This window comes from Salinivibrio sp. MA607 (genome assembly GCF_001996245.1).
GTDB lineage: Bacteria > Pseudomonadota > Gammaproteobacteria > Enterobacterales > Vibrionaceae > Salinivibrio > Salinivibrio costicola.
The window spans coordinates 1-84,032 of record NZ_MUFJ01000014.1 but is presented as its reverse complement, the minus strand read 5'-3'; the positions used below and the strand labels follow the sequence as shown (position 1 = coordinate 84,032).

Annotated in this window: 81 protein-coding genes; 33 read left to right on the top strand and 48 right to left on the bottom strand. The window is 48.4% G+C overall.

What is annotated here, in order from left to right:
- Positions 1 to 100 precede the first annotated feature (100 nt).
- Complete coding sequence (locus BZG81_RS08610; RefSeq protein ID WP_077661436.1) at positions 101 to 1,531, top strand: 6-phospho-beta-glucosidase; 1,431 nt, start codon at positions 101 to 103, stop codon at positions 1,529 to 1,531.
- A gap of 77 nt (positions 1,532 to 1,608) precedes the next feature.
- Here the strand turns inward: BZG81_RS08610 and BZG81_RS08605 are convergent, their stop codons facing one another.
- From BZG81_RS08605 to BZG81_RS08595, 3 genes are all read right to left on the bottom strand, one after another.
- On the bottom strand, positions 1,609 to 2,148 hold the full coding sequence (locus BZG81_RS08605) for a histidine phosphatase family protein (protein WP_077677177.1): 540 nt from the start codon (positions 2,146 to 2,148) through the stop codon (positions 1,609 to 1,611).
- Between the two features lie 174 nt (positions 2,149 to 2,322).
- The gene (locus BZG81_RS08600) at positions 2,323 to 4,158 is read right to left on the bottom strand and encodes a GGDEF domain-containing protein (RefSeq protein WP_077661434.1); all 1,836 of its coding nucleotides are present in this window, start codon (positions 4,156 to 4,158) and stop codon (positions 2,323 to 2,325) included.
- Complete coding sequence (locus BZG81_RS08595) at positions 4,159 to 5,226, bottom strand: ABC transporter substrate-binding protein (protein WP_077461436.1); 1,068 nt, start codon at positions 5,224 to 5,226, stop codon at positions 4,159 to 4,161.
- Positions 5,227 to 5,296: 70 nt separating this feature from the next.
- On the opposite strand from BZG81_RS08595, the gene BZG81_RS08590 reads away from it, so the two are divergent.
- The 6 genes from BZG81_RS08590 (at position 5,297) to BZG81_RS08565 (ending at position 9,955) form a co-directional block, all read left to right on the top strand.
- A complete protein-coding gene (locus tag BZG81_RS08590; protein WP_077677176.1) occupies positions 5,297 to 5,683 on the top strand; it encodes a hypothetical protein in 387 nt (128 codons plus the stop codon).
- Positions 5,684 to 5,741: 58 nt separating this feature from the next.
- Positions 5,742 to 6,098 (top strand): hypothetical protein, encoded by a 357-nt coding sequence (locus BZG81_RS08585; RefSeq protein WP_021024285.1) that lies wholly within the window; start codon positions 5,742 to 5,744, stop codon positions 6,096 to 6,098.
- 51 nt (positions 6,099 to 6,149) lie between these two features.
- On the top strand, positions 6,150 to 7,454 hold the full coding sequence (locus BZG81_RS08580; protein ID WP_077677175.1) for an MFS transporter: 1,305 nt from the start codon (positions 6,150 to 6,152) through the stop codon (positions 7,452 to 7,454).
- 142 nt (positions 7,455 to 7,596) lie between these two features.
- Complete coding sequence (locus tag BZG81_RS08575) at positions 7,597 to 8,328, top strand: 5-oxoprolinase subunit PxpA (protein ID WP_077677174.1); 732 nt, start codon at positions 7,597 to 7,599, stop codon at positions 8,326 to 8,328.
- Positions 8,325 to 9,020, top strand: coding sequence for a 5-oxoprolinase subunit PxpB (pxpB, locus tag BZG81_RS08570; RefSeq protein ID WP_077677173.1), 696 nt, complete (start codon positions 8,325 to 8,327; stop codon positions 9,018 to 9,020). The genes BZG81_RS08575 and pxpB overlap by 4 nt, the downstream gene beginning before the upstream one ends.
- Positions 9,005 to 9,955, top strand: coding sequence for a biotin-dependent carboxyltransferase family protein (locus tag BZG81_RS08565; protein ID WP_077677172.1), 951 nt, complete (start codon positions 9,005 to 9,007; stop codon positions 9,953 to 9,955). Before pxpB ends, BZG81_RS08565 begins: the two co-directional genes overlap by 16 nt.
- A gap of 73 nt (positions 9,956 to 10,028) precedes the next feature.
- Here the strand turns inward: BZG81_RS08565 and BZG81_RS08560 are convergent, their stop codons facing one another.
- Positions 10,029 to 11,858, bottom strand: coding sequence for a DUF3413 domain-containing protein (locus BZG81_RS08560; RefSeq protein WP_077677171.1), 1,830 nt, complete (start codon positions 11,856 to 11,858; stop codon positions 10,029 to 10,031).
- 73 nt (positions 11,859 to 11,931) lie between these two features.
- Positions 11,932 to 12,333 (bottom strand): diacylglycerol kinase, encoded by a 402-nt coding sequence (locus tag BZG81_RS08555; protein ID WP_077461428.1) that lies wholly within the window; start codon positions 12,331 to 12,333, stop codon positions 11,932 to 11,934.
- A 96-nt stretch (positions 12,334 to 12,429) separates the two neighbouring features.
- Between BZG81_RS08555 and BZG81_RS08550 the strand changes: the two genes are divergently transcribed.
- Positions 12,430 to 13,473, top strand: coding sequence for a glycosyltransferase family 9 protein (locus tag BZG81_RS08550; RefSeq protein ID WP_077677170.1), 1,044 nt, complete (start codon positions 12,430 to 12,432; stop codon positions 13,471 to 13,473).
- Between the two features lie 40 nt (positions 13,474 to 13,513).
- Here the strand turns inward: BZG81_RS08550 and acnA are convergent, their stop codons facing one another.
- Complete coding sequence (acnA, locus tag BZG81_RS08545; protein WP_236719546.1) at positions 13,514 to 16,258, bottom strand: aconitate hydratase AcnA; 2,745 nt, start codon at positions 16,256 to 16,258, stop codon at positions 13,514 to 13,516.
- Between the two features lie 596 nt (positions 16,259 to 16,854).
- Here acnA and BZG81_RS08535 point away from each other — a divergent pair.
- The 3 genes from BZG81_RS08535 to BZG81_RS08525 all read left to right on the top strand — a co-directional run bounded on the left by BZG81_RS08535 (position 16,855) and on the right by BZG81_RS08525 (position 19,433).
- Positions 16,855 to 17,490: a 2OG-Fe dioxygenase family protein gene (locus tag BZG81_RS08535; RefSeq protein WP_021024275.1), complete on the top strand. Its 636-nt coding sequence runs from the start codon at positions 16,855 to 16,857 to the stop codon at positions 17,488 to 17,490.
- 2 nt (positions 17,491 to 17,492) lie between these two features.
- Positions 17,493 to 18,740 carry a cysteine desulfurase-like protein gene (locus BZG81_RS08530; protein WP_077677168.1) on the top strand — a complete coding sequence of 416 codons (1,248 nt, stop codon included), beginning with the start codon at positions 17,493 to 17,495 and terminating at the stop codon, positions 18,738 to 18,740.
- A 225-nt stretch (positions 18,741 to 18,965) separates the two neighbouring features.
- Positions 18,966 to 19,433, top strand: coding sequence for an ASCH domain-containing protein (locus BZG81_RS08525; protein WP_077677167.1), 468 nt, complete (start codon positions 18,966 to 18,968; stop codon positions 19,431 to 19,433).
- Positions 19,434 to 19,495: 62 nt separating this feature from the next.
- Here the strand turns inward: BZG81_RS08525 and BZG81_RS08520 are convergent, their stop codons facing one another.
- Positions 19,496 to 19,780 carry a hypothetical protein gene (locus tag BZG81_RS08520; RefSeq protein WP_077461424.1) on the bottom strand — a complete coding sequence of 95 codons (285 nt, stop codon included), beginning with the start codon at positions 19,778 to 19,780 and terminating at the stop codon, positions 19,496 to 19,498.
- 155 nt (positions 19,781 to 19,935) lie between these two features.
- Between BZG81_RS08520 and BZG81_RS08515 the strand changes: the two genes are divergently transcribed.
- The gene (locus BZG81_RS08515) at positions 19,936 to 21,324 is read left to right on the top strand and encodes a class II fumarate hydratase (RefSeq protein WP_077677166.1); all 1,389 of its coding nucleotides are present in this window, start codon (positions 19,936 to 19,938) and stop codon (positions 21,322 to 21,324) included.
- Between the two features lie 34 nt (positions 21,325 to 21,358).
- On the opposite strand, the gene msrB (BZG81_RS08510) is transcribed toward BZG81_RS08515, so the two are convergent.
- From msrB (BZG81_RS08510) to BZG81_RS08495, 4 genes are all read right to left on the bottom strand, one after another.
- Positions 21,359 to 21,802, bottom strand: coding sequence for a peptide-methionine (R)-S-oxide reductase MsrB (msrB, locus tag BZG81_RS08510; protein ID WP_025744776.1), 444 nt, complete (start codon positions 21,800 to 21,802; stop codon positions 21,359 to 21,361).
- Positions 21,803 to 21,908: 106 nt separating this feature from the next.
- Positions 21,909 to 22,976, bottom strand: coding sequence for a succinylglutamate desuccinylase/aspartoacylase family protein (locus tag BZG81_RS08505; protein WP_077576712.1), 1,068 nt, complete (start codon positions 22,974 to 22,976; stop codon positions 21,909 to 21,911).
- Positions 22,963 to 23,868 (bottom strand): 30S ribosomal protein S6--L-glutamate ligase, encoded by a 906-nt coding sequence (gene rimK / locus BZG81_RS08500; protein WP_025744775.1) that lies wholly within the window; start codon positions 23,866 to 23,868, stop codon positions 22,963 to 22,965. The genes BZG81_RS08505 and rimK overlap by 14 nt, the downstream gene beginning before the upstream one ends.
- A 15-nt stretch (positions 23,869 to 23,883) precedes the next feature.
- Entirely contained in the window at positions 23,884 to 24,324 is a 441-nt protein-coding gene (locus BZG81_RS08495; protein WP_198532344.1) for an ATP-dependent zinc protease family protein, read from the bottom strand.
- Between the two features lie 211 nt (positions 24,325 to 24,535).
- On the opposite strand from BZG81_RS08495, the gene BZG81_RS08490 reads away from it, so the two are divergent.
- Positions 24,536 to 25,876, top strand: a complete 1,341-nt coding sequence (locus BZG81_RS08490) for a magnesium transporter (RefSeq protein WP_077677165.1) — start codon at positions 24,536 to 24,538, stop codon at positions 25,874 to 25,876.
- A 101-nt stretch (positions 25,877 to 25,977) separates the two neighbouring features.
- On the opposite strand, the gene BZG81_RS08485 is transcribed toward BZG81_RS08490, so the two are convergent.
- The 5 genes from BZG81_RS08485 to BZG81_RS08465 all read right to left on the bottom strand — a co-directional run bounded on the left by BZG81_RS08485 (position 25,978) and on the right by BZG81_RS08465 (position 31,512).
- Positions 25,978 to 26,886, bottom strand: a complete 909-nt coding sequence (locus BZG81_RS08485; RefSeq protein ID WP_025744772.1) for a mechanosensitive ion channel family protein — start codon at positions 26,884 to 26,886, stop codon at positions 25,978 to 25,980.
- A 234-nt stretch (positions 26,887 to 27,120) separates the two neighbouring features.
- The gene (locus BZG81_RS08480; protein WP_077677164.1) at positions 27,121 to 28,992 is read right to left on the bottom strand and encodes a PhoX family protein; all 1,872 of its coding nucleotides are present in this window, start codon (positions 28,990 to 28,992) and stop codon (positions 27,121 to 27,123) included.
- A 193-nt stretch (positions 28,993 to 29,185) separates the two neighbouring features.
- Complete coding sequence (locus tag BZG81_RS08475; protein ID WP_077461419.1) at positions 29,186 to 30,037, bottom strand: lipase family protein; 852 nt, start codon at positions 30,035 to 30,037, stop codon at positions 29,186 to 29,188.
- A gap of 94 nt (positions 30,038 to 30,131) precedes the next feature.
- Positions 30,132 to 30,632, bottom strand: coding sequence for a hypothetical protein (locus tag BZG81_RS08470; protein ID WP_025744358.1), 501 nt, complete (start codon positions 30,630 to 30,632; stop codon positions 30,132 to 30,134).
- A 145-nt stretch (positions 30,633 to 30,777) separates the two neighbouring features.
- Positions 30,778 to 31,512 (bottom strand): transporter substrate-binding domain-containing protein, encoded by a 735-nt coding sequence (locus tag BZG81_RS08465; RefSeq protein WP_077461418.1) that lies wholly within the window; start codon positions 31,510 to 31,512, stop codon positions 30,778 to 30,780.
- A 235-nt stretch (positions 31,513 to 31,747) separates the two neighbouring features.
- Here BZG81_RS08465 and BZG81_RS08460 point away from each other — a divergent pair, with 235 nt between their 5' ends.
- Positions 31,748 to 32,338 (top strand): TetR/AcrR family transcriptional regulator, encoded by a 591-nt coding sequence (locus BZG81_RS08460; protein WP_158009973.1) that lies wholly within the window; start codon positions 31,748 to 31,750, stop codon positions 32,336 to 32,338.
- Between the two features lie 45 nt (positions 32,339 to 32,383).
- On the opposite strand, the gene BZG81_RS08455 is transcribed toward BZG81_RS08460, so the two are convergent.
- The 9 genes from BZG81_RS08455 to cspE form a co-directional block, all read right to left on the bottom strand.
- On the bottom strand, positions 32,384 to 33,103 hold the full coding sequence (locus BZG81_RS08455) for a YebC/PmpR family DNA-binding transcriptional regulator (protein WP_021024027.1): 720 nt from the start codon (positions 33,101 to 33,103) through the stop codon (positions 32,384 to 32,386).
- 166 nt (positions 33,104 to 33,269) lie between these two features.
- The gene (locus BZG81_RS08450) at positions 33,270 to 34,799 is read right to left on the bottom strand and encodes a bifunctional GNAT family N-acetyltransferase/carbon-nitrogen hydrolase family protein (protein WP_021024028.1); all 1,530 of its coding nucleotides are present in this window, start codon (positions 34,797 to 34,799) and stop codon (positions 33,270 to 33,272) included.
- Between the two features lie 118 nt (positions 34,800 to 34,917).
- Complete coding sequence (locus BZG81_RS08445) at positions 34,918 to 35,553, bottom strand: LysE family translocator (RefSeq protein WP_077677163.1); 636 nt, start codon at positions 35,551 to 35,553, stop codon at positions 34,918 to 34,920.
- Positions 35,554 to 35,735: 182 nt separating this feature from the next.
- Entirely contained in the window at positions 35,736 to 37,163 is a 1,428-nt protein-coding gene (locus BZG81_RS08440) for an aspartate kinase (RefSeq protein WP_021024030.1), read from the bottom strand.
- 76 nt (positions 37,164 to 37,239) lie between these two features.
- Entirely contained in the window at positions 37,240 to 37,629 is a 390-nt protein-coding gene (locus BZG81_RS08435) for an ectoine synthase (protein WP_021024031.1), read from the bottom strand.
- A gap of 35 nt (positions 37,630 to 37,664) precedes the next feature.
- Positions 37,665 to 38,942: a diaminobutyrate--2-oxoglutarate transaminase gene (gene ectB / locus BZG81_RS08430; RefSeq protein ID WP_021024032.1), complete on the bottom strand. Its 1,278-nt coding sequence runs from the start codon at positions 38,940 to 38,942 to the stop codon at positions 37,665 to 37,667.
- A gap of 11 nt (positions 38,943 to 38,953) precedes the next feature.
- Positions 38,954 to 39,511, bottom strand: coding sequence for a diaminobutyrate acetyltransferase (ectA, locus tag BZG81_RS08425; protein WP_021024033.1), 558 nt, complete (start codon positions 39,509 to 39,511; stop codon positions 38,954 to 38,956).
- 310 nt (positions 39,512 to 39,821) lie between these two features.
- Positions 39,822 to 40,823 carry a bacteriohemerythrin gene (locus BZG81_RS08420; protein WP_077461415.1) on the bottom strand — a complete coding sequence of 334 codons (1,002 nt, stop codon included), beginning with the start codon at positions 40,821 to 40,823 and terminating at the stop codon, positions 39,822 to 39,824.
- Between the two features lie 169 nt (positions 40,824 to 40,992).
- Positions 40,993 to 41,199, bottom strand: a complete 207-nt coding sequence (gene cspE, locus BZG81_RS08415; RefSeq protein WP_025744354.1) for a transcription antiterminator/RNA stability regulator CspE — start codon at positions 41,197 to 41,199, stop codon at positions 40,993 to 40,995.
- 584 nt (positions 41,200 to 41,783) lie between these two features.
- Here cspE and BZG81_RS08410 point away from each other — a divergent pair.
- Both BZG81_RS08410 and BZG81_RS08405 read left to right on the top strand, forming a co-directional pair.
- Positions 41,784 to 42,737 (top strand): slipin family protein, encoded by a 954-nt coding sequence (locus BZG81_RS08410; RefSeq protein ID WP_021024036.1) that lies wholly within the window; start codon positions 41,784 to 41,786, stop codon positions 42,735 to 42,737.
- A gap of 9 nt (positions 42,738 to 42,746) precedes the next feature.
- Positions 42,747 to 43,238, top strand: a complete 492-nt coding sequence (locus BZG81_RS08405) for an NfeD family protein (RefSeq protein WP_077661412.1) — start codon at positions 42,747 to 42,749, stop codon at positions 43,236 to 43,238.
- A 333-nt stretch (positions 43,239 to 43,571) separates the two neighbouring features.
- Here BZG81_RS08405 and BZG81_RS15710 read toward each other — a convergent pair whose 3' ends face one another.
- Positions 43,572 to 43,745: a hypothetical protein gene (locus BZG81_RS15710; protein WP_164837586.1), complete on the bottom strand. Its 174-nt coding sequence runs from the start codon at positions 43,743 to 43,745 to the stop codon at positions 43,572 to 43,574.
- A 280-nt stretch (positions 43,746 to 44,025) separates the two neighbouring features.
- Between BZG81_RS15710 and metC the strand changes: the two genes are divergently transcribed.
- Positions 44,026 to 45,219: a cystathionine beta-lyase gene (gene metC, locus BZG81_RS08400; protein WP_077677162.1), complete on the top strand. Its 1,194-nt coding sequence runs from the start codon at positions 44,026 to 44,028 to the stop codon at positions 45,217 to 45,219.
- A gap of 137 nt (positions 45,220 to 45,356) precedes the next feature.
- Here the strand turns inward: metC and BZG81_RS08395 are convergent, their stop codons facing one another.
- From BZG81_RS08395 to BZG81_RS08380, 4 genes are all read right to left on the bottom strand, one after another.
- On the bottom strand, positions 45,357 to 46,592 hold the full coding sequence (locus tag BZG81_RS08395; RefSeq protein ID WP_077461411.1) for a quaternary amine ABC transporter ATP-binding protein: 1,236 nt from the start codon (positions 46,590 to 46,592) through the stop codon (positions 45,357 to 45,359).
- On the bottom strand, positions 46,585 to 47,481 hold the full coding sequence (locus tag BZG81_RS08390; RefSeq protein WP_025744837.1) for an ABC transporter permease: 897 nt from the start codon (positions 47,479 to 47,481) through the stop codon (positions 46,585 to 46,587). Before BZG81_RS08390 ends, BZG81_RS08395 begins: the two co-directional genes overlap by 8 nt.
- 64 nt (positions 47,482 to 47,545) lie before the next feature.
- The gene (locus BZG81_RS08385) at positions 47,546 to 48,541 is read right to left on the bottom strand and encodes an ABC transporter substrate-binding protein (RefSeq protein WP_077677161.1); all 996 of its coding nucleotides are present in this window, start codon (positions 48,539 to 48,541) and stop codon (positions 47,546 to 47,548) included.
- Between the two features lie 167 nt (positions 48,542 to 48,708).
- On the bottom strand, positions 48,709 to 49,248 hold the full coding sequence (locus tag BZG81_RS08380; RefSeq protein WP_025744899.1) for an isochorismatase family protein: 540 nt from the start codon (positions 49,246 to 49,248) through the stop codon (positions 48,709 to 48,711).
- Positions 49,249 to 49,408: 160 nt separating this feature from the next.
- On the opposite strand from BZG81_RS08380, the gene BZG81_RS08375 reads away from it, so the two are divergent.
- Positions 49,409 to 50,278 (top strand): DMT family transporter, encoded by an 870-nt coding sequence (locus tag BZG81_RS08375; protein WP_077677160.1) that lies wholly within the window; start codon positions 49,409 to 49,411, stop codon positions 50,276 to 50,278.
- Between the two features lie 32 nt (positions 50,279 to 50,310).
- On the opposite strand, the gene BZG81_RS08370 is transcribed toward BZG81_RS08375, so the two are convergent.
- A complete protein-coding gene (locus BZG81_RS08370) occupies positions 50,311 to 51,294 on the bottom strand; it encodes a lipid A deacylase LpxR family protein (protein WP_077661410.1) in 984 nt (327 codons plus the stop codon).
- A 138-nt stretch (positions 51,295 to 51,432) separates the two neighbouring features.
- Between BZG81_RS08370 and BZG81_RS08365 the strand changes: the two genes are divergently transcribed.
- The 3 genes from BZG81_RS08365 (at position 51,433) to viaA (ending at position 55,646) form a co-directional block, all read left to right on the top strand.
- On the top strand, positions 51,433 to 52,263 hold the full coding sequence (locus tag BZG81_RS08365) for a sulfurtransferase (protein ID WP_077661409.1): 831 nt from the start codon (positions 51,433 to 51,435) through the stop codon (positions 52,261 to 52,263).
- 259 nt (positions 52,264 to 52,522) lie between these two features.
- On the top strand, positions 52,523 to 54,190 hold the full coding sequence (locus tag BZG81_RS08360; RefSeq protein WP_077576698.1) for an ATPase RavA domain-containing protein: 1,668 nt from the start codon (positions 52,523 to 52,525) through the stop codon (positions 54,188 to 54,190).
- Positions 54,177 to 55,646 carry an ATPase RavA stimulator ViaA gene (gene viaA / locus BZG81_RS08355; protein WP_077677159.1) on the top strand — a complete coding sequence of 490 codons (1,470 nt, stop codon included), beginning with the start codon at positions 54,177 to 54,179 and terminating at the stop codon, positions 55,644 to 55,646. The genes BZG81_RS08360 and viaA overlap by 14 nt, the downstream gene beginning before the upstream one ends.
- A 46-nt stretch (positions 55,647 to 55,692) precedes the next feature.
- On the opposite strand, the gene BZG81_RS08350 is transcribed toward viaA, so the two are convergent.
- The 3 genes from BZG81_RS08350 to BZG81_RS08340 are packed head-to-tail and all read right to left on the bottom strand — an operon-like array spanning position 55,693 to position 58,388.
- On the bottom strand, positions 55,693 to 56,487 hold the full coding sequence (locus tag BZG81_RS08350; protein WP_077677158.1) for an ABC transporter ATP-binding protein: 795 nt from the start codon (positions 56,485 to 56,487) through the stop codon (positions 55,693 to 55,695).
- Positions 56,484 to 57,395 (bottom strand): ABC transporter permease, encoded by a 912-nt coding sequence (locus tag BZG81_RS08345; RefSeq protein WP_077677157.1) that lies wholly within the window; start codon positions 57,393 to 57,395, stop codon positions 56,484 to 56,486. The genes BZG81_RS08350 and BZG81_RS08345 overlap by 4 nt, the downstream gene beginning before the upstream one ends.
- Positions 57,396 to 57,419: 24 nt before the next feature.
- Complete coding sequence (locus tag BZG81_RS08340) at positions 57,420 to 58,388, bottom strand: ABC transporter substrate binding protein (protein WP_077677156.1); 969 nt, start codon at positions 58,386 to 58,388, stop codon at positions 57,420 to 57,422.
- 388 nt (positions 58,389 to 58,776) lie between these two features.
- Between BZG81_RS08340 and nhaD the strand changes: the two genes are divergently transcribed.
- Positions 58,777 to 60,207, top strand: coding sequence for a sodium:proton antiporter NhaD (nhaD, locus tag BZG81_RS08335; protein WP_021024507.1), 1,431 nt, complete (start codon positions 58,777 to 58,779; stop codon positions 60,205 to 60,207).
- Between the two features lie 159 nt (positions 60,208 to 60,366).
- On the opposite strand, the gene BZG81_RS08330 is transcribed toward nhaD, so the two are convergent.
- Genes BZG81_RS08330 through BZG81_RS08315 form a run of 4 tightly spaced genes read right to left on the bottom strand, consistent with a single transcriptional unit; the run spans position 60,367 to position 63,785 of the window.
- On the bottom strand, positions 60,367 to 60,807 hold the full coding sequence (locus tag BZG81_RS08330) for a universal stress protein (protein WP_077461402.1): 441 nt from the start codon (positions 60,805 to 60,807) through the stop codon (positions 60,367 to 60,369).
- A gap of 20 nt (positions 60,808 to 60,827) precedes the next feature.
- Positions 60,828 to 62,111 carry a TRAP transporter large permease gene (locus tag BZG81_RS08325; protein ID WP_077661147.1) on the bottom strand — a complete coding sequence of 428 codons (1,284 nt, stop codon included), beginning with the start codon at positions 62,109 to 62,111 and terminating at the stop codon, positions 60,828 to 60,830.
- 16 nt (positions 62,112 to 62,127) lie between these two features.
- On the bottom strand, positions 62,128 to 62,703 hold the full coding sequence (locus tag BZG81_RS08320; RefSeq protein ID WP_021024504.1) for a TRAP transporter small permease: 576 nt from the start codon (positions 62,701 to 62,703) through the stop codon (positions 62,128 to 62,130).
- A gap of 56 nt (positions 62,704 to 62,759) precedes the next feature.
- Entirely contained in the window at positions 62,760 to 63,785 is a 1,026-nt protein-coding gene (locus BZG81_RS08315; protein ID WP_198532339.1) for a TRAP transporter substrate-binding protein, read from the bottom strand.
- 588 nt (positions 63,786 to 64,373) lie between these two features.
- Between BZG81_RS08315 and ppiC the strand changes: the two genes are divergently transcribed.
- The 4 genes from ppiC (at position 64,374) to BZG81_RS08290 (ending at position 69,939) form a co-directional block, all read left to right on the top strand.
- The gene (gene ppiC, locus BZG81_RS08305) at positions 64,374 to 64,658 is read left to right on the top strand and encodes a peptidylprolyl isomerase PpiC (protein ID WP_077661145.1); all 285 of its coding nucleotides are present in this window, start codon (positions 64,374 to 64,376) and stop codon (positions 64,656 to 64,658) included.
- A gap of 114 nt (positions 64,659 to 64,772) precedes the next feature.
- Entirely contained in the window at positions 64,773 to 66,017 is a 1,245-nt protein-coding gene (locus BZG81_RS08300) for a GGDEF domain-containing protein (RefSeq protein WP_158011836.1), read from the top strand.
- Between the two features lie 155 nt (positions 66,018 to 66,172).
- Positions 66,173 to 67,522, top strand: coding sequence for an alpha-amylase family protein (locus BZG81_RS08295; RefSeq protein WP_077677179.1), 1,350 nt, complete (start codon positions 66,173 to 66,175; stop codon positions 67,520 to 67,522).
- Positions 67,523 to 67,776: 254 nt separating this feature from the next.
- The gene (locus BZG81_RS08290) at positions 67,777 to 69,939 is read left to right on the top strand and encodes a S9 family peptidase (protein ID WP_077677154.1); all 2,163 of its coding nucleotides are present in this window, start codon (positions 67,777 to 67,779) and stop codon (positions 69,937 to 69,939) included.
- A gap of 69 nt (positions 69,940 to 70,008) precedes the next feature.
- Here BZG81_RS08290 and BZG81_RS08285 read toward each other — a convergent pair whose 3' ends face one another.
- From BZG81_RS08285 to BZG81_RS08275, 3 genes are read right to left on the bottom strand one after another with little or no spacing between them, the layout of a single operon-like run.
- On the bottom strand, positions 70,009 to 71,448 hold the full coding sequence (locus BZG81_RS08285) for an MFS transporter (RefSeq protein ID WP_021024239.1): 1,440 nt from the start codon (positions 71,446 to 71,448) through the stop codon (positions 70,009 to 70,011).
- Between the two features lies 1 nt (position 71,449).
- Entirely contained in the window at positions 71,450 to 72,718 is a 1,269-nt protein-coding gene (locus BZG81_RS08280) for a cytochrome P450, cyclodipeptide synthase-associated (protein WP_077677153.1), read from the bottom strand.
- 21 nt (positions 72,719 to 72,739) lie between these two features.
- Entirely contained in the window at positions 72,740 to 73,534 is a 795-nt protein-coding gene (locus tag BZG81_RS08275) for a tRNA-dependent cyclodipeptide synthase (RefSeq protein WP_198533639.1), read from the bottom strand.
- A gap of 130 nt (positions 73,535 to 73,664) precedes the next feature.
- Between BZG81_RS08275 and BZG81_RS08270 the strand changes: the two genes are divergently transcribed.
- Complete coding sequence (locus tag BZG81_RS08270; protein WP_021024240.1) at positions 73,665 to 74,531, top strand: AraC family transcriptional regulator; 867 nt, start codon at positions 73,665 to 73,667, stop codon at positions 74,529 to 74,531.
- 52 nt (positions 74,532 to 74,583) lie between these two features.
- On the opposite strand, the gene BZG81_RS08265 is transcribed toward BZG81_RS08270, so the two are convergent.
- On the bottom strand, positions 74,584 to 75,351 hold the full coding sequence (locus tag BZG81_RS08265) for a siderophore-interacting protein (protein ID WP_077677152.1): 768 nt from the start codon (positions 75,349 to 75,351) through the stop codon (positions 74,584 to 74,586).
- 166 nt (positions 75,352 to 75,517) lie between these two features.
- On the opposite strand from BZG81_RS08265, the gene BZG81_RS08260 reads away from it, so the two are divergent.
- The 3 genes from BZG81_RS08260 to BZG81_RS08250 all read left to right on the top strand — a co-directional run bounded on the left by BZG81_RS08260 (position 75,518) and on the right by BZG81_RS08250 (position 77,468).
- Positions 75,518 to 75,901 (top strand): cytochrome b562, encoded by a 384-nt coding sequence (locus tag BZG81_RS08260; RefSeq protein WP_021024242.1) that lies wholly within the window; start codon positions 75,518 to 75,520, stop codon positions 75,899 to 75,901.
- A gap of 38 nt (positions 75,902 to 75,939) precedes the next feature.
- Positions 75,940 to 76,671 carry a lipoate--protein ligase family protein gene (locus tag BZG81_RS08255; protein WP_077677178.1) on the top strand — a complete coding sequence of 244 codons (732 nt, stop codon included), beginning with the start codon at positions 75,940 to 75,942 and terminating at the stop codon, positions 76,669 to 76,671.
- 65 nt (positions 76,672 to 76,736) lie between these two features.
- Positions 76,737 to 77,468, top strand: coding sequence for a glutamine amidotransferase-related protein (locus BZG81_RS08250; RefSeq protein WP_077677151.1), 732 nt, complete (start codon positions 76,737 to 76,739; stop codon positions 77,466 to 77,468).
- Between the two features lie 92 nt (positions 77,469 to 77,560).
- On the opposite strand, the gene pcp is transcribed toward BZG81_RS08250, so the two are convergent.
- From pcp to BZG81_RS08230, 4 genes are all read right to left on the bottom strand, one after another.
- On the bottom strand, positions 77,561 to 78,205 hold the full coding sequence (pcp, locus tag BZG81_RS08245; protein ID WP_077677150.1) for a pyroglutamyl-peptidase I: 645 nt from the start codon (positions 78,203 to 78,205) through the stop codon (positions 77,561 to 77,563).
- A gap of 74 nt (positions 78,206 to 78,279) precedes the next feature.
- Positions 78,280 to 79,419 carry a peptide-methionine (R)-S-oxide reductase MsrB gene (msrB, locus tag BZG81_RS08240; RefSeq protein ID WP_077677149.1) on the bottom strand — a complete coding sequence of 380 codons (1,140 nt, stop codon included), beginning with the start codon at positions 79,417 to 79,419 and terminating at the stop codon, positions 78,280 to 78,282.
- A 132-nt stretch (positions 79,420 to 79,551) separates the two neighbouring features.
- Complete coding sequence (locus BZG81_RS08235; RefSeq protein WP_077661153.1) at positions 79,552 to 80,262, bottom strand: LrgB family protein; 711 nt, start codon at positions 80,260 to 80,262, stop codon at positions 79,552 to 79,554.
- Positions 80,263 to 80,268: 6 nt separating this feature from the next.
- The gene (locus BZG81_RS08230; protein ID WP_077461392.1) at positions 80,269 to 80,697 is read right to left on the bottom strand and encodes a CidA/LrgA family protein; all 429 of its coding nucleotides are present in this window, start codon (positions 80,695 to 80,697) and stop codon (positions 80,269 to 80,271) included.
- Between the two features lie 415 nt (positions 80,698 to 81,112).
- Between BZG81_RS08230 and BZG81_RS08225 the strand changes: the two genes are divergently transcribed.
- The 3 genes from BZG81_RS08225 to BZG81_RS08215 all read left to right on the top strand — a co-directional run bounded on the left by BZG81_RS08225 (position 81,113) and on the right by BZG81_RS08215 (position 82,751).
- On the top strand, positions 81,113 to 81,376 hold the full coding sequence (locus tag BZG81_RS08225; protein WP_051503382.1) for a helix-turn-helix domain-containing protein: 264 nt from the start codon (positions 81,113 to 81,115) through the stop codon (positions 81,374 to 81,376).
- A gap of 14 nt (positions 81,377 to 81,390) precedes the next feature.
- The gene (locus BZG81_RS08220) at positions 81,391 to 81,753 is read left to right on the top strand and encodes a HipA domain-containing protein (protein ID WP_274533592.1); all 363 of its coding nucleotides are present in this window, start codon (positions 81,391 to 81,393) and stop codon (positions 81,751 to 81,753) included.
- A gap of 98 nt (positions 81,754 to 81,851) precedes the next feature.
- Positions 81,852 to 82,751: a LysR family transcriptional regulator gene (locus tag BZG81_RS08215; protein ID WP_077677147.1), complete on the top strand. Its 900-nt coding sequence runs from the start codon at positions 81,852 to 81,854 to the stop codon at positions 82,749 to 82,751.
- 139 nt (positions 82,752 to 82,890) lie between these two features.
- Here BZG81_RS08215 and BZG81_RS08210 read toward each other — a convergent pair whose 3' ends face one another.
- A complete protein-coding gene (locus BZG81_RS08210; RefSeq protein WP_077461390.1) occupies positions 82,891 to 83,181 on the bottom strand; it encodes a type II toxin-antitoxin system RelE/ParE family toxin in 291 nt (96 codons plus the stop codon).
- Positions 83,178 to 83,459, bottom strand: a complete 282-nt coding sequence (locus tag BZG81_RS08205) for a type II toxin-antitoxin system Phd/YefM family antitoxin (protein ID WP_021024253.1) — start codon at positions 83,457 to 83,459, stop codon at positions 83,178 to 83,180. Before BZG81_RS08205 ends, BZG81_RS08210 begins: the two co-directional genes overlap by 4 nt.
- Positions 83,460 to 84,032 lie beyond the last annotated feature (573 nt).

Sequence of the window (84,032 nt, the reverse complement as noted above, 5' to 3'; positions counted from 1 at the left end):
GGTTAAGAGAGGTAAAGTGTTCAGGCAATCTTTGCGTCAGTTCACACTTCAGCAGCATTGAACCGGTTAGGCTGAGACAAAAACAAAGGAGAGGTAAGGCATGGGTAACAAGTTTCCTGACAATTTCTTATGGGGTGGCGCGGTTGCCGCGCATCAGGTAGAGGGTGGATGGAACTGTGATGGTAAAGGCGTGAGCATCGTTGATGTGCTTACCAAAGGTGAGCACGGCGTGCCGCGTAAGATTACCGAGCAAGTCCAGGCTGAAGAAACGTATCCCAACCATCAAGCGGTTGATTTTTACCATCGTTACCGCGACGACATTGCGATGTTCGCAGAGATGGGATTTAAATGCTTTCGGACGTCGATAGCGTGGTCCCGTATTTACCCAAATGGGGATGAAGAGACTCCTAACGAAGCGGGGCTGGCGTTTTATGATGGATTGATTGATTGCTTGTTAGAGCATGATATCGAGCCTGTCATTACATTGTCGCACTTTGAGATGCCGCACCACCTTGTCAGTGAATATGGTGGCTGGGCAAATCGAGCGGTCGTGGATCACTTCGTTCGTTTTTGTGAAGCCGTATTAACGCGTTACCGTGACAAAGTCACCTATTGGATTACCTTTAACGAGATCAATAACCAGCTTAACTGGGATTATCCTTTATTTGGTTATTGTAATTCGGGGGTGGTGTTTACCGAGCACGACCACCCTGAGCAAACCTTGTATCAAGTGCTGCATCACCAATTTGTGGCCAGTGCCAAAGTGGTCGCACTGGGGCATGTGATTAATCCTGAATTTAGCATTGGCAGCATGATCCACATGATGCCTTTGTATCCTGCGACGTGCCATCCGGATGACATGTTAGCATCACAGCAAGCGATGCGAGATAAATACCTATGCAGTGATGTACAGATAAGAGGTCATTACCCTCACTACATTTGGCCTCAATGGGCGAGCAAAGGGATTAAGGTGGTGATGCACGATGATGATGCGCAGATCTTAAAAAATGGTCAGGCGGATTTTTTGGCAATCAGTTACTACATGACCAATATTGTCGATGCTAATCCGCCAGAACAAGATGAAAATGCCTTGTTCAGCGCTAGTCGATTGAATCCACATTTGCCGGCGTCGGATTGGGGCTGGCAGATCGATCCGAAAGGGCTACGTTATGCACTTTCAGAGTTGTACGAACGCTATGAATTGCCCATTTTTGTGGTTGAAAATGGTCTAGGGGCGGTGGATATTCCCGATCAAACCGGCGCAATCAACGATGATTATCGTATCGACTATTTGTCGCAACACATTGAAGCGCTTGAAGAGGCGATTTCACTCGATGGTGTGGATGTGATGGGATACACGCCTTGGGGATGTATTGATTGTGTATCTTTCACCACCGGAGAATACCGCAAGCGGTATGGGTTCATTTATGTTGATCGTCATGACGATGGCAGTGGTGACTTTTCTCGCTCCCGTAAAAAAAGCTTTGACTGGTATAAACAGGTCATTGCCAACAATGGCTTGACGGGCTAGAGGATAGGCTAAAAGGGACGCGTTCGGCGTCCCTTTTGCTTTTATCGCTATACGACCGCTAGGATGAAGATGACGGTTTACACGTTAGGTTGATAATCAAATTCAATCACTTCGCCGTATTCAATGCCTTGTTCACGATAACCCACGATCGCCTCTATCACATTAAAATGTGCGACGACGGCAAGGGTTGAATACTCGTGATACATGTCGAGCACAGCGCTCACGCGACGGTGCAAAGCTGTTGCGGATTCATAACCGGCGTTAGTAACCTCATTACCGTTGGCAAACAGCTCTCTATACTCAATCCAGCGACGATCGCGTTCAGAAAGAGGAATATAGCTCCCCTTTATATCCGCTTGCCATTCGCGTAAATCGTGCTCAACAAACAGATCTTTTTGCAGCTGTCGGTTGAGAATTTCTGCTGTTTGCAGGGCGCGCGTATAGGGCGACGACAATATAATATCCGCTTGTTGTAAGGCAGAGTGACTGGCCAAAGCCTGGATGTCTGGAATACACGCACGTTGTAGTGGCGCATAATCTTTTTCTAACTGACTCATCTGACGAGCATCTGCCAAAGCGTAATCGGTTTTTCCATGGCGGACAAAGACGACTTTCATCGGACTTCCTTCTCTAGCGTCGATCATGGCTATCAGCTTGCGGACATGTTTAGCAAGTGACATCCATTTGGACCAACGGTTGCTACAACCTCATTTGACATTGGGTTGTAGCATACCGTCATGATGCTGTCATGAAACGCCAGAAGGATAAAGGACATGACGTGAGCGAGCTCGCTATTTTTGATGATGGCGGTCAAGTATATTAATACGATTCCGTCCTTCCTCTTTCGCTTGATACAGACGTTGGTCTGCCATTTCTAGCAGATAAGAGTCAGTGGTTTCATCGGTCGGTTGCAAAATGATCCCGCCAATGCTCACTGTAATCGTCTTGCCATCTGGGTTTTTCGCATGGGTGAGGCCAAGTGCCGCAATGTCATCATGAATCGCATCAGCTAATGCATGAAGCTGAGAGGCGTAGTGGGTTGAAAGCGTGATAGCAAACTCTTCTCCTCCAAACCTTGCAACCGAGCCTTGAAAGGCTTGGGTTTGCTTGAGCAGTACCCGCGCAATCTTAGTGAGTACATCATCGCCTTTTAGATGCCCATACTCATCGTTGTACGCTTTGAAGTGATCGACATCGATCATCATTACCGCAACAGGTAAGTCATTCTCAATACCATGACGGATATGGCTCTTTAGCTCACGTTTAAAGGGGCGGCGTGTGCTCAGGCGGGTGAGGTCATCTGTCTCTGCCTGTACTTTCAGTTTTTCGTTGGCTGCGATCAGTTCTTCTTGCAACTGTTCCATAGCAAAGTGGTTGCGCTCTCGAATCATGACTTCACTAATCGCCGTCGCAAAGCGCTTCAATAGTAACGTTTTGTTGTTATCCCAGATAAACGGTAATTGACGATTCGCCACCGTGATCATCCCAAAGCTCTTGCGGCCGTCGGTTAGTGGAAAAGCGGCAAAAGAGAGAATATGTCGTTGACGCAACCACGATCGTTCATTCATGGCATCATCGCCCAGCTGGCCAACGTGAGGGACCACCAATGTATCGGTATCTGCAAGCCAGCGTTTGATCATATGCATGTCACTTAAATCCACTGTTTTTGGTGCAAAGTCGGCCTCTTCTGGCCAATAACAGCGACGTTCAGCGCGGTTCGAATCAAAGGCATACCAGCCGATGGCCTCTACTCCTAATAGTGACACCATTTGCGGGAAAATATGCTCAACGTCCTCGGTGATATGTTGAGAGTCAGCGCGTAGAAATTGAATCGAGATATCAGCCAATAATGAGCTCGCATTCGACTGCCAATTCAGTGCTTTTGTGCGTTGTTCTACTTGCTCTTCGAGCAACGTTTGATGTTGGCGTAGCTCGCGTTCTGTGATGCGCTTTTGTAATAAATCGTCTTTGATTCGGGACTGGAGCGAATTGATTGAACGAGAAACTTTACCAATCTCATCATTACGTTGAATTAATTGAACCGGCACACTACTTTGGCTGATTCTATCGGCTTGGTAATAGTCTAAAGTCGTTGCAAGTTGCTTGAGTGGCCGAGAGCAAAGCCGATTTAGCACCCAGAGAATCAGCAATGAAATCATCAATGTTTCGGTAAAATGAACGGCAGCAATAGGCACGGTACTACTCAATGCTTCACGCTTTACCTCGCTGTGATCAAGAACGATATTCAGAGTGCCAATATTATTACCTTGAACACTCAGCAATGCTTGGTGGTTGGCGTCACAATGACGACTGGTGTGATTAACTTCGGTAACCGTCGTGCCATCAAAACCTGTGACGTCGACCCGACAGACGGTGGGCGTCATCGCTAACCCTTTGACACTGCGGCGTACGAGTTCTAAATCAACAATCCATAGTGCATGGCTAATGACCCGAGCTGAATTTTGGCTGCGGCTTTCCACCAGTTGCGTTGTGGTTGTTAGTGCTCGCTGATAGTTGATATACATTTGCGTCAGGGTCGTCCCAATAGCAAAGAGCAAACTAATGGCGAGCACGATAAAGGCGACGCGAGTTTGAAGACCACGTAAGTTAATAGCGCGTTTTGTCACTTAGTTATCCATATCCGTTGAATGAGGCGTACATCGGCTTTCGGTCCGTCGAGCCATTTTTAAAAATGGAATCTCGTGCCAAGCTTGTTTGCGCAACTGTGTAAAAAAGCGTGAATCGGGTGTAATTAAACGAAAAAGTGCATTATTGCATCTTTTTGGTGTTGGTAAGCCGCTATCGTGCGCATAAATATGGCTTAATGCAAGACCGGCTGCGGTGAAATGCCCACCTCCCAGTGCTGAAATAGTACCAGCCTCACGTAAAGCGAGCACCTTTTCTGATGTGTTGACTGTGGCAAAGAAGATATCCTCGCCTGGTGTCTTTCCTGCTTGCTTCGCGGCTTTCATTGCGCCAAATGCCATGTGGTCATTGGCCGTCCACACGTAACGTACATCCGGGTAGCGTTGCAACAAGGTGTGCATCTGCTCTTGGCTAATGGACTCGTCCCATTGACCATGGACAATCTGACGCAAAGTAATATTTGGTTGCTCATCAAAAAAACGTTGACCCCCCGCTTCGCGTTGAACGGAGGCTGGCGTGGTGAGATCGCCCGAAATCATAACAGCGTCGCCAGACTCATTGTTACCTGCGTTTATCATTGCCTTCGCGATCGTATGACCAATGGCCTCGTTATCCGGAATGATGCTAGCTAGGAGATATTCTTGCCAATGCGTATCTTTTTCTATGGACATTTTTGTCTGTTCATCTATATCGTTTAAGATGACCTGAACGTAAATGGGATAATCGCGTAACATCGGAAGCAGATCATCCGCGGCTAATTTCTCATTAACGATGATGACATAATCGGGACGAGTCGGTTTATTTAAAGTGGCAGAGAGAATTTGGCGCATTGCAAAGTGATTACGATCTGCATGTCGAATGGTAAGGTCAAGATTCAACGCCTTGGCAGCAGCCTTGGCGTAATCGTCTACATCCTGCCAAAAGCTCTCATTGGCAAAGCCTGGATTGATAAAAAGTACTCTCGCCTGTTGTTGCGTCGTCGCGTAGGCAAGCGTATTGAAGAGCATGGCCACAGACGCAATCATCCATACCAACAGTGTGTTTTTCATTCTTATTACCAATCCTCGTATGTTTTTTCCCTTTTAGATATGATAGCGCATCTGTATAGGATTGATTGCGATGAAATCTTACAACAATAAAAAGACGTTTAAGCGCCATTTCCCAATGGATTTTTATGGCGACGGTGAAGGATGGCGTTTTGCTGTGCGTGCCGAATCTCCTGGCCAAGTTTTAGCGGCTAAATGCTGGGTTGCTTGTTTGAGTGTTCGCCGTCGAGCCTTTCGTATTGTTGATTTAGCTGTCGATAGCTTTAATTATGTGGATGGTGTGTTTGACGCGGCAGGATTGACTGGTATTGAGTTGGGGACAAACATGCGTATTCGGCGTCAGGGGCAAGTGATTACGGTCGATGCATTGAACAAACGGTATGGTGCTTTGTGGACCCACCGCGAGGCATCTATTTCATCGGTATGTATCAAGCCTGCTAACAAGATCGCAATCTCTTAGTCTCCCGCTGCTCGATAAGGCTATCCAGTGTCATACTGAAAAGAAAAGGCGGCAGCGTATGGTTTTTCTCGTCATAACAGCACTTACCGTTTTAGGTGGCGTGCTGGCAGGTGAACACTTTCATTCCTATCTTTTAGGCTTTGGCGTCGCTAGTACTGCCGTGGGAGTTTGTTATTGGATCACCTTTCGTAGCACGCATTATCCGCAGTTTGCTTTATTTTTGTTGTTGCTCGGTGTGGCGGCCAAAATGACAGTGACTGCGGCGGGTGTACTCCTCGGGTTAAAGCACTCGCTTATTACCTCCCCGTTTGTGTTTTCTTTGTCTTATCTTTTCTTTTTGTTTGCGTCGACCTATTGCTACTTTCGTTACCGCGAATATTGGTTAACACGTTTTCGACATAAAGATTTACAATGATTGACTCTAGTGCTGCTATCAAGCAAATAAATCATAGAGTTGGGGGGATGTGTGGATAAACTGGCGGATGATCTTCATCAAAAGCTATTTAACGAGGAAGACGCGCGGGCGTGTAAAGACATTGATGGCAGTGCGTGTCGCGAAGTACCGGGGAATTTTTTTCGTATTATCCTCAGCCAAGGGCTAACTAAAATCGGTGACGCGGTATCTAGCCCGAAAATCGTATTACCAGCGTTGTTGACCGCTGTGGGTGCTCCCTTGGCCTTGGTTGGGCTGCTGGTGCCGATTCGAGAGGCGGGGTCGTTAGTGCCTCAGTTAGGTATTGCCGGTTATGTCCGCCAATTTGCGGTACGTAAGTGGGCATGGGTGGCCGGCTCTGTTATTCAAGGGGCTTGTATCCTGGCAATGGCCATCGCAGCGTTGCTTTTAACCGGTCAAGTGGCTGGCTGGAGCATTGTTGGCTTGCTGGTGATCTTTAGTTTGGCGCGAGGCCTTTGCTCGGTGGCATCGAAAGATGTTTTGGGTAAAACCATTCCTAAACCCCAGCGGGGACGCTTGAATGGCTGGTCGTCAAGCTTGGCGGGTGCGGTCACGATTGCAGCGGGTGTGGGTCTGTTTAGTGTCTCTGATCAGCAACATGTCTGGGTGTACTGTGCACTGCTAGCATTCGGTGCGGCGCTCTGGTGGGTGGCGGCCGCGCTCTACAGCCAGGTGGATGAATACGAAGGAGCCACTGAAGGCGGTGCCAATGCGCTGACGCATGCGCTTTCTAAACTACGCTTACTGGTGGATGATAGACGGCTGCGCCATTTTGTGATCACGCGCTCCCTGTTACTGTGTTCGGCCTTATCCGCTCCCTATTATGTGTTGTTAGCCAGTCAGCATAGCCAAGCGTTGGCGATCACCACCGCAAGTTTTGTCGCAATTAGCGGCGTTGCGAGCCTCATTTCTGCACCTTTTTGGGGACTTTTTGCCGATCATTCTAGCCGCCAAGTGATGATGATCGCCGCCGTGGTCACGGCGGTACTGGGGCTGGTGGTGGTCAGTATTAGTCAGTGGTACCCCACGCTTTTCTCATTGGCGTGGGTGTTGCCTGGCGTCTATTTTGTCCTGACCATTGCTCACGAGGGCGTGCGTCTTGGGCGTAAAACCTACATTGTGAATATGGCCGAAGGTAATCGGCGCACTGATTATGTTTCAGTCAGCAATACACTCATTGGTCTCGTTTTGTTATTGATGGGCGCGGCTACTGCGTGGCTTAGTCAATGGGGGATCATGGTCGTCATTTCGGTGTTGTCCGTTTTTGGTTTACTCGGCGCATTAATGGCGCGCGCGCTGCCTGAAGTAGAACGCTAAGCCGACGGCGGAACAGAAAAAAGGCGCTGAATCCGTCAGCGCCCGGCAAGCGCGACACAAGCCTTACCCTGACGATTTGGTTGGTTTATCCGTGGGTTAAAAAGCCGTAAGGTAAAGCAAAGTCAGTGAAATCGAGGGAGTGATGAAACTAAACGCAGACATGGGTGAGAGCTTTGGTGCGTGGACGATGGGAATGGATAGCGCGCTGATGCCATGGATTGATATGGCCAATATTGCGTGTGGCTTTCATGCCTCTGATCCTGATGTAATGGCGGCCACGGTCGCACTCGCAGTAAAGCACAATGTGAGTATTGGTGCTCATCCCGGCTACGCCGATAAGCAGGGCTTTGGCCGTCGTCATATTGATCATACCCCAGCACAACTTAGTCACCTCGTTCGCTATCAAATCGGCGCATTACAAGGGATCTGTGCACGCTTTAATGCGAGCCTTGATTATGTGAAGCCCCATGGTGCGCTGTATAACACCATGATGGTGGACAATGGTTGCTTTGAGGCGGTATTGGCTGCGGTGGCTGATACGCTGCCTAATACACCTTTAATGGTGCTGGCACTGCCAGATAACCGTCGGCATCGCCAGCTTGCCCAACAAGCCGGTGTGCCGCTGATTTTTGAGGCCTTTGCCGATAGAGCCTATCTGGCGTCAGGGCAATTGGCGCCGCGCGATCAACCGGGCGCGGTGTTAGATGACGCCAACGCGATGATTGCACAGGTATTGCAGTTATCTCAACATGGCACGGTGACAACCCTCGAGGGACAAACGCTCTCGCTTTCGCCGGATACGGTGTGTGTGCATGGAGATAACCCACAATCGGTCGAGGCGATAAAACAACTCAGAAAGGCCTTAACACCATGACACTCAAGGTTGAGCAGGTCAGTGAAACGACGGTAATGATCCGGTTGGGCAATAAGATCGATCTTGCCTTTGTCCCACAGTTATCCGCGCTGTGTGAGCGAATCCAGCAACACTTTGGCCGTGGTGTGGTTGAGTTAATTCCCGCCTACAACAGCGTTCTGGTGGAAGTGAAGGTTCGCTTACTCTCGCCAGAAACGTTGAAAACCTGGGTGATGAATCAAGGCGACTCATTGCGAGTCACCGACGACGCCGTGGGCGGAAAACACGTGTCGTTGCCGGTGTATTATCACCCCTCGGTCGGACCCGATCTGGCTGCGGTCGCCGAGTTTGCCGGCGTGAGTGAACAAGAGGTGATTGCGCGACACAGCCAACAAACTTACACCGTTTGTGCGATTGGTTTTGCACCCGGCTTTGCCTTTCTGGCGTCGGTGGATGAGACAATAGCCATGCCCCGTCATACCACGCCTCGTCATCAGATCCCCGCTGGTAGTGTGGGCATTGCACAACAGCAAACTGCGGTGTATCCGGCGGCTTCGCCCGCAGGCTGGCAAATTATTGGCAATTGTCCCAAGGTGCTATTTAATCCCCGTCAATCGCCCATGATGCCGTTTGATGTAGGTGATACCGTCCGTTTTGAGCCGATGTCAGAGTCTGATTACCGTGCGGCAGGAGGTCAATGGTGGCAGGATTAACGGTGCTCGCCCCCGGCGTATTGAGCTTGGTGCAAGACACAGGGCGTTATGGGGTGGGCCAGCTTGGTTTAAGCCAAGGCGGGCCGGTCGATTGCCACGCATTTGCTTGGGCGAATTATTTACTCGATAACCCCGCAAAGACGCCGCTGGTCGAGATAACCATGGGCCAAGCACGTTTTCGTGCTGACCATGCGATGTCGATTGCCATCACCGGCGCAGACATGCAACCTTGTATTAATGGTCAGCGCGTGGGTATGTGGCAGACCTTGACGCTAAATGCGGGTGATGAATTGCGTTTACGCTACGCGCGCCGTGGTTTGCGAGCTTATCTCGCGGTGCGTGGTGGGTGGGTAGTAGATGGCGCATTTGGCAGTGCCGCGACGGTAATGCGCAATCAACTCGGCGGCCTTCATTCCGGATTAGGTGAACAGGCGGGAGGCATGGCGCTCACCAAAGGAGATGTGTTGCCTTGCCGACCGCATGCGCTGTTGCCGAGGGTGCGCGGTGTACCGACACGTTTTATTCCTGACTACAATGCCCTGACTCCACTGGCGCTTGTGCTGGGGTATCAGTTTGATAGCTTCAGCGCCGAGGCGCTAACGGCATTTTTTGATGGCGAATACACGGTCGATCAGCACAGTGATCGTATGGGTATGCGGCTCAATGGACCGAGCGTCGTAAGCAAGCAACCGGGTATTGTCTCCGAAGGCATTGCGCTCGGGGCCGTGCAAGTGCCCCCTGACGGTCAGCCAATTGTACTACTCAATGATCGGCAAACACTCGGTGGCTATCCTAAGCTTGGCTGTTTAACCCGTGCCAGCTTGAGCATGTTGGCGCAAACGCGACCCGGCCAGACCGTGCGTTTTTATCCGGCGCGGCTGGCGGATGCATCAGTGCAATGGCAGACGTTTGTGCAGTTTTTTGACTGGCTGTAGTCCGAAGAAAAACGGAAAGATGAGCCTCTGGAAAACAGAGGCTCGTGAAGGTGAGTCACGCGCAAACAACGGACTAGCGGAAACGGCTAATTTGCTCGAGGGCTTTTTCCATTTGCGCAAAGTCAGGTGACGCGTTTTCTATCGGTCGGTTGGTGTTATCCATGTATTGATATTGCCCCCCCGCGCCCACTTCTAAAATGGTGTCGTCGGTGACCAACGCATAGCCGCTGTAGTTTGACGATAACACCCAATCTTGACCGGGGTTTGGTGCAAGTAAGTCATGACCAATCGCGTAGCTGGCCGGATCGGATGTTACGCCTAAATAATGCTTCATCAGGGTGGGCGCAACATCTTGGTGGCTGGTTAGCTGCTTACCGGTATCGATCTGTTTTGCATCGATGCCGGGGCCTATCATCGCGAAAGGCACATGAATTTGTGGGTCAGTAAAGTTACTGTTATGCCCCCAAAAATTCAGTTGGTTGTCATTCATTTCTTGGCCGTGATCGCCAGTGAGCACAATCAAGGTATTATCGAACTCTCCGCTTTGTTTTAGCTCCTCAATGACCTTGGCCACCAAGCTATCCACGTAGCGCACGCTGGTCTTATAGCGATTGAAAAACGGTGTCGGATCGGTCTCGTTATTTAATTTGAGATAGTTAATTTCGTCCAACATTGGTTGATACTTGGGGGTAAAGTCCGCAGGAAAATCATAGCCATGTGGCGCATCGTAAAACAAAAACGAGAAGGTGGGACGATTGGGGTCACGCTTTTGGTGCCAACGGATCCAATCTTGGGTCAGATCTGCATCTAGCTCGGCGGGAGAGTCGCCTTCAGAACCGTTACGTAAATCGGACACCTTGGCAAACACGGTTTGGTTGAATTCCGGCTTTTCCAATTGCGCGGCGGTAAAAATACCCAGTTGATAATCGAGTGCCTGCAGACGATCCATCAATACCGGAGATTGCTGATTGGCAAGAAAGCTGTGCCAATAGGTGCCGGGCATGCCATAAAACAGGCCAAAAATGCCGGTACGGGTGGCGTTCCCCGTCGCAAGATGATGTGAATAGGTACGGCCATTTTGTGCCAAAGCCCAAAGATTGGGCGTGTTGTCAGCATTGAAGGTATCCGCGCGCCATGAGTCAACCACCAAAAACATGATGTTCACCGGCTGCGCAACCTCAGTCGTACTTAGCGGCGAAAGGGGATAGTTAAGGTCGGCTTCGCGATCCATATCCATCGCCTTTTGGCGCGCTAGAGCTTGTTCATCAATCCAGCCGTTTTTACGCATCATACTGTTAGCGGTGGTCGGATAAAAAAGCGGCAAATAACGTTTCACCGTTGTCACGGGCTGATACGCATAGGCTGCGGCCCAAATATGAATCCCGTGGGTGGCGAGCAAGGTAAGAAACGTGAGCAGCGCAAATTTTTTGCCGACCTTGTGCTGGAAGGAAAAGCGTGTCCGTGACAGCACAGTCAGTAGCGCCCATTGCGCGGCGACGCAGGCAACCACGCCACCGGTCACCATCAGCCAGGTGATGAGCGGGAAGCTGACAATCTGTCCGGCAAGGATCAGATCCAGCACCATGGCATTGATATGGAATCGGTATTGGGCAAAGACGATGGTATCAATGAAAAGGGTGATCACACCCACTGAGGCTATCAAGGCAAGTAACCGCTGACGCACCTTGGTTGGCAGCAGTAACAGCGGGAGTGTCACCAAGCCAACAATAGCGGCAAGTAAGGCCATCTGGCTAAAGGTACTGACCACGATAAAGGTGATACCAAGTGGCTCAGTGGGAAAACTAGGTAGAAACGCAAAGTAGCGGCTGGCTATTGCCATCAATACAAGGGCGTTAATGGCAATAAACCAGCTATGGGTTTGAAGTCGCGATTTAAAAGACATGGTTTCTTATCACAGTTGAGTTAATCAATTGGCAACGTAACGGGCGCGTTGCCAGGTTGTATGACGACGTGTTTTATCGAATAAGTGGGACACCAAAGTGATGCCATAAAATGGTAAGCCAGACCACACCTGCTAAAAGTAAACTGACAAACACCGCCGCAGAGCCGATGTCCTTGGCTCTACCACTGAGTTCATGGCGCTCTACACCCACTCTGTCGACCACGGCTTCAATGGCGGAGTTAAGTAGTTCGACGATAATCACTAACACAATGACGCTGAACATCATCAAGGATTCCGTCAGTGGTAATTGCAGCCAGAGCAATACGACTAGCGCCGCAGCCAATAATACAACTTCTTGACGGATCGCGGCTTCATGGTGATATGCCGCTTTTAATCCAGCCCAAGAATAGCCAGTGGCTTTAATGATACGTATCAGTCCTCGTGGCTTTTCTGAGGGGGATGTATTAGCGCCCATAAATACATTCTCGTAACAATTTGATCGATAGACTGGCATTTTACATTTAACCGAGCCAACTGCATAATCGGCGCGATAACTTAATTGGAATTTGTTATGCCTCTGTTTACTCACGCCCCACGCTCCCTGTGTTTTTTACGCCTCTCTGCGATTGGCGATGTTTGTCATGCGGTCGCGGCGATTCAAGCCGTGCAGCGCCATTGGCCGCAGACGCAGATCACTTGGGTGGTTGGTAAAGTTGAAGCACAGCTTTTAGCTGGGCTTGATGGGGTGGAGCTGGTGGTGTTTGATAAAAAAGCGGGATTAGCAGGCATGCGTCACGTCTGGCGGCAGCTGAAAGGACGCCGGTTTGATGCGTTAGTGCATATGCAGCTTGCTTTACGCGCGAGCTTATTGACGGTGGGGATCGGTGCGCGCCATCGTGTGGGATTTCACCGCCACCGAGCGAAAGAGGGACAGTGGCTGTTTACCAATAAACGGATACCCGACACCCAATCTTGCCATGTGTTAGATAGCTTTTTCGCCTTCACTCAATATTTGGGTGTGCCGGTTATGCCGCCGCAGTGGCAACTACCACTTTCTGAAGACGATCATGCCTTTGCCAAAGCGCAACTGGGTGACAAGCCCACTGTCGTGATCAGTCCTGCCGCGAGTAAAGATGAGCGTAACTGGCTGCCAGAGCGCTACGCCCAATTTGCCGACTACGCGGTCGGTAAAGGGTATCAGGTGGTACTCTGTGGTTCACCGGCGGCGCGTGAAAAAACGCTGGCCGCCCGCATTATTGCCGCTGCTAACGCGCCACTGGTTAATTTAGTGGGACAAACCAGCCTTAAGCAATTAGCCGCGGTGCTCGCACGTGCCGATGCGGTGCTAGCCCCCGATTCCGGCCCCGCGCACATGGCAACCACGCAAGGCACGCCCGTCTTAGGTCTTTACGGGCATAGTAATCCGAAGCGGACCGGCCCTTATAACAATCTCGCGGATGTGGTCAGTGTTTATGAAACCTTTGCTGAACAGCAACATGGCAAGCCCGTTGAACAGCTAGCATGGAGCACGAGGGTGAAAGGCGATCACGTGATGGCTGCCATTGATGCACAGCAGGTGATCGACGCATTTGAAACCATGATGGCGAAGCAATAAAAAAAGGCCCCGTAGGGCCTTTTGTGTATCAATGCCAGTATTAGCTGGCGAGCTGGCGGAGCACGTAGTGAAGAATGCCGCCATGGCGGTAGTAATCCCACTCAACCGCGGTATCGATGCGGACATTGACGTTAAACTCAATGGTTTTATCATCCCGCATGGCACGCACTTTGAGGGTGGACGGTTCGCCGCTAACCTCGTCAAAGTCGAATGCTTCCGTACCATTTAAGCCAAGCGATTCGACGGAGTCACCGTCTTTAAACTGCAACGGAAGCACACCAAAGCCAACCAAGTTAGAACGGTGAATACGTTCAAAACTTTCAGCAATGACGGCTTTAATGCCTAATAGGTTAGTGCCTTTTGCAGCCCAGTCACGACTTGATCCCGTGCCGTACTCTTTACCCGCAAGCACCACAAGTGGTGTCCCCTCGGCTTGATAGCGCTGAGCCGCTTCATAGATACTCATTTGCTCATTGGTGGGCAAATAGGTAGTCATACCGCCTTCGGTGCCCGGCGCCATTTGGTTTTTTAAACGTACGTTGGCAAAGGTACCGCGCACCATGACTTCGTGGTTACCGCGGCGCGAGCCATAGCTGTTGAAATCTTTCGGCTCTACACCTTTAGATTTCAAGTATTCGCCCGCGGGGCTATCTGGCTTAATTGCGCCGGCGGGTGAGATATGGTCAGTAGTAATAGAGTCACCTACTTTGACCACACAGCGCGCCCCCTTGATAGGTTTTATCTCAGGAAGTGCCATGGTCATGCCGTCAAAGTACGTTGGCTTTTTAACGTAGGTTGAATCGGGCCATGAATAGATCTCATCTTGTGGCACTGGTAATTGTTGCCATGCCTCGGTCCCTGCAAACACATCTGCGTATTTGTTTTTATAAAGCCCGTCGGTCATTGCTGCTTGAATGGTGTCTGCCACTTCTTTTGGCGTTGGCCATATATCATTAAGATAGACGGGCTTGCCTTGTTGATCGTTTCCTAGCGGCTCTTTGAGAACATCAATATTCATATTGCCCGCCAGTGCGTAGGCAACGACTAGTGGTGGTGAGGCTAGATAGTTAGCTTTCACATCTTGATGAATACGGCCTTCGAAATTCCGGTTGCCCGATAGCACGCTAGTGGCTAATAAATCCGCGGAACGAATGGCTTCTGCAATTGGCTCAGGCAATGGTCCTGAGTTACCAATACAGGTGGTACAGCCAAAGCCAACGATATTAAAGCCAAGCGCTGCAAGCGGCTCGAGCAGCCCGACGTTTTCTAAATAAGCCGGCACTACTTGTGAGCCAGGGGCGAATGATGTCTTAACCCAAGGCTTAGTATTTAAGCCTAAATCTCGCGCTTTTTGTGCCACTAATCCGGCTGCCACCAGTACGGCAGGATTCGAGGTATTGGTGCAAGAGGTGATCGCAGCAATCACAACCGCGCCGTGCTCAAGGTTGAATGTTTCTCCTTTGTATTCGACCGCCACTTTGCCCTGTTCGCGTAGGCTTGGGTTGTCCACGGCTGTTTGCCCGCCTTCGCTGGCAAAGCTTGCAATCACATTATTCGCCGCTGCTTGCTCTTTTTCTAACAGCTGATCAAACTGACTTTTTGCCTCGGTTAAGGCGATGCGATCTTGTGGCCGTTTCGGACCGGCAAGACTTGGCACCACATCGCCAAGGTCAAGTTGCAAGGTATCGCTGTAATCTGCCACCGGTGCATCATCATCGCGCCACAAGCCCTGTGCTTTGGCATAGGTTTCGACCAAGGTAATTTGATCCTCGGTACGGCCTGTCAGGCGCATATAACTGAGCGTTTCTTCATCAATCGGGAAAATGCCGCATGTTGCGCCATACTCTGGTGCCATATTGGCAATGGTCGCGCGATCAGCCAACGGCAGTTTCGCGAGGCCAGGACCGTAAAATTCAACAAACTTACCCACCACACCACGTTCACGCAGCATTTGGGTGACGGTGAGTACTAGGTCAGTGGCAGTAGCTGACGCGGGCAATTCGCCTTTTAGCTCAAAGCCGACCACTTCAGGGATCAACATAGTAATAGGCTGCCCAAGCATTGCGGCTTCGGCCTCAATACCGCCAACCCCCCAGCCAAGCACACCGAGCCCGTTAATCATGGTGGTGTGAGAATCTGTACCAACCAGTGTGTCTGGCATGGCTAACTTGTTGCCACCTTTTTCTTCGACGAGTACGCCGGGAGCGAGATATTCGAGATTGACTTGGTGCACGATTCCAGTACCTGGAGGCACGACACGGAAGTTAGAGAATGCTTGTTGGCCCCAACGTAAAAATTGGTAACGCTCCCCGTTACGCTGGAACTCAATCTCGGTATTTTTCTGTAGAGAATCAACGTGGCCGTAGTCATCCACCATAACGGAGTGGTCAATGACCAGGTCAACCGCGCCGAGTGGGTTGATTTTGGCCGGATCACCGTTTAAGTCGCGCATGGCAGCACGCATAGCGGCTAAGTCAACCACGGCAGGCACGCCGGTGAAATCTTGAAGGACAACGCGCGCCGGAGTGAAATTGACCTGATCTTGTCCGGCGTGGTCGGCTTGCCACTGACAAAGCGTACGAATGTCATCCGCAGAGACATTCTTACCGTCTTCTTTACGTAGTAAGTTTTCTAACAGCACTTTTAAACAGTAGGGTAAGCGACTGATATCGAATGGCTCGGGCAATGCATCAAGTCGATAATAATCATAGCTCTCACCGTTGACGTGTAGGGTACGCCGGGTGTTGAAGCTGTCTTGGCTTTTGGAATCAGGTGTATTGCTCACGGGTGCCTCCCCTGGTCGGTTATTGTGAGTAAAAGAAACGGTCATCATGCGTTGCAGGCAACAGTCTCTCTTGGGGATTGCTTATTTTACCTTCATTATTGTAAATGGGGTTTTGTTGAAGTTAAAGGTTCGTTATCACGATACGGTCGATGGTTCTCATTGATCAATCCTTTTGTTTCACAACGTGCGCAAATAGCGCACTCAATGAGAGTATAGAAGGCTCTGCATCAGCGGGCGCTTCCGCTAAAAAGGGCTTATTTGGTATCAATGAACCATACTGATTCATTCTAAATGGCAACTTTTCGTGACAGTAATTAGTCATTCTGCCTATGGAAAATATCGCTATTTTCATCTTTGTTAGCCATTAATGCTAATGTTTTGGAAATGGTAATCATGCATCTGGAGCGTTTCAATCGCTTAACGTTTTTAACTAGTCTAAAATGCTATTTAGGGCTTTTTTGGTCGATAAATCTAGGGGTAAAACTGGAAATAGTAGGGGATTTAATTGATTATTCCATGTAGCGCATTTGTTAAATTTTTTGTCTGACAATTGCATTGCATCACTGTGTGCTTCGGCATGACAAAAGGAGACAGCCATGAATACCTCAACCCTACTCATGCAGCTTAATCAGTTAGATGATCATCATATCAAGCAACTGCAACCTTCATTTAACCGGTTACCTGGCACTTCGCATGCGGATGGTGGATTTCGCCTGCGTCGTTACTCGATCGTTCATGTCTTTGACGGCGGGGTTGAAAAGCTGCCGCCACGACCATTTATGCAAACGTCAGACATTAATGAATTTCAAGGGGATGTGGCACGGACGTTTGAAGATATCGAGCCCGAGACAGTACAAACGCCAGGGTTTCATGCGATGTGCCGAACCTTTCGCGACCTCTATCAACTTAGTGATGATAATGATATCGAAATCCACCAGATTCGTATTCAGGCGGATAATCAATCTGTGCAGGTCGCCCCAGAAGGCGTTCACCAAGACGGCTTTGATCATATCGCCATTGTGAGCATTGGCCGCGATAATATTGATGGCGGTGATTTTCAGGTGTTTCGTCACAAAACCAGCGCACCACTCTTTAGTCTCCCATTGATGCCGGGTGAAATGGCGGCCCTCGATGATCGTGCCCTTTGGCATTATGCTGAACCGATTACTCCCGTTAATCATGCGCAATCAGGCACGATGGATGTATTTGTACTCACAGCAACAAGGAAGTAACGATGATACCGGCAGTTTTTTCTCCCCATGCAGTACGAGGCCATTTTCCTGCATTGACGCAAACTATTGGCGGCCAATCCGTTGCTTTTTTTGATGGGCCAGGGGGGGCGCAAGTACCGCAATCTGTACTGGATGCCATGGTGACTTATCTGGGGCACTATAATGCGAACTTGGGGGGACAATTTTTTTCTGGGCATCACACCACCGCAATGATGCAACAGGCACGTGATAGCGCCGCTGCTTTTGTCAATGCGCCATCATCGGACTGTATGGTCTTTGGCCCGAATATGACAACGTTGACGTTTTCGTTAAGTCGCGCAATCAGCCGTGATTGGCAAGCTGGTGATGAGGTGATTGTCTCGGCACTCGATCATTATTCTAATGTCTCTAGCTGGCAGCAGGCCGCACACGATAAAGGGGCGACTGTTAAGCAGGTGAGAGTGGATGAATCCAATTGTTCGATCGATATGACGCATCTTGCCAGCCTTATTACGGACAAAACCAAACTGATTGCGGTGACGCTGGCCTCAAATACCACTGGTAGTTTGGTGGATGTAGCAAACGTGGTAGAGATGGCAAGAAAGGTTGGTGCCAAAGTCTATGTCGATGCTGTCCATTACGCTCCGCATTATTTGGTCGATGTACAAGCATTAGGCTGTGACTTTCTTGCCTGTTCGGCGTACAAGTTTTTTGGCCCACATCTGGGTTTTGTATATGTGGCGCCTGAGTGGGTACAGACGTTGAAACCGTACAAAGTCGAGCCAGCCACAAACCAAGGTCCCGGTCGATTTGAAACAGGTACTCAGAGTTTTGAGGCGATTGCCGGATTTATTGCGGTGGTGGAATATCTCGCGCAGTGGGGCGATCCTGATTGTTCACTAAGAGAAAGATTGGCACAAAGCTATCGCCAGTATCAGGCGCATGAACAGCAGTTATCCGCCCATTTTATTGACCTGATGCAGGCCTATCCCAATGTTCACATTTATGGGATCACGGATGATGACCAGTTGGCTTATAGAACCCCAACCTTTGCGATCCGGATTGAAGGCGTCACGCCCGCGGATGTGGCGCAAGTGTTAGGGAAGCAACATTTTTGCGTGTGGAATGGCCACTTTTATGCCCAAGGGTTGTGCGAGCAGCTTGATATCTTAGACAAAGGTGGTGTGATCCGCATCGGTATGATGCATTACAACACCGTTGATGAAATTGATCGGCTACACCAAGCCTTATTGCCATTTATTAGCGATTAAGTTTAATCAATCTCTCAAGCGGCCAAAAGGGCCGTTTTTTTTAGTTAAAATTGGCCTCGATTGAGATTTAAGTGTGAATTTATTCACAATGCAACCTTGAAACGTTAGCTCGCTCATAGGCGAATGCCTATCCGTACGTTATGATCACCACTGTTAGCGCTGCCCAAGAAGCTGTTCAGAAAGAAATCATTTAAAAAGAAACCAATAATAATTAAGGCGAGACCCATGACTGAAGAACAAAACGCCTTTTGGCATCAATATCTTGCGACTCTTCCCACGGACCAACGGCCAGCCGATGATCAAGTAGTGGTGGACACCTTAAGTCATCACACGGTGAGAGCGAATGAAGTCGCGACATTAGTGAGCCTAAACAAAAAGAAAGCGCATTGCCGGTTACGCAGCTCTTTGGAAGAGAAAAATGCGGTGATCCCGCAAAAAGGACATTATAAGATTGTTCTTAATGGTCACCAGCGACCCGTGTGTATCGTCAAAACCACACAGGTGAGCTATTGCCCGTTTAACCAAGTTAGTGCCGAATTTGCGGCACGTGAGGGAGAGGGAGATGGCTCTTACCAATGTTGGCACGAAGCGCATTGGGGTTACTTCTCCCAGTACGCCAAAACACACGGCCTGCATTTTGATGAGCACTCGGATGTGGTGCTTGAAGAGTTTGAGAAAGTTTATCCATTCTAAACATCAAAGCCGCGCTGAGCGGCTTTTTTGTGATTGCGAGTTATGGACAGGAACGTTTTTGTTTACTCACTCAAGTCCAAATTCATCTCATCGGCCCATGGCATGTCTGGCAGGGTGTCTAAGTTGGCTTCGTAACGTGATAGTGTGAACTGCCCGTTATTTTGGCTAACGTCGTAAATCTCAACCATCAATGCGCACGCGATATATTCAATAGCTTCTTCGCGGGAATAGCCGGTCATACGCAGACGCATAACTGTCTCGGCGACTTTTTTAGGCTCTTGGTCAGTAATTTGATTCTCGACGACCGTAATCAGATCTTCGATACGCGTACTGGCTTCTTCTTGCATGGTTTTACTCGTTGTTTTTAATCGTGGCGCCATCTTAGGACATCAAACAAGCCCTAGCACGACATTTTTGAAATGCGTAAGGCGTAACGTTTCAATAACCGTGGCTAATATGTTAATGATAACTATTATCGAAAAGTATAGTGAAACAAAAGGATATGACCATGACAAAAACTCGTATCGAAAAAGACAGTATGGGCGATATTGAGGTGCCGGCGGATGCCTTGTATCAAGCGCAGACCCAACGAGCGGTAAACAATTTCTCGGTCAGCGAACTGACCATGCCAGCGGACTTTATTCGCGCGTTAGCTATGGTGAAACATGCAGCGGCAACGGCTAACGAAGAGCTGGGCTTACTGGATGGCAATATCGCCCACGCGATTCGCCAAAGTGCCGAAGCCATCATGGCTGGTGAGCATTTAGCGCAGTTTCCGGTGGATGTATTTCAGACCGGCTCAGGCACTAGCTCAAACATGAATATGAAGGAAGTGCTGGCAACCTTGGCCTCTGAAAAATGTGGTGAAACGGTCAGCCCCAACGATCATGTCAATATGAGCCAAAGCAGTAACGACTCTGTTCCTACGGCTATCCAAATCAGTGCCACTTTGGGCTGTGAAAAAGCCTTACTTCCCGCGTTAGCGCATTTACGTGACGCGTTACAGGAAAAGAAAAGCAAAGTCGGCCATATCGTGAAAACGGGTCGTACCCATTTGATGGATGCGATGCCTGTGACGCTTGGACAGGAGCTGGAGGCTTGGTCGCAGCAAATAGAACATGCGATGGTACAAATTACCCAAAGCCTATCATCGGTGCGCGCACTGGCTCAGGGTGGCACGGCAGTGGGGACGGGAATCAATGCTCATCCATTATTTGCCGAGCGTTTTGCCAACGCAGTCTGTGCGTGTAGCCACTCCTCATTCACGGCGAGCGAGAATCCCTTTTTCGCCATTGGTAGTCAGGATGCGCTGGTGGCACTGCATGGTCAGTTAAAGACCACCGCAGTGGCAACCATGAAACTGAGTAACGATTTACGTTGGATGAACTCGGGCCCACTTGCCGGGTTAGGAGAAATTGAGCTAGAGGGGTTACAGCCGGGATCGTCTATTATGCCGGGGAAAGTGAATCCCGTCATCCCAGAATCCGCTGCTATGGTCGCGGCACAAGTCATGGGCAACGACACCACTGTCACTGTAGCCGGTCAGTCGGGTAATTTTGAATTGAATGTGATGTTACCTGTGATTGCCTCAAACTTACTGCAAAGTATTCATTTACTCGCAGGATCTAGCCGACTGCTGGCAGATAAAGCCATTCGTAGTTTTAAGGTCAGAGAGGACAATTTGCAAGCTGCGCTATCTCGCAATCCGATTTTAGTGACGGCGCTTAATCCTGTAGTTGGATACTTGAAAGCGGCTGACATCGCGAAAAAAGCGTATCAACAAGGCCGCCCTATTTTGGATGTTGCCGAAGAAGAAACTGACCTAGGCCGAGAAAAGCTGGCTGAGTTGCTTGATCCAACCAAACTGACACAAGGCGGTATTGCTGAGTAAAATACGGGGCGAGGCAGACTCGCCCTTTAAAGCATTAATCCATTTTTTTAAGTGCAATGGCATTCATACAAAAACGTAAGCCAGATGGCTCGGGACCATCTGGGAAGACGTGACCCAGGTGAGCATCACAGCTGGCACAGGTGGTTTCAATACGCGTCATGCCATGGGTTGTATCTTTGTGATAGGCAATGGCATTGTCTTGCGCTGGCTGGGTAAACGAGGGCCAACCTGTGCCTGAATCGAACTTTTCGCCGGCATCAAACAGCAAGGTGCCGCAGCACACGCAGCCGTAGAGGCCTGGCTCAAATAGGGTACACATGCCCGAGCTAAACGCGCGTTCTGTGCCCTTTTGGCGTGTCACTCGGAAAGCGTCATCACTGAGTTGTGCTTGCCACTCTTGTTCGGTTTTTTCGACTCGCGACGGCGGTGTGAGATTGCCGTTTTCACTTCGAGCGACGATGTCTTGCCATGTCAGCATGATGTTATTCCTCTTGTTGACCGGACAGGAGTCCGTGCTACAGGCGTCTAGTGTTATGAATCCTGGTGATCGATGCAAGTAGTACGGTTGCTTTTTACTGCTGAGATCAACTTGATAGGGTGCCAATCCCCCATTTTATTTCATCATCGAGATCATCTTTCACTTGATCGCGATAATCTTCCATATGTTGCTCAATCAAGTCATCGGGCTGTGAGAAGAACGCAATATGGAAAATCGCATCCCCTTCATTCACTACAGGGAGGGTATGCTGACCAATGACGATACCACTTTGCTGGGCTTTGATTTCGGTTTCTGTTGTGCCTGCGGGATCACTGATAATGCCAATGACTTGATCGCGGTTGACACTTTGTCCAAGCGCCACGTGACTTCTCAATAAACCATCGGCTTCTGCACGCACCCATTTTGTTGATCGGGCTGTGACGGGCTGATAAGGTGTTTTTCGACGTGTTTGGCGTAACATGCCCAGGTAGCGCATCACACGAATCACCCCTCGTACACCGGCATTAATCGCATAAGGCTCAAAACGAAGCGCCTCACCGGCTTCATAGGTGATCACGGGAATATCAATACGCTCAGCTTCGGCGCGTAGCGATCCTTCACGCAATGCGGCATCGACCACCACAGGCGCGCCAAATGCGGTTGCCATCGCCGCCGCCTCTTGATTCTCCAGATTGGCTCTAATCTGAGGCAGGTTGGTGCGATGAATGGCCGCGGTATGTAAATCGATAACATGGCTACATTGGCGAATCACTTGCTCAAAGAGCTGATACGCCATTCTTCCCGCTATTGATCCTCGCTCTGATCCGGGGAATGAGCGATTTAAATCTCGGCGGTCAGGGAGATACCGTGATTTGTGAATAAACCCAAACACATTCACAACAGGAATCGCGATTAAGGTGCCATGTAACTTTTTCGGATCGATTTTGGCCATGACTTGACGAACCACTTCAATGCCGTTGAGCTCATCTCCGTGGATGGCGGCACAAACAAGCAGCACAGGGCCATTTAACTTACCATGCAGTACTTCAACACTGACGTTAAGCGGTGAATGTGTGTACAAACGAGCAATTTCAAGTTCGAGACTCGCTCGCTGACCGGCTTGAATATGTTGTCCACCGATCTCGATGGCGTCGCTTTGTTTAGCCCTTCCCACGTGTGCGTGTCCTCTGAGGTTTGGCATTTTTTTCTATATAATCAATCACTAGTCCGGCAACATCTTTTCCTGTTGCGCGCTCGATGCCTTCTAAACCTGGTGATGAATTGACTTCCATGACCAACGGGCCACGTTCTGAACGTAACAGATCGACGCCCGCGACATTCAGTCCCATGGCTTTGGCTGCCGCCACTGCGGTTCTGCGCTCCGTAGGTGTGATCCGAACGAGGGTCGCGGTCCCGCCACGATGAAGATTCGATCGAAACTCGCCAGGTTGTGCTTGGCGTTTCATCGACGCAATCACCTTATCGCCGATAACAAAGCAGCGAATATCAGCACCGCTTGATTCTCGAATATATTCTTGCACTAAGATATCGGCTTTAAGGCCCATAAATGCTTCGATCACACTTTCTGCGGCTTTTTTGGTCTCGGCGAGCACAACGCCAATACCTTGGGTTCCCTCAAGCAGTTTCACCACCACTGGCGTGCCTCCGACCATCGTCAGCAAATCGGCAATATCACCCGGTTTACTGGCAAAACCAGTGTGCGGCATACCGATGCCTTTGCGTGATAGCAGCTGCATAGAACGCAGCTTATCCCGCGAACGTGTGATGGCGACAGACTCGTTCATCGGAAAGACACCCATCATTTCAAACTGGCGTAAGACAGCACAGCCATAGTAGGTAACGGACGCGCCAATCCGTGGAATAATCGCATCGAACCCACCGAGATCTTCCCCTGCCAAATGAATAGACGGTTGGGTTGAGTTGATACTCATATAGCAGCGTAATGCGTCGATGATCTTGTAATCATGGCCACGTTGTTCGCAGGCTTCGATGAGGCGGCGCGTAGAGTAAAGATTTTTGTTACGCGAAAGAATACCGATTTTCATTGCGCTTGGGGCTCCTTATTTACCGAGGAGGAATGAAGACATGGGATCGACAATGATCTTACCTGCCATTGCGGTGCGTCCCAGTAACATACGAAATCGCATGTTATCGCGTGCGGTGAGTGTCATTTCGATGGGATAACACAAGGTTCCCGCTTTTATCGTTGTTTGTATCACATATCGTAGTTGCTCGTGTCCTCCGGAATCACGTACGAGGCGTCGTGCGAGAACCGGTGCTTCGGCTTGAACGGCGGTTTCGTCATCGCCTTGGTTTGGATGGACCCAGAATCTTACCCACGCCTGGCCGCTTTTCTCGAACTCTTCAATTTTAAACGTGTGTAAACAGGAGGTGCGTGCACCCGTATCGATTTTCGCTTTGATGCGGGCTATATCGAGCTCAGGAAGGCTCACCCATTCGCGCCAACCGACACAGACTTTATCGTTCGATTTTACAGGCATTGTCATCATTACTCGTTGTTATTTAGCCCTTGTCTCACCATAGAAGCGATAATGATTATGCGTGGTAAGAATCAGAAAAATCAGCGATGATATGTGATAACCATCGCATACCAATTGCGGCGATGTCATAGCATTTTGTGGGCGACGGATGATCCTCATCGGGCCTAGCCAATGCGTTTTCCGCCCATGGTTTCGTTATGAAGGAAATACCATGCAAACCAGTGAGAGACAAGAAGTGATTGATGATCTGCTGTCAAAAGTCGATCAAGGTTCGCTTGATGTCGTGCAAGATATTGAGCAGGCACATAGTTTAGATAGCCTTGCGTTATTGTTAGAAGCCTTACCGTTGACCGATCGTGTGGGATTCTGGGAACAACTGTCATCGTCATTGCAGCTGCCTGTGCTGGCTGAAATGCGAGATGATGCCAGTGAAGCGATTATCCGTGCGGTGGATGATGATCAGTTGCATGCACTATTCGCCGACTTGGATGCTGATACCTTACTTGAGCTGCAAGATGTGCTGACCGAGCCATTACTGGAAGAAGCGCTAGGTCGGATGGATTCAGAGCAAAAGCAACGTTATGCCTCCGCCCAGCAGTATGCAGATAATCAGGTTGGGCATTGGTGTGATCATCAGCCTTTGGTCGTTCCTGCAAAAACGAAAATTAACGTGGTATTACGATGGTTGCGGCGTGTTATGCCAAAGTATTGTGATCACGTATTTGTGGTCGATAGTCGAGGCTTTTGGGTGGGTGCGGTGCCAATCCACCAGTTATTTGGCGCGGATGGACGATTAAAAATTAGCGAGCTGGTTCGAGACCAATTTCCCAGCTTGAATGCGCGCGACGACATCTACGCCAGTGCTGACAAAGTGGCAAACAGTGAAGAGATTGCCTTACCCGTTCTCGACGAGGGAGGGCTCTTGATTGGTCGTTTCGATTTGGGCACCGCCTATGAGATGCAAGCCGAGCGCGCCGAAGCGCAAATTATGGCCTCTGCGGGTCTAGATGAAGACGAGGACTTATTCTCGCCGGTGATGAAAAGTGCTCGAAATCGCGCACTATGGCTGGGTATCAACTTAATGACGGCCTTTCTCGCCTCCTGGTTTATCGGTTTGTTTGAAGCTACGCTACAACAAGTGGTGGCGCTGGCGGTATTAATGCCAGTTGTTGCATCCATGGGAGGAATTGCCGGCAGCCAAACGCTCACCTTGATCGTACGTGGTTTAGCACTTGGACAAATTTCTAAGGCCAACTTAAAACCCCTGCTTACGAAAGAGTTTAAAGTCGGCTTATTTAATGGGGTTTTATGGGCTGTGGTGATTGGTGTTATTGCAGGATATTGGTTTGATAGTTGGGGCTTAGGTGCGGTGATTGGGAGTGCAATAGTCGCTAATATTATCAGTGCCGCCTTGGCAGGAATATTTATTCCAGTGCTATTAAATAAACTGAAAATTGACCCAGCACTCTCCGGCTCAGTGATCTTAACCACTGTGACCGACATTGTCGGCTTTGTCGCCTTTTTGGGTTTAGGGACACTGTTTCTGCTATAATTTTTTTCGACGATAATTTGCTTTTTTCGACCCCAAAATCTTTCGAAAAAAGTGCTTTCGATCAAAAAAGCGCTCATGAGGGGAATGAGCGCTTCTAGTTGTTACGCGTTGGCCAACGGCACAGAGGTATCTGTTGTCTGTGGCTCTTCCGCTTCCAGTTGTTTACCGTCTGCGATGGGAAGCAGCTTCTCGCAATACAATGTCATAATATCTTCACGGATCAGCTGCTCCAGTTCCGCTGCGCGCTCTGTTGGGCAAAAGAGTCGAACGTGAACAAGCTGTTCGCCTGTTTCGGTGTGCGATAAATATAAATGTGGCTCAGGGCCGGGTAAATCGACGCCCGCATGACGCTCTATCACATGATTGTATCGCCGAGCGATATCCATAAAATCTTCACTATGATCGTCAATACGTGCCAATAACGCGGGAATATGCGGATATAAATTAATATCGCCGCGGATCACCAGATGAAAATGGTGATACACATACCGCTTCATAAAGTTAAGATTTTTCACCGTGGTGGCAAAGAACAAGCTATTTGGGAGGGTCGCGGTTTTTCCGGTATAGCAATAATGGCCATTATGGGTATCAATTTCTTGAATTTTCGTCGCCATTAAATTGTGTTCGATCACTTCACCGCGTGTGTTACCGACTTCAATCCAATCGCCAATACGAAACGAGCGAGAGCTCGCGCGTTGAATTGAACCGGTGAAACATAAAATGATCTCTTTTGAGGCGACGACAACAGCAACGGCGATGGCAGTCAATGATAACGCAAATTCATTGATTTCGGTGTTCCAAAACAGGAATAGAAAAAGTAACAGGGTAGTAAACGCCCCGTTTTTCGTGCGAGACATCCATTTACGCTGATCTTCGCTAAGAAAATTACTGTCACCACGAATGTGGCGTAGGATCAGTCGGCGAACGAGACTGACTACGACAACCACTCCGACGGTGGTTAATAACTTGTTTTCTAACAGTAGTTGGACAATATTGCTTAACTCAGACAAAAAATCTATCTCCATGGTTTCCGTTAACGCCTACCCGAGTGATGGCGCTATTCTGCCCCCAAGTGAACAAAAATAAAACGCATACTTTGCAAATAGTGTTCATTCCGCTGTCCGTCACCAAGATATAAGCTTATGGGTCGTGCGTGTTTGAGCGTCGGGTGTGGTGGTTTGAAGGACATATAAAAAGCCCTCATAAAAACAAGGGCTTTGACGGGGGTTTGTGAGTTAAACGGCTTAACTGCCAATGACTCCGCCGTCTTCTTTGGTGATCATGATGACCGAAGAGCGCGGTATAGCGTTGCCACCAGCAGGAAAGTGAGCACCAGGGTGTTGGACGCCGACAAACATAGTGCGTGAATCAGGGGTAAACGTCAGCCCTGTGATCTCACATGAGGTAGGCCCCGTGAGGAAGCGACGAATTTCGCCTGTTTGAGTATCCGCGCATAACATTTGGTTATTGCCCATGCCGGCAAAATCGCCTTCGTTGGAATAATTGCCGTCGGTTTGGATCCAAAGACGTCCGGCGCGATCAAAGCCGATGCCGTCCGGGCTATTAAACATATTGTCTTTGTTGATGTTGTCTGTGCCTGCCATTAAGCCAGATTGCTTTTCAGGATGGCCTGCCATCACAAAAATATCCCACTCAAAGGTGTCACGGGTATGATCGCCTTGAGTAGGAGCCCAACGAATAATATGGCCATAAGGATTTTCCGTGCGGGGGTTAGCGGCATTGAGGGGTTGGTTGTCTTTGACGCCGCGGTACTTATTATTGGTTAACGTGCAGAAAACGTGTTTTTTGTCGGCATGCACGGCCACCCATTCTGGGCGATCCATGGTAGTGGCCCCCACTTGTGTTGCTGCTTCTCGGGCAAAAATGAGCACGCTGGCCTCATCAGGAAAGCCGTTTTCTGGCGTGAGACCGTTTTTGCCAAAGGTCAGCGCTAACCATTCACCTTGGCCGTTTAGCTCGTCGTCGCTGCCAGTAAATTTGGCGACATACAAGGTGCCATTTTCGAGCAAATCACGATTAGCGCTACCTTTACTCGGATCGTATTTTCCCTCAGAGACAAACTTATAAAGGTGTTCGCCACGCTCGTCGTCACCCATGTAAACCACAACATGACCATCGTCATTAACAGTGAGTGCGGCATTCTCGTGTTTAAAGCGCCCTAGTGCACTGCGCTTTTTCGGCGTTGACTTCGGATCCATAGGATCAATTTCAACCACCCAACCAAAGCGATGTGGCTCGTTGGGATGTTTAGCCACATCGAAGCGTTCGTCATGTTTGTACCAATCATAGCCCCAATCAGAATCGCTGATACCGTAGCGCTGATACGTTTTGCCCAAGGTAACGTTTTTTGCGCTGGCAAAATAGCCGTTAAAGTTTTCTTCGCAGGTCAGGTACGTGCCCCAGGGTGTTTCGCCATTAGCACAATTGTTAAAGGTGCCCAGGATCTTTTTTCCTGAAGGATCGGCGGCGGTTTTGAGTAACGAATGCCCGGCTGCGGGGCCCGTCATGGCCATTTCAGTGTAGGCCGTAATACGACGATTCAAGCGGCCCTCTTGGTTGACGTGCCAGCGGCCATCCATTTTTTTCAACTCAACCAAAGAGACGCCATGCGCCGCTTGTGACTTACGTGCATCATCGGCCGAAATATTTTTACCGCCGTGCTCAAATAAATATTCATCATTGATGTATTCATTATTTACCGCTAATAAAGCACGATCATTGGCGAGAGGGAAAAACGTCATGCCATCATTGTTATCACCAAATTGGAGTGCTTGGGCATCGGCGCCATTTTGTTGGGAAAAAGCAGGTGCGTTAGCGAAAAGAGGATCGCCCCAAGAGACCAGTACGTCAGCTTTATATCCTGAAGGTACGTTCACTGTATCAGTTGTTGATGTTGGGATCGCCTCAAAGCCGAGCAGTTCACTTTGGCTCATTGTATCTGCTACTGCTTTCGCAACTGGATTGGCAGCAAAAAAAGCGACAGCACTGGCCGCTCCGGTGCCTTGTAAAAAACGGCGACGACTTAATGCTGCATCAATAAAGCGGTTGAACTCAGGCTCTGTATCTAATGGACGTTGATCAATATGCTTGCTCACGGCATGGTTCCTTTCTGATCGTGATTAAATAGTTATACTGACCCATCATAAATTGTGGGCGCGTCTGCGAGCATGGTGAGCCACTGTTAAAACCTCATGAATCATTGGTTAACTTCTTGAGTCAGCCGGGATCCGTGCGCACAGGATCACGTTTCAACATAGTTTACACTTCACCGCCTGACTGATGTGAGGGCTAGTGCTGGTCAAAGTAATCCTTGCGCCGGATATATTTATCCATGTAATGGTAGGCAATCGGGCGCGTTAACCAACTATAGAGGACGCGCAAGATTCGAAATAAAGAGGGTGTATTGGTATAAATTTTATTCTCGTGTAACCAAAGTAATCGTCCTACATGCCAGTACACGAAGGGAATGGCAGGTAAGAATGTGACCATATCGACATCACAACAGATACGATAGGTACGTGTTGAGAAAGGGTATAATTGCTTAAAACGCCACATTCCGGCAGCCGGCTGTCCAAACGTCACGATGCGCTTGATTGCCCCGCCAAATTGATGATTTAGCTTTGCTGCAGCGATAATCGCCATGGCGCCCCCTGAAGAATGGCCGATAAAAGAAATATGTTTACCTGCGTGTAAAAAAGGGGTTAACGCAGAGATTAATTTAGTGAGTACTGTCTCTCCTTCAAGCACGGTGTGATCGGCCGCTTGGGCAATATCCGCAAATTGGCTGTCTGTCATGTGTCGGTATTGGCGTTTGTGCGGTTGCCATGACAAACTTTTTTGTGTGAGAAGATAGTGAAACCCCCAATGGACGTGACACTTCTTACCATCGATAGTGATCGTTTTAGGTGTGCACGCACAGTTGACCAACCAATCCCAGGCGGTTTGCGAACCACGAAAGACCACGACCGCGTCATCGTTTTCCCGCCAAAGCACCCGGATAATACATCGTCCCCATCGGTCATAAATATCACGCCGGCCATGGGGACTGAATCCATACTGGGTGTGATCAAAATAGGTAGGGTAAGAGGCACGACAGAGTATGGCGTATCGCTCATATTGATAGCGTTTCAATCGCTTCATACAAGAGCCTATTTCATGAGTATTGGACTCAGGCTATCGAAAAAACATGACGAAACAGCGAAACGGTCAATGAATAGCGCGCTCAATCACCGCGCTAATAATTGTTTAGGAAGGGTTCTAAATGCGTATCATAAGTGAGCGCTTGAATCGGGCCACGGTGGGTGATTAAAAAGGCAGCATTCGTGCAATTACCAATCCCAATAATAACTTGTACCAACAGCCGTAAATCTCTTAACCAACGTTGCGTCTGCTCTTGACTCCAGTCTTCACGATATAGCCCCATATGATACTCAACCCACCAATAGGCGCCGCGAATAAATGCCTTCATTACCGACTCTGCCGCTAGGATCTGTTCAGCGGTACCAGAAAAGTCAAAATCGGGTGAGATGGGTTTGCCTTGCGTAAACGCGACATAGTTTCGACAGTGGCGAAAGAGCGCGAGCTGAAGTCCGGCTGCAGAATCATAGTGAGGGAGAGACAAGGTCGTGACAGGGAGATGTTTGATCGAGCGACGAAACAATGCCGCCGTGCGCTTACCGGGCATCAGATGCTCTATCGCGTAAAATAAATCCAAACTGATAAGCTGATTATTCAAGAGTACTCTTCACTATATTGACACAACACACTTATCCTGCCCGAACGGGCGGCTCGAGTATACAATATCGTATACTGAATTAAAGCATTAACTGATTCGCTCCCTCAAAGGAAGGCGTTGACAGCGTTGCTCTGATAATCCTCCCTTACTCTATGCCATAGCGCGCTTTTAGTGCAGATATCGCCTCTTGCTTATCGGATAGAAACTGATTGAATTCGTCGATGAGCTTGGGATGATGGATGGTGGAAAGCCGTCGAGTCCCTTTTTCATGGGGCAAGGTATCATCAAAGCGTACCGATCCTTTTTTAAAGCCCATTTGATCAAGATAAAACTGTGCAACAGCGATATTGGCATAGCCGCCATCAATACGACCGCTGACAAGCTTCATCATCAAAGAATCATATTTGTAGCTCTCATTTAAGCGTGTTTGGCCCGAACGGATACGTGATTGATAAAGTTCAGGGGTAAAGCCCACGACGGTTCCTAGTCGTTGTAATTGGTCAATAGGTTGACCATAGTTTTGGTCGATAACCATGACGCCGTCGATATAATCAACCACAGGCTCACTATAAATGACATTGACGCCTTTTTTGATGTCGCGATCCCAATCGGGACTATCTGGATATTTAAGATCAACGACACCATCGACAAAACGGGAAGGAAGGCTTGTGAGTGGTAAAGCTTTGTACACAAAGCGATAGTGATGCGTGTTGGCGAACATATCGAGTAACTCGCGATTAAACCCTGAATAACTGCGATTAGAATACGCTGAAAAGGGATAATACTGAGAAAAGCTCTGTACGCCTACCACATAAGTCGTTTTGGCATTCACGGATACCGAGACACTCATAATCAGTAATAAAGCCCATAATCTTTTCATCGTTCCTATCCGACTTTCGTTGATTTTCCTCTTGTTATTGTAGACACAGAGACCGCACCTGTCTTTGCGTGCTCRGCTGTTATTTTACAACATCGACTTTCACTTATCCTTTTTTGGCACGCATAGCTGTCGATAAATCATTCGGTTATCGGTCACATTTTGCGCGTAAATATTTGAATGAACATTCGGTATGTTTTATTTTTTCACTTGGACTTTCAAATTTGATCAAATAACGATGAATAAGCATGAAATTGCGTCGCGGGCGATGCGGCAACATATTCTTTCAACCACATTGGAAATCGTTGGTAATGAAGGGCTTGCGGCACTCACAGCAACAAAGTTGGGTAAAAAAGCGGGGATCAGCAAAGGCGCGCTCTATCATCACTTTGATAATCTTGATGCAGTAAAATATGCGGCTGTGGATGAGCTCATTTCGATGTTTTTAGCCGTGGCTGAGCCGGCTAATTTCGAAGACTTTGAAAGTTATTTAGCGGTGACAGGCGATACCTTATACCTGACCATGCAATGCGAGCCTTATGCGATGAAGGCGATGTATAGCTTCACGACTCAAGCATTATTTGATGGGCAATTTCGTGCGGCAATACAACGTTTTTCTCAGCACGGCTTAACCGAATATACCCGAGCAATCGAGTACTTTTATCAAGGGAAGATTCCGCAGTATCAGATAGATACGGCAATTCGGGTGGTGGACGCTTTCTTTCTTGGAGCGGGCTTACAAAGCTATTTATCGCAAGGCGAGGATCGGTTTCGTCAGAGTTGGGCGTTGTTCTCACAAATGTTATTAACCCAACTTGATGAAAAATAGAGCGCCATCTCTGAGGTGAGGCGCTCTAGTGTGTCAAGCACGGAACTATACTAGCTCAGCGTTGTGATAGACGTTTTGTACGTCGTCGCAATCATTAAGCATGTCGAGGAACTTTTCAAAACGTTCAACATCATCGCCACTGACCTCAGTATCGATTTGAGGGACAAAGGTGATCTCCTCAAGATCAATCGGCGTGTCGCCAAGAAAGTCGCTCAGCGCATTTTTCACTTTGAAAAACTCTGTATGAGGCGCGAAAACCGTAATCACCCCTTCGTCTGCTTCGATGTCGGAGACATCCACATCAGCCATGACCAGGGCTTCCAGCGTGCCTTCTTCATCTGTACCTTGAAATTGAAACACCGCTTGATGTTCAAACATATGAGACACCGCGCCCGGTGTACCAATTTTCGCATCATTTTTGACAAAGCATTGGCGAACATCCATGTAGGTACGGCTGTTGTTGTCGGTTAAACAATCAACAATCACCGCACAGCTACCAGGGCCGAATCCTTCGTACCGAGCTACTTCATAGTTCTCACCACCAGAGCCATTAGCTTTATCAAGTGCCTTGTCAATGACATGCCCAGGCACTTGATCCTTTTTGGCTTTTTCCATCAAGCGGCGCAGTGATAGATTACTCTCTGGATCTGAGCCACCATTTTTAGCACATACGTAAATCTCTTTACCGTATTTTGAGTAAACCTTAATTTTTGCGCCTTGGGTTTTGGCCATTGACGCTTTACGAACTTCAAAACTTCGTCCCATTGGGAATCTCTCTTAATAACGCTTTCGCAGATACGGGGTAATTCTATCAAGAGAGTGTTCCTTTGCACCAGTAAATGCACTGACCTTGGACAAAGTCAGTGCGATAGACACGAATCATGCTCTCTTGGCGTCTAAATGGCCCTTGCCTGAGTCACCGGGCTTTGGCTTATTCTTGGCTTAAATGACTGGCATAGAGCTTAGGCCTGCGGTGCTTCAAGTTGGTGACTGAGCCTCGTTCATGCAGCATTTTGAGTTTATCAAGGTCAACATCCGCGAAGATCATCATCTCCGTGTTTGCGTTCGCCTCTGCGAGTGTCGCATCGTGAGGGAAATACACATCAGACGGTGAAAAGACCGCCGACTGGGCATATTGAATATCAACGTTATCGACACGGGGCAAGTTGCCGACACTACCACCAATAGCAACATAACATTCGTTTTCAATTGCGCGAGCTTGAGCGCACAAACGGACTCGAAGATAACCATTTTTGGTATCTGTCCAGAAAGGAACAAATAAAATCTGTACCCCTTGCTCGGCAAGGATCCGCCCTAACTCTGGGAATTCCGCATCATAACAAGTAAGAATGCCAACGCGGCCTGCGTCGGTTTCGATAACTTTTACTGTATCACCGCCATCGATCACCCAGTCTCGTTGCTCATGTGGCGTGATATGGATTTTGTACTGTTCGTCAATGCTGCCGTCTCGATGCATCAGGTAAGACACATTGTAGAGCTTGCCATCTTCGAGGACTGGCATACTCCCTGCGATAATATTGATGTTGTAAGTCACCGCCAGCTGAGAAAAGCGTTGTTTAATGGCTTGGGTAAACTCACTAAGAAAACGTATCGCCTCCACCGAGCGTTTATCTGGTGCAAGCCCCATTAACGGTGCACAGAAAAACTCCGGGAATAGGGCAAAGTCCGATTGATAATTGGCTAAAGAAGAAACAAAAAACTCGGCTTGGTTGAGCAGATCGTCAACGGATAACACGTGGCGCATCTGCCATTGCACAACCCCGAGGCGCACAATGGTTTTATCAATATCGTGCACCGATGATGCGTCTTCCTCATAAAAGAAGTTATCCCACTCCAATAATGTTGCGTAACCTGCGGATTTATCATCTTCGGGCAAATAACGATTCATTAGCCGTTTGACGTCAAAGTCATTAGACAGCTGAAACGAGAGGATAGGATCGTGAATCTCTTTACGTCTTACCTTGTTAATGTAGTCAGTCACTGACACATCGGTATGTTTGTGATAACCAGGAATGCGCCCACCCGCTAGAATTGCCTTTAGATTTAATGCTTGGCAAAGATCTTTGCGCGCCTCATAGAGACGACGTCCCAAGCGGTGCCCGCGGTAGTCCGGATGCACGAACACATCTAACCCGTAAAGCGCATCACCTTTCGCATCATGAAACACTACGCCGTCGTCGGTAATGATATCGCTATAAGTATGAGGGAGAGAAAAACGGTTGTAAGAGACTTTGAGTGTGAGGGCAGCGGCGACGATTTTACCGTTATCTTCAATGCATATCTGGCCATCAGGAAAGGCCGTTACCAGTTGCATGATCGTGCTTTTTGGCCAAGCACCGCCGACATCCGGAAAGACAAGGTCCATCAACTCTGCTAAGGGTTGATAATCGCTAACTTCTATAACACGCAAGTTAAGTAGCGTGGCGGTGTTTTCATCCATTACACGTTCTCCTATTGATAGCTGAGCGACCATTATGACAAAGTTTGATGTCTAAGTTCACGTTTGTTGATTGCTGGATTTTCATCTTTGCAGGCTTACCGCTTCGCTGCGGAGCTCGCTATACAGATAACTGCTGAGTAAAAAGCCAAATAGCCAATAATGCAAAGACGATGGCCATAATTTTGTGTTGATAGCTTTGAATGTGGGTGTTGGTCAGCATCTGATTACCAAGTTTACCTACGATCGCGACCAGTATGACATTAAACGCAAGGCCGAGTGCATTAAGTAGAAGGCCGAGCGTTAATAGCTGAGTGCTCGATGATGCTTGTATCTGCTGTGAGATAAACTGCGGCAAGAATAAAACAAAAAAGAGTAACGCTTTAGGGTTGAGCAGGTTCGTCATCACGGCACGCTTATAGAGATAGCGCCCCATTTTTTGTTGATACTGTACCGCTTCGCTTTCAGCAGGTGATGCTCTCCACGTATCAATACTCATTTTGAGTAGATACGCTGCACCAACATACTGGAGAACCGTTAACGCAATCGGGGACATTGCAATCACGGCTGAAACGCCAGTGGCCGCTAATACGGTAAGAATCAGTCCAGAGGTAGCGTTGCCTAAACTCGCGGCAACACCGACCCGTCGACCATAGCTAAGACTCGCGCTAATAATCAATAACATATCTGGCCCGGGGACGAATAGCAGCGCGGCAACGGCTGTTAAGTAAACAGGAAGCAAATTAGGGTCGATCATAAACGAGGAACACTTAACCAAATAAAGTGCGGCATTTTACCTTCTATCTAGGCATTATCAATAATGATTAAACATTAGGCTGGTGGTTTATAAGGGTAAGCTTGCCCAACTACGCGAAAAATGCGCATAAAAATGCCCCCAGGTTGGAGGCATTTTCAAACTCACAATGTGTTGCTGCTAGGTTATGCAGCACGCACTGTCGGTTTTGGTGCGGGCTTTTCAATAAAGCAAGCGTGTAATGCACAGATAGCGGCATGGTAATACTTATCAAGGACAACGTATTGCACATCCACATCGCGCATTGAAGAGTGAGCCGCTTTAGGGTTGATCTCCGCATCAAGTAGCGCAAGCATCCCTTTACTCATTGTTTGGTTTGAGTCGATACGGCTGCCGATAACAGAAATCAGTGCGACCATTTCACCGGTAATCTTCGCTTTTGGATATAGCTTTTCAACCCGATTGATGACCTTATCTTGGCTCGCGGTCTTACCATCTAAGTAGTAAGTAATGGAGTTAGCGTTCATCTCTTTACTGATTAGCTGAACGTTCTCTTCACGAATGATTTCCATCACGTCGTAACTGACTTGATCACAATGTCCGACCATTGATTGGTCAAAAATGTGTAGCGCAAGCACTTTGTCACGGCCAGCAATGATTTCGATCTCATTGTCCTTTGGACGGTATTTGTGAGAGATCACCGTACCAGCATGCTCAGGTTCAAAGGTATTTTTAACGACCAGTTCAATACCTACAGCGCGCATGCCAGAGGCCGCGTTAGGATGAATCGCTTCCATACCAAGGTTTGCCAGTTGGTCAGCCACATCGTAGTTGCTGAGGCCCATTGGCTGTACACGTTCAGGGCCGACAATGCGGGGGTCTGCACTGCTCAAATGGTATTCTTTATGAATCACGGCGCTGCTTGCCTTAGTCAGCACTGCAATTCGGCTAAAGGTCATTTCACTGTAGCCGCGGTCGTAGGTCTTCATCAGACCTTCATCACAGTAGACGTAGCCGGTAACGATGGGCAGCTCATTGCTGAAATCAATGTCGTCCATCGCATTGGCGATGACTGTATTGAGATCACCTTTGCCTTCATCCGGATTGTCCCAGCCAGACAGGTCGACAAATCGTGAGTTGATGCCAACACTTTCGAGGAGCAGCGTCGAGTTGTGTGCACTATGTGCTTCACCAATTGACGACAGGAACTCACGGACTTGCGGCAAATAGCTTTCCAGAGAAAACTGCCCATAGTTACAGGTTTCGAGTATGCCTTCGATACAGCTATGCGCTTTTTCCATTCGCTGGCGAATAAAATTATCGGCACGCTCACGAAAAACAGGGTCAGGGAACATGTTGCTATTAATCAATAGCATACGCTGTTCTAGCTCATCCATCGCATCGCGCCATTTTGGGTTGTTCGCGGCGAGTAAGCGATAAATGCCTGGTTTACCCGAACGCTTACACTCCAGCAATGCATCCGTGATGCCAGCGTAAGCAGAAACAACAAAAATTCGGTTATATGGGTTTGACGGGTACAAAAAGATGTTATCCATGACAGCGTCATAGGCTGACATCGACGTACCGCCGATCTTTTCAACGGTATGATTCATGTGAGCTCCTTGTGGGCTTTATGAACAAAAAGGTCGATTGGGTTTACAGGGGCAGCATCCCGCTGCCCCTTGACGGTTAATCGACTAATGGATAAACACCGTTTTCATCGTGTGTCTCTTTCCCTGTGATGGGCGGGTTGAACACACAGGCCATGACCATATCAACACCTTTATTTGCGCGTAGCTGGTGCTCGTCATGTTTATCTAGAATATACAGCGTGCCGGGCTTGATTGGATAAACCTTGCCATCGTCAGTCGTTTCAATCTCACCCTCACCAGACATGCAATAGACTGATTCTAGATGATTCTGATAATGGATATGCGTGTCTGTGTTCGCATAAATGGTGGTGATATGGAATGAAAATCCCATGTTATCATCACGTAGCAACATGCGTACGCTTTCCCAATTTTCTGCGACCACGCGGCGATCACTGTTTTGACATTCTTCTAATGTGCGGACAATCATGATTGTTCCTTATTATTTGTCTATTCGTTATGTCTTTATGATGCTTTTTTGAGCTTCTCTTTCTTGTACTGCTCAACGGACTTAACGAAAATTTGTAAGCCTTTCTCCATTTCAGCTTCACTGACGGTCAGCGGAGAGAAGAATTTAATCACTTCGTCTTCTGGGCCGGCTGTTTCGATGATCATGCCATTATCAAAGCACAAGCTGGTTATGTCGTCGGCAATATCACCGTTCTTACAGGCAATACCCTGCATCAATCCTCGTCCTTTGATGATCTCAAATAAGTCGCTATTTTTAGCAAGCATATCTTGCAGGACTTTGTTGAGCTGATCCGCACGCGCTTGAATATGGGTTTGGAACTGATCATCTAGCCAATAGGTTTCGATGGCTTCGGCAGCGGTCACAAAGGCATGGTTGTTACCACGGAATGTACCGTTATGCTCACCCGGTGCCCATTGATCTAGCTCAGGTTTGAGTAGAACGACTGCCATAGGTAAGCCGTAACCACCAATTGATTTGGACAAGGTCACAATATCAGGGTTGATGCCTGAAGGCTCAAAGCTAAAGAAAGTCCCCGTACGCCCACAACCTGCTTGAATATCATCGACAATCACCAGGATATCGTGTGCTTTACAGATAGTTTGTAAGCGTTGTAACCATTCATTAGATGCGGCATTTAAGCCACCTTCACCTTGAACGACCTCAAGTAATACAGCGGCAGGTTTATCACCACCGGTTAAACCGCTTGAAGCGTCATTAAGCATCGTCTCAAACAAGGTGAGACCATCAACGTTCGCATAGCCGTCATACGGAATACGCGTGACTGAATTATTGACTGGAATACCGCCGCCACCACGATGGTGATGGTTACCTGTCACCGCGAGTGCACCATAAGTACAACCGTGGAAGCCATTAGTAAAAGAAACAATGTTTGAACGCCCAGTCACTTTGCGAGCTAGCTTCATTGCCGCTTCCACAGCGTTGGTACCAGTAGGGCCTGTGAATTGGAACTTGTAGTCCAAACCACGTGGGGCCAAGATGTGATTTTTAAATACTTCGAGAAAGCGTGCTTTCGCCTCTGTATACATGTCTAGGCCGTGTGTAATGCCGTCTTTCTCGATATACTCGATCAGCGCTTTTTTCAGCGTCGGATTATTGTGTCCATAGTTCAGTGAACCAGCGCCGGCTAGAAAATCAAGGTAGCGCTTACCGTCTACGTCAGTCATCCAACAGCCTTTTGCGCTCTCAAATACAACGGGAAAGTTGTTGGCATAACATTGAACATTTGATTCCTGCGACTTAAAGATATCCATAACTCATCCTGTTATTTTTTGAGTGGAATTCGGAAAAGGTATTCGGTGTCGTGCTCACCGTTGAAATGCTCTTGTTCATCAAGGAACACTGAGCGTTGACCACCAGAGCCATAGAGGCGGTCTACCTTTTTAAACAGCGCCCAAGAACCGGCGTTGTCTTCTGTGATTGTGGTTTCGATGAAGTGAACGTTTTGCGCGACTTTGCGAGCCAGTAGCGCCTCAATCATCGATAGGGCAAGCCCCTCACCACGTGCTTTTGGCGACACCGCAACTTGCCAGACGAAAAAGGTATCTGGCTGCTCAGGGCGGATATAACCGGAGATGAAGCCCTGCACATCGCCTTCTCGCTCTGCAACAACACACGTTTCTTTAAAATGCGTCGCCTGTAAAAAATTACAGTAAGCGGAGTTCACGTCTAGCGGCGGGCATTGCGTGATTAGTCGATAAATGTTGCCACCATCGCCGATGGCAGGCTTACGAAACACGAACTGCGTGTTAGATTTTGTCTGTTTACGGTCGAGTACTTCAGAATCCAGCACTGCCGTATCTGTCGTTTTTGATCGCCACATAATTGTTTTGTGCTCTAACGAATTCGCTTTATATAATAGGCGATTGATTTGGTTTATCAACCCCAAATTTTTGTGTTCGGCCTGTCAATAACAATTAAGTTAATGATTTATATGTATATTTATATTGTTAAATTTTTTATTAAAGTAAGTGTTTCGAGGCGTAACATTTACTGGCCTAAAGGYGTGGGCAGGTTCCCAATCGATACGATGGTTTGCTAAACAGACTGCTTTTGCTGTCTAGTGGATGGTAAGTTGTGGATGTAGGGCAGACTCACAGCGCTGAGCAAGGCTGTGAGTCGGGACGCAAGTATTAAAGACCTTGTACCAGGAAGTCGCGATATTTCGTGTCTTCGTGAACCACGTGATGAATCCACCAATAGCGTAGAAATTTAAAAAACTCGGAGCGATAGAGCGTGGGATCGGCCTGGCACTGAAGCAGTACATATTGAGCCTGTCGCGCTAGGCGTTGATGGATGGCTGCATGCTCTTTGTATTTGGGGTAGGCGCGTGCTTCAAGAATATCTTCTTCTAGCAGAAAGTGCGAAGCGATGTAGTCACGGAAACGTTGAGCTAAGGCATCGAAGTCAGCTTTGTCATCATCATCGTGATGGTAAGCAATGGCCTCGTAGGTATCGTTGATAATAGCCAACAATTGCTTATTGCTGTTATCCAATTCTTGATGACCGACTGTGTACTTCTCTTGCCAGCGTATAAATTTGCGATCTTTGGGCTCACTAGAGGGTTGCGGTGATGCCTTTACATCTCCTAGTGTATCAGGCGCTATCGGCGTCTCTTCTACAGGTTCGGTGATGCATTCGATTTGCTGTTGTTCTTCTTCCGTAAACACAACCGCACCATTGTGCTCGAACTCTGTCGATTTGGCCGGGTCAGACTGGTACATCTCGAAATAGAACTGTGGGGGTTTTTTCGCCTTGGTATGTTTGGACAGTTGCTTGACACGATTTTCAAGGTCTTGCTTTTTAACAGGTTTTATCATGAACGCGTCAACATCAAAGCGGATACACTCGCTGATCACGGCTTTAGAAGCGTTTGCGGTCAGAATAATGATGGGTGTGTCGTGGCGTAGATGATAGCGGCCACTTCGCATGAGACGCAACATTTCTAAACCATCGATAGGATCCATTTGTAAATCGGTAATGATAAGGCTCGGCTCGTCATGATAGGCGCGAGATATCGCCTCGGCGCCGTCTGCTGCGGTGATCACTGATTTAATACCGAGTGCCTGTGCCATTAATCCAATCGTGTCTCGGATCATCTCATGATCGTCGACAATCAAGCACGGAGATAGCATACGTCCTCCTGACAATATGATGTACTCACAGCCTAGTGGATAGCAACAAGAGCGTCTACTCGCATAGGGGCTGAATGCGATATCAATGTGGCTTAGTGTCATAACTTTAAATGACAGGTATAAAAAAAGGCGCTCTGATGAGCGCCTTTCTTCTTAAATTTGGTTTGGCTTACAGGCGAACGACGTTCGCAGCCTGTGGGCCTTTTTGACCTTGCTCGATATCGAACTCAACCTGCTGGCCTTCTGCTAGTGTGCGGAAGCCTTCACCAACGATAGCACGGAAGTGAACGAATACGTCTGGACCGTTCTCTTGCTGGATAAAACCGAAACCTTTCTCTTCGTTAAACCACTTAACGGAACCATTAGCTTTGGACATGGTGTCTCCTGAATATATTAACTAGGTGTTGCAGTGACGCGAGTGCCGTTAATCGACTCTATGGGCAAATGTAGCGAATATCTTCAGGACAACTAACTTTCCAGCCTAACGGTGGGGTGTTTCGATGTATCTATATTCAATTGCTGCATAAATTTCCGATTATTAAAGCTCAAAAACAGCTTCAACAGGACTACGCGTTGTTTGCGCGTTAGTTTGCTCATTTTTTGACACTGTATGTCAAGGTGTCAACGGTAATGAGCACCGCCAACCAACACGGTTGAACAGGTCTAAGAGTACACCCAAAAAAAGATAAGGTAAAATCCTTTTTCCAATGATATGGCCATCGTTGCGACAGGCTTTTACAAAAGTGGGATCACGCTCAGAGAGTCATGTCGTTCAATCGAGATAAAAAGAGGGGAAAAAGCGATCTGAGTGAGACGAGTGTCAAATTTACCATCGTTATCTGTCTTTCTACACTGGCATTGGCGTATGCTTAAACTTCAGGCATGCAAGCGTTGTCGTCATGTCTGAGTCATTGTCACCCTCTATCAGCGTCGTGTTAACGACAGTCATAGGATCCCTTAATGGATAACGTTTTTTTTGAAATATCGAGTTTTATTGGCGTATGGATAGTACTGGCGATCTTAGTGATTGTCGTACTGCGCAGTGCCATTACGTTTGTGCCACAAAATACTGCCTATGTGGTTGAAAGGTTTGGTAAGTACTATAAAACAATGGAAGCTGGGCTCAACGTCATTGTTCCCTTTATCGACCGTGTGGCGTATACACGGACTTTGAAAGAACAAGCCTATGATGTGCCTAGTCAGTCTGCGATTACGCGTGACAACATTTCGTTGGGTGTGGACGGTGTACTCTATATCAAAGTGCTTGATCCCTTTAAAGCCTGCTATGGCGTGAATGATTATGTCTATTCCGTCACGCAACTTGCGCAAACCACCATGCGTAGTGAAGTAGGTAAAATGGAGCTGGATAAAACGTTTGAAGAACGTGAAAGCTTGAACATTGCCATTGTCTCGGCCATCAACGAAGCGGCTCAGCCTTGGGGTGTACAAGTGCTTCGTTACGAGATAAAAGATATTGATCCTCCACGGTCGGTGCTCGAAGCAATGGAGCGTCAGATGAAGGCCGAACGTGAGAAACGTGCCGTGATCCTTGAGTCTGAAGGGGCTCGTCAATCAGATATTAACGTGGCAGAGGGTCAGAAGCAGTCACGGGTTTTAGCGGCAGAAGCGGAAAAAGCGGAACAAATTCTGAATGCGGAGGGTGAAGCGCAAGCCATTCTAGCCGTCGCTCAAGCTCAAGCCGAAGCGCTTGAAATTGTCGGGACACGAGCTATCACCGAAGAAGGTCAAAAAGCGATTCAGCTTGATTTAGCAGAGAAAGCAATTCGCGCGAAACAAGCAATTGCCAAAGAGTCGTCGGTCGTCTTGTTGCCTGATTCGGGCACGGGAGCTGCGAACGTGGTTGCAGAAGCGATGACCATCATTGAATCGCTCAACAAAACAAAAAGCAGTTAGGGTAAGTACGTGAGTCACTATCTTGCAGAGTTAACTATTATCATTGGTCTACTGTTGTTAGCTGCTGAAGTTTGGCTGCTCGGTTTGTCAACGATTGTCTTATTAGCAACCGGGTGTGCTGCGGTTTTAGTTGGGTTACTGGCCATGATTGGGGTCTTGCCCGAAACCGTGACCGCATTGTTTAGTGGTACTGGCATCGGCGCAGGATTACTTACCTTAGCGCTGTGGCGACCGCTTAAACGGTTACAGCATAAAGAACGTAGTCCGGACAATCGTCATAGTGACTTTATTGGACTGACCTTCGCTCTGACTTCACCATTAAGTCGCGAACAACTGTCGTCGGCCAAGTACTCTGGAGTGACATGGCAATTGCAACTGAGTGCTAACGCAGGGGATATTATCCTGCAGCCTGGTGAGCAAGTGAAAGTGATCGGTGTGGATGTAGGCCGGTTTACTGTTGAGCCCGTTTTATCGTCACCTGAGGGTGAAGCAGAAAATTGAGGATTAAAATCGGACGCGCTGAAACGTAAGCGCAGCGCCAATAAAGCGTGGCCATAACAAACAAAAAGCTCGGGAAATCCCCGAGCTTTTTTTATGCTTATTGCTTAACTAAACGTGGCTTAGGCTTGCTTTAGTTGCTTTTTCAATTTTTTCAGCTTGCCTTCTTGTTTCGCAACTTTTGCTTTGGTTTTCTTGATCGATTTTTTCAGATCTTTCTTTGATACTTTCGCCATGATTTTCTCTCCTCAAATATAGATTGCCGAAGCGTTTGCCACTGCAATACAGCTTCAATGCTGTGGTCGGGTACCGGCAAGTTGCACCGTAAACTGGATGTTATGATTCTTTTTTTGTTTCGTGGTCTTTTAAAAATTGTTTGATAAACCGTCTGACTTCTCGAGCCGCTGAGGTATCAAGCTCGTCACATGTTTGCAGAAACGCATCACGTTGCTCACTATTGATTCTTATCAGTAATTGGCTGTCTTTTTTAACTTTTTCTTTTTTTGCCATATTTTTTAGCCTATCAATTAGATATACAATGTATATACACTTACATTGTGTTTCCAGTCAAATAGATAAAAATGTGATCTGTTTAGTGTTCGAACTAAAATGCGGAGTGGGTAGTCATCAATCTAGACACGCTTCGCTAACCGCGATGGCTTAGCGTTTAGCGCGAAGACATATCGTTGAATCGATAGATAGAAAATTACAATATGGACGTCTAAATGTCTTTACTGCTTTTGGCGAAACGCTTAGGCTAGAGATATGGGCAACATAGGATGAGTGAGCCATGGAAAAGAAACAAAATCGTACGCAGCTAATCCATGCTGGACGCCAAAAATGCTACACCTTAGGCGGGGTTAATCCAGTCGTACAGCGCGCTTCTTCAATCATTTTTGATTCATTAGCAGAAAAGAAACACGCGGTTGCAAATCGTCACCAACAAACGCTGTTTTATGGCCGACGAGGTACGACCACTCACTTTTCGCTGCAAGACGCAATGACAGAGCTTGAGCAGGGAACAGGTTGTGCGTTATTTCCGTGTGGCGCGGCGGCGATTGCTAACAGTATTCTCGCATTTGTTAAAACGGGCGATCACATACTGGTATCGGGTTCGGCGTATGAGCCTACTCAGGACTTTTGTGAGAAAATACTGGCCGACATGCAGATCGAGACCGAGTATTTTGACCCACTTGAAGGTGACGAGATTAGTCATCGTATCAAGCCGAATACACGTATCGTGTTCTTAGAGTCACCCGGATCGTACACCATGGAAGTGCACGATACGCCAGCCATTGTGCGAGCGGTTCGCAATCGCGCCCCAGATGCTGTGATCATGATGGATAATACGTGGGCGGCAGGTCGCTTATACCAGCCGTTAACACAGGGTGTCGATATTTCTATTCAGTCTGGCACCAAGTACATTATTGGTCATTCAGATAATATGCTAGGCACCGCCGTCGCCAATGCGCGCTGTTGGCCAACGCTGAGAGAGCGTGCCTACTTGATGGGACAAACCGTTGATCCTGACACTGCCTACCAGGCGGCGCGAGGACTGAGAACGCTCGATGTACGGCTAGCGCAACATCAAGAAAATGCGTTACATGTTGCCAACTGGCTGAATGAGCAGGCTGAAGTGGCGAAAGTGCTTCATCCCGCATTCACTGATTGTCCGGGGCATCGCTATTTTGCCCGTGATTTTAGTGGCAGTAACGGACTGTTCTCATTCGTTTTTAAGGAACGTTTGTCCGATACACAATTAGAAGCATTCTGCGACTCTATGAAGTACTTTAGCATGGCTTATTCATGGGGAGGTTACGAGTCTTTGTTACTTGCCAATCAACCCGAACAGCTTAATCGGATCCGGCCCGTGGCTAAAGTGAGTTTCAGTGGGACACTCGTTCGACTGCATATTGGTCTCGAACAGGTGGAGGATTTAACCGCTGATCTTGCCGCTGGTTTTGAACGAGTGAATAAGACGTAATCATATCTATTTTCGAAACACCTAGCTCCCGGACAACAGGGCGCTAGGTGATCACGATTCGCTATTTCGTCGTCACGTCTGAAACTGATCGGTCAGCTGGGTTAATGCGCCCCTATAGGTAGGGCGCATTGATATAATTAGCTCGCTTTTTGGGGCGGGTTTGTGGATAACGTTTCGGTCGCGCTTTTTCCTGTTTCGCTGAGAATGTTGGCAACAGTCTGTCGTGAGAGATGCCCGATAAGCTCCCCATGATCGTCGAAGACGGGCAGTGGCCATTTCGACTCCAAGGTATCTGGAATCACACTCTCGAGCAAAGAATCTTGATCAATCGCGGGAACATCCTCAAGTAAGCTAGCCTCGATATGGCCACTTGGATCTTTGTCACTCAGCGTTTTTTGGCTCAAGGTACCTTGGTAACCCTCCTCGGTAATGTAGTAGCCATAATTAACTTTTTGATGGCGCATCTGCTGAATGGCATCACCAATTGTGGTCGCACTGATACGACAGATTTGTGGCTGCATCACGGTTTCAACGGTTAGGGCTCGAGCACGGTTCACGTCTTTAACAAATGCTTCGACATAGTCGTCTGCTGGTTGAAGTAGAATATCAACCGGCTCACCCACTTGTACCAGCTTACCGTCCCGTAAAATGGCAATACGATCACCAAGACGTAACGCTTCGTCGAGATCATGGGTAATAAAGATAATCGTTTTATGCAGCTTTTCTTGTAGCTCAATGAGTTGGTCTTGCATCTCACTGCGAATGAGCGGATCCAGTGCAGAAAACGCTTCGTCCATCAATAGGATCTCCGCATCCGTACACAAGGCCCGTGCTAAACCGACGCGTTGCTGTTGCCCACCGGATAACTGGGCAGGGTATTGGTCAGCATAGCCCTCTAAGCCAACCGTAGAGAGCCACTGTTGAGCCTTTTCATCTCGCAGTGCTTTGGCTTCTCCTTGAATGCGAAGACCAAAACCGACGTTTTCTTTGACAGTACGGTGAGGAAGCAAGCCGAATCGCTGGAAAACCATCGACATTTTATGACGACGAAATTGCTGCAACTCTTTTTGTGAGTACTGCATTATATCCGTGCCATCAATGCGAATTTCACCTTCTGTCGGATCGATCAAACGATTGAAATGGCGAATCAGTGTTGATTTTCCTGAGCCAGATAAGCCCATGATGACGAACACTTCACCGCGCCGAATAGACAGATTGATGTCACTAAGTCCGATAGTATGTCCTGTTTCTTGTAGCAATGCGTCTTTGCTTTTACCTGCTTTAACATCGGGCATGAGCTTACGCGGATGGTTGCCAAACACTTTGTAAAGACCGTGAATTTCGATCAAGGTGTTCTGCTCAGAATCAGTCATGATCACCTCCTTTTAAGTGCTGCTGTGATCGCTTGGCATAGCTTTGCGAGACGCGATCGAAAATAATAGCAATCACGACAATCGCGAGGCCATTGAGCAGGCCCAAGGTGAAATATTGGTTAGTGATCGATTTAAGAACGGGTTGACCCAAACCAGAAACACCGATCATCGAGGCGATCACGACCATGGCGAGTGCCATCATAATCGTTTGGTTAATGCCGGCCATAATGGTGGGCATTGCCAGTGGTAGCTGAATCTGAAAAAGGCGCTGAACGCCATTGGCGCCATAAGCAGTCGCTGCTTCAAGCACATCTTTATCGACCAGCCTAATCCCAAGGTTCGTTAAGCGGATGACCGGTGGAATGGCGTATATCACGACGGCAATGACCCCCGGAATTTTACCAATGCCCAGTAACATCACGACAGGAATTAAATAGACGAAAGCGGGCATGGTCTGCATGATATCAAGGAGTGGCGTAACCACCGCTTGGGTCCGATTGGACTTCGCCATCGCAATCCCGATAGGTACACCGACACCTATCGCGACAAGCGTACAGACCAAAATGATACTCATGGTGCTCATGGTATCTTCCCACATCCCTAAGTAAGCAATCAGAGTGAAAGAAACAACCACAGCCGCAGGGAGCTTCCAAGAGCGACTGGCGAGATACGCGATACCGGCAAGTACGGCAATCACCAGCCACCAAGGTGTGGCAAGGAGTAAGTCTTCGAACCAAACAAGAAAGTGGAGGAGGGGGTCAAAAAAGGCTTCGATACCTTCGCCATATTCGCGAGAAAAATTCCGATAGGCACCATCCAGTGTTTGTCGGATGGTGAGCAGATCGCGCCTGCTCATTTCTGGCACATCCGTTAGCCATGAAGTCGCCATTGTTATTATTCCTATACTGCTAAAAGAAATCCCGCACAGTGGCAATACTGTGCGGGTTATTGAGTTACAACGCGTCTTTTACCTTGCTCGCCACCTCATTTGGCACCCACTGGGTCCAAATGTCTTCATGATTAATTAAGAAATTGATCATCGCATATTCACCGTCAGCCTGGTTATCTTCCATCCATGCCAGTAATCCATTCATCTGGTCGTTGGTAAAACCACGATTTTCTATATAGGCCATGGCCTCGGGAGCTCGTATAGCAAAGCGTTCTGTCACGACAGTCTCAACATCAGCGGCTGGATACATTGTTGCTTTCGACGTTATGCACTCGTCAGATGTAATACATGACTTATAGTGCTCGACATCCGTACCCGTTTCGAAATCGACTTTAACCATTTCATATTTGCCTAACACGGCCGTCGGTGCCCAGTAGTAACCAAACCAAGCTTCTTCGCGTTCATAAGCTTTGGCAATGGAGCCGGCTAAGCCAGCACCGGAGCCAGGGTCGACAATTTCAAAGCCACTGTCGGCGAGATCCAATGCTTTAAAATTATTTTCCGAGGTAATTTGGCAGCTCCATCCCGCGGGACATCCGTAAAAGGCTGCTTTTGACGGATCTTCGGGATGAGGGAAAAGATCGGCATTGGCTTTAACGCCCGAAATGGTTTTAAGTTCGGGGTGCTGATCGATCATGTATTTAGGGACCCAAAATCCCTCTTCGCCGCCTTCAACAAAGGCTTGTCCTGCATAGCGTATACGTCCTTCGTCAATACCTCGCTGAAGGCCTTCACGCATGGAGTTACTCCAAAACTCCGGTGCAATATCGGGCTCGCCTTTTTCTATCATGGATGTGCCGGTTGGCATGGTATCACCAGGTACGAGTTCAGCATCACAGCCGTAGCCATGCTCTAAAATAAACTGATCAATGTTGGCAATCAGGCTCGCTGAATTCCAGTTCATATCGGCAATCGTGACGTTGCCACACCCATGATCATCGGCACTGGCCGGGACTGCAGACAGCGTTAATAGGGCTGCAGAGAGTAGTCGTTTGTACATAGTGCTTCCTTTCTCTTTTATACATTCGTCATGAATAATATTAGACCACTAATGAAAATGTTAGCGCCTACTGTGCGATCTATATCTCATAAATACTGGATATTTTAGGAGTATACGTATTCAACCCCTAGATCTTCACGCCCATTACTTAGAGATCTATTTGCTTTCTACTTGATTAACGTTAAAAAAGATCGAAAGTCTGAACCGCCGGCTGCTTGTTGCCACTCAAACAACAAGGCTTCGACCAAAGTGATCCAGGCGCCATGTTGCTGCATCATTGCAATTCCGGTGTGGTAATGAGACGCGTCACAGGATGAGGTTGCATCCGTGACTAGGTGAACGTGATAGTGGGCTCTGAGTAGATCGCAGGCTGTTTGATAAACACAAATATGGGTTTCGATGCCACATAGGATGACTTGTTTACGGTTAAGATCATCGAGTCGTTTTTTAACATCGGGGTTTGCGTAAGCACTAAATGTCTGCTTGGCAATGGGCGTATCCGTTGGGATTAACTCAGCCAAACTCTCAGTGGTCGCGCCGAGCTTATCGGGCAGTTGCTCGACCCACACCACGGGCACATCAAAGTACTGACAGGCACGCATTAGTTGGGCCAGCTTTTGGTGTAGTGCTTCGCTGCCTGTTACCTTTTGTGCCAGTTTGCCTTGTACATCAATCAACAAAACGACCGCATTCTCAGTATTGATCATTGTTTTATCCCCCTGTTTTATCACGCAAATAAGCATAGCACCTTCTCGCTATGACGTTGTCTTTTTGAGCACTAATACATTTTTCTTACTATTAAGATACTTGATGTCAACTAACATAACAGCTACTGTATCTTTACGTGAAGATATATAGAGAAAGGTTATGCATTATTTTATCGCTATTCTTGCTCCGATTTTTTGGGGCAGTACTTATTCAGCGGTTGCTCTGTTCCTGGGGGACCTTTCCCCTTATTGGATGGCAGTATGGCGAGCATTACCAGCGGGCCTGTTAATGCTGATGATCAGTCGACGTGGTTTACCTTTAAGTTTGCCGAGAATGCTTGCTGTAAGCTTTTTTAATATCGCAGCTTTCTTTTTACTGCTTTTTATTGCCGCTTATCGGCTACCCGGTGCTATCGCTGGGACTTTAGGCGCGACCTTACCTTTGGTACTGATGCTGCTTCAGTGGTTAACAGAAGGGAAACGGCCTCAGCCTAAACTACTTGGGCTGGCGATTTTAGGGCTTTTCGGCGTGGTATTATTATTGAATCCATCTTCCAATATCGATTGGATAGGGGCCGGTGCCATGTTACTTGCCACATTTTTTGTTGCTCAGTCGACACTATGGATGAAGCGATGGGAAGCGAAAGACATTTTTGGATTAACCGCTTGGCAGTTAGTCCTTGGTGGCATCATGCTTATTCCTTTTGCTTGGCTCTTTGCGGGGCCGCCACAGGCGATAACCATGGAGGCCGTACCAGGACTTGCTTGGGTTATTTTACTCAATACTGCTGTCGGTTACTGGGCCTATATTCGCTCGATCACTGTACTTGGCCCAAATCGTCAATCTATCATTATGTTTCTTAACCCGCTTACGGCGGTAACCCTTGGTGTACTGTGGATCAATGAAACGTTACAGCCGTTACAGTGGTTAGGTATTGCGATGATTTTAGCGTCATTGGTGTTGATGAAACTCACGGATAAACGAAAGAGTCAGTCGCTTAAACAAGCCGTTGCCGCCACACCTCGATAGTGGCGACGGAAAGCGAAACGAGAGTATGGATGTTAATACCGATAATGCACGGTCCAAGATACGTAGCTATAGGTGTCATCGGTAGCTTGCTTATAGTCTTTCGTGTGTACAACAACACTGATATCTGTGCCCCAGCGAGGCTGGTAAAATGCTAGCCCGGTAGCGGCACTTGCTTGCCAGTGGGTCATATCGATGTCGGCATTCTCTGGCGGTTTATCGCCATTGATGGTGATGTCATTGGCCCGATATCGGCCTTGCATCGCGGCATAAAAGAATGCGCCCTGTTCGCTTGCGTCGAACAAACGGCTGTCTAAATGGCGGCCTGGCTCGAAGCTAATGCCGCCAAAGGTATTAGCCAGATCAAGACCAATACGATAACTCAATCCTGTAGAGAGTTCGCTGCGGAAGTTCCCGATATCGGCACGTCCAGTCACTCCCCATTCTTGGTTCTCGCTACGGTGCAGGAGCTGGTGGCGTTCATAAGCAAACTGCGCCACTGGCGTGTTTTCTACTTGGTAGTCCCATCCTTTTGGGTCGGGCGAGTCGATGAGGTCATGAACGTAAGATTGTCCTTCTTCAGTTTGCGATGCGGGGCCAACCATTCCGAGCATAAATGACCACTTATCGACCCGTTCTGATGTCTGCTGATAAATGCCAGGCTCGATAAAAATCAAACCGGCATAGGGACGTTCATTGGGATGGGGCGTTTCCCATTCAATATCGTTGGGCGTCCACATCATTTGTCCAACATCGATGCTCCAGCTTTGGCGTGCTTGTTCGTTAAGCGGTAGCTGTTGAGCAAACCAACGAATGGGCGTGACAGCGGTGGTGGTGACATCATCGGACCAATCCGCATGCCAGTGCGCATAAACACCACTGGTGTATTGATTATCAACGCCTAACGGACTGTCGTTTTCAATTGTTACACCGACCCCCGCGCTAAAAGCCGCTGTGGGTGCTAGTAGCAGTGTGGGAAACAATAAAATAGCGCCTGAGATCACGCGAGATGGCGTCATTCATATCCTCATTGAGTTGCATCTTTAGTGCGAGGCTTTCAGTATGAGTAAAAAATTAGGCTGATACTAGATAAGATAAGTCAATATCTTGTGAAAGTGTTGTCATCCGCCAATCAACGATGAAAAGGAACCGTCAAAATGTCAGTGTTTGTAACCCCTGAATGGCTCGCTCAGCGCCTCGATACCGTCGTTCCTGTCGATGCTAGCTGGTTTATGCCAGATGTATCCCGAGATAGCTTCCAAGAGTGGCGCCAACGGCGTATTCCGGGTGCCGTCTACTTTGATTTCGATAATACAGTCAAAGATCAATCCTCCTCTTTACCTCATATGTTACCGGATGAAACGAGTTTTGCGCGACATATGGGAACGCTAGGTATTGCCTCGCAAGACACGTTAGTGGTCTATGACACGCAAGGCTTATTCTCTGCCGCTCGCGTGTGGTGGATGTGTAAAGTGATGGGCCATCGGGATGTATTTATTCTTGATGGCGGACTACCTGCTTGGATGGCATCAGAGGGGCTGATAGATAATACACCGCCTCAGCCGCGTGTCGAGGCAACTTACCACGCCGATTTTAAAGCGTATCGTTACATTGATGGCGACACGCTGGCCGAAAAGCTGGCCGCAATCAATGTGATTGATGTCCGTCCTGAAACACGATTTTATGCACAGGTGCCAGAGCCTCGAGAAGGTATACGAAGTGGTCATATGCCCGGTGCTATTAACCTACCTTTTAGCGAATTAACCGATCCGCGCGGTTTTGTGATCAGTTCAGACATCGCACGTAACATCGTTTTACCTCACCTCAGTGATACACGTTTGAACGTAGCAAGCTGTGGTTCAGGCGTGACGGCTTGTATCTTAGCCGCGGTGGCCGAGCACTATTTTGCTTATCCGCTTGCGGTGTATGACGGCTCTTGGACGGAGTGGGGCGTCCATCAATCTTGGCCTGTTGTCCGGGAAGATTAAAATCTATGCAAACGCGAAGGCGGTAAGTGGCAAGATTGACTTGATAGTGATCTATGTCACTATCTAGCTGATGCGCTAATGATATATCAATACATAAAGTMATATTAAGTTACACATTAGGCGGTTTTTTGCGCACAAAAACCGCTAGCGAATGGCAAAGTAGTGGAATCTTGCCATGGTTAAAGAGCAGTGAAGCTTTTTACCGATTTTAATCAAATGCGTTAACGATGACACCTAGCCACAAATAGCGGAGTGCCACTTGTCTCAAAACCTTGCCACCGTCAGCCGTCGCGCGCTATTACCCGAGCGTATTGCAAGCCTTATTGATGCTCTATCTAGTGGGGTATACGAACGCGAGCACACTATCAAAATGTGTCTATTGGCCGCACTCGCGGGTGAAAGTGTGTTTTTACTCGGCCCGCCAGGCATTGCCAAAAGCTATATTGCGAAACGTTTGATAGAGGCGTTTGATAACAGCCAATTTTTTGAATATTTAATGACGCGCTTTTCGACACCGGAAGAAGTGTTTGGCCCGCTTTCGATTCAAGCGCTAAAAGATGAAGGCAAATACGTACGCCTAACCGACGGCTACCTACCCAATGCTGATGTGGTATTTTTGGATGAAATATGGAAAGCCGGACCTGCCATTCTTAACACTCTTTTAACCGTTGTGAATGAACGCACCTTTAAAAACGGTGAGCATGTTTATCCTGTCCCTATGCGGTTGTTAGTGACCGCGTCCAATGAACTGCCTGATCCCGATAGTGGCCTTGATGCGCTCTATGATCGCATGTTACTCCGCGTTTTCGTCAATCGTATCCAAGAGAAGAAAAACTTCAAACTGATGCTTACCGAGCCCAGCCAGGACGAAGTGGCGGTGGCCGATAAGTTGAAAATTAGCCATCAAGAATATCAGGATTGGCAGACCATTATTCCCACCTTGGGTCTGCCGGATGCGATATTCGAAAAACTCTACACACTAAAACAGCGGGTAGAAAATGCCGGCAGTGAACAATCACAATTCGACCCAAGTGAACTTTATGTGTCCGATCGCCGGTGGAAAAAGGCGGTGCGTTTGCTAAAAGCGGCCGCTTTTTTCAATGGTCGTGATGAAGTCGCCCCATTGGACTTATTGTTACTGGAAGACTGCCTATGGCATAGCCCAGAATCGCGTGATGTGGTGAAAACCGTGATGCAGGCATTTGCCAAAGAAGTTCTGTTCGATCAACAAGAAGTGCTTGCCTTGCTCGATGACGTCAAAGTGGCGTTAGAAGATATTGAGCAAGACACAGCTGAAGCGCTGACCTATCGACAAGACACGGCCAACGCTGGGCTCACGCGCAAAGCGATGATTGACTTGAGCCAGTCGCCTCGCTTCACGGTCAACCAAAGTCGAGATTTGGTTCGTTTTGTTCTACTTCGAGCCAACCCATCGGTTTCAGAGCAAGAAAAAGGTGACAGTCGTTGGGTGTATCTTGATGCGGCTGACATTGAGAAAAAGTTGAAAACAGGCAGCACAGACTTGTATGGCTATGTGAATAAAAATAATCACCTGTGCCGGCTCACTCTGGAGTGGGATGCGCAGCACGCCTTAGTCATCAAAGACATTGCTAATCGGCCGGTGCCTATGGCCCTGGTGGGCGTGAACGATCCGAGCGAGGAACAGCTGGCCACATGGACACAACAAACAGATCATGCGCTTGAACAATTGCAGCATGCGCAGTTTTTAATTCGTCGCGCGCGCAGTCAGCTCAATGCTGGGTTGCCCCATTTATTTGCGCAACCGGATCTGCTTGAAACCGCGTCAGCGAGTTTGGTCGACGTCGAACATGAGGTCAAAACGCAGATTAATAACCTAGAGCGCCAAGTTAATCGTTTAGCGCGCTTAGGTGAGTTCTTCTCAGGAGCCAGTGATGCTGAGCGCTGAGAGCCTGAACATGGGGTTGATGCTCGCCGAGTCTGGGTTACTGGATGCGGCGATGACAGAGTTGATGTCTCATCCCCAGTTACTTGTGTTGACAGAACGAAGCCCAGCGATTAAGCGAGCAGTAAAAAAACAGCTTCACCGCTGGCGGGGGCAAACAAAGCGCAAACTGGTTCAACAAGGGTTGTCAGCCTCTCTGAAGCAAGAAATTCAATACTACGAGCAGGCCACCGAAAAAACCGCGCGCGCGTTTGAAAAAGACATTGATACTTTACTAAGCCAATTAAAATCTGTTTCTTCTTTCTATCCGCAGGCAGAAAGGCTCGCAGCCCATCAAGCTCAACATGCTGATCCTATGTTTCAGTCGTACTTTTGCAACAAATGGCACGCGCATTTAAAAGCGGAAATACAAAAAAACCAGTCCGACAGTGTTGAAGCACAAAAACAAAAATTACTCGACGATCTCTATCGCCGTATCTCGACCTATCAAAAAATGAATGGCGTGGATCAATCGGGTGATATCAGCAAAGTGGGGCGGCTATGGGATATGGCGGCCAGCTCGCTTTCCCAGCAAGACGTCACCTTACTTAAACGGTTTATTACTTTTTTAGAGAAGAACCCAGAGCTTCAGGCGATTGCCGAACAGTTAGGGCGAATGGCAAACCATGTTGATGCGCAAGGGCCCAGCGAGCAGCCGACGGAAACGCTAAAAACCGTGCCGGAAAAGCAAGTTGATGTCCCTGATGACATCACCGGCATCTGCCAAAGTGATCGTGTTGACCGTCTCTTACCCAATGAGGCGGTATTGCTGGCTGATCCTGCGCTCGAGGTTGTTTTTTATAAACAGCTTGTCGATAAACAATTGCTGAATTATCAAATGACGGGCCAAGCCCATCGCCGGAAAAAAGTAGAGACGTACGCACCCAGTCAATCCAAGCCAGAGCAAAAAAAGGGACCTTTTATCATAGCCGTCGATGCCTCAGGCTCGATGAGTGGATTCCCAGAGCAATGCGCCAAAGCACTCGCCTATGTATTGATGCGGATTGCCGCGACCGAGCATCGTGATTGTTACGTGATGCTTTTTTCCACTGACCATATCAGCTATGAGCTGACCGGTGAGCGCGGTTTGCAAGAAGCGATGAGCTTTCTTTCATATCGGTTCCACGGCGGGACAGATATGGCACCTGTGATCGAAAAAGCGCTTAATCTGATGGCCGGTGAACGCTATCAAAACGCCGATCTAGTGGTGGTGTCGGACTTTATTGCTCCTAAGCAGTCCGAGACGATGATCGAAAAGATTGATGCATTGAAGTTAAAGCAAAACCGTTTCCATGCGGTAAGCTTATCCAAATATGGCAACCCTGAATTAATGGCCATGTTCGATCACTGTTGGCGTTACCAGCCCTCATTAGGAGGACGCCTGATTAATCAGTGGTGGCCGAGCAAAAATAAGTCATAGAAAATAGATGACTAGGCGCTTATATAACAGCAAGCGCCGTAGCAAGTTAACCGAGCAGCAAGCTGTCGTCGGCGAGGGTTTCGCCGCGCACTTTGTTGAACATGTCCAAAAGATGTGGCACGTCCATATTTTTGCGCTCATCACCATGGACATCTAGCACAATGTGACCTTGGTGTAGCATTACGGTTCGATCACCGCATGCCAGTGCGTCTTTCATCGAGTGCGTGACCATCATGGCAGTGAGGTTAAACTCATTGACGATAGTTTTGGTTAAATCAATCACGAACGCGGCCATGCGTGGATCCAGAGCGGCGGTGTGTTCATCGAGCAATAAAAGCTTGCTGTCTGACAGGGTGGCCATCACCAAACTTACGGCCTGACGCTGACCTCCAGACAGCAGACCAATGCTATCCCCTAGTCTATCTTCCAAACCTAACCCCAAAATCGCAATGCGCTCTTGGAACAATTTACGACGTTTACTCCCAAGCGCACGTGACCAACCGCGCCCTTTACCTCGCCGATAAGCCAGCGCCAAGTTTTCTTCGATGGTTAACGACGCGCAGGTACCCGCAAGTGGATCTTGAAATACGCGTGCGGCAAGGGTGGCGCGCTGATGCACAGCCTTCTTGGTCACATTAATATCGTCAATCATAACTTGGCCGCCAATCATCGGCGTTTCACCGGTGACGGCGCCCAGTAAGGTTGATTTGCCTGCGCCATTGGAACCAATGATGGTGACAAACTCGTTTTCGGGAATGGTTAAGCTTACGCCGCGCAGAGCACGGTTTTCGAGGACGGTCCCTGGATTAAACGTGACCTGAATATTGTTCAGCGAGATCATCCTGACACCTCCGCCTGTTTTGCGCGTTTGGACTTTTGATACTGTTGGCGCATTTTGGGAGCGATCAATGCCACGGCAACCAGCACCGCGGTAACCAAGTTGAGATCAGAGGCTTGAAGACCAAACATGCCACTCGATAGTGCAAAGCCGACGGCGAGGCGATATAAAATGGAACCCAGAATCACCGCCACAACGGCGACCCAGACTTTACGTCCAGGCAGTAATGTTTGTCCGAGGATCACGGCGGCGAGACCGACGACAATGGTCCCTACGCCAGAGGTCACATCGGCAAAACTATTGGTTTGCGCAAATAATGCACCGGCAAAGCCAACAAAGGCATTTGAAAGGGCGAGACCAAAATAGGTGTACATCGCCGTGCTGCCGCCTTGTGCTTGAACCATTCGCGCATTAACGCCCGTTGCGCGTAACCCCAAGCCAAAATCACTGGCTAATAAGCGGACCACGAGTAGCCCACTGATAATCACTAATACGCCCACGACTAAGGGACGCAAATAGACGGGGGCAATACCGAGTGATTCAAATGGCGTTAGAATAGTTTCCTCGCCGAGTAAGGCAATATTGGGTCGCCCCATAATACGAATGTTTACCGAAAATGCGGCAATCATGGTCAAAATACTGGCGAGCAAGTTGAGGATGCCGCACTTTACAGTGAGAAAAGCAGTGACTAATCCGGTGATGCCGCCAGCCAAAATCGCCATTGCGGTCGCAAACCATGGGTTGTAACCCGCCACGATCATAGTAGCGGCAACGGCGGCGCCCATCGGGAAACTGCCGTCAACCGTTAAATCAGGAAAATCGAGTACACGAAAAGTGAGATAGACACCTAGCGCAACCAAGCCATAAACTAGGCCGACTTCTAGGGTGCCGAAAAACGCAATTGCCGTCATTTACTACTCCTAGATTGAGCCTAACTACTCTACGATTCGTGAGGCGCGATCCAAGATAGAAGCTGGCACGTCGATCCCCAACTTGTCTGCAGCCGAACGGTTCACGGCTAAGTCAGACCCTTCCGCAACGTTGGCAGGCAGAGATGAAATCGGCTCGCCGTCTAAGATGGCCGCAACATAGTCCGCTGTTTGCTCCCCGACGGAGTAATAATCAAAGCCAAGTGCAACGACCGCGCCATTGGGGATATAGGACGTCGATCCACCTAGAACAGGGGTATCTGCTGAGTTTGCAGCGGCCACTAAACCATCAATCGCACTGGCAACAGTATTGTCTGTTGGCGCATAGATAATATCGGATTGGGTGGCAACAACTTGCGCAGCAGATTGCACATCTGCGCTTTTCAATGCCGTGCCTTCGATCACTTTTATCCCGTGCTCTGCTGCCGCGTCTTTTAACAGATCAACCAATGTCACTGCGTTCGCTTCACCGGGGTTATAAACCACTCCAATCGTCGACAGGTTGGGAAGCAGCTCTTTGGCCAGCGCCACATGCTGGGCAACAGGAGAAAGATCAGATAAGCCGGTGACGTTACCCGTTGGCGCAGCCATATCTTTCACTAATTTGGCGCCGATAGGATCTGTTACCGCCGTAAAAATGACGGGTACGTCGCGTGTTGCAGCCGCGAGCGCTTGCGCTGATGGTGTCGCGATACCGACTAAGACGTCAGGTTGTTCTCCAACATATTGACGCGCAATCTGCACCGCAATTGCTGGATTACCTTGCGCAGTTTGATATTTAAACGACAAGTTGTCCCCTTGGATATATCCTTTCTTCTCCAAGCCATCAAGCAGACCGTTGCGGGTCGCGTCAAGAGCGGGGTGCTCAACGATTTGGGATACGGCGACGCGAGCGGTCTCGGCAAATGCGAATGGTGCATGCCCCAGTGATAGGACCGCTGCACATACAACGGCAGCAATTTTAAGTGTTTTCATGGTGACTCCCTTCTTGTTACTCACACATCCTTGCGCAACCGCGACGATGCAGTTGCGATGTTATCTATTTGTTATTGTTAGTCGAACAGCGTGCGATGGCACATTTCGTACACTTTTCTTAAACCTAGTCGATTTTTGCCAGAGATAACAGCGAACATCGACTAGTAAATTGATATTATTAATCTTGACAGTAGAGAATGTCACTTCTTTTTTGTGATTTCATCATGGTTATCAATAGACGTTATCGCCATATTTGTTAATATTATGTTCGTTTTTGTTCTGTGGTGACCTAAGACGACAAAATAAACAATTATCGTTCGGAGTGAATGCCACAGAGCGCGCTGTTTGTTATATCAAAAATAAGGAAATAAAATTTGGAGGCTCAAGGATGAAGCGTTTGGTTGCGGCGTTGGCGGTAGTGTCGCCAACGGCTTTTGCCGCTACAACAGGCGAGGGACTGGATCTCACCCAGTCATGGGTAGGGTATGTGTCTTTGGCAATCTTTGCGGTTGCTTACAGCCTAGTCATGTTGGAAGAAAAGCTCCACTTAAGAAAATCAAAGCCTGTATTGTTAGCCGCGGGGCTGATTTGGTTACTGATCGGGTTTGCATACTCACAATGGGGAAATATGGCACCGGCGCATGCCGCGCTTGAGCACAACTTGCTGGAGTACGCAGAGTTGTTGCTTTTCTTGCTGGTGGCAATGACCTATATCTCGGCGATGGAAGAGAGGCGCCTGTTTGATGGATTAAAGGCATGGATATTAAGTAAAGGCTATGACCTTAGAACCTTGTTTTGGATTACTGGGGTACTTTCTTTCTTCATCTCGCCGATTGCTGATAACCTCACAACCGCACTGCTGATGTGTACCATTGTGTTGAAAATTGGGGGCGACAATCCACGTTTTGTAAACCTCGCGTGTATCAATATTGTGGTTGCAGCGAACGCCGGCGGAGCGTTTAGTCCCTTTGGTGATATCACCACCTTAATGGTTTGGCAGGCGGGCAAGGTTACTTTCACCGAATTTGGTGCTTTGTTTATTCCATCTGTTGTGAACTACGTGATCCCAGCTTTTATCATGTCACGCTTTATTCCACGCACTCAGCCGGACGTGATGCAAGAGTATGTCGAGTTAAAGCGTGGCGCTCGACGAATTATGGTGCTGTTTTTGCTCACGATTGCAACGGCAGTTGCCTTCCACGGCTTGATTCATTTCCCGCCGGTCATGGGCATGATGATGGGCCTCGCGTATTTGCAGTTCTTTGGTTTTTACCTGCGCCGAACGTTACCACGTTCTCTGGCGCGGAAACGGGCGATTGCTGAAGCCAAAAATGATGAAGCCGCGCTGAGTCGTCTCGGTTCAGTGGTCCCGTTTGATGTCTTTCGCCGTATTTCCCATGCAGAGTGGGACACGCTGCTGTTCTTTTATGGTGTCGTGATGTGCGTGGGTGGCTTGAGTTTGATTGGTTATCTGTCGCTGGTGTCGAATGTGATGTATTTAGAATGGGATCCGATCTGGGCCAATACACTTGTCGGTGTGCTATCGGCGGTGGTAGACAACATTCCTGTTATGTTTGCGGTATTAACCATGAGCCCTGAGATGTCACACGGTAACTGGCTGTTAGTTACGTTAACAGCGGGTGTGGGGGGTAGCTTGTTGTCTCTTGGCTCTGCGGCCGGTGTCGCGCTGATGGGGCAAGCGCACGGTAAATATACCTTCTTTGGACACTTAAAATGGGCGCCGGTGATCATGTTGGGCTATATCGCAGCGATTGGTGTGCATTTAGTGCTCAATAGCCACTATTTCCATATTCAATAAGCCCGCGTTCTGTTCTAGAAAAACCTCGTTGTAAGCAAAAAACGCCGGTCTTAAACGACCGGCGTTTTTATCGTCGATAGAATGGGTGATTGAATGGCCGATACTACGCCGTCAATACAGGGACGCCGTTAATACAGGTACCAGGCCATCAACACAGGGTTAAACCACCATCGTGGGGCAATGTGCCCGCCCTGCCACACGGTGAGACACACTGCCAAGAAACATCCCGTCTTTATCGGAGTGCGTGCCATGTGCGCCCATGACAATCAAATCCACTTCTTTGCTTTTCGCAAACTTGATAATGGTTTTGGAAGGACGCCCGCCTTTGACAAACCCGCGCACACCTTCGCCGCCATTTTCAAGTGCGTGTTGCTTGGCTTGCTCGACAATGTTGCGGGCGTATTCGCTTAAGGTTTGATCTGGAATTTGTAATCGATCGGGGCGAACCATCGACAATGACGCCTCGAACAAGCTGTGATGTTTAAACACACACAATAAGTAGAGTTCAGCATGGGTGAGTTGCTGCAGCTCAATCGCTTTATCTAACGCATTTAATGCAGAATATGAGCCATCGACGGCTACCAGTATTCTTTTAAACATCAATTACTCCTGTTGTTTAGTTACCCAAACGCGATATCACGTAGGAATAACGCAATCTGCGGGAACATCACCAACAGCGCGGCTGATAGAAGCAGCATCGCGATAAAAGGCCCCGTTCCGCGGATAACTTCCCAATAGGGTTTTTTGAAAATGGCAATGGCCGTGAAAATGTCACAACCAAATGGCGGAGTGGCTGAGCCAATCGCTACTTGCAAGGTGATCACAATCCCAACATGGACAGGATCAAGACTAGTCGCTTCTATCGCAGGTGCAAATATGGGCGTTAATACCAAGATCACCACAATCGGATCAACGAACATACAAGCAACGAAAAAGGCGATAGAGATAGATGCCAAGACACCCATCGGCCCCATTTGGTTGATCCCCACGGCCTCGAGAATGGTTTGCGGAATTTGCGCGAATGAAATAATCCAAGAAAATCCATTACCGACGCCAACAAGAATAAAGACCACCGCGGTGATTAAGCCCGTTGAACGTGCAATGATGAACACGTCTTTACGGCTCAATGATCGGAATACGCCAAACTCAAGAATCATGGCATAAAGCACACACACGGCCGCTGCTTCGGTTGGACTAAAGACGCCGCCATAAATACCCCCAACAATGATGAGTGGGAACATCAGTGGCCATAATGCTTTGCGCGTCGCCGTGAGACGTTCGCTCCAACTGGCTTTGGGTTCCGTTGGTACTTTATTGACAGTGGCGTAATACAAACAGTAAAGCGAGAAGAAGGTGAGGATCATTAGGCCTGGACCTATCCCGGCGATAAAGAGTTCAGCAATCGATGTTTCCGAGATCACGCCATAAATAATCATGCCTATACTGGGTGGGATCAAAAAGGCGATATCACTGGCATTGATGATTAAGGCAAGCGAAAACGAATCACTGTAGCCTGCTCGAAGCAATTTAGGGCGTAGGGCTGAGCCTACTGCGACAACAGTGGCTTGGGTAGAACCTGATACCGCACCAAATAAGGTACAAGAGGTCGCGGTGCTGATCGCTAAGCCACCACGAATATGGCCGATAAAGGTCATGACCATATCAATTAAGCGATTCGCTGATTGCCCCCGAGTCATAATATCAGCAGCAAGAATAAACATGGGCACAGCAATTAACGAGGCGGGCCGAATGCCGCCTAACACTTGCTGAATAAAGGTGTCCATTTGACCGACACCGCCAAACATCATGTAAAAACCGGTTAAGGCGGCAGCCGTAAGTGGGATCATCATCGGAAAGCCGAGCACGAGCAAGACAATCATGATGAGCATTAAAGTCATGGCCATAGTGGTTGGTGCCTATTTAAACTTCACTTTCAGTCTCAGCGTAACCGTCAAGCACGCCAGCGGAGAGATAAACATCGGGTGATGTGAGATTTTTATAAACAGTGAGTCCGTATTGAATACCGGTGATAGCAAACCCAAGCGGCACCCAAATATAGATCCACCAAATTTCAAAGCCGAGGGCAGGTAAAATACGGCCACGATCATAGACAGAGGCAATGTATTGATAAGAAAAATAGGCCAATACCAGCATGATCAGGCCGGTCACGAGCGCGATCGTAGTCATTAGAATTTTTCTGCCTGTGAATGGCAAGGTGTCATAAAGGGCAGACATCCGTATATGGCGGCCATGACGAGCGGCATAACCAATTCCTGCAAAGGTGATCAATATAATTAAAATGCGATTAATTTCGCCTGAAAAAAATAACCCTTGTCCAAAGCCAAAGCGTGCAATGACGTTGACACAGGTATTTAGGGCCATTAAGAGCACACCGGCAGCCAACATAAAGGATTCGATTTTACAAATCAGGGTATCCAGTTTGCCAAGGAGGCCAGGTAGCTCGGAGTGGTACTTGAGAGAGTCGGAATCGGTCATTGCGTATTCCTCAAATAAACAGGCACCGCGTGGGGCGGTGCCTGTACGACTGACAACTAGTTAGTAACGGCTTCCAAGTCTTTCTTAAACTGGTTAAGAAGTGCTTTACCGCTTTCACCGGTCATTTCATAGAAGGTTTCTTCCACTTGTGGTGCACGTGCTTTAAATTTCTCGATCTGTGCATCGGTCAAGCGTGTCACGGTCACCTCGTCACTTGCCGACTGAATTTTATCGAGCGATTTCTCTGCAAGACCACGGATGTGTTGAACCGTTTCGTTGAACGCATAATCAGCGGCATCACGGATCATTGCTTGATCATCAGAAGACAAACCATCAAAGAACTCTTTGTTCGCCATTGATGCAGTGGTGAACCAACCATGGTGTGTAAAGATTAAGTTAGGTGATACTTCGTACAAACCGCCTGATTCAATCCAGAAAATCGGGTTTTCTTGGCCTTGAATCATGTTGGTTTGTAGCGCGCCGTATACCTCACCCCACGGTAATGGCGTTGGCGTTGCACCAAACGCTTCGTAGGTAGATGACAGCAGTGGATTAGTCATCACACGAATTTTCTTCCCTTCCAGGTCTGCAGGTTCGGTGACAGGCTCGTCTGCCGTCATCACCATTTCACCTTCTGGATACATCTTGAGCAGTTCTAGACCTTGCTCTTCGTACAGCTCAGGGAAGTTTTCATTGACCGCTTTACTCTGGCGGAAGAACTCTACCACAGTGTCCATTTCCGTTGGCATCAGATAAGGGATAAAGAAGATTTGTGCTTCAGGAATTAACGAACCAGTAAAGCCGGGTGATTGGTTAACAAATTGCAAGATGCCCGCTTGGGTTTGCTCCATGATATCGTCAGACTCGCCGAGCTCGCCAAAGCGATAAATTTGCAATGAATGTTCTGAGTTATCTTCAATGTACTCCTTAAATTTGTGTGCATAGACGTCCTGCACGTCACCTTCGTACTCCTCGTGGGCATAACGCCAAGTGTCGGCATTGGCCATGGCTGAGAAGCCTAATGCGGCGGCAACGCATGAAATTGCAGTCAATTGCTTAAGGTGGCTATAAATGGACATCATGTCCCTCCGATATGTGGATTAGCTTTCAATCGTGGTGAACGAGAGTGTGATTAAGATCCTTTTCTCAGTGAGTGAGGTGGCAGTTCTCGCCTCTCTCTCCTATACCCGTAAAAGCATCTGCCAATGTTTTTACACAAATAACAGACAATACAAACAGCTTAACCATCAGAGGTGTAATTATTAAAGTCAGATGAATATCAACGTGTCAGCAGTGTGATACAGATCTCTTTTTTATGCTTTTTATGACGATAAACGCTGCTTTCTCTAATGTGTTTTTTCCACCAAAATGCGATCAAATCAGCGTTTTAAGGGGTGTTAGTGCGATAGCGATAGATAGCAATCAAAAGCAGTCGGGAATGACGAAACTGGATAGAGCTGGCATTAAAAAGGCCGGAGGAGTGAGATTTTTTCTATTTTATGTTTCCACCTCTAATGAATATGTGCTGATTTTTGTGCTAATCCTCATCTTTGCCGATATCATTGCCTGGGTTCCCTCCGTGTAAGTCGGCTCTGGTCGCCTTACAATTTTTGTTATCCAGCGGAAGAAATCCGGTATACTGAGCGGCTTTAATTTTACGAGACGTCCTGATGACCAAAAAAGCAGCAGCCCTTCATATATTGGTGAAAGACAAATCGCAAGCAACCTCTTTGCTAGACCAGCTTAGAAAAGGTGCAAACTTCCAAACGCTTGCGAAAAAGCACTCGCAATGTCCCTCGGGTAAGCGAGGCGGTGATCTAGGCGAATTTCGTCGCGGTGACATGGCACCACCTTTCGATAAAGCAGTATTCAGTGGCGAATTACTGCGTCCTCTTGGGCCGATAAAAACCAAATTCGGCTGGCACATCATTAAAGTGTTGTACCGTAGTGAATGATCAAAGCAAGATATAGTGGATTCTATTTGGTAAATGCTAGCGTTAACGATGCTAGTATGTGAGCCCGTGTGTCATTTTTCTTTAATTTCACACAATAGGATGGAGTGGCTGCCTGTGCTGTCGCCCGGGTTGGGTGTTGGTGCGGATACCAAGAACGGTGAAAATGCAACCGGTTGTATAGCAATTATGATTGAACTTGACGCACCAACATTACTGGTTACTTCAACATTGGTTCAATGGCTTTTCGCTACTTTATTGCTAATGGAACGGCGCCAGGAGCCTGGTATTGATGGGTGGGCTTTGTCTTTAGTCCTTCATGGCGTTGCTAATATGGTGCTTTACGCTCGCCCAATGGTGCCGCCCTTCTTTGGTATTATGTTTTATAATGCCTGCGTTATGACAGCGTTCTCCATTAGTCATTGGGCGATAGGGCGGATCTTTTCTCGGTGTGTTCCTTGGTGGCAGCTTGTCTTACCCATCCTAGTTTCCGTTGTTTTAATGGCTTGGCACCTGGACGATATTGGTCAGCGTGTAGTTTTCTTTAGTTTGATTGTGGGTATTCAGCTTCTATTTATCACTGGAACCATTACCAAAAGTGAGAAAGATGGAGGACTTAGGCTCAAACGTTGGTTGGCCATAATCGTGTGTGGTTTTGGTATCGCTTTTTTATCTCGCTCTATATTTTCTTATTTCTACCCTCTTCTATTTACGCAGTTTCTAGGCACATCTTTACTACAAGCTGGCTTTATCATGGTGGGTATCGCTTACTTTGTAGTAAGTACGCTCGCTATTTTTTTATTCAAGTTGGAAAGACTTAATGAGAAGTTGCAGAGAGAAGCAACAAGGGACAGTCTAACTGGATTGCTTAATCGTAGAGCGTTTACGCAGAGGGCAAAAGCAGCATTGGCGAGCGATGACTATCCTATCAGCGTTCTTATGATCGATATTGATGATTTTAAGAAAATAAACGACTCATTCGGCCATTCTTTAGGTGACAAAGTGCTGGTTCATTGTGCTTGCATTTTTGAGCAGGTTATTGGTGATCAAGGTATCGTGGGTAGGCTTGGTGGTGAAGAGTTTGCGGTTATGCTGCCTCATTGTGGAACGGCAAAAGCGCAACTCTTGTGTCGTCAAATTTTAAGCAGGATAAGTAACAGTTACACGGAACACGACATGACTCTCTCCACGAGTATTGGAGTGACGGTCACAAAACAAGCACTGTGTATCGATCGCTTACTGACTCAAGCCGATGATGCGCTTTATCGCGCAAAGCATGAGGGAAAAAATACCTTTATGGTCTTTGAGCCCATGACGCGCACCCTACCAATCCCACAAGACGATTTACCAGCATCACACTGATAAAGCTTTTTTAACCACTACGCCTTGCTTATCATCCTTACACAACGAGCCAAAGGAGGAGGGCGGCGCGTGTATAGCGTTTATAATTTTGGCTATTGAATTAGCCATCAACAACGGGATCACAGTCGATGCCTAAACGCGATGAGAAGACAGATATGAACGGCTTACAAGACACCCAATCAATGGGAGCCAATGTTATCTTGCATGCTTTTGATTGGAAGTACGCGGATATTGCACACCGCGCGGCGGAGATCAGCGCGCTAGGATATGGCTCGGTGCTGGTGTCCCCTCCGATGAAAAGCGAGCAAGATGAACGCTGGTGGCTAAGGTACCAGCCGCAAGATTATCGTGTAATTGAAAATGCGCTCGGAAACACCACGGACTTTAAAGCGATGGTTGCAGCGTTAAACCGTGTTGGTGTGTTTACGTACGTCGATGTGGTTTTCAATCATATGGCCAATGAGGCGCATGCCCGCACTGACTTGAATTATCCAAGCCAAACTGTGATGGCAACCTATCAAACCCATGAAGAACGCTATCGTGAACTGACATTATTTGGCGACTTATCTCAGCCACTGTTTACTGAGCAGGACTTCGTCGATGCGTTTGGCATACAAGATTGGAAAGACACTTGGCAAGTACAAAACGGGCGCATTAGTGGCGGACCTAGCGATCCGGGGTTGCCGACACTGCGGGTGTGTGATCATGTGATAGCGCAGCAACGTGCCTACCTTAAGGCGTTAAAAGTAATTGGCGTGAAAGGTTTTCGGATTGATGCGGCCAAGCACATGACCTTAGAGCACCTCAAACGCGTGTGGACCGATGATATTACCCATGATGCGCATATTTTTGGCGAAATCATCACAGATGGTGGCGCAAGCAAAGAAGAGTATGAACTCTTTCTGGCTCCCTATTTACAAGAAACATGTTTAGGTGCCTACGACTTTCCGCTGTTCTCAACGCTTTATCAGGCGTTTTCCAACCAAGGCAGCCTCAAATCCTTGATTGATCCTTACTGCTTTGGCCAAGCGTTATCACGAGGGCGTGCAATTACTTTTGCCATTACCCATGACATTCCCAACAATGATGTTTTCTTGGATTTGGTGATGGACGAAGCGAGCGAGTGGCTGGCTTACGCATATATCTTGGGGCGCGATGGTGGCGTGCCACTGATTTATACCGATCTTGATACCAGTGGTATCAAAGGGGGAGACGGCCAACCACGCTGGCAAAATGCGTGGAAAGATCCAAAGATGGTGCAAATGATCGCCTTCCATAATTTGACCCATGGTGAGCCCATGCGTGTCTTGGAAGCGACCGATGATCGGTTGGTGATAAAGCGGGGAGACGCAGGAATATTGGTGTTAAATAAATCACTCAATCCTCAATCACTCTCAGTGACGCTGGAAAATGATTGGACTGATCTGCTGACGGGCGTCACGGTCTCGAGCGAGCAGGGCATTGATGTCGCCGCCCAATCGGCAATGATGCTTGTGCCGGCGTAATGCTGTTGCGAGCGGCCATTCTTTACGTCTACGAAGTGTGTCGATGATTTAACCCCACACGGCTAAAACACGGTAATTTGCCGTTTAAAGCTAAAAACAATGATGTTTGTACCCCGGACGCATTAGAATGAGAGTCATTTTACGAACGATAAAAAGAACATTGTTTATTGAAACTTGCTTGATGTCCTCAGGTCAGTAAAGTAATGCTTGTTTGTTAAATTGCTGTTATGGCTAAATAAACCTGAAGGAAAAGTATGTCCCGACACATTTTACTCACCGGAGCACTGGCGGTGTCTTTGCTCTCAGGGTGCAGTTTTCAAGGAGAGTCACACGTGAAAGCTTCCAGCCCAGGCGAACTGAATGCGCCTGTCGCGAAAAAAATCCCTCATGAAATGACCATTCACGGCGACACGCGCGTGGATAACTACTATTGGATGCGTGATGATGCACGCCAAGATCCTGATGTGATCGCCCATCTTAATCAAGAAAACGCCTACGCCGATCAGGTGCTCGCACACACTGAGCCAATGCAGGCCAAGCTATTCGATGAAATCAAAGGGCGTATCGTCAAAGACGATGCCTCGGTTCCCGTCAAAAAAGGCAGTTATTTCTATTCCAGTGAAGTGGAAGGCGACGATGAATATCGCACCTATGTGCGTGCGAAAGACTTTGCGGGCACCGACAAAACGGTGATTTTGGATGTCAACGCGCTCGCGAAAGGGCATGAGTTTTACAGCATTGGCCAACTGAGCGTCAGTCCAAACGAAAACCTATTAGCGTATGGGGAAGATACCCTCAGCCGCCGCGTTTATAGCATTCAAGTCAAAGACCTCACCACCGGTGAGTACCTCGATGATAAGGTCGAAGGCGCGTCGAGCAGTATTGTGTGGCAGAACGACAACCAAGCCTTTTACTACATCAAAAAAGATCCGCAAACCTTGCTGGGGTATCAGGTGTATCGCCACCGTTTGGGCACCCCGCAATCCGCTGATGATTTAATTTACGAAGAAACCGATACCAGCTACTACACCGGCTTGAGCAAAAGCAAAGACGGTGAGCAAATCTTTATTTGGCACGCCAGCACCGAAACCAGCGGCGTATCGCTCGTGGATGCCAATGATCCGAATGCTACTGCCCAAGCGTTTTATCCGCGAGAAACCGGCATCGAATATGAAGTGGCGAAGCGTGGCGAGTGGTATTACATCTATACCAACTACCAAGCGGTCAACTTCCGCTTGATGAAGGTACACCAAAGCGAGCGTGACGATCGCAGCCAATGGCAAGATGTGATCGCGCCAAATGATAAGGTGCAGTTGGTTGATTTCACCCTGTTCGACAACCATCTAGTGTACGAGCAGCGTGAAAATGGCTTGCCGCGTACCACGGTGCAAAACCTGATTAACGGTGATGAATATCCGTTGCAGTTTGATGATTCGGCTTATGCGGCTTATCTGACTGGCAACGCAGAAATGGATAATACCGCTGTGCGTGTGTACTACACCAGCTTGACCACACCGGGCACCTACTACGAGTTTGATTTGGCGTCGGGCGAGCGTGAAATGCTCAAACAAAACCAAGTGCTGGGTGAGTTTAATCCGGACAACTACCAGTCAGAGCGGGTGATGATCACCGCGCGTGATGGTGCGCAGGTGCCTGTGTCTTTGGTGTATCGCACAGACCGCTTCAAAAAAGACGGCACTAATCCGCTTTATCAATACGGCTATGGTTCATACGGCGCCACCATGGAGCCCACGTTCTCCACCACGCGTTTAAGCTTGTTGGATCGCGGCTTTGTGTTTGCGATTGCGCATATTCGCGGTTCTGAAATGCTAGGACGCCCTTGGTATGACGACGGTAAAAAGCTGACCAAAAAGAACACTTTTAACGACTTTATTGATGTGACCCAAGCGCTCACCGCGCAAGGCTATGGCGATAAAGACAAGGTGTTTGCCGTCGGCGGCTCAGCAGGTGGCTTGCTAATGGGGGCAATCATCAACCAAGCGCCAGAGTTGTATTTAGGGGTGGCCGCGCATGTGCCGTTTGTGGATATTGTCACCACCATGTTGGATGAGTCAATTCCACTGACCACCAACGAGTATGACGAGTGGGGCAACCCCAACGACAAAACCTACTACGAGTACATGCTTAGCTATTCACCGTACGACAATGTCACCGCGCAAGACTACCCCAACTTGTTGGTCACCACAGGCTTGCATGACTCACAAGTGCAGTACTTTGAGCCGATGAAATGGGTCGCGAAACTGCGTGAGCTGAAAACCGACAACCATACGCTGGTGTTTAAAACCGACATGGAAGCCGGCCACGGCGGCGCATCGGGGCGCTTTAAGCGGATTAAAGAAGATGCATTGGAATATGCCTTCTTCTTCGACTTGCTCGATAAGCAGGATGAACAATAGCTGGCCATAGAGTGTATTGACTTATGGTTGAGGTATGAGCCTCAACCATAATGATTGGCGTGTGGCAGTTTATGATGCAGCTTTGGTTTTTAGTTCCTCTTTCATGAGCCGTACTGCTGGTATTGCACATAATAACGTGACCAGGGTTAAGCCCATCAGTACTGGCTGAAATGAACCCGAGTGTGCGCCCTGCACATACAGTATCGCGACTATCGCCGGTCCGACAGAGGCACCCAGCAAGGTTAGGAGCCGTGATAACGCACTGGCATCCGGAGTTTGTGTTGGCTCCAAGTCATGATAAGCATGCGACATCCCCAATAAGGTCAACAACCCAATGCCTGCACCACGTAGAACCATGGTCAACGCGATGAGGGGATCGCTTCCCTGAATGCCCGGCCATAGAAACGGCACGGTTCCCATAACAGCAAGGCTGCAGCCCAGCAACGCGGTATTCCCGACACCAAGTCGCTCACACAGGTTTTTTAGGTAGGGACGGGAAACCAACGCCCCAAGGCCATGCGCGCCGACCCACACACTGGCCAGCCATTCACTGTGTCCAAATCCCTGAATAAACATCAGGGGCAGCGCAAACAGCCCACCGTAAAAACTGATACTCGAGAGAAATAGCAAACCCATTGAGGCACTAAAGGATCCCACGCTAAAAACTTTTAACCGGATGAGCGGCTGCTGGCTTCGTTTTCGTGTATGCCGCACAAACAGGAGCAACAAACCGGCACCGATAAAAGATGCTCCTCCAGTTTCAAGCCAATGCCCCCCTCCCTGGTGGCCGAGATCAGACAAAGACGACAGGCTGTACATCAACAAGACCAGTGCCGGCGCGAGTAACATAAATCCAAGTCCGTCGAACCGGTTGTTCGCCTGTGAGGACGCGTCGCTAGGCTGGCGGACTTGCTGAAAGTCATCATTGGTAATCATCACCCAACCCAGCACAATGCCCACCAATCCAATTGGCAGGTTGATATAGAAAATCATTCTCCAGTCGCCAATATGAAGGAGGTACCCCGCCAGAAGCGGCCCGGCGATCGGGGCCAGAACTGTCGGTACCGCCATCGTCGCCATCGCTGTTTTCAGCAATGGTTTACCCACGGTTTGGACCAAAACGGTCTGCATCACGGTCATTAGGATCCCGGCCCCGACTCCCTGTACAGCGCGGCTCACCAGCAGCCAGTTGATTGTTGGCGAGACTGAACACAATCCAGAGCCTACAGAGAAAACCACCAGTCCGGTGATCCAGAATGTTTTCGCCCCCCACTGCCGGGTTGCCCAAGCACATACCGTCACCGTCACGGCAGCAACCAGGGTATACAGCACAGAAACCCACTGTATTTGGGTGACGGACGCTGAGAGGCTGGTGGACAGGTCCGGCAGGGCCACCCCCAGAATCGTGGCATCTATCAGTGGTAAACAAACCCCGAAGATCAAGCTGACGATGACCCAACGCTGCGCTTTGCTGAACATAGTGTTTTCACTATTGTTTGCGTTTTTCATGTTAAGCCTCCATTGCTAACAGTCGTTGTGCTGTATCGCGTTGATGATTCACTTGTGGCCAAGGCTTGAAAGATAACGCCAGTCTCTCCGGACCGCGGGTATAGAGCCCTGTTTCCTGATAGGTTTCAGGGTGTTCCATTCGCATGTCCCGGAGAGAATCGAAAATAATATTCGCTGTGGCTTCCAGCTGGAGTAAGGAGAAGGCCGCACCGAGACACATATGCATCCCACCACCAAACGCGAGGTGCCTTTTCTTCTTGCCAGCATCGCCTTGCACCGCATTCTTACGGCGCTCCAGACGAAATTTCTCCGGCTGCGGGAAAACATTCGGATCCCGATTTGCAGCACCAATCATGCAATAGATATAAGCCCCTTTCGGTATCGGGTTCCCTGAGATACAGACATCTTCACTCACCTCCCGTGGAATCAACTGCACCGGCGACGTCAGCCGCAACGTTTCCTCTAGCGCATCACGGATCAAACGGCGATCGTTCACGACCTCATCCAAAGCGCCGGGCTCGGACAACAGATGCTTGATCATCATTGCCAGGGTTTTGTCCGCCGGCTCGGTCGCTGCTAACAGGATATTCAGACACAACGCTGTGATTTCAGAAGTCGACATATTTAATGCAGGCTCGGCATTACCGCATAGCATAGAAATGAAATCATTCTGTGGCCGTTGACGACGACTTTCCACCAAGGGGGTGATCAATGAAATCAATTGCTTGCTACAATCCAGACTATGTGCTTTCTGTTGCTCAGTTTGATCAAAGTGGGTAATAAATTCGGCAACCCCTTTGTGCCAGTCGGCAATATCCCGATAGTTCTCCGTCGGCAGTCCCAAAATACCCAGCGTCACCAAGACGGCATAATCCCGGCCGAAGTCATTCACCAAGTCGATTTTTCCACGGGATAGAAAGGGGACAAGTAAGTCATGGGTGATCTGTTGAATCGTGGGTTCGTACTGATTGACAAAATAATCCTTTGCCAGACCGCGCATGACCAGTTTGCGCTTAGCTGCGTGTTCTTCACCTTCCATCTGCGCGAGGACACGATCACCCATCACCGGCTCCGCCCTGACCATCAACGGTTTGGTGGTAAATACCGGAGATTTCAGAATCGCGTCAACATCATCGTATTTCCCCACAAAGTAACTCTGGTTGGCTTCATCCACATAGATTAAATCCTGTTGATGCAGCGCTTCATAAAAGGGATATGGATTGGTGAAAAAATTTGAATCATAAATACTTAACGAGGCTAGCTTTGACATTGTGAGGGATCCTTCTTGGTCTTATACACGCTGTTCTGATGCTGAAGTGAGAGTGACGACGCCGTAGCTTTGATTTTTCGTCACCTGAATCGGGTAGTGGCCGTGATATAGCCCTTTGCCGATGGGCCACGGGCGATGGTAAAGTAGTGTCGACAGATTCACGCCGAGTAAGGAGGGGGAATCCAGGTAAAATGGCAGCTCCGCGAAAATATATGGAAGCGCTTTTTGTATCAATTCAGGATCAACATCTTCTTGGCATTGACCGGTTCCTTTAAGTCGTCCTTTTACAGCCTGGTAGGACATATTCAGACAATCTTTCCGGAACCGTGAACATGACTCAAACGCATCCTCAACGGCTGATCTGACTTCCTGATAACGAGGGTGATCCGCATAGTGGTTAAACTGAATCACGCGAACATCTCTCCCCTCAAAATCCGGGCTCGAAAGTACTGCCGCCAGATGGTTTTTATGGCGTCGCAGCTCCCGATCCGTTTTCTTGAACGCTTTCTTTTCTTCCATGCCCGTAGCTCTCAGCAGACGAGACGCCTCCTCAACACAAGGCAGCAACACATCGATATGATCAAAATGCGTTGCTGCCCAGGTTACCAAAGCGGTGACATAGTTTTTTGAGAAACGGGAATTAAACGGGCTGATCCCCACCAGTGCATGATCACGCTGGTCAATAATGAGATCGCAGCGTGACGTTTCACCGGCAATATCAAAGGACACTTCCGACACCTCCTCACCCGGAAATGAACGCACAGGTGGCAATGGGCTCATCTTATTCTCTGAAGTTGAAATAGATAACTGACTCATGTCTCACTCATATAATTGTTTATAATAGAAAAGTGTGTTTTGCTTTCATGGTCGGAGCTCGATGACTCGCCATCAACATTGTCGAGTTAACTATTTATACTAGGAATGGAGCTGAGTGAATTTCGTATATATGGCAAAAAGTATCGAGAATCAGTCAATCCACCACGATCCGTCCATGGAGCCCATGACGCATCTGGATTTGAACGAACAAACGCCGATCCGGGCTATCGCCAAACAGGTCGTTGAGCGGGCGGAAGTCGCGCTCCATCACCATCCCTGGGGACAGATGGTGTTCTCTGATACCGGCGTCGTGCAGGTCAAAACCCCGCAGGTTGCGTACTTGGTGCCGCCGCAACATGCAGTCTGGATCCCTCCTGGTGTTGCCCATGACTCTTCATTACTTGAAAAGGCAGAAATATTCTCTGTCTATATGTTCCAAACTAATTGTTACTTTCACGGCGAAACATGGCGTAAAGAGTGGGGAGTCTGTCGCTGTTTTCAGGTCAGTACTTTGCTCAGTGAATTAGTCAAGCGTATTGCAACTCAGACGACCGAAAAGATCGGCGAGCAGACATACAGTGCAATGTGCACTCTCATAAGCTCAGAAGTGAGGCAAGCTCAAAAAGTCGCTCTTGGCCTACCGATGCCAGAAGATAAACGGTTGCGACATTTATGCGACTTATTTCTTCAGTCACCGTTACAAACGACAACACTGTCTGCCCTCGCGGGTCAAGTAGGCGCAAGTGAGAGCACGGTTGCGAGGCTATTTAGACAGGAATTACAAATGACGTTTAGGCAGTGGAAACATCAAGCTCTTTTGTCGAAGGCTATCGATATGGCGGCGATGAGAGTGCCAACGGGTATCATAGCCCAAGAGCTGGGCTATGCGACTCATAGTGCGTTCTCTTATATGGTAACGTCTTTGGTTGGTAAGCCACCTAAAGCATTTTTATATCAAGATAAAAATGACGATAGTACGCCTAAAATGAATAAGTAGCGTGTTTTACCATTCTTTTTACAAGACCTTAGTTAAAGGTGAGGGTCTCGATTTAACATTGCCTCTCCGCATCTTCGCGCTTGATCACTTTGTGGCCTTCTTCAGTCACGCCATTTTTCCAATAGCTGCTGATGTAGATAAATTCGCGCTCAACATCACGATCGTTGCGGAAGTACTGGCGCAGTGCGCGCATGCTTTCAAATTCACAGGCACACCATACCGACACTTGCCCGGCTAACCAAGGCTGTGCTTTTACCGTCTCAGCCAACGTCGGGGTAGTTAGCCAAATGATCTCCATGCCTGCGGGGACGTCGAGTGGTTGGGCATCCTCTGCGGTATCGAGCTGGATCACCGCATAGCCTTTGGCATCGCGAGGCAAGGTTTTGATCTTGGCTGATAGTGCCGGCAACGCGGTCATATCGGCCGCCATAAAGAACCAATCCGCATCGCGATTAATCGGCGCAATCGTTCCAGGGCCGGCAATGTTAATAGTATCACTCACTTGGGCATTCAGCGCCCAGCGCGCGGCAAAGCCACAGTCGGCTTGCTCGATTTGGTGGCGAACCATATCCACTTCAATTTGCTGCTGGCCAGGCATAAAGCGGCGAATGGTGTAGGTGCGCATCACGGGGCGCTCGCCTTCAGCTACTCCGCTCAGATCCGTGCTGCCCGCTTTATCAAACAGTAACTTGATATAGCCGCCTTCACAGTCAGCGGGGAACGCCGCGAAAGCGTCGCTTTGTAAGGTCAAACGTTGCATATTGGGTGTGACGGTTTGGGTATCAATAACGTGCGTGAGGTGATAGTTCGGCTGTTTCATATTTTCTGACTTAAAATCATTATCATTTACAATTAATCATACCATCTGGATGCGAGATGTGTAAGTGCTTTACATTGTTTTACGCTTCTTAGCTAGGCAATACCGTGAGAAGTGAGTAATATAATGGCGTATTATTATTACTAAAAAACAATCACATGGAGCAAAAATGAAGAAAGTCATACTTATGGGCGCGGTGGCGGTGTTGCTATCGCTGAATGTCTCAGCCTCTGAGCTCAAGCCGATCATGAAAGAAATGAAAATGACCTTCAAAGAGGCGGCGAGCGCACAAAGCATCGAAGCGATGCAAGCACCGGTCGCCAAACTGGAAACCCTGATCGCGCAAGCCAAAGCGGGCAGCTATCCACCGGAAAAAGCAGAGACCTTCATGGAAGGGTTCGATAAACTGGCGGTGACGGTAGAGGGAATTGATGCCGCGCTGAGCGAAGGCGACCTCGATAAGGCACAACAGGGCATGCGCCAAATCGATGCCTTGCGTGAAGAGTATCACGACAAACGCAACCCAAGCATTTGGCAGCGTTTGTTCGGTTAACAGCCGAATAATAGGAATATAACGACAGCAGGTGCATGATGGCGACTCAAAAAACGATTTTGCGTTATCCCTCGCTGTCGGTGGCGTCTGCGTTCGATAAAGAGCAGGCGCTGATCCGTCGGATAGAGCAGGGCGAGCTCAACGAGGCATTACTGCTTTGGCAGCCAGACGCCCAAACCTTGGTACTGCCAGCGGGCCAAAAATGGCTACAAACGCCTGAATTACGCCGCGCATTATCGTCGTTAGGGTGGCACGTGCAAAGCCGACGGACTGGCGGCGCGCCGGTGCCGCAACTGCCCGGCGTAATTAACGTGTCTTATCTGACGGTGTGGCCGGCTAACACCCCTTATCATATCCAGACGGCTTACCAGTATTTTTGCACCATTTTACAGTCTTTTTTCCATCAGTTAGGCATTGCGACCACGGTGGGTGATACGCCCGGATCGTATTGTGATGGTGACTACAACCTCAATATTGATGGCAAAAAAGTGGTGGGAACCGCCCAGCGTATCCTGCGTTTAAGCGCGGGGGCAGGCAAACAAACCGTGATGCTGGCACAGGCTTGCCTGCTGATTGATGCCGATTGCCAACATATTGTTGCCCCTGTATCGCTGTGTAATCGGCTTTGTGGTCACTCCGATCGCATTGAGGCCGAGGTGCATACCCCTTTAGCTGCGCACCTAGATGAATTGCCGACAATCGAACAGTTGTTTCAGTTGTTGACTCAAGCGTTTATGGCGCGACCACCGCTTGTCGTGGGCAAGGCTTGAGGCCGCGGCTCAATATAGTATGCTTAGCCGCAATCGTGCGTAAAACAAACCCCAAGGAGAGAGGAATGCGCGTCCATCTTGTTATTCACGAGGCGTTTGAAGGCCCAGGAGCCATTTTAGATTGGTGTGACGAGCGTGCCTATCATGTGAACACCAGTCATTTGTATCGGGGCGAGCCGTTGCCGGAAACCGGTGAAGGCATTGATCTGCTGGTGGTACTCGGCGGGCCGCAAAGTCCAGATACGCCACAGTCTGAATGCCCACATTTTGATAGCCCGCGCGAGCAAGCACTTATAAACCAGTGCATTGAACAAGGCAGTGCGGTATTAGGGATTTGCCTCGGCGCGCAACTGATTGGTGAGGCATTGGGCGCTTCGTATCAGAAAAGTCCTGAGCCTGAGATTGGTTATTTCCCCATCCAGTTAACTGAAGATGGCCATATTGATGAGCATATGCCGCATTTTGCCCCACAAGAAATTGTGGGCCATTGGCACCATGATATGCCGGGGCTGACACCCAATAGTCGTGTACTGGCTAGCAGCGAAGGCTGTCCGCGCCAGATCGTGAAGTACGGACCACGGGTATATGGCTTTCAATGCCACCTTGAATTGACACCTCTGGCGGTTGAAGGCTTATTGCACGCCGCCTATCCAGAGGGCGAGGTCGCTAACAAGCGCTTTATTCAAGACCCTGCCTCCATTCGCGCCTTTGATACGGCACCGATGAATGCGCATTTGTTTGCCTTTCTCGATAGCGTGCTGACCGACAACGATCTCGTCACTGAGTGGCTGTTTTAAGCGATTAGGTTAGGAGCACGGTAACCGTAACTGTGCTCCGCTGCTAGGCGTCATTGTTTGAGCTTCATCGTCTGAGCGCCATCTAACGCGTGTTAGTGCAACATGCCTTCACACACGGTAGTGGCATCATCATCCAATAAACTCAACTCAATAGCTACCTTCATCGCTGCTACCACATCACCCACCGGCATGCTCGGGGCGCGGTGTTTGCACGCTTGTGCTGGGCTGTAGGGAATATGAATAAAGCCGGCGCGTACCTCGGTGTGATGAGCCAGCGCATGCATCAAGCCATAAAACACGTGGTTACACACAAAGGTGCCCGCGGTGTAAGAAATACTGGCAGGATGATGGGCTTCGTTTAATGCGTTCGCTAAACGGTTGAGGGGTAAGGTAGAAAAATAGGCGTTGGGCCCAGATGGCACCACCGACGTGCCATGCGGCTGCTTACCGGCGTTGTCCGGGATGGGCGCGTTCTGATAATTGATCGCTACCTTCTCTAAGCTTATCTCGGCGCGGCCACCGGCTTGGCCAAGGGCGATCACCATCACCGGACTGAGTGATTCTAGCGCGCTGTGTAACGTCGGTAAGCTATCGTCAAAGGTGCAGGGCAGGCGCACGGCTTTAACGATGCACTCCTCATTGGGCTGCCAGCCTTCTAATGCTTGTGCCACTTGCCAAGATGGGTTTTCACTCTCGCCGCCGAACGGTTCAAATCCGGTTATCAATATCGTGTGCATCCAATGCCTCGCGTAAAAAAGCGGTAGAGCTGTACTCTACCGCAGGTTTACCAGCCAATCACGCAAAGGAAGATTTATTCAAACAGATAGAGATAATCCTCATAACCGGCATCGGCCATTTTATCGACGGACACAAAGCGCATTGCGGCTGAGTTCATGCAATAACGCAAGCCGGTGGGTGCGGGACCATCCTCAAACACATGGCCAAGGTGCGAATCCGCCACCTTACTACGCACCTCGGTGCGACTGAAAAACAGCGAGTTGTCCGGTTTGGTAACCACATACTGCTTGTCGATGGGCTGCGTAAAGCTTGGCCAGCCGGTACCGGATTTGTATTTATGGGTGGAGGAGAACAGCGGCTCGCCCGAAACGATATCCACATAAATACCAGCTTGCTTGTTGTCCCAATACGGGTTTTGGAACGCGGGTTCAGTGCCGTCTTCTTGTGTGACCTCGTATTCCATGTCTGACAACATCGTGCGTATTGTTTCATCCGAGGGGCGCGAGTAGCGGATATTCGTTGATGTCTTATCCTCCGCTTTTTGCGCATCGATCATTTCTCGCAAGGTGACCGGGTTGTCTTTGCGATCGTCACCAAAAATCTCGTCCAGATACTGATCACGACCCGATGCGTAGCGATAATAGCTGTAACGCACGCTGTGGTTTTTATAATAATCCTGATGATAACTTTCTGCTGGCCAGAATTTCTCGAACGGGATCAACTCGGTTTTGAGCGGCTTTTTGAACACGCCTAACGCCTCAATCTCCGCCATAAATTCGGCGGCAATTTGCTTTTGCGTTTCAGAGTGATAAAAGATCGCGGGGCGATACTGCGGGCCACGGTCAACGAATGAGCCTTGATCATCGGTGGGGTCAATATGACGGAAAAACTGGTCTAACACCTGTTCATAGCTGACCACGTTTGGATCATAGGTGACATCAATTACCTCGATATGCCCGCTGGTGCCGGACGAGACTTCTTTATAGGTTGGGTTTTCAAGCTCACCGCCTGAGTAGCCAGACACCACATCAATCACGCCGTCGAGCTTTTCAAGATCAGATTCTGTACACCAAAAGCAGCCGCCAGCAAGGGTCGCCTTTTGATAGCCTTGGGCTGTGGTGGCGGTATCTTTCACCGCCGCATAACTTGCTATCGATAGCAAACTGAATACTGTGAACGCGATGACTCGCCAAATTGACTTACGCTGTTTCATTATTGCCTCGTTATCAGAGTTTGTCCGTGTAAGACCTGCTTACTGCGCAGAAACTTTCATCAACTCACTCATTTTTATTTATAGCAATAGATAGCGTACAAAGTCATACAAGGATCAATAAAGCGGTTAGGATCACCAAAGCAACTGGCCTAACACAGGTGCAAGTAACACAGTGACCATGCCGGCAATCATCATCACCACGCTAGATACTACTCCTTCTTCGTGACCAATTTGATACGCTTTAGCGGTACCGGCACCGTGGGCCGATGCACCCAAACTGGCGCCGCGTCCCAAGCGTGATCGAATCGCAATCACGGTCAAAATACTTTCACCGATTGCCATCCCAATTACGCCAGTGAGAACCACAAACAGCGCGGTGAGATCGCTTTGCCCGCCAATCGCTTTGGTGGCTTCCACGGCAAAAGGGGTAGTAATTGAGCGCATCGCCAAACTGCGTTGCAGCAGTTCAGACAGCTCAAACACCCGCGCTAACACTACAGTACTGGTAATCGCGACCAGCACCGACACAGTGACACCGATTGACAGGGATAACCAATGGCGGCGGATGAGCGCGCGGTTATCATACACAGGGATCGCAAACGCCACAGTCGCTGGGCCCAGCAGCCAAAGCAGCCAGTAAGATTGCGCCATGTAGTCTTGATACGGGATCTTAAACCCAACCACCACCGCGACAATCAGCAAGGGCGCGAGCAGCAATGGCATCACCAGAATGGAGGGGTGGCGGCGATACAGCCATTTGCTCATGTAATAAAAGCCAAGGGTCATTAAAAAGCAGGTAATGCTCAATAGCGAGGCATGAAGCCAAGTCGGTAAGGCAGACATCATGGCTTAGCACTCCGGTTTTAGATCAGGGTGGTGCGCGTGGTGGTTACTGCGGCGGCGCGCCATTTTAACCTCAAAACGATACACTTTATCGACCACCCAAGCGGTTGACGCAATCACCATCGCGGTACTTAAAATCAGTACAACCATGATCTTACCGCCTTCTTGCAGCAATAAATCTTGGTAATTGACCACCGCCACCACCGCCGGCACAAAAAACAGCAACATCTCGGCTAACAGCCACGCTGCCCCGCGGCGCAACCAATCGGCACGGACAATTTTCAACATTAATGCGCCTAACAACAGCAACATACCGGTGAGGTTGGCCGGCAGCGGAATAGCAAAGGTGGTGACCAACCAATCAGACAAGAACCAAATGCCAGCAAGGACAAAGACTTGTAGTAGGGTAAGTAAGGCGTTTTTAATCAATTGCATCGAAGGCGTGCCAAGAATCTGTGAGATGGCTCATAGTTTACGTCTTGGCAGAGAGTGAATAAAGTGACTTTTTTTTATTTAAACTATGCCAAAATGGCATGAATTATTGAGCGATAAAGCTGCGTTAGTGACTACCCAGTCCCGTCAATAATCAGTTTGTCGTTATACATCCCCAGCACTAAAAGTGAAACTATATTTCCATATAATGTCTTAAAAATAATTTATAGTTTCATTTTTTGGACAGTCCGTCATGTTGGCTTTGACAAAATCGAGTCTTAGCGGGTTGTCTTTGATCTCACTATGATATGAAACTATAATTTCATAAATTGAATGTCTATCGAGTGTTAGTTTCATTATGATGAAGTATGATAAGGAAGCGCCGCCCAAGCGTGGTGCCACTGTGTTCCCGCGGCAGATGAAAATATTGCATCAATTAGGTGAAAACATCTTATTGGCGATGAAGCGTCGAGGGATCAGTCAAGATAGAATGCATCAGCGCACAGGGATCTCGAAACCAACACTACGCAAAATCACAAAAGGCGATCCGACAGTGTCGCTAGGCCATTATGTCAATGTGCTCGCCGTACTGGGTTTGTTAGACGATCTAGGTAAAGTCGCGCTCGATGATGAACTTGGTAGGAAGCTGCAAGATATCGAGTTGTTAAAAACGAGACGATAGGGCATCAATCGGATTTGGCACAGCTTTGGAGGCGTATGCTGTTTAATATCATGGTTGCCAATAGTGACGATCACCTACGTAATCATGGCTTTATTTTTGACACGACAGGTTGGCGACTGTCACCCGCCTACGACATCAATTCAACACAACATGCCCACGGTCTGCACTTAAATATTGACGACAAAGATAACGCTTTAGATATTGACCTAGCGTTTGAGGTGGCAGAGTACTTTCAACTTGATGTGAAAACAGCTGACAAAATTTATCGTCAAGTCGCCCAGGCCGTGTCGAAATGGGAGAGCTTGGCAAAAGAAGCGGGTATCAAACGCGGTGAGCGAGACTTAATGAGAGACTGCTTCATGCTACCGGAAGTATAACCAAGTGACGCATTGTAATAAGTGCTAGTTCCTCTGCTTTTTTCGCCATCAACTATGCCAAAATGGCATGGTTAATGATTAGCTTTTAAGGGCCGTTTATGGATATTCGTGCGTTGCGCTATTTTATTGCTTTGGTGGAAAAGCAGAGCTTTACTGCCGCATCGGCGTCATTGCATGTGACGCAACCGACAATCAGTAAAATGGTGCGTAACCTTGAGCAAGATGTGGGTCAGCCATTGTTGCACCGAGAGGGAAGGCGGTTTTGGTTAACCGATGCTGGAGAGGTGGTGTATCAGCGCGCGCAGAGCATTATTGCTGAGTTCGAGCAGCTAAATACCGAGCTCGACGATCTTAACCAATTGGCGCGCGGCCAGCTTAGATTGGGAATGCCACCGATGATAGGGCCGCTCTATGCCAATGTGCTGCGTGAATACCGCCAACGCTACCCAAATGTCGCGCTTAGTATTGTCGAATACGGTGGGCGGCGCACCGAACAAGCGCTAATCAATGGCGAGATTGATGTGGCAATCACTATGCTCACCGACACCCAGCCTGAGTGCTTGCAAAGCTTACCTTTACAAACTCACCCCATCTATGCAGTGCTGCCTAACCAAGCCGCGTGGCGTGCGCAAAAAAGCCTGACGTGGCAGGCAGTCAAAGACGAGCCGTTTTATCTGTATAGCGCTGAATTTACCTTAAGCGATCGGATTATTGCCCGCTGTGAAGAGCATGGTTATCAGCCCACCATTGCCGCGCGTAGCAGTCAGTGGGATTTTTTAGCCGCCTTGGTGAAAAGTGGTTCTGGGGTGGCGTTCTTACCCGCGCCCTTGTGCCAGCGCCTCAGCGCCAGCTTGGAAGACAGTGAGTTATTGCTGGTGAAACCAATAAGCCCGGCGATTGAATGGCAACTCGGGTTAGTCTGGCACGGCGAGCGTTATGTCTCACGCACCGCCGAGGCTTGGATGCAGTTGTGTCAGTCGACAGAGGTGCATCGATAGACTCAGTTCTTTGATCTACAACGCCTCTTTGTACGCAATATGGTGGGGATCTTAAATTCGATGCATAGAGACAGCGTGATATGGGACGAAAAACTCGCCAAAATTTAGTGATTGACGACATACTCGTTATAACACAGTTTTACACGTCATCTTCCGACAACATTTGACGACAATTACGAACTGTTAGTACGCGGATCTCATGGCTTAAGCTATAGATAATACGATAGTGACCAAAAATTATTTCACGATAGTTATTAGTATTGGGCATTTCAGGAACAAAGCGCCCCATTTCAGGCATACTTCCAAGTAGTTCAGTTTTGTCAAAAACTTCGTTTACCCACTTTTCCGCCGCAGGTGGATTATCTAAAGAAATAAATTCCGCTGCATCGCCTAATTTCTGAAGCGCTAATGGAGACCAAACTACTTTCATTTCTTAATGCGCCCCAGTACTTGAGCACGAGCATCATCATTTGAAACACCAAGGCCTGAAGCTAATTGAGCTTCAGCTGTACGCATTTCTTCCAGTAACTCGATCTTCTCTTGCATTGCTTCATACTCTGCAACATCGAGAACAACAGCTACACCTTTGCCATGCTGTGTGATGACCAATGGACGGCGAGTCTCATTGATTTGTTTGATGTAAGAAGCTACACCTGCACGAAATTCAGATAACGGCTGAATATCTTGATCGAAATGAATACGACTCATATTGAACTCCAAAAATGGTACAAAATAACGTACAAATTATAGTTCAGTTAACCGTTTTGAGCAAGGAGTTGGAGTTGTTCCTGTGTTATAACATCGTATATTGCGCATACGCGATTTCCAAAACCGTTATACGCACTATTATTCATCTAAACAACTGAAATATATAGGTTTATCGCTTATCATGAATATCTCTTTGCGCGATAGTGGGCACGTCGTCGATCTCTGTTCCAGCATTAACACTATCCCCATGCACAACTTTATAACTATATGACTAATAAGCTCTTTTAATCATCCATTCTGCGAAAGTGTGCATCTTTCACAGATAAACGCGCACGCTTTTGCGTGTAYCTGGCCGATAAACAGGGTAACCATCCCGTGTTTGCCATGCGACCGCCAGTCAGTTGTCGGCATCTAACACGCCATTGAGTTGGCAGATTTGGGATTAGTCTATCAAGGGCTGTTTTGGTTTTCGTGCGCTATTGTCCAAAGTGTTAGATAAGCCATGTTTATTAACTCTTTCCCACGCGGGAGCGTGGAAACGAGAAAAAACCTCTGTCTTGTTATATGTAATTA

Coding starts and splice junctions, on each gene's coding strand:
- BZG81_RS08320 (WP_021024504.1), bottom strand. CDS start 62,703: ATGACCGATTCCGACTCTCTCAAGTACCACTCCGAGCTACCTGGCCTC.
- BZG81_RS08435 (WP_021024031.1), bottom strand. CDS start 37,629: ATGATTGTCCGCACATTAGAAGAATGTCAAAACAGTGATCGCCGCGTG.
- BZG81_RS08575 (WP_077677174.1), top strand. CDS start 7,597: ATGAAACTAAACGCAGACATGGGTGAGAGCTTTGGTGCGTGGACGATG.
- BZG81_RS08610 (WP_077661436.1), top strand. CDS start 101: ATGGGTAACAAGTTTCCTGACAATTTCTTATGGGGTGGCGCGGTTGCC.
- BZG81_RS08250 (WP_077677151.1), top strand. CDS start 76,737: ATGCGCGTCCATCTTGTTATTCACGAGGCGTTTGAAGGCCCAGGAGCC.
- BZG81_RS08595 (WP_077461436.1), bottom strand. CDS start 5,226: ATGAAAAACACACTGTTGGTATGGATGATTGCGTCTGTGGCCATGCTC.
- BZG81_RS08515 (WP_077677166.1), top strand. CDS start 19,936: ATGACCATGACAAAAACTCGTATCGAAAAAGACAGTATGGGCGATATT.
- ectA (WP_021024033.1), bottom strand. CDS start 39,511: ATGTGGCGATCAAAAACGACAGATACGGCAGTGCTGGATTCTGAAGTA.
- BZG81_RS08535 (WP_021024275.1), top strand. CDS start 16,855: ATGAATACCTCAACCCTACTCATGCAGCTTAATCAGTTAGATGATCAT.
- BZG81_RS08395 (WP_077461411.1), bottom strand. CDS start 46,592: ATGACTGATTCTGAGCAGAACACCTTGATCGAAATTCACGGTCTTTAC.
- ectB (WP_021024032.1), bottom strand. CDS start 38,942: ATGGATATCTTTAAGTCGCAGGAATCAAATGTTCAATGTTATGCCAAC.
- BZG81_RS08520 (WP_077461424.1), bottom strand. CDS start 19,780: ATGCAAGAAGAAGCCAGTACGCGTATCGAAGATCTGATTACGGTCGTC.
- BZG81_RS08260 (WP_021024242.1), top strand. CDS start 75,518: ATGAAGAAAGTCATACTTATGGGCGCGGTGGCGGTGTTGCTATCGCTG.
- BZG81_RS08550 (WP_077677170.1), top strand. CDS start 12,430: ATGCCTCTGTTTACTCACGCCCCACGCTCCCTGTGTTTTTTACGCCTC.
- BZG81_RS08280 (WP_077677153.1), bottom strand. CDS start 72,718: ATGTCAAAGCTAGCCTCGTTAAGTATTTATGATTCAAATTTTTTCACC.
- BZG81_RS08585 (WP_021024285.1), top strand. CDS start 5,742: ATGGTTTTTCTCGTCATAACAGCACTTACCGTTTTAGGTGGCGTGCTG.
- BZG81_RS08450 (WP_021024028.1), bottom strand. CDS start 34,799: ATGGATGAAAACACCGCCACGCTACTTAACTTGCGTGTTATAGAAGTT.
- BZG81_RS08495 (WP_198532344.1), bottom strand. CDS start 24,324: ATGCCTGTAAAATCGAACGATAAAGTCTGTGTCGGTTGGCGCGAATGG.
- BZG81_RS08375 (WP_077677160.1), top strand. CDS start 49,409: ATGCATTATTTTATCGCTATTCTTGCTCCGATTTTTTGGGGCAGTACT.
- BZG81_RS08210 (WP_077461390.1), bottom strand. CDS start 83,181: ATGAAAGTAGTTTGGTCTCCATTAGCGCTTCAGAAATTAGGCGATGCA.
- cspE (WP_025744354.1), bottom strand. CDS start 41,199: ATGTCCAAAGCTAATGGTTCCGTTAAGTGGTTTAACGAAGAGAAAGGT.
- BZG81_RS08605 (WP_077677177.1), bottom strand. CDS start 2,148: ATGAAAGTCGTCTTTGTCCGCCATGGAAAAACCGATTACGCTTTGGCA.
- BZG81_RS08235 (WP_077661153.1), bottom strand. CDS start 80,262: ATGTCTGCCTTACCGACTTGGCTTCATGCCTCGCTATTGAGCATTACC.
- BZG81_RS08460 (WP_158009973.1), top strand. CDS start 31,748: ATGAATAAGCATGAAATTGCGTCGCGGGCGATGCGGCAACATATTCTT.
- BZG81_RS08270 (WP_021024240.1), top strand. CDS start 73,665: ATGGCAAAAAGTATCGAGAATCAGTCAATCCACCACGATCCGTCCATG.
- BZG81_RS08295 (WP_077677179.1), top strand. CDS start 66,173: ATGAACGGCTTACAAGACACCCAATCAATGGGAGCCAATGTTATCTTG.
- BZG81_RS08525 (WP_077677167.1), top strand. CDS start 18,966: ATGACTGAAGAACAAAACGCCTTTTGGCATCAATATCTTGCGACTCTT.
- BZG81_RS08410 (WP_021024036.1), top strand. CDS start 41,784: ATGGATAACGTTTTTTTTGAAATATCGAGTTTTATTGGCGTATGGATA.
- BZG81_RS08490 (WP_077677165.1), top strand. CDS start 24,536: ATGCAAACCAGTGAGAGACAAGAAGTGATTGATGATCTGCTGTCAAAA.
- BZG81_RS08340 (WP_077677156.1), bottom strand. CDS start 58,388: ATGAAAACACTTAAAATTGCTGCCGTTGTATGTGCAGCGGTCCTATCA.
- BZG81_RS08380 (WP_025744899.1), bottom strand. CDS start 49,248: ATGATCAATACTGAGAATGCGGTCGTTTTGTTGATTGATGTACAAGGC.
- BZG81_RS15710 (WP_164837586.1), bottom strand. CDS start 43,745: ATGGCAAAAAAAGAAAAAGTTAAAAAAGACAGCCAATTACTGATAAGA.
- BZG81_RS08475 (WP_077461419.1), bottom strand. CDS start 30,037: ATGAAGCGATTGAAACGCTATCAATATGAGCGATACGCCATACTCTGT.
- BZG81_RS08345 (WP_077677157.1), bottom strand. CDS start 57,395: ATGACGGCAATTGCGTTTTTCGGCACCCTAGAAGTCGGCCTAGTTTAT.
- BZG81_RS08555 (WP_077461428.1), bottom strand. CDS start 12,333: ATGGGCGCTAATACATCCCCCTCAGAAAAGCCACGAGGACTGATACGT.
- ppiC (WP_077661145.1), top strand. CDS start 64,374: ATGACCAAAAAAGCAGCAGCCCTTCATATATTGGTGAAAGACAAATCG.
- BZG81_RS08530 (WP_077677168.1), top strand. CDS start 17,493: ATGATACCGGCAGTTTTTTCTCCCCATGCAGTACGAGGCCATTTTCCT.
- rimK (WP_025744775.1), bottom strand. CDS start 23,868: ATGAAAATCGGTATTCTTTCGCGTAACAAAAATCTTTACTCTACGCGC.
- BZG81_RS08370 (WP_077661410.1), bottom strand. CDS start 51,294: ATGACGCCATCTCGCGTGATCTCAGGCGCTATTTTATTGTTTCCCACA.
- BZG81_RS08455 (WP_021024027.1), bottom strand. CDS start 33,103: ATGGGACGAAGTTTTGAAGTTCGTAAAGCGTCAATGGCCAAAACCCAA.
- BZG81_RS08445 (WP_077677163.1), bottom strand. CDS start 35,553: ATGATCGACCCTAATTTGCTTCCTGTTTACTTAACAGCCGTTGCCGCG.
- BZG81_RS08385 (WP_077677161.1), bottom strand. CDS start 48,541: ATGTACAAACGACTACTCTCTGCAGCCCTATTAACGCTGTCTGCAGTC.
- BZG81_RS08255 (WP_077677178.1), top strand. CDS start 75,940: ATGGCGACTCAAAAAACGATTTTGCGTTATCCCTCGCTGTCGGTGGCG.
- nhaD (WP_021024507.1), top strand. CDS start 58,777: ATGAAGCGTTTGGTTGCGGCGTTGGCGGTAGTGTCGCCAACGGCTTTT.
- BZG81_RS08365 (WP_077661409.1), top strand. CDS start 51,433: ATGTCAGTGTTTGTAACCCCTGAATGGCTCGCTCAGCGCCTCGATACC.
- BZG81_RS08440 (WP_021024030.1), bottom strand. CDS start 37,163: ATGAATCATACCGTTGAAAAGATCGGCGGTACGTCGATGTCAGCCTAT.
- BZG81_RS08420 (WP_077461415.1), bottom strand. CDS start 40,823: ATGCTATCTCCGTGCTTGATTGTCGACGATCATGAGATGATCCGAGAC.
- msrB (WP_077677149.1), bottom strand. CDS start 79,419: ATGAAACAGCGTAAGTCAATTTGGCGAGTCATCGCGTTCACAGTATTC.
- BZG81_RS08290 (WP_077677154.1), top strand. CDS start 67,777: ATGTCCCGACACATTTTACTCACCGGAGCACTGGCGGTGTCTTTGCTC.
- BZG81_RS08225 (WP_051503382.1), top strand. CDS start 81,113: ATGAAAATATTGCATCAATTAGGTGAAAACATCTTATTGGCGATGAAG.
- pxpB (WP_077677173.1), top strand. CDS start 8,325: ATGACACTCAAGGTTGAGCAGGTCAGTGAAACGACGGTAATGATCCGG.
- BZG81_RS08330 (WP_077461402.1), bottom strand. CDS start 60,807: ATGTTTAAAAGAATACTGGTAGCCGTCGATGGCTCATATTCTGCATTA.
- BZG81_RS08390 (WP_025744837.1), bottom strand. CDS start 47,481: ATGGCGACTTCATGGCTAACGGATGTGCCAGAAATGAGCAGGCGCGAT.
- BZG81_RS08465 (WP_077461418.1), bottom strand. CDS start 31,512: ATGAAAAGATTATGGGCTTTATTACTGATTATGAGTGTCTCGGTATCC.
- BZG81_RS08350 (WP_077677158.1), bottom strand. CDS start 56,487: ATGATCTCGCTGAACAATATTCAGGTCACGTTTAATCCAGGGACCGTC.
- BZG81_RS08285 (WP_021024239.1), bottom strand. CDS start 71,448: ATGAAAAACGCAAACAATAGTGAAAACACTATGTTCAGCAAAGCGCAG.
- BZG81_RS08275 (WP_198533639.1), bottom strand. CDS start 73,534: ATGAGTCAGTTATCTATTTCAACTTCAGAGAATAAGATGAGCCCATTG.
- msrB (WP_025744776.1), bottom strand. CDS start 21,802: ATGCTGACATGGCAAGACATCGTCGCTCGAAGTGAAAACGGCAATCTC.
- BZG81_RS08325 (WP_077661147.1), bottom strand. CDS start 62,111: ATGGCCATGACTTTAATGCTCATCATGATTGTCTTGCTCGTGCTCGGC.
- BZG81_RS08265 (WP_077677152.1), bottom strand. CDS start 75,351: ATGAAACAGCCGAACTATCACCTCACGCACGTTATTGATACCCAAACC.
- viaA (WP_077677159.1), top strand. CDS start 54,177: ATGCTGAGCGCTGAGAGCCTGAACATGGGGTTGATGCTCGCCGAGTCT.
- BZG81_RS08215 (WP_077677147.1), top strand. CDS start 81,852: ATGGATATTCGTGCGTTGCGCTATTTTATTGCTTTGGTGGAAAAGCAG.
- pcp (WP_077677150.1), bottom strand. CDS start 78,205: ATGCACACGATATTGATAACCGGATTTGAACCGTTCGGCGGCGAGAGT.
- BZG81_RS08230 (WP_077461392.1), bottom strand. CDS start 80,697: ATGCAATTGATTAAAAACGCCTTACTTACCCTACTACAAGTCTTTGTC.
- BZG81_RS08560 (WP_077677171.1), bottom strand. CDS start 11,858: ATGTCTTTTAAATCGCGACTTCAAACCCATAGCTGGTTTATTGCCATT.
- BZG81_RS08565 (WP_077677172.1), top strand. CDS start 9,005: ATGGTGGCAGGATTAACGGTGCTCGCCCCCGGCGTATTGAGCTTGGTG.
- BZG81_RS08590 (WP_077677176.1), top strand. CDS start 5,297: ATGAAATCTTACAACAATAAAAAGACGTTTAAGCGCCATTTCCCAATG.
- BZG81_RS08315 (WP_198532339.1), bottom strand. CDS start 63,785: ATGATGTCCATTTATAGCCACCTTAAGCAATTGACTGCAATTTCATGC.
- metC (WP_077677162.1), top strand. CDS start 44,026: ATGGAAAAGAAACAAAATCGTACGCAGCTAATCCATGCTGGACGCCAA.
- BZG81_RS08205 (WP_021024253.1), bottom strand. CDS start 83,459: ATGAGTCGTATTCATTTCGATCAAGATATTCAGCCGTTATCTGAATTT.